This window comes from Amphibacillus sediminis NBRC 103570 (genome assembly GCF_001552275.1).
Taxonomy (GTDB): Bacteria; Bacillota; Bacilli; order Bacillales; family Amphibacillaceae; genus Amphibacillus_B; species Amphibacillus_B sediminis.
Map to the genome: position 1 here is coordinate 1 of NZ_BCQW01000014.1, position 83,439 is coordinate 83,439.

An 83,439-nucleotide genomic window follows, 5' to 3' on the forward strand; every position below is an offset into this window, starting at 1 on the left:
ATCTAACATTCCATTCATCTCAAGGTTTCTTAAACAATGATTTTTTTAGTAACTTTAATACTTATTTAAAATAGCATAATTAAATGCATTAGTTTGTAGAAAATTGTCATATTTGAACAATTCACAAAATTGGCATAAACTCTATGGGACAGGCAAAGGTATTTGGACTAAGAAGAAGGATTCCGATTAAAAAAAAATCCTCTTCTTGTCGATATGCCTGAAGCAACCTATCACTATCATGTAAAAGTTCTAATATTTAAAAATTCACATGAACGCTATAAATGTATTACAGGAGAACTAAAGAGATTAGGGTATACTATCGTTTTACAAAAAGAAACAAGTTAGGTTTGACCATAGTGATGGCAAAGGTTCTGGATTTAGTATCGTTTTTTTCTTAGTCAAGATTGGGATAACTCAGGACTTACTCCTTTAGCGATCTATTCAGAAATCTATAGGCTCAACTCAAAGAATTTATTTCTTAATATTTTCTTTACTGTCATAGCACTAGTAATTATATTTTTGTTTATAAGCATGGGTGTTCTGCCAATGCTATTAATTCCTATGCTTATTTTTCTGAAGGACCGAAAAGATAGTGCAATGAACCTTCTGAAAGCAGAGCTACTAAAAGAGCGTATTAATGAAAAATATCGCCCCGAATTAACGAGACTTTATTTTATCTATGGAGTATATGATTTATAGGATTGTCCTGATAAATGTTGTAACATGTATATATCTCCAATAGTTTAATCCAAACTAAACATATTTACCGTGGTGAACACTTTCAATATTCCTGTTTGTATATGTATTTGGGTTCTTTCTTCTTGCATAAAAAGTATAAAACACTTACCTTTTCTTTGATGCTATTCATCTAACACCCTTACCACCTCACAAGGAATCCATCCCCATTCCAAATCATCCGTTCTACAATACAACCAGTTATTTAACTCCTTTTGAGAAAATAATCTATCTTGTTTTTTAACTGTTAATTCATGGGCAGAATAATCTTCTTTCACAATAGAAATGTTTCCTTCAAGAGGTGATGTCAATATTTGTTTGGGAACCCACCCTTCTTTTTCGGTTATTAAGGATTTACAATAAATCCAGTTTGGATATTCAGTATCTTCCTTCCCATAATAAACTTTATCACCTTTTTTAAGTGTAATAGGATCAGGATAACATGAAGTATACGGCTTTATAACGATATATCGCTTCAATTAAGTATTCCCCTTTCTGCTTTTAAACATTAGCCCTTATACCAAACGCATTGCAGCAATTCAACCATACTGGTGATCTGGACCAAGTATTCAATTCTTATACCGAAAATCTGTCCTATTAGCGATAAGCCACCTTCTGGCCGACTTAAAATCAAACTAAACCCGCTTAATCCCTAGTAAGGAATGAGCGGGTTTTTCTTAGCTGAAATCAAGTAAAAAGTATTTCTTTTTACCTCTTCTAATGATGGTAAATTGATCATCGATGCGATCGTCATCTGTTAGCTGATACTGCAGCTCCTGCTGACGTTCTCCATTAATATAGATGGCACCGTTTTGAATATCTTCACGTGCTTGTCGTTTAGAAGAAGAAATGTTTGCATCAACCAACAAGTCCACTAAAGGGATGTCTTTCTTTGCTAATTTTACTGTCGGTACATCTTTAAAGCCCTGTTTAATTTCCGTGCCATTTAATTGTTTAATATCACCACTAAATAATGCAGCTGATATCCTTTTGGCTTGTTCAAGTGCTTGTTCACCGTGTACCAATTGGGTCATTTCTTCAGCTAACCGAGTGTGGGGGCCACGTTTTTGTGGTGCTGATGCCAATTGATCTTCTAAATCCTTAATTTCGTCCATTGATAAGAACGTAAAGTATTTAAGAAATTTGATCACATCACGATCGTCAGTGTTAATCCAAAACTGATAAAATTCATAAGGTGTGGTTTTTTCTGGATCAAGCCAAACAGCTCCACCAGCAGTTTTACCGAATTTAGTTCCATCCGCTTTGGTGATTAATGGAACAGTCAAGCCGAAAACTTTAACCTCTTCCTCACCAGCTCTAGTTCGACGAATAAGCTCCATTCCTGCTGTAATATTCCCCCATTGATCACTTCCACCAATTTGTAACGTACAGTTTTCCTTTTCAAAAAGATTTAAAAAGTCATATGATTGTAAAATCATATAAGTAAACTCAGTAAAGCTAATCCCGTTCTCTAAACGAGATTGAACAGAATCTTTTGCTAACATGTAGTTAACACCAAAATGCTTACCTGTGTCTCGTAAAAACTCAATTAACGACAAATCCCCTAACCACTCAGCGTTATTTCGAGCAACAGCACCATTTTCTTTCACTTCAAAGTCTAATATTTTTGCTAATTGCTTCTTTATTTGTGCACTGAAGTGCGCTACCGTTTCTGGATCGTTTAATTGACGCTCACTAGAGCGACCGCTTGGATCACCAATCATCCCTGTTCCCCCACCAATTAGAGCGATGGGGCGATGTCCTGCCCGTTGAAATCTTTTTAGCATCAAAGCTGGAACTAAATGTCCGATATGCAAACTATCTGCTGTTGGATCAAAACCACAGTAAAGAGTAACAGTGTTTTTAGCTAAATGTGCCTTTAACCCTTCTAAATCCGTTGTCTGCTGTACTAATCCTCGTGATTCTAGATCTTGAATAATATCCATCCTATCCTTCTCCTTTTAAAGAAATAACAATCATTGAAGTGCCAACTCAACACGTCCAGACTCGAACCTATGCAACCTATATCGAAGATCTCATCATAGCCAGTACCAGCTTGAATCTTCCCAAGTAAGCGGCAAACAAGGAACTCACTCTCCCTCCCTTTTGATTCGTAGGTGGTGATAAGTGTTCTCTTGCCTCTTCTTTTCTTGTACAAAAAAAGAGTAGTCGTCATCCCATAAAGGGACGAGGACTACTCGCGGTACCACCCTTGTTGCAAAAATTGCCACTCAAAGATAACGATACTTACTGTACCGTCTTCGTTTACAAGTTGCTGTATCGAAGAAAGCTCAAGAACGTAATTCGCTTTAGCACTATGCACTGACTTGCACCTACCGTCAGCTCTCTAAAACAGGGAATGCCAAGGCTACTTCAATCCATCATTGCCTGATTATTTACCGTTGTGTTACATTAATAACACAATTTGATCACAAAAGCAAGCTCATGCTGAAAATTTATCAATAAGAACTTTTTCTCTCAGATAACTATGCTATAATATAAGTTGGAATTTTAGGAGGTTATCACATGAACTTTAAAGATAGACTAAATAATAGTTGGCGTCATTTTAAGCGTTTTGTTGATAAAGGAATCATTCAAAAAGTCTCAAGAATTAGCTATGATGTAGTTTGGAATATTATCTTATTCTTTATTGTAGTTGGTATTATTGGATTTTTCTTTATCGGAGGACTTGGTGCAGGTTACTTTGCTGCATTAATCCAAGACGAGCCATTACGCACTAAAGAATCAATGGTTAGTGCTATCCATAATTATGCTGAAACATCTGAAATTTACTTTGCCAATGATGTTTTTATGGGTGAAGTTAGCTCAGATTTGCACCGTGAGGAAACAACCTTGGATCATGTATCAGAGAAGATCATTCAAGGTATTATTGCCACTGAGGATGAATATTTTGAAACACATGATGGTATCGTTCCAAAAGCGATCCTGCGTGCTATGTTTCAAGAACTAACAAGTGCGGATATGCAAACAGGTGGGAGTACCCTGACGCAACAGATTATTAAAAATCAGATTTTGACCAATGAGGTCTCGTTTGATCGTAAAGCAAAAGAAATTATTCTTGCTCTCAGATTAGAGCATTTTATGGATAAAGATGAAATTTTAGAGGCCTATCTCAATATCTCCCCTTTTGGTAGAAATTCAAATGGCCGTAATATTGCCGGTATTCAAACAGCAGCGCAAGGTATTTTTAATCTAGATGCAGACGAAGTCAACCTTGCTCAAGCGGCATTCTTAGCTGGGTTACCACAAAGCCCAATTGCCTATAGTCCATTTACGAATACAGGTGCACTTAAGGACGAGGAAGGTTTGCAGCCTGGATTGAATCGGATGCAAATCGTACTATCGAGAATGCTCCAATCTGATTATATTACTGAGGAAGAATATGAGGAAGCGTTGGCTTTTGATATTGTGGACAGCTTTGCTGGACGTAGCCAGTCCTCTTATGAACAATACCCAGCTCTGACCGAGGAAATTCGGAGACGGACGGAAGAGATTTTCATCGAGAAGCTTGCTTTGGAGGACGGGTATACATTAGAAGAATTAGCAGAAAGCGATGAACTTAGAGAGCAATATACAATTACTGCTCAACGTGAAATAGCTCAAGGTGGTTATAAAATCCATACGACGATTAACAAAGATATTTTTGATGCTTTTCAAGATGTAGCAGCAAATTTTAATAACTATGGGCGTGATAAAACGGCCCGTAATCACAAGGGCCAAGTTATTATGACAACTGATCCTGATACGGATGAAGAAGTTCCACTTGTCGCACCTGAACAGGTAGGCAGTGTCTTAATTGATAATAAAAGTGGAGCAATTATTGCCTTTGTAGCTGGGCGTGACTTTGAACGGGATAATCAAAATTATGCGACAAGAGTTCGACGTTCAGTTGGTAGTACCGCAAAACCTTTGCTTGTTTATGCACCCGCTATGGAATTAGGGATTATACAGCCAGGATCCGTAATCGCCGATGTAAACCTCGACTTTGGCAGAGGAAAAGGGTGGCCTAATAACTTTACAGCCGGACGTTACTATGGGTTGGTAACCGTAAGAACTGCCGTGGCCAATTCTTATAACGTTTCAGCCGTGTCTGTCTTTAAAGATATACTCGATAGAGTGGATCCATTTCCCGAATTTGGAGAAAAAATGGGGCTGTATAATCACCAAGACTATTCCGAGCTTTCCTATGGAATTGGTACTTATGAATCAACAGTAGAAGAAAATACAAACGCATTTGCAACGTTTGCTAATGGCGGAAAGTTTGTTGAAGGGTATATGATCGACAGAATTGAATCAGCTCAAGGCGAATTGGTTTATGAGCATGAAAGTGAAGAAGTCGATGTATTTTCAGCTCAAACTAGCTATCTTATGATTGATATGATGCGCGATGTTTTAACAAGAGGAACCGCTGGAACTGCAAGAGGTAATTTGCACAATCCTGGTGTCGATTGGTCCGGTAAAACAGGGACATCTAATAACAATGCCGATAACTGGTTTGTTGCAACAAATCCTAATGTTACCCTTGGTACATGGTTTGGTTATAATTATAATCAGCCACTTGACGATGGCTATAGTAATAGGACACAAATGTTTTGGGCCGCTTTAGTTAATGCTGCAACAGAAATAGATCCTGACTTAATGGCACCGTCATCGAGGTTTTCACAGCCAAGCAATATTGTCTCACGTTCATTTAGCCTTGTGTCTGGAAAATCGCCTTCAAGTTTGGCACAATCACTTGGTTTAGTAGGAAGTGACATATTTAATGCTGCTTATGTTCCAAGCGGAGAGGATAATAGCTTAATTAACGGTACTTATGTCATGATAAACGGTGAAGCAGTGATCGCTGGAAGCAAGACACCTGAAGAATTTACAATGGATGATGGGCTCATGTTTAACCCTGAATGGCTCAAAGAGATGGGCTATGATAAGCTTGATGACATTAGTCAACTCATACCAAGCAACAATGCTGCATGGGACTCTATTCAAATTCCCGACTTGATTGAGATATCGGATGATGGGAAAAATCCAAATTCTCCTCGTTCACTCTCGAAATCAGGAAATCAACTGAGTTGGGCACCATCTACAAGTGGTAACGTTGTTGGCTATCGTATTTATCGAGCCGCCAATCCTGATGCTGATTTCAAACTGTTTGATTCGACGATTGAGACTGAAATTAGAATAAAAGGCTCAGGGGTTTATCGAGTAGTGGCAGTGGATTACTTTGGTCGTGAGTCGGAACCAAGTCAACCTTTGGAAGACGGCGATTTTAAAGATAATGATAAAAAAGACGATGATCAACCGGCTTCTAAGCCTAAAAAAGATTCGAATGGTAATAAAAATAAGCCAAATAATCAAGACCAGAAAGATGACGATACTGATCAAACTGACTCGGATTCAGATGACGACAATAACGATCAAGATGTTGACGATAATCCAGATGAAGATGATAATGAATAATGATTAGCGAAGGGGAAACCTTCGCTAATTTTTTTATGGTCTTTGCCCCCTGGCTATGTCAGGGTTTTCAAAGACCATAAAGTGAAACTTCGTTCAGTGGGGGTTTCGATGCACAGGATATGCTCGTGCAGACGTTACGACACGACGGCGCGAACTTAGTCAGCTTCCGCTCAACGAAGTTGAACCAATCGGCCGTTATGGTTGTTGGATCTCCCACTTAGACATGGTGTGTTTCCTTATTTCTTGTAGTGAGAGTCTAATAGCCAGTTACACTACAAATAAAAATAGTAGCACAGACTAAATCTTTGATCTGTGCTACTTTATATAGGGACTACTATACTTAATTAAATGATTGAGATAACTCTAAGATAACAATTTCAACACGACGATTACGTTGCCAGTTTTCTGGTGAATCATTTGGTACAATTGGGCGAGTATCCCCATAACCGACGGCCATAAATCTATCGCTATCAAAGTCATTTGTTGCTAAAATATGACGAATGACACTACTAGCACGTGCTCCCGATAACTCCCAGTTTGATGGGAATTGAGCGGTAGAAATAGGACGATCATCTGTATGCCCTTCTACACGCACACTATTCGGAATATTACTTAACAATAAGGAGACTTTGTCTAAAAACGGTTCGCCAGCAGCTTTTATTTTAGCCTCAGCTGTATCAAATAGAATACGCTCCTGTAAAATAAGAACGATACCTTGGTCGGTACGATTGGCTGAAATAACCTCTTCTAGCTGATTCTCTTCAAGGAACTCCTCTACTTCAGCGAGTAGCTCCTCTAATGATTCCTGATTAGCATCTTCTGAATCCTGCATAAAGTTCTCTTTTACAGGTCCCTCATTCTCGTTGAAGCGATCAACGTTGCCACTTGTTTGTTCACTATCAAAAGTAGTCATAAAACCATCAAAGATCATCCGATTCCTAAATGACTCGGCAACCACTTCAAAACGGGCGACATCGATCTGTGACATGGAAAAAAGCAGAATAAAGAACACCAAAATCAAGGTAATCATATCTGAGTATGTCGTCATCCATTGTGGACTTCCTTTAGGTGGCTTTTTATTAGGACGCTTCATTGGCCACGCCCTCCATCGCACCATTTCCTTCTACGGCCCGACGATTACGCATATCATCAGATAAAAATGCACTTAATTTTTCTTTTAATATTCGTGGATTTTGTCCCGATTGAACACCAATTACACCTTCAATAACAATCTGTTTCATAAAGACTTCTTCATCCGTTTTACTCTCTAATTTACTAGCCATAGGCAAAAAGACAAGGTTAGCCATTACAGAGCCGTATAAAGTAGTTAGTAAAGCTAATGCCATTTGCGGTCCTAGAGTTGAAGGATCATTTAAATCATTAAGCATTAAAACTAGCCCAATAAGAGTCCCAATCATCCCCCAAGCCGGTGCATACTCTCCAGCTTTTTCAATGATCTGACGCCCTTTAGAGTGGCGATCCTCCATAGCGGTAATCTCTGCCGTCATAATATCTTGAATGACTTCCGGCTCGATCCCATCAATCGCGAGTAGCACACCTTTCTTAATAAAGCTGTCCTCAACATTTTCAATTTCATTCTCTAAAGCCAATAATCCTTCTCTACGTGCACGCTCAGATAGTCGCTCAAATAACTCAATCAAATCCTCTAGATTATACTGGTTTTGGTTAAATGATTCTTTGAGTACACGGCCTGTCAATTTAACTTGATTAACATTAAAGTTAATCAAAATCGCAGCCATGACACCACCTAGTACAATAACAACAGAGGAAATGTCGACAAAAGCGATAAAGCCCGTAAAGCTACCACTGTTCATTATGATACCAAAGGATATCATAATGAATCCTAGAGTTATACCGATAGGTGTTAAAATATCTGTTTTCTTCATATGCTCTCTCCCTAACTAACGTACAATCTTGGATGACTTACGAATCATGCCAAGGATTTGCATTTATTGATATTTTTTATATCGGCAGTAATTTTATTTTGTTGAGCTTCTTTCTATAATTTGGTGAGGTAAAATGACATTTGTATCAGCCACTTCTTCCTTATTCATGAATTTGGTTAATAGGCGCATGGCTACCGCACCAATATCATACATAGGTTGTACGATGGTAGATAAGGTCGGGCGTACCATTGTTGCTAATCTTGTATTATCAAAACCAAATACTTCAATATCATCTGGAACATTTAATCCTTTATCTTGGATAGCATGAATTACACCTAAGGCCATTTCGTCAGAAGCTACAAAAATAGCTGTAGGTCGTTGATCCAATTTTAATAACTGATCAGCAGCTTCGATACCAGATCCGTACGTGAAGTCTCCACGAATAATATAATCTTCATTCAAGGTTCTTCCAGTTTCCTCTAAAGCTCTTAAATATCCATGGTATTTCAATTCATTAGCCGCTGTTTCCTCAACTCCTGTCACAAAAGCTGGGTGTGCATGACCATTCTCAATTAATAGCTTGGTTGCCTCATAGCCAGCGACCTCATAATCAATATTTACCGACGGGATTGCCTGAGTTGGATCGACTGTTGCAGCTAATGCAACAGGAACTGGCGAAGTCTTAAATTGTTGAATATGTTCCTCAGTTATACGTCCTCCCATAAAAACAATACCGTCAACTTGTTTTTCAAGCATTGTATTGATTAGTTTAACTTCCTTATCAATATTTTGATCAGAGTTACTTAAGATAATATTATATTTATACATATTAGCTATATCATCAATACCTCTAGCTAATTCAGAAAAGAATATACTCGAAATATCTGGAATGATCACGCCTACTGTTGTCGTTTTTTTACTAGCTAGTCCTCGTGCAACAGCATTTGGACGATAACCTAATCGCTCAATTGTTTGCATAACCTTTTTTCGTGTAGCTGGCTTTACATTGGGGTTCCCATTCACCACCCTTGATACAGTTGCCATCGATACATTGGCTTCACGTGCAACATCATATATTGTTACATTCATAAATTCTACCTCCAATAGTCAATATAATAGTTAGTCTGCTGTTATGTACAGTATAGCATAGAGTAGGTCTTTCCATACTATTCCAAAGCACAAACCTTTAAAATATATATATTAGTATATCAAATTAATTTAAACAAGTCTGTTTCTTGAACCAGTTTTCGATCAAGAATCTTTTAAGAGTATCTGCTCAAACCAAATATAGTAGCAAATCGATCAAAGTGGCAATGTTTTAAGCAAGGTGCCTATGCCCTTAGATACATGACTCGTGCAAAAACCAGCCAACAATGAGGTGTGCTGCTTATCATGCAGCGCTGCTAATGTTTTGAACAACCTTTTATAAGGACAAATAGCCCTATTTACTCCAAACACTCGGAACTAAAACGGGCTATTTGTCAAAATGGAGTAAAACATACTCCTCATGATAAAATCTATCCAATAAGTTATTTATTAACAATCTCAGTCATAAACTGATCAAATTGTTTGAAATCCATTTGTTGCTGTGCATCAGACAAAGCCACAGCTGGGTCTGGGTGTACTTCAGCCATGATTCCATCTGCACCAATAGCTAAGGCAGCTTTAGCAGCTGGTATTAACAAATCTCGGCGTCCTGTCGAATGGGTTACATCCACAATAACTGGTAAATGCGTTTCTTGTTTTAGGATTGGCACGGCTGTAATGTCTAGTGTATTACGTGTCGACGTCTCATAAGTACGAATACCACGTTCACATAAAATAATTTGGCCATTGCCTCTTGAGTTAATATACTCGGCCGCATTAATAAAATCAGATACAGTCGCAGACATACCACGTTTCAAGACAATTGGCTTATTTATTTCTCCAGCTGCTTTAAGCAATTCAAAATTCTGCATATTGCGTGCACCAATTTGAATGACATCGAGATACTCAGCTGCCTTCTCCATATCTGCCGGACTAACAATTTCACTTACGACAGCTAGCCCATACTCATCTGCTACTCGCTTTAAAATTTCAAGCCCTTCAAACCCTAACCCTTGAAAATCATAGGGAGAGGTTCTCGGTTTAAACGCACCACCTCGAATGACTTTTAACCCTTTTGCTTTAATCTGTTCAGCTACTTGAGCGACTTGTTGGTAGCTTTCAACAGCACATGGACCAAAAATATAGTGGGGATCACCATCACCAAAGGCTGCGCCATTGATATCAATAATTGTATCCTCCGCTTTTCGCTCTCTTGATACTAGCAATGCTTTGCTATGATCTTTTTCTTGAAGCTCAAGACCAGCCTTGAAAATTTCTTTAAATAAATGAATCATTGTCGCATCTTGAAATGGCCCATTATTATGCTTTTTAATTAGCTCTAACATATCACGCTCGCGTACGGGATCATACTTTTTGTCAGCTCCGTGGTTCTCCTTAACTTGTGCTGTCTGTTTTACAAGTTCACCACGCTTATTAATCAAGTCTAGTATCTCTAAATTGACTTGATCAAGCTGTGCTCTTAATTGGTCTAACTGTTGGTTACTCATCATCATTCCCCCTAATTCATTAACTTCTTACCAACATTGTACGCAATTATAAATTATGAAGTTAACCGCGCAACCTTCCACTTATAATTGTTCTTTCTTTATTGTAGATAAAGTGAAACTTCGTTCAGTGAGGGTTTCGACGCATAGGATGTGCTCGTGCTGACGTTGCGACACGATGGCGCGAACTTAGTCAGCTTCCTCTCTCCCCCACTGAACGTTAGTTGAATCAATCGGTCCATTACGGCTGTTGAATCTCCCACTTAGACATGATGTGTTCCCTTCTTTCTTGAAGTAGGGATCTTACCAAAAGCCCTTCGATGGGGCGAGTAATCGCAGCCCCAATCAGTTAGCGGAACTCCTACACTATAATTAATAGAAAAAAATAGCTAACTTTATAGTATAATACAAGATATAATTAATAATTAGGGATTATTATAGCTAATTATTCTCCACTTGTCACTATAATGTTTAAATATTTAGTATATTCTTAAATAACCAAAAGTTTCCCAAGCTCCACCGTGTGTGGTTAAATACCTCCTTTAATCATAACACCGTTATATAGTGAAACTTCGTTCAGTAGGGGTTTCGACGCATAGGATGTACTCGTGCAGACGTTGCGACACGACGTCGACAACTTAGTCAGCTTCCTCTCCCCTACTGAACGTTAGTTGAACCAATCGGCCGTTACTAGCTGTTGGATCTCCCCTTAGACTTGACATGTTCTCTTATTTCTTGAAGGGGGAGTCTTACAAAAGCCTTTCGATGGGGCGAGTAATCGCAGCCCCAGGCAGTTACACTGTGCTAAAGAGGTATTACTATCTAACAAATTAACTTTTTTTATATGTGTAAAATTTGTTAAACTAGAAGCAGATAAAGTGAAACTTCGTTCAGTGGGGGTTTCGCCCCCACTAAACGTTAGTTGAACCAATCAGGCCGTTATGGCTGTTGGATCTCCTACTAAGACAAGACGTGTTCTCTTATTTTTTGAAGGGGAAGGCTTACAAAAGCCCTTCGATGGGGCGAGTAATCGCAGCCCCAGACAGTTACACTGCAAATAAAGAAAGGAAACCGAGTTATGAATGATATGATTTTTGCCCTTGATATTGGAACTCGATCTGTGATTGGTTTATTGCTTGAAGAAACAGATCAGGGTTACCAACTCATCGACTATGAAATAGTAGAGCATCAGGAGCGATCAATGCTTGATGGTCAAATACATGATGTCGTTCTTGTTGCACGCGTTATTGAAGAGGTAAAGCTAGCCCTTGAAAACCGGCATGATATCACACTAACTAGAGCTTGTGTGGCTGCAGCAGGGCGAGCTCTAAAGACAAAACGGACATCCATCACAAAAGATATCAGTCAGCATCCATTAATCGCAAAAGAAGACATCCTATTTCTTGAGCTCAGCGCTGTCCAGCAAGCACAATATGATCTTGCCCACGAAGAAGATCAATCGAATCTTCAAACCCAGTATTATTGTGTGGGCTATTCCGTATTGCAATATCGACTTGACCAAGACTTAATTGGTTCGCTTATCGATCAGCAAGGTAAAACAGCCGAGGTCGAAATAATCGCAACATTCCTTCCAAAGGTTGTGGTTGAATCCTTATTGTCAGCCTTGCAGCGCGCTAATCTAGAAATGGAAGCACTCACGTTGGAACCGATCGCGGCTATTAATGTACTGATTCCCGAATCCATGCGCCGATTAAACGTTGCACTAGTTGATATTGGTGCAGGGACAAGTGATATTGCTCTAACTGATGAAGGAACTATTACGGCTTACGGCATGGTAGCAAAAGCCGGAGACGAAATAACAGAAGCAATAAGTGATCACTATTTACTTGACTTTAATGAGGCTGAACGTGTTAAGCGGGATATTACCCTCGCTAATGAAACAACACTTACTGATATTCTAGGCTTTCAACAAACGGTCACTTTAGAGGAGCTTGCCAAATCCATTGCACCTGCTATCGAAAATTTAGCAGATTGTATTGCTAAAGAGATCCTGTTATTAAATAATCGTGCACCAAAAGCCGTGATGTTAGTTGGTGGTGGTAGTCTTACCCCCCAATTAACAGAGGTATTAGCTAACAAGCTTTCCTTACCAAAAAACCGTGTCGCAACGCGAGGATCGGATGCCATTCCTAATCTAAAGACTGCTGTTGAGATACCACCGGGGCCGATTTTTATTACACCGATTGGTATTGCTATTGCGGCTAAGCAAAGTCCAGTTCATTATATAAGCGTGACGGTCAATGAACGGGCAGTAAGATTGTTTGATATGAAGCAGTTAACGGTTGGAGACTGTCTACTAGCTGCCGGTATCCAAATTGAAAAGATGTATGGCCGACCAGGGATCGCTTATATGATCACCTTTAACAATCAATCTATTACTTTACCAGGCTCACATGGCCAGCCACCACAGGTCCGCTTAAATGGATCTCCTATTACAATTGATCACCCTATTAAACACGGTGATGAGCTGATTGTAAAACAAGGAGAGAACGGAAGTGAGCCAGTGGTCACTCTGTCTGATGTTATTGGTGATGTTGATCCCTACTCCGTTCAATTTAATGGCAAAACCTATTTAATTGAGCCCATTATTGAAGTTAATGGACAGTCTGCTACTAAGGATTATCAGCTAATGGATCACGACAACGTGACGTTACGTGAATCGATAAGTCTAAATGATTGGTTAAAGCAAATCAACCATGATCTTAAATTAGATGATTTAGAACCTTATCATGTTTATCTTAATCATGAGAAAAAAATCTTACCAGACTATTCTAATAGGCTGACCATTAATGGAGAAAAGGCTGACCTAAATAAACGGTTAAAGCCCAATGATCAAATTGAGTATCACGCTGGAACAAAACCAACAGTCGAACAGCTTTTGGAAACACTTGAAATAGATTACGTTAAAACGTTACACGTAACCTTCAATGGTAGTCCCGTTACACTATCAAAAAATACTTTAGACGTTTACCAACATAACCAGAGGCTAGACCCTTCAATGACACTCGCTACAGGTAGTGAAATTGAATTTAAACCATTAGATGAACAAGCATTTATTTTTCAAGATTTATTTCGATTTGTTTCGATTGATGTCACACAAATTAAAGGAAATGTAGCTATATTAAAAAATGGTCAGCCTGCTACATTTTTAGATCCTTTAGCAGAGAATGATCAAATCGAAATTAAGTATTAAGACGGTTTTTGGAAGCTAAAAATGTGGGTTTTACTTTGAAGGTGTTGTCTCGCTAATTGCCTTGATTCGCTAGCTCGTCATTCTAATAAAGTGAAACTTCGTATAGTGCAGGTTTCGACGCATAGGATGTGCTCGTGCAGACGTGGCGACACACGTCACAAACTTAGTCAGCTTCCTCTCTCCCCCACTGAACGTTAGTTGAACCAATCGGGTACTGCGATAAATATTTAAAAAGCCAAATGGTAAAGCTACACCATTTGGCTTCATTCATTATATTATTTCTCTTTTACATCTTCAGCTGCTTCTTTAACCGCCTCTGCTACATCATTGGCTGCCTCACTTGCTGCAGTGACTTTATCTTCCGCTCTATCTTTAAAAGCCTCTGCACGATTTATTACCTCATCTTTTGTTTCATCATAAGTTTGATTAATTTTTTCTTGTAACGATCTTTTCGTTTCATTAAATTTATCTTGCAATTCTTGTGTTTTCTCTGTTACATTTTTTTGAAGTTGAGCAGTTTGCTCTTTAGCATAATCTCTGAACTCACCTGTCTTTTCGTAAGCGAGATCCTTCCATTCCTCTGCCTTATATTTAAATTCCCGAGCTCCTTTGTTGATATCATCTCTTAATTCTTTACCAGACTTAGGGGCAAATAATAGAGCAAGAGAAGCGCCTACCAAACTACCGACTAATGATCCAATTAAGAAATCCTTAGCATTAATATTCCCGTTTGACTGATTATCTTGATTTGACATTAATAATTCCTCCCTAGTTGAATTCTATAATGAATGCTCATTACGACCTTTTCTTTTCTTAAACAGTTCCATAATAATCGTTCCCCATTTAATAGCCTGCGCAGTCTCTTCTTTATTATCTTCCGCAAGCCGAGAAATAGAATCGGTAACCTGCTGAATGGAGTGATTAAAACCATTAAATGTAATGCTCAGATCGGTGATGCTGTCTACAACAACATTAAGCCGCTTAGACTTATCATTAATATCTTCTGCTAATTTATTGGTATGACTTAATAACTTTGTTGCCTCTGTTGTAAGGCCTCCAAATTGTTGCTTCATACCCTCAAGTGTATTTGCAATATCCGCTACCGGCTTTAATATTTTTATAACATAAACCACCAATGCGGCGAAAGCAAGTGCAAAAATAAAGGCTGCAATATAAAGCAGGTTAATCATATCATTGATCCACTCCTTTTCTATGTAGTCCACTAACAAAAAAATAGTTTAGTGGTATTTACCCAGTTTTAAATCCCATTAAACATACGCTATTAATAAATTGACCAAAAGAAGAAAAAATATGCAAAATAACCGCATCAATCTACATTTTAACATTGAGCGGCTATTTCCTTCAAATGTATTATGTTGCAATGCTCTCATAAGCATGTTGATATTTTTGAATATCGCCTGCCCCCATGAAGACAAGTACACCTTGTTCATTTTCCTTTAACGATTCAATCGACTCGATCGATAATAATCGGCTACCAGGAATTAGGGCCTGTAAATCTTTAATTGATAATTTTCCTGCAAGCTCTCGAGCTGAACCAAAGATATCACATAAAAAGACTTGGTCAGCCAATTTTAAACTGTCAGCAAATTCATTTAAAAACATCTTGGTTCGAGTATAGGTATGAGGCTGAAAAATAGCTGTAATTTTTCGGTTCGGATATTTCTTTCTGATCGAATCAATCGTTGCCTCAATTTCCTTTGGATGGTGAGCATAATCATCGATAATTACTTGCTGCTCTATTTTCTTTTCCGAAAACCTTCTCTTCACACCAGCAAAGCTAGCTAATTCTTTAATTACTTCAACATCGATATTCTCATAATGACAAAAAGCAATGACTGCCAAAGCATTAAGCACACTATGTCGACCATACGTAGGGATTTTAAACGTATCATAGTACGTATTACGTACATAGACTTCAAATTCAGTACCTGACTCAATTTCTTTTACATTTCTAGCTTGAAAATCATTACTTGCATCAAAGCCATAGTATAGAATAGGCACTTTAGCTTGAAGACGTTGAAGATACTCATCATCTCCACAAGCAATAATTCCTTTGTTAACTTGTTCAGCCATGGCTTGAAATGCAGAGAAGACATCTTCAACACTAGTAAAGTAGTCTGGGTGATCAAAATCAATATTAGTCATAATTGCATAATCGGGATTATACGCGAGAAAGTGCCGACGGTATTCACATGCCTCAAACACAAAATAATCACTATTTTCGTGTCCAACTCCTGTTCCATCACCAATCAAATAAGAGATAGGTGCTGAGTGGTTAAGAACATGCGCAAGTAAACCGGTTGTTGAGGTTTTACCATGTGAACCAGTTATCGCAATGCTCTTATATTGTTGAAGCCAAAACCCTAGAAATTCATGATAACGATAAACCGTTAAACCTAATTCACGCGCTGCTACTATTTCCTCGTGATCATCTTTGAATGCATTTCCAGCAATGACCGTTAACCCTGGCTGTATATTAGTTTTTGCAAAAGGATAAATAGGAATATTCTTTTCTCGTAAACCTGCTTCAGTAAAAAACGTTTTTTCCACATCTGAACCTTGAACCTGTTCACCTGAATCATAAAGAATTTGCGCAAGTGCGCTCATTCCTGTTCCTTTAATACCAACAAAATGGTAAGTCGTCATATTTTGTACCTCCAAAAGAGTTCACTACTCTTTCATTATATCAATTGCACAATAAAACATTATAGCATAAAATTAAAAAATATACAGAAAATCAATTGAGCCTTGGCGTATTTTGCGCCCAGATTTTATCGAGCTTCGCTTGCTAAAGTTCTGCTGAAAATCTGTGGGATCCGCCTGAGGCTTTCTTTATTCAACTGGAGGTTGAACCCCACTTAGTGGAATATAAAGTGAAACTTCATTCAGTGGAGGGGTCGACGCATAAGATGTGCTCGTGCAGACGTTGCGACACGACACCGCGAACTTAGTCAGCTCCCTCCCCCCCTGTGAACGTGAGCTAAACCAATCAGCCAGTTACACTGCAATAAATAGGCATTGATCTCCCCATTTAAAGAAGCGCGAGACTTCTGCTGAATCAAGTTAAATTTAATTTGTTTCTGGTTGGTAAATGACCTTTTCCAACCTCGGATTTGGGCGATATTGGCGACCGAATTTCGATTCTGGTTTACCATTCAAAACAACACAGTCCCCTGTAAAGCCAATTCGAATGTCTAGTAGGCTTCGACCGACTCCATATAAATCGACTGGGACATTTCTCTTTTCAAATAACCGAATTTTTTCTTCAGTGAATCCACCACTGGCAATAATTTTAACATGCTGAAAGCCTTCATCATCAAGCGCTTGCCGCAAGGCAAAAATCAACTCAGGGTTGACACCTCTAGGGTCAAAGGAACCCATTAAATGTTGGTTACGGAGAAAGTATTTATCGACCATATTATTTGAAGTATCTAAGCGAACGCCCTTTAAGGTTTTGCCAAATTCTCGAGCAACTTTCAGGGAATCTGTAATGACGTCATTATTATAATCAACAAGCACCATAAGTTCGTCTTCTGGATATGTTTCATGATAAGCTTTAGCGGCTGCCAAAACGTCTCCTTCAAATAGCTGAATCATGGCATGGGGCATTGTCCCCATGCCTGTTTTTCCCCACCATTCATTCATGGCATGAGTCGCTTGCGCCGTTGATCCACCAATAAAAGCTGCATAGCCATCTCCAGCCTGTTGTGTGTAATGGTCATCTCGATCGCCCATAAAAATAACCGGCTTTTGCTTACCTGAAGTCCTTCCCGCTTTCACCACATTATATACATTTGTCGCCACTGATGTACGTCTAGCTAATATCCCATCAATAATACCTTCCAAATAACCAAATGATTGATAAGGCCCTTTAACTGTTAACACAGTTTCAAACGGACTTACTTTATCCCCGTCCTTTAAAGAATGGATTTCTAATTGCTCAGGATTACTTGCAAAGGTATGAATAAGTGCAATAGCTTCATCCGTACCACACAATACAGCATGCTCTTTTTGGAAAAATTGCATAATGACTTCGTTATTTGGTCGTTTCTTTTCAGCAATTTCTTTTGTTTTTAAAAAATACACGGCTGAAAACCAGCCTTCTTTTATTCGTTCATCAAACTTAAACGTTTTATTTGTTAGTCGATCAATCTTGCCATTCAATTTTTCTGTAATTTCTTTTTCCATTGATCTAACTCCTCATCAACTTATTGAAAGTTTGGTTTCATCTTATCTATCATATAAAATAATTAAACATCGCACAAGCTAATGCGATCAACGAATGAGATCAAGTTCATCTTTGCTTACTAATAATGTTCTTGGCTTACTACCATTCTGACCAGAGATTATCCCTTGTGCTTCCAAAGTATCGATTAACCGTGCAGCACGATTATAGCCTATTTTAAATTTACGTTGTAGTAGTGAGGTACTGACTGCTTCATTCTCGACAACAAAGGTTAATGCTTCATGATAGAGTTCGTCCTCTTGATCAGACTGTTCAATCAGCTCCAAAAGCTGTTCTTGCTCAAATAAATATTGCGTTGGATGGTGCTGTCTAACATAATGGGTTACACGTTCTATTTCTTCATCTGATACGTAACCGCCCTGAACACGTAAAGGTGTACGTGCCCCATTTTCAACGAATAACATATCCCCTTTTCCAAGTAAACGTTCTGCTCCATTCGTATCAAGCATTGTTCTAGAATCAACCTGTGAGGCAACACTAAAGGCGATTCGTGTCGGGATATTCGCTTTAATTAAGCCTGTGATCACATCAACCGACGGACGTTGTGTTGCTAATAGTAGATGAATACCACAAGCTCTTGCTTTCTGAGCAATTCGGCAAATCGAGTCTTCAACATCCTGAGGGGCTGCCATCATTAGATCAGCTAACTCATCAATAATGATCACTAAATAGGGCATTTTATCCGCTTGCTGATTACGTTGCATTTTAGCATTATAGCGTTCAATATCTCTTGTTCCTGTCTCAACAAATTTGCTATAACGTTCTTCCATTTCTTCTACGGCCCATTTTAAAGCATGGGTAGCTGCCTTCACATCAGTTATTACCGGTGAGACAAGATGCGGTATAGCATTATAAGGCGCTAACTCGACCATTTTTGGATCGATAAGTAATAAACGTACATCCTTAGGAGATGCTTTGTACAGTAAAGAAACAAGAATTGAATTAATGCATACACTTTTTCCAGAACCGGTAGCACCTGCAATTAATCCATGCGGCATCCGCTTAATATCTGTTACGACTGGTTTTCCTTCAATATCCAAACCTAAACCGATTGTCAATGAGGAATCAGCATGTGTAAATTGATCTGATTTAAAAATATCAAGTAAACCAACTGGCTGAGCGACTCGATTAGGTATTTCAATTCCAATCGCATTTCTACCTGGAATTGGTGCCTCAATCCTGACGTCTTTGGCTGCCATATTAAGCTTAATGTCATCACTCAAATTTTTTACCTTACTTACCTTCACCCCTGAATCAAGTTGAATTTCAAAACGCGTAACAGATGGTCCCTGCATCGCATTAACAACCCGAGCAGGAACATTAAATTGCATCAGGGTCTCCGTCAGTTGCTTAGCCTGACGCTCTACCCAAGCCTGATCTGGCTTAGTTTGCTGACCACCATCATCAAGTAGGTGGAGTGGTGGTAATGATGGCTTGGCCTTATGGATTGACTGTTGAATGGACTGTTCTGCTTGGCGCTGACGATGCTTATCACTTGGACGCATAATCACGTTATAAGGTGATTTGGTCGAAGTTTTCCTTTCAGTTACTTCGGTTGGCTTACTCCGTTCAGTTGGAGTGGTCAATTCTTGAGTTATATCCATTTCCGATTCAATAGCTTCATTGGTATTGACCTGATTATCATCTTCGACATCTTGGATCTCAGAAGTTGTTGAAACCGATGCGCTATTATGTAAAATGTTACCTTCTTCACTAGCTTCTGCAGCTATTGTCTCGGTCGGGATAGGATTAGACTCTACAACCTCATCAGAATGCTCTTGGCGTGACCTCCTTAAGTAGGCTGGCTTATCAAGATCTACTGACTCTTTTACTGTCCGAAATCCATGGATAGGAGATGGTACTTCCGTAGGACGAAATGGTTGCTTATGGTTTGCATCGCTATTTCTTTCTCCTTCACCAACTTGCCTATTCGACCGACGTGACATTTGCTCAACTTTTTTCGGAGGATCAATTGGCATTGGAAAACGGTATGACCGTTTTTTCGGATAACGGTAAGCTACTTTCGTATCGAGAGTCTGATCACTCTTGTCAAAATTCTCATGTTGAACAAGCTTTGGTTCAGACGACTGATCAACGCCAAATATCGCTTTTATCATATCTTTTAATGGTTGCCACATGATGTATCCACTCTTCCATCAGATTATTTAATTCTTATTTTAACAGGTTTTACCCTGTAAGAGGTAGTTCAAAATCTTCACCAAATGATAAACGGCATTTCTCTTTGTTGGCTCACCTCTCCGCCACTCACGTATATTTAAGGCATACGCTCCATTGTTTAAATCGGCGCTGCCTTAATCTGCTTACTTATAATTTTGCTTCTTTTGAACGGCTTAAACAAATCAAATACGCCTTTGCGTATTTGATTTCGTATTTTACCAATGAAAAATGCGTACCCCATCCTTATTAAAAATGCGTAAAAGAGCTTATCCTCCTCTACGCACTTCGCCCATCTTAAAAAATAAAGTGAAACTTCGTTCAGTGGGAGGGTTTTTTCATCCACCACTGAACGTTAGTTGAACCAATCGAGCCGTGTTACTGACTGTTGGATCTGCTACTTAACATGACGTGTTCCCTTATTTCTTGAAGGGGGGCTTACAGAAGCCCTTCGATGGGGCGAGTAATCGCAGCCCCAGTCAGTTACACTATTGTAAACGGCTGACCTGCTTCGACGTCACCTTCAAGGACATAGATCCCTTTTTCTTGTGGAGCGTTTGGTAGTCCAAGTTCTTTCTGTGAACAGATCATTCCAAAGGAATCTACTCCTCTAAGTTGTGCCGCCTTTATTTCAAGTCCGCTCGGCATGATCGCCCCTACTTTAGCCACAACAACATGCTGTCCAGCTTCAACATTAGGAGCTCCACAAACAATTTGTACTGTTTCATTACCGAGATCAACTTGACAAACACTTAATTTATCTGCATTCGCATGCTTTTCCTTTTCTTTGACATAGCCAATCACAAATTTAGGTGTTAAATCAAGCTCTAATGTTGGTGCATTATTTTTTGCAAAAATCTGATTGATTTCGTCTAATAATTGTTCTGTTAATGTATGTTTTCCATCCTCAAGAGTTAAATAGCTTGTTGCCCGAAAAATATTGTAGCCGATAACTTGCTTTTGAGATTGATCATAGATTTCAGTAATATCTCCGTATTTTCGGTGGCTAATCGCCTCACGATTCCCTTGCTTAAGTGGTATAATCAGTACATCACCTATACCCTGCTTGTTATAATACACTTTCATTCTATTCATCCTCATTTTCATTTTGATTCATTGGTTTCTTTTTCGCTAAAATAAAAACTGGTTCGAGATGCCTATCCTGATAAATGAAAGATAAAGCCGTAATGGGCACACGTCCTTCTGCGAAAAATTGCATGGCCATCTGTGCTAGAATATCATAACCCATTTCATTTCGTACATCAACCACAATTAAAACATCTTGGTGCGGCACAGCGATGGCAAGCTCCCCCTTAGCTTGATCAGCCATTTGATCAAGCCAGCTTTCATTTAACAATCTACTGGCATCATAACCATCTTGGGCTGAAACAAAATAAAATTGATTACCAGCCACTTCATCTTCCTTCAAATTAATAGGTAGTGACTTCATATTAAATAAAGCCATCTCATGTAAATGTGCTCGACTCCAGCCTGTAGTCGCTAATAATGATTCATCAATAAGTTGATACGTATCCCCTAAGTCCAATGCATAATAGATCCGCGTTTCCGCTGTATGATCTTGATAAATCAATGCCTTGCCAGAATTGGTTGCTGTGGGAAATGAGGTACTCCGTATAACTGGAAATATCTTTTGTTCATTTCCTTGCAAGCTTTGTTCTTCATTCATCATTTTTAGTGAAGTCTTAACATGATAGACAAGCTCTTCAATAGCGGCTTCTCCTCTTTGCTCATGCTTGGCAAGCACGCTTGGCAGCTTAATCGTTACACCTTTTTTAGTTTGTCGCCATTCGACACGATAACTATCCTGTTCACGGTTAAAGGAAGTTTGCCATTCTGATTGGCTAAAGTGCTTGTCTAATATTTTTTTTAATTTAAGTGTCGTTAAAGCCATATCAGTTTTTCCTCCTTAAGGACTAAATGACATGCAAGTCATTGTATCATGTTTAGTTCTAGCATGAAACAAGAAGATCCGATTATCCAAAAAGACATAATTTTATCTATGAAATATTCCAAAAAGCTGAGTGCAAAATAAAAGCACCTATACGGTACTTTTACTCTACATATACGCTGATACCGATGTCTCTAGCCTACCTTATCTAAAAAGGCTTCAATTTCTTCACGCGTTTTACGATCCTTACTTACAAACCGTGCAACCTCTTCACCATTATTAAATGCCAAAAAACTAGGTATACCGAAAATATCCTGTTTAATACAAAGATCAATAAATTGATCACGGTCTACATAAATAAATGTAAGGTCAGGATAGCTCTCTTCTAGTTCAGGCAAAAATGGTTCAATCACGCGACAATCTGGACACCAATCTGCCGAAAACATAAATACTGTCTTTCCTTCGTTAGCTAATTCTTGGAATTGTACTTCTGATTCTAATGCTTTCACTTTTATTGTCCCCCTATACTTATTAATCATAGTTAATCTTCATATCACCTATTTTAATCCATTGCTTACGTCTCATCCACTCTGAAACGACCAAACTGATCAGTGCCGGCCCAATAATATGGACAAACAAGACCATCCAAAGTACATTTAACGTAAATCCCATCGTTTGAAAAGTCATGATTTGACCGACTAGACCAGCTGTTCCCATTCCCGCCCCTGACGGGTTATTGAGCATTTTCAACCATACAGTGGAAATCGGTGCCATAACCATACCAGCAATCGTAGGTGGGATGATAATAAGCGGTTTTCTTAATATGTTTGCAATTTGAAGCATCGATGTTCCGATACCTTGTGCAATTAATCCACCTACCCCATTTTCACGATAACTACTTACGGCAAAGCCCACCATTTGTGCTGAACAGCCAACTACAGCGGCTGCGGCCGCTAAACCATCAAGTGATAACATCAACGCTATGGCTACACTGGATATAGGTGCAGTCAATGCCCACCCCATTAAAACAGCTACAACTATTCCCATAATAAAGGGTTGCTGAGTTGTTGACCAGTTGATAATCTGACCTAAGCTAGTCATCAAAGTATTTATGGGTGACCCAATAAATACAGCTATAATATATCCTACCACAATCGTTGTCAAAGGTGTTAATATTATGTCTACTTTTGTCTCTTTATAAATAAGTTTACCCATTTCAGTTGCTATAAGAGCACTGACATAAGCGCCTACTGGGCCACCTAGCTCATTCCCAAATGCACCAGCAAATAGCGCAGAAAAAAGCACCAATGGAGGTGCCTTTAAACTATAAGAAATGGCGATTCCTATAGCACCACCGACAACCTTTCCATCCATTGCAAATGTCCCCATCTCGACTAATGATGTGCTAAGCATAGATTCCCCGAAAAAACGAGCAATTTGCTCACCTAATGTTTGGATAATTAAGCCGATAATTAATGATGAAAATAGACCTAAAGCCATATAGCTTAATGCTGAAATAAAATAGTTATGAGCAGATATTTCAATATTTTTTTTATTTAAAAAATGTTTCATGATATTTCCCCCTTTAGCTTCTTCACTATCTTACACTACCTTTTTACACATGACAAGACACCTGATCCGACTTTATGATATTCTTGTTTTTGTAAATTTTAAAAAGGGAATTTCTATTGAGGGATACGAGAATTGATTTGAGTGGATAGAAAAGCGTTAGCAACCTGCACTAATCCTTTCATATAAAGTGAAACTTCGTTCAGTGGGGTTTCGACGCATAGGATGTGCTCAGACATTGCGACATGATGTCGCAAACTTAGTCGGCTTCCTCCCCCCACTGAACGTTAGTTGAACCATTCGGGCCGTTACTGGCTGTTGAATCTCCCATTGGACATGACGTGTTCCCTTATTTCTTGAAGTGGGAGCCTTACAAAAGCCCTTCGATGGGGCGAGTAATCGCAGCCCCAGCCAGTTACACTGCAATCAAACTGCCTAACTTAAACGCTAGGCAGTTTGATTTTTTGGTGTATAGAATATTGACTTATTCCACAGAATTTAGCATTGTAATCATATTGGCAACATCATCCTCGATCTGTTTTAAAGAAGTATGTGTAGTCAGACGCATACCACCAATACCGACTTGTACCTCATAATGGTCTTCCATATATTCTACCTTGACATAACCGAATCGATCATTATCTTGAAATGTTTCCAGTAATGCATAATCCCCAGCTTGCTTAGCTAATTGATAGAAAAAGTCACTGTCTTGCTCCTCAAATAGATTATAAAAAAGAATATAAGTTTGATCATGATTATTTAAAATAACATTATTGTCAAATTCTTCCTCAACTGTAAACCCTTCTGGCAAATAGATGTTAAAAGCCTTTAACTCCTTTGTCGCTTTTGGTGCTACTTGCTCAAATGTCGGTTCTAACATGGTTTCAATTGCGGTAAGTGCCTCTTCTTCTGAAACGCCACAGCCTGTTAAAATTAGGGTGAATAGAATTAGAAATAGAAAATAATGATAAGATCGTCTCATGCTAACCCTCCTACATACCAAAAATGCTCCACCTCATTATAATACGATTACCTATGATGTAGATAAGGGATCGCCAATTATTACGTAAACTTAATTTTTTGAAATCAATTCGTTACAATTAAGGATAATTTTTCATAGTGACAAGCTCTGTAAATATTGACCTTTTAAAAGCTTAACAACATGCGTAAACATCGCTTCTCGGTTAACTAAATTGTTTGTTAGAATACCGATGGTACCTTGATGATGTCTAATGTCATGTTTCTCTGTCAGTTTAGCCATAATATCCCCTAATTCTTCACCTGTTTCTAATGCCTTCACAATTGAATCTGGTAATAAAATACGAGCCCCGCCAGCATGAAAAATTCGTCCACTTGGATCAACTAAAGCGCCCCAATTACACAAATAATACTGACCATTTATCGTCATGATACCACCTTCTAAACCAATACCGATACTTCCCTGCTTCTGTTTTTGGCAAAAGCCAGCTCGATTAATTGCACCTTCAAGTGTCTCCTCGTCGGTAAAGGGTTGAGCAGATACATTTGAAGGTGCTGATATAGACTCTATTTTTGCATCCGTAAATACCCTACGAACAGCTGCAAGTTTTGCTTTATTTGTTGAACCTAAAATAATTGTTTGCAACGCTAATCCTTCTTTCTAAGTCATTTTAATAAACTAGCATATAAAGCTAACATCCCGATAAAGTGAAACTTCGTTCAGTGGGGGTTTCGTCATATAGGATGTGCTAGTGCAGACGTTTCGACACGAAGTCGATAACTTAGTCAGCTTCCTCTCTCCCACAGAACGTTAGTTGAACCAATCGGGCCGCTACTGGCTGTTGGATCTCCTACTTAGACATAACGTATCCCCTTATTCTTGAAGTGGGAGTCTTACTGCCAATTACACTGCGATAAAAAGAAGTGAGGAAAGCCCCCCACTCCTAACTCATTTTGCGTATTTGTTCAACTGTATTCATATCTGTTTGTTTAACCAAGGTCACCAACAGCTCTCGAGCCGCAGCATAGTCATCGACATGAATAATGGAAGCATGTGTATGGATATAGCGTGAAGCAATACCTATTACTGCTGAAGGGACACCCTCATGTGATAAATGGACGCGTCCAGCATCCGTTCCACCTTGCGAAATAAAGTATTGATAAGGGATTTGGTTAGACTCAGCTGTATCTAGGATAAAGTCTCTCATCCCACGGTGTGTAATCATCGAGCGGTCATAAATTCGGAGTAGAGCGCCCTTACCAATTTGACCAAATGCTTGATCATCACCTGACATATCATTAGCTGGTGAAGCATCTAATGCATAGAAAATGTCTGGCTTAATCATATTGGCCGCAACTTGGGCTCCGCGTAATCCGACTTCTTCTTGAACAGTGGCTCCAGAATAAAGCTGATTGGGGAGTTTATCATTCTGAAGTTCTTTTAATAATTCAATGGCCAACCCACAGCCATAGCGGTTATCCCAAGCCTTCGCCAAAATTTTCTTTTCATTTGCCATTGGCGTAAAAGGAGTGAGCGGAACAATTGATTGACCTGGTTTAATCCCCATAGCATTCGCATCTTCCTGATCATCTGCACCAATATCAATAAGCATATTGCTAATTTCCATTGGTTTTGCCCGCTGTTCGGCTGTTAAGTTATGAGGTGGGATCGATCCAATCACCCCAATGATCGGGCCTTGATCGGTCATGACTTGAACTCTTTGAGCTAGCATAACTTGGTTCCACCAACCACCTAGAGGTTGGAAGCGAAGCATCCCATTCTTAGTTATTTGAGTAACCATGAAGCCTACCTCATCCATATGTCCAGCAACCATAACGCGCGGACCCTGTCCATGTCTTACACCAAAAACCCCCCCTAAATTATCTTGGATCACTTCATCTGCGTATGATGTTAATTGTGTACGCATGTAATCACGTACACGATGTTCATTTCCCGGTGCACCCTGAAGCTCTGTTAACGTTTTAAAAAGCGCTTTTGTTTCTTGATTCATTATGTAAAACCTCCCAGATTGATTAACCATATATCTATTGTAGCGAATTAGTGCTTGTTATGCCAGTTAACTGAGCCACTTACATTAAGATTGGCTAAGGCGTAATAACCAAAAGATGTCATTGCATTCGCTATGCTAATTTGTTAAAAATAAGGTATACTAGCATTAATATAATAAATTGAGGTGAAATGGATGAATTGGAAAAAGTCTCTTTGTGCGCTAGGCGTGGGTGCAGCAATTGGCTATACAATAAAGACTCATTTAACGCAATTGCCGATTCGACCAGAGCAAGCCCTAAAGCTTGCTAAGCAAATGTTTAAAGAGAAGGGGGCAGTTAGTGGTTCATGGATTTACATGAAGCCTGAAAAAATTGAACTGCATGACCTTGAGTATACCATTTATCGTGGTGGAATTACCCGAACGATCAATGAGGTTAATACACAATATGAATTTTTTGTGGATGCTTATACTGGTACTATTGTCGCCACAGAAGAGACAAGCCCTGCTGTATAACATCACTTACTTAAGTAAGAGTGATCGGGATAAACCTATAGCTTAACACCTTTTAAGTATGTTTATAATCGTTAGATCTGATTCTGACATGGGATAAATTTTTGTTAAAGCTATGCTCTAAAATGAATTTGACTCGCAGAAAAAACGGGCAGATGGTCATATATGGCCACGTGCCCGTTTCCTTGTTTGTGTTTAGCTAAAAGCTACTACGATTTAGAATTGAGTGCTGTCCTTCATTTCTTGGGAAAACGTGCCCGACAGCGGAAAATGGGTTGTCCTTTGGCAGCAAATTTCTGTTCATACTCCGTCATTACATTCGTTGGATCGTTCAATTCATGTAAATCTAGATTAACCTCCTCTAGGATCATCCCAAATTGCGAAAAGCTAGTGATAGAATATTCAAATAAACCTTGATTATCTGTTTTAAAAACTATGTCACCATCATCTTTTAAAATTTGTTGATATTGTTGTAAAAAAGTATGATAGGTTAGGCGACGTTTAGCATGTTTATTTTTCGGCCAAGGATCTGAGAAATTAAGATAAATTCGCTCAACTTCATGATCGGCAAATAATTCTGATAAATCCTTTGCATCATAGTTAATAAATCTTATATTATCCGGTTGTGATTCAACAGCTTTTTGTACAGCACTAACAAGGATACTTTTGACTAATTCCATCGCAATAAAGTTAATGTTAGGAAATTGCTTGGCCATACCGATGATAAACTGCCCTTTCCCTGAACCGATTTCGAGGTGTATAGGCTGATTTTTAGAGAATTGTGCGCGCCAATTTCCTTTTTGAGCAGTAGGATTTAATTCCACATACTGGGTTTGCTCTCTTAAAAAGTCCTCAGCCCAAGGCTTGTGTCTTGCTCTCACATTAATGACTCCTTTTTAAACACTTTCTTAGTCTATTTGTTCATAGTAACGAGCACGCTTAATTGTATTTTCGAGTAATTTACTTGTTTGCTTACTCTGCTCCTTAAGCTGATGATACTCAAGAATCAATTCATATAACATATACCAATGAATTCGAATATAGAGATTTCGATTACCCTCAATCCCGTAATCCGTGAGCCAATTATCCCAATCTGATTCATCTATGTAACGGTTAAATAATAAGCCAAGATCAATTGCTGGATCACCAATTTCAGCATTATCCCAATCAATCAAGTATAATTGTCCTAAATCAGAAATGAACCAATTGTTATGATTTAGATCACAATGACAAACCACAGGCTTGATACCAATTACTTCTGACAGATGCTCTTCCATAAACTTTAATCCCTGATATAACAGTGTCGGTACTGGAACACACGGATTACACATTACCATCTGTTTAAGTTCCTGAAACAACACAAAAGGATTCATTGGTTTTTTACCTATGCGTGTTAGCATATCTAATAGTTCAGCAGAATGATGAATTCTACCTAATAATTCAGCTACTTGTGGATGCTGAATAGCTTCAGGATTAAGTTCTTTCCCATCTAACCATTCCTGTGCTGTAATGACATCACCATTTTCAAGTCGTTTCGTCCAAACAAGCTTAGGCACGATACCTTGTGCAGACAAAACAGCCAAAAAAGGCGATGAATTTCGCTTTAGGAAGAGGCGTTTATGTTCAGATTGAGCATAATAAGCTTCACCGGTTGATCCACCAGCAGATTCAATTATCCATTCTTCACCAAGCATGTGCTGCACAAGGCATACTCCTTTCCTTATATTAGAACGGCTGTTTAATCGCAATGACAAGGTACATTTCTTCGTAGACATAAAATACTAGCAAACTGTACCAAGTCATTCTATTCCCCTTTTACTATAGCCGCTTATTGAACGTAACTTCTAACGAAAAAAGTGGTCCAATACCACTTCATATTTTTTAGAAAAACTTGGCTATCACCTTGCCTTTATGGCGAAACCCAAAGCTTTGCTTATACTATAATCGATAATTATTTATATCTATAGTATAAAAAAGACTATTCTAAGAGTACCTCAAAATAGGGCTAAAGATCAAGAGATTTTTTATTCAAAAACAAAACCGTCTGTTTCCTCAGGATCTTCCCATTCAGGACGATTCACAGCGACCGTTTCGGAATAAAGTAATAGGGCTTCCGCCACCTTTAATTGCAAGTGCTTTAGTGGAGAAACTAAGCGGCGATGGTTTTGTAGCCAATTTTCATGTTGCTCCTTTCCGATATAGCGAGTGGAAAATGGCTCAAGGTGAAAGCTGATCTGATTGGTTCGCGATAAAATAACTTTAGTAATCGGCATCTCTAGCTTATTATGATTTAAAATACTTTTGACGATTTTTTCAGTACGATTTAAAGTAATAACTGGGCTTAAAAACTTTGTCCGCACATTGTTTTCTTCGGTATACCATGTTCGATCATCACCGACAATAATGCTTTGCTCAGAGGGGCGCTCTACAACCTTGATCACCTCAATTCCAACAGGTGTAAGCATAATAATATCCGCATCAACGGTGGTATTTTTTAATTTAAAGACTGGACGATACATAAATAAAAACGTGTCGGAAAAACGCTGCAGAAAATACTTTAAGGTTAAGTCGTCTTGATAATCACGATCTAAGAACGACATCTCGCTTAAGGTTGTGGATGCCCAATTGAGTTGAAATGGAAAAAGCGAATCTAAAAAGTATTGTTTTAATTGTGCTTCTGTGGTTGGAATATGATTATTCTCATTCTGATTTTGATGCTCATATGCTTCCTCTGCACTTTGCCTATTAAATAATCGTCTCCATTTATTATAAAAGCGCTCTTGCTTCGGTTGATCATCACTCGGAGCTTCCAGAGATAGCTGCTCACGTTGATCTTCCCACATCGCAAATAATTGCTTCCAGTTTTCTTGCTTAAGCCGCATATAATGACCCGGATAATGAAAAATATCACGTTCATATCGGGAGATATAATTTTCCAATTTAATTAGTTGCCCCATGTATATTCTACTCCTATCCTGTCAAAAACTTTCTAGCACCTAATCCAATAAACCATTGTTTCCTATTATTATCCTTTTAGCCTAAAACGTGCCTCCGGGTAGTATTTAGGTGTTCGGTTACTCTCAATTCGATACAGAACAACTGCCTCAATCCATTCCAGCCAATCGTTTTGACCTAACCGGCTAATTTCAGACCATAATTTCAAGTTGATCTGATCATATCGTGCCTGCTTAGCAAGCGTAATGTGTGGTACAAAACGTCTTTGGTCAACCTGAAAATTTAATTGAGTCATTATATGTTGCACTGCGCTCAATAACGCTAGTAGCTCCGCTGATCGTTCAACCTTAACCCATATCACTCTTGGTCTCTCCTGGTTACCAAAATAGCCCAGAGCACCAATCCTAACAGAGAAGGTCTTCCGTGTTTCTAGGCTAGCAAAGCGATCTATTAATAAACGCTTTTGATTATCATTAAGAGCACCAAAAAAAGCGAGGGTAATATGATAATCATCAAAACCAGTCCAGCTTTTATAGCTATTCTGGCCAATTAGTGATTGAATAGCATGTTGTTGATTAGTGAGCTTTTCTTTTAGTTGCGTACTTAATTCTAGTGCTAAAAAATAATGAGGAGACCTTTGCTTAATCATAAGAACCATCCTTCATCTAATCTTTATATCGGCGTTTTTTTGAGATATTGTAAAAATTCAAGAAGAAAACTAGCATTTTTAATAAAAAAGGTGTAGAATATCCGTAAAGAGATTCAGTACCACAATTCTAATGCTTTTTTATCATTAAGGAGTGGTTTTTTGAGTCAATCTACTGATAGGATGCTAACTCGCGTAAAGGCTGTCTATCTTTTTATTAGAGAAAATGGTCCAGTTACGACCACACAAATTGCGGAGGAGTTCGATATCACAGATCGGACTGTACAACGCGACCTAAATGTATTAGCATATAACGGCCTGGTAAAAAGCCCCAACAGGGGAAGATGGGACATTACTAAGAAAAAAGTAAAAATCTCGTAATGTCAATAACTTAGCATACCATGCTGACACTTTTTTTAGTCAGCTTATTTTTTTGTTTTTACCTCACTATAATTTTCTTAAATAGGAAATTTCTTCTTCCAATAATCTTCGGTATTCACCTTTTTTCAACTCTGGATCTAACTGCCAATCACCTATTGCTACGCGTTTTAAATAAACTACTTTTTTTCCAACACTTTCAAACATGCGTTTAACCTGATGATACTTCCCTTCCATTATCGTTAATTCGATTTCTGATACTGGTCCACTCTTTAGTATGGTCAGTTGTCCAGGCATGGTTACGTACCCATCGTCCAGCTTAACACCTTGTTTAAATGCTTCAACATCATGATCAGTAACTTCTCCGCTGATTTCGGCATAGTAAGTCTTTCCCACCAGCTTCTTTGGTGATAACAAACGATGGGCAAGCTGCCCATCGTTTGTTATCAGTAACAACCCTTCGGTGTCTTTATCTAATCGCCCTACCGGAAATGGATTTCGTAATCGATCCTCATCTTCTAGCAAGTCTAAAATAGTACGCTCACGGCTATCTCGGGTTGCACTGATAACTCCTTGTGGTTTATGCATGACCAGATAGACAAATTCCTCATAACGTACTGTTGCTTCCTGTACTTGCACACAATCCTGTTTTGGATCAATGTGAATATTTACCTGTTTGATAAGCTCTCCATTTACTTTGATCGCACCTTTTTTTATTAATAGCTTAACCTCTTTACGGCTGCCATAGCCGCAATTTGCTAATAATTTATCTAAACGCATCTCGCTCTTAACCTCTTTTCATAAATCGATCTAAAAAGCGAATTCTATTTCCAAATACGCGCTCGATTAAAGTTGAATGATAACTAAGCCATAAATATACATACATTCCAACCGGGACAGTAAGGAGTAGAATGATAATATTTTCAATCCTACCATCCTGATAAGTCCAAATAAAGCTTAATCCGTAATTTAATAAAGCAACAGCTCCAGCCATAATAGCTGTAAATATCCCCATTAACACCGAGCGCTTCAATAGCTGACGAAGTGGAAAACCAATTGCAGCCTTTATCCGCCAAAGATTAGATGCGACAGTAGTAAAGGAACCAAATAATGTTGCTAAAACAGCACCTTCTGGTCCAAATAACCGCATTAATGGAACATTTAGCGCACTTTTTAATATTAAGCCAAATGCTAAGCTAACAATCGCAAAACGCTGTTCATTGATTCCCTGCAAAATAGATGAGGTTACCGTAAAGAGTGAAAAGAATAAAGCAACTGGTGCATACCATCCTAATAATGAACCATTTAATTCTATGTAGGAATTGACACCATAAAAGGCTCCCCAAATTTCATGTGATAAAATAGACATCCCAACGACTGCCGGAAGTGTGAGTAGTACAATCATTTGCAGGGATTGATTAATCTGTTGAAATAGCAATGTTTTATTTTTATCAACAAATGACTTCGTTAAAGTTGGCAATGTTGCTAATGAAGTACCTGTCGCCAAAGTAATCGGGATCATAATTAATTTATGCCCATACAAGTTAATATTTGAAAAAGCATGGTCAATGAAAATTTGCTCGAAATTCATCCCCATTAACGTCCTTGTAAATGTAATCGCATCAATTTGTTGATATAACGGGATAGCAAGCCCAATAAAGATAAACGGCCCACCATAACTAAATAGTTCCTTAAACAACTTTGAAGTTGGAATGGGCTGACGTCGTACTGTCTGTTGCTGAACATTAGCTTGTAAGTAGCCTTTACGTTTATGCCAATACCAGATCAATATAACAACTGAAGCTAGGGCACCGATAAAGGTTGAAAAGGTAGCAAAACCAACGGCCGTTGTAATTGTGCCATTAAACACATTGATGACAAAGAAGACAGAGACAAGCAAAAAGATAATTCGAACAATTTGTTCAATAACTTGTGATAAAGCGGTTGGCCCCATCGACTGATGTCCCTGAAAGAATCCTCGCGTTATACTCATCGGTGGGATAATGATCAGAGCGAAGCTGACCATTCGGATAACTAGCGCCACGTCCTCGATCGTAATCCCTTCTGCATTTTCAGGAATATAAATCCGGGCAATAAAATTCGCACCGAAAAATAAGGTCAGAAAAGCAACCACCCCTGTAATAATCATTAATCGAAGCGCAAGCTTGTACATACGGTGACTGGTACGATAATCCCCTAACGAATTGTACTTAGCAACGAATTTTGATACCGCAAGAGGGATACCCACTGTCGATAAACTAATAAAAATACTATATGGTCCATAAGCTAAACCATAAAGCTTTCCACCTGTAGCTCCAACTAAGCTCTCAAATGGGATGGTGTAGATCATCCCTATAAATCTCGAAAAAAAAGTAGCGGCCGTTAATAGGACCGTACCTCGAATAATTGTATTTTTTGACATAGTTTCACCTTAGTTCTTTCTATTACATTTGTAAAAATACGCTACTCATCATTTTAACACAAAATTCGCTAAGAGTACGCAAAAAAACAATCTTGTAGTATACTTTTAACAAAATAGCAACAGAGAGGATGAAGTTCGTGATTTACGATGTTGCAGTCATTGGAGGCGGACCGTCAGGACTGATGGCTGCTATAGCGGCTGCGGAACAAGGAGCCAAGACGATATTAATTGAAAAAGGGAACAAGCTTGGAAAAAAGCTTGAGATTTCTGGTGGTGGTCGTTGTAATGTGACAAGTCGATTGCCTAAAGAAGAAATTATTAAACATATTCCAGGAAACGGGCGTTTTCTTTACAGTGCATTTTCTGTATTTGATAATGAAGATATTATCTCATTTTTCGAGGAGTTAGGCGTGCCCCTTAAGGAAGAAGATCATGGGCGTATGTTTCCTGTTAGTAATTCTGCTAAAGATGTTGTCCAAGCCTTGATTAATCAATTAACATCGCTTGGGGCAGAAATAAAACTGCAAAGTCCTGTTAGCGCAATAGACTTTGGGGCTGAGCAGCATACCGTTATTTTGGCTTCTGGCCTTAAGCTTTCATCTAAAAGCATCATTATCGCCGCAGGCGGCAAGGCGGTTCCACATACTGGGTCTACCGGCGATGCGTATCCGTGGGCAAAGAAAGCCGGACATACTATTACAGATTTGTACCCAACCGAAGTTCCGCTTCGATCTAATCAAGCATTTATCAAAGACCGAACACTGCAAGGACTTGCACTTCGAAATGTTACCTTATCTGTAAAAGATCAATTTGATAAAACACTGGTCAGTCATCGGATGGATATGCTATTTACCCATTTCGGGATATCAGGTCCCGCTGTTCTTCGCTGCTCCCAGTATGCCGTTAAATTGTTAAAAGGCGGACAGGATCAAGTGAAACTCTTGATTGATGCCTATCCTGACCTAAATGAAGAACAGCTCTATCAACAGCTTAAACAGCAATTTGTTAAATCAGCGACAAAGTCAATTAAGAATAGCCTAAAGGGATTAGTTCCAGAACGTTATTTAACTTTCCTTCTTGATAAAAATAAGATTGCTACAGATTTGAAAGCAGCTAATATCTCGCAAGAGGCTTTACGACGATTAATTAAAGATATCAAGGCCTTTGAAGTTTGGATATACGATAGCCTGCCCATTGAAAAAGCCTTTGTAACAGGCGGTGGTGTTTCGATAAAAGAAGTATCTCCCACCACTATGGCATCCAAACTGCTCGATCGACTTTTCTTTTGTGGTGAAGTACTAGACATTCACGGATATACTGGTGGTTATAATATTACGGCTGCATTAGTAACAGGCAGAATTGCCGGACAGAATGCTGCTTGGCATGCCTACTAACTAAGAATCGCATTTGGCGATTCTTTTTTTTTGGTTAAAAAGGAATATTACCCAAAGGCATACATCTCACCACTTTTAGAAGTGGAAGACTTCCGCTAAATAAAGTGAAACTTCGTTCAGCGGGGGTTTCGACGCATAGGATGTGCTCGTGCAGACGTTGCGACACGACGTCGAGAACTTAGTCAGCTTCCTCTCTCCTCACAAACGGTCGTTGAACCGATCGAGCCGTTACTGGCTGTTGGCTCTCCCAGTTAGACATGACCTGTTCCCTTATTTCTTGATGTGGGAGGCTACAAAAGCCCTTCGATGGGGCGAGTAATCGCAGCCCCAGCCAGTTACATTGCGATGAAATGAAAGAAATTTTCAAAAAGACTTGTCAAATTAACGAAAATGTTATATGGTTAATTACATAAGTAACTAACCAGTTAGGTGGTGAACATATTGACAGAACGTTTAAATGAGGACCAGCCGATTTTTATTCAAATAGCGGAGTTAATTGAGACCAGCATTGTTGAAGGGGATCGCTTAGCCAATGAACAAGTACCCTCAACCAATGAGTTCGCAAAGCATTATCAGATTAATCCAGCTACTGCTGCTAAGGGAATTAATTTATTGGTCGATCAAGGGATACTTTTCAAAAAAAGAGGTGTAGGAATGTTTGTAACGGAGGATGCCAAGCAAATTATTTTAGCAAAAAGACAAGAACGCTTTTACACTCACTACGTTCAGCCTTTACTACAAGAAGCTAAGCGAATTAGTTTAACGCAAGAGCAATTATTAGATTTTATTAAGGAGGGGTTTAGTCATGAAGATTAGTGCAACAGATTTAAATAAGATATATAAAAAAGAACAGGCACTTAATCATTTATCTTTAACATTAGAAGGGAACAAAATCATTGGTTTACTAGGGAAAAACGGAGCTGGAAAAACAACCTTGATGCGATTAATCGCTGGTCACTTTCAGCCGACGAGTGGCCAGTTAGAAATTAACGGTCAATCTCCCTTTAATCATTATTCGATTACACGTGATGTTTGCTTAATTCAAGAAAACTATAATTTTTATGAAAAATTTACGATTGATGATATATTGAAAATTTCTGCCGTTTTTTATCCAAATTGGAATGCTTCTGAAGCAGAGGAATTAGTTACACTATTCAAATTAAAACGCAAACGTAAAATCAGCGCTTTATCTAAAGGAATGCTATCAGCAGTTGGGATAATCGTCGGTCTTGCTAGTCATTCACCTATAACCATCTTTGACGAGCCTTACATCGGACTTGATGCATCATACCGTTCAACCTTTTATGATTTACTTTTGCAATCCTATCAAGAAGATCCACGTTTAATTATTTTATCAACCCATTTAATTGATGAAGTGAGCAAGTTGTTTGAGGAAGTGGCGATTTTGCATGATGGTAAGCTACTCTTACATGAAAAAGCGGAGGATCTAGCAGAAAATCACTGTATTGTTTCTGGTCCGGTTAAGGAAGTCGATAAGGCCATTGAAGGCAAACAGGTCCTTCACCAGTCAACTTTACTTGGTCAAAAAACAGCTATTTTGTATGATCAAGAAATTGATGGCAACTATGATAGCCTTACCTTTAGTAAAGCAAGCATTCAGGAATTATTTGTTTATTTAACAAAAGAGGAGGTTGTTAAGCATGGTGACAGAAATTAAAAACAGCTTATATTACTTTTCTAGATATACAGTCAAAACAGTCCTTACGTTCTGGGGTATTTATATCGGATTTATCACATTATTTTTTGTTCTGTCGGTAACAACAGATGGAACCATTGAATTTACTGGTGTCAATACATTGCCAGTTACCATCTTCATGGTTATATTTGGAATTATGTTTTTCAAGGATGTTTTCCCATATAACATAAAATTAGGTATTTCTCGGACGCCATTTTCAATAGCGGTTCTTATATTTTCAGTTATATTAACAACAGTAATGACTGGTATTGCTCAATTATTTCTAGTATTCGTCAATTGGATTACAGAAAAGTTTAATATTGACAACTTTGCGTTTGTCGGCTTAAACACGCAATTTGCCAATTTTACAGACCATAATACGCTAATTTACGAGTATCTCGTGAACTTAACGCTATTTTTACTTGCCTTATTAATCGCGGTGATCTTATTTAGGCTAGGATTTAAGTATGGGATGATAGTTTTAATTATTCTACCACTCAGTTTGTTTATTCGCTCGGTAGCTTCTACTTTTGTAGACTGGTTAAGTTACTTAGCTATCCTTCACAATAATTATCATCCTGGTTTCTTCTTGATTCCAATTATCGGCACTAGCTTATTGTTTTGGTTTGTTGTCCGTAATGCAAGCATTGTTGATCAAATAAGCCATAAAGGTTAAAATTTACGTCCAGATAGAGGTGGGTGAAGTTATAAAATTTATTATTTCCTGGCTAGGAAATAATTATTTTACCAAACCTCTATCAGACACCTTCGAATCTACCTCGGAGGTGTTTTTGTTTTGGACGAAATGGTTGGTCAAAATAGTTAGTATTTACTAGCTGTTACGATTAAAAAAATGAAAAAATAATGAGAATGGTATAGATAATCATAGCGAATACTGAACCCGTTCGTATCCAGGAAATTGCTAAATCCGATAGCTCAGGTGTCCGATTATACTGCCATCGCCTCCCAAAAAGGTAGGCCTCCTCTGGTTCTATGAACGTCCAAATAAGTAGAATATAGATCGGAATACCAAAGACAATAAGTAAAAACGTAGACATTTGAACCTCCAAAACTTTGTTTAATATCAAATTGAGTTAATTATATCAAATGTACTTAGGCATATTTCCGCCCAGAAATTACAAGTTCCTCACGATAAATCCCGCTCTGAAAATCTGTCGCTTTCGCTGGAGCAACCAAGGCAAAGCCCCAACTGACTGGAAGATAAATAGACATTCTTCTCACCTGCTTATAGAAGGAGACATTGTTGCTTAATGAAGTTTAAGAATCATGATCATGACTCGAACCTCGTTTTGACTTCATTCTCTCACAATATTTCCTAGGCAATACTTCTATAATATCTTTAGTTGAATTTCTGGATCACTTAACACAAAATTAAATAAAACCTGTCATTTTCTTATTTAGAGAGGTCTTCCACTAGCGGTAGATTCAGATAAATTCTTTAACAAGCAAAAAAGCCCTCACAGTGACTTTCCCTAAAAGCTAACTCTTAGGGGTACATCAGCTTGTGAGGACTTAAACCAACTAATTTGCGACGATATTGACGAGTTTCCCAGGTACAACAATCACCTTTCGGACCGTTTTACCTGCAATTTTCTCTTGAACAATTTCATTTGCAAGTGCAAGTTTCTCCAATTCTTCCTTCGTTGTTTCCTTTGATACGCTAATTTTAGCACGGTTTTTCCCGAGAATTTGGATGACAATCTCCACTTCATCTTCCACTAACTTAGACTCATCGAAACGAGGCCATGATTGATAAGCGATTGTTTCATGATGCCCTAGCTTATTCCATAGCTCTTCAGCTAAATGAGGTGCAACTGGTGAAAGTAATTTAACAAAGCCCTCTGCATATGCTAATGGTATTTGATCGGCTTTATAGGCTTCATTAATGAACACCATCATTTGAGAAATAGCTGTATTAAACTTTAATTCCTCGAAATTCTCAGTCACGCGTTTCACTGTTTCATGATAAACCTTTTCAAGTTTACTTTTATCAGCATCATCGGTAATTTTATTGGTCAGTTCTTCTGTCGTTTCATGAACATATAAGCGCCATACCCGATCTAAGAAGCGACGTGCTCCATCTAAGCCTCCCTCAGACCAAGCGATAGAAGCATCTAATGGTCCCATAAACATCTCATAAAGTCGTAACGTATCTGCTCCATGCGATGCAATTATTTCATCAGGATTAACGACATTCCCTTTTGACTTACTCATTTTTTCGTTATTTTCACCAAGAATCATCCCTTGATTAAATAGCTTCATAAACGGTTCCTTTGTTGGTACCACACCAATATCATAGAGAAACTTATGCCAGAAACGCGCGTAAAGCAAGTGCAAGACAGCATGCTCTGCACCACCAATATAGACATCGACAGGCAACCATTCCTTCAATGTATCATAATCCGCGAGCTGGTCTGGATTATCTGGATCAATAAACCGCAAGAAGTACCAGCAACTTCCTGCCCATTGAGGCATTGTATTGGTTTCACGTCGACCTTTTTTTCCAGTTGGATCAACTACATTTACCCAATCCGAAATATTAGCTAATGGTGATTCACCGGTTCCCGATGGCTTAATTTCGCTAGTCTTTGGTAACACCAATGGTAGTTCTTCTTCAGCAACCCCTGTAGTTGTACCATCTTCCCAATGAATAATTGGAATCGGTTCACCCCAATAGCGTTGTCGACTAAATAACCAGTCTCGTAGACGATACGTCACTTTTTTCTCACCTTTATCATGGGTTTCTAACCAATCAATCGCCTTCGCTATCGCATCATCTTTATTTAAGTCATCTAAGAACTCTGAATTGATATGAATTCCGTCGCCGGTAAAGGCTTCAACTGATAAGTCACCGCCCTCCAAAACAGGGATAATCTCTAAATTAAAGGCTTGAGCAAATTCATAATCACGTTGGTCATGGGCAGGTACAGCCATGATGGCACCCGATCCATAGCTCATCAATACATAGTCAGCTATCCAAATTGGGATTTTTTTACCATTTATAGGGTGGATTGCATAAGCCCCAGTAAAAACACCTGTCTTGTCTTTGGCTAAATCCGTTCGCTCTAAGTCACTTTTTGCTTTCACTTGATCTAAATAATCAGCTACGGCTTGTTGCTGCTCAACAGTTGTAATCTTATCGACAAGTGGATGTTCAGGCGCTAACACCGTATACGTTACACCAAATAGTGTATCTGGGCGTGTCGTAAAAACCGTAAAGGTATCATCATGTCCATCAATACCAAAATTGACCTCTGCCCCTTCTGAACGACCGATCCAGTTACGCTGCATATCTTTAATACTTTCGGGCCAATCAAGCTCTTCTAAATCTTCTAACAATCGATCAGCATATGCAGTAATTTTTAGCATCCACTGCTTCATTGGTTTTCTTTCGACTGGGTGACCACCACGCTCACTTTTACCATCAATGACTTCTTCATTGGCCAGTACTGTACCGAGGGCAGGGCACCAGTTGACTGCAACCTCATCCACATAAGCAAGTCCCTTTTCGTAGAGCTTAAGGAAAATCCATTGCGTCCATTTATAATAATTAGGATCAGTCGTATTAATCTCTCGATCCCAATCGTACGAAAAGCCTAGCTCTTGAATTTGTCGGCGAAACGTTGCGATATTTTGTTCGGTAAACTCTGCTGGATCATTGCCCGTATCTAATGCATATTGCTCAGCAGGTAAACCAAAAGCATCCCACCCCATTGGATGAAGCACCTCGTAGCCTTGCATCCGTTTCATTCTTGAAAGAATATCTGTAGCCGTGTAACCTTCTGGATGTCCCACATGTAAGCCAGCGCCAGATGGATATGGAAACATATCCAATGCATAAAATTTCTTTTTATCTGAATGGGTCGTTGTTTTAAATGTTTTATTTCTCAACCAGTAAGTGCGCCACTTTTCCTCAATTTTTTTATGATTAAATGACATTTTAGCTTCCTCCTTATATCGCGAAAGATCAGAACATTTGTTCCTTTTATAAAAAAAGCCCCCCATCCCAATATGGGACGAGAGGCTTTCCCGCGGTACCACCCAAGATTAATGCCAATAGTTGACATTCCCTTTCCTTCTTTAACGCAGAATACGGCGATTACTACTTACAGTTCACAATCGCAACATCAAAGGTGAGTTCGTAATGGTCAAGAGTAACTTACACCAACCGTTACCTCTCTATCACTTGAACCAACTACTACTATTCCTTATCATTGTCGTTCGACCTTATTGTAATCGTATTGTAAGGAAAGCAACTCCTTTTGTCAAGCTTGAAACGACATTTTTCTACTTCGCATCATCGACTTTTTCAACCAATGTCAGGGATAAAGTGAAACTTTGTTCAGCGGGGATGGAAAAACCCCCACTGAACGTTAGATGAACCAATCGGGTCGTTACTGGTTGTTGGGGCTCCCACTTAGACATGACATGTTCATTTATTTCTTGTAGTGGGATGCTTACAAAAGCCCTTCGCTAAGGCGAGTAATCGCAGCCCAGCCAGTCACGGCAATAAACTAAAGAATGTAAAAAGGTAAGACTTTTGGCAGGATTAGGAACGTCAAGTCGATCTGTCACATAACGCTTATCAGCCTGCCCTGACCATTATGACTATGGTCACAATCGTTACTAACACGAGAAGCTAACATCATGTATAGCTGCTTTTTTTTGACTTGCTAAACATATTTAACTATAAGTAATGACTTTATCCAACACAGCTTTTCGTGCTAATTGTGTTAACGTATGATAAAATGACCAAGGAATATAAAGTGAAACCTCGTTAATTGGGGGGCGACGCATAGGATGTGCTCATGCAGACGTTGCGACACGACGTCGCAAACTTAGTCAGCTTCCTCTCTCCCCACTGAGGTTAGTTGAACCAATCGGGCCGTTACTGGCTGTTGGGTCTCCCACTTAGACATGACGTGTTCCCTTATATCTTGTAGTGGGAGGCTTACAAAAGCCCTTCGCTAGGGCGAGTAATCGCAGCCCCAGCTTGTTACACTGCGATAAAATGGCTTATGACTTTATATGCCACATCCTATTCATGAATTTATACATATCAAAAGGAGGTTGTAATGACCATGACTAACCCATTTCCTTACTCATTTGATCATAAACGCTACCACTCATGGAATTATCATTTAAAAAAGAAGTTTGGTGAAAAGATCTTCAAGGTTGCCTTAGATGGTGGCTTTGATTGCCCGAACCGTGATGGGACGGTAGCTTTTGGTGGCTGTACTTTTTGTTCTGCTGCTGGAAGTGGAGATTTTGCTGGTGATCGTAGTGACGATTTAGTAACACAATTTAATGAAGTAAAAAACCGCATGCATCAAAAGTGGCCTCAGGCTAAGTACATCGGTTATTTTCAAGCTTATACCAATACACATGCACCTGTGGATGAATTACGAGAAAAATATGAAACGATTCTAAAACAGGATAATGTCATTGGTCTCTCAATTGGAACACGTCCTGATTGTTTACCTAATGACGTTGTTGACTATTTGGCTGAATTAAATCAACGAACCTATTTATGGGTGGAGCTTGGCCTCCAAACGATCCACCAAAAGACGTCTGATTTAATTAATCGTGCCCATGATATGGACTGTTACTTAAACGGGGTAGATAAATTACGTAAACATGGAATAAATGTTTGCTCACACATTATCAATGGCTTACCGGGCGAGGATTATCACATGATGATGGAAACTGCAAAAGCGGTAAGTGAAATGGACGTTCAAGGGATAAAAATCCATATGATGCACTTGTTAAAAGGAACACCTATGGTTAAACAATATGAAAAAGGAATGCTTACCTTTATGACTCGTGAGCAGTATATTGAACTGGTGGTTGATCAGCTTGAGATTTTGCCAAAAGAAATGATTATTCATCGTATTACTGGAGATGGCCCGCCCGAACTGTTAATTGGACCGATGTGGAGTATGAGCAAATGGGAAGTATTAAATGCTATTGACCAAGAATTTGCTAAAAGAGATAGTTATCAAGGTAAACATTTCAACAAACGACCACAGGTGCTACCATGCTAAAACGCGTCTTGCCCTATGCCCATCAGCTTATCCAGTCGGCAATAAAAGCCGGTGACACTGTTATCGATGCCACCTGTGGAAATGGTCACGATACCGTCATACTTAGTCATGCAACTGGTCCAGACGGGCTTGTTTATGCATTCGATGTTCAGGCTCAAGCTATTGAACAAACGCGTAATCGTCTAGCTGAAGAAAACATCACAAATGTACGCCTCATTCATGACGGACATCAAAATGTTGCTGCCTACTTGGATGATGACGACAAGAAACATTTAGCGGGAGCAATTTTTAATTTAGGTTATTTACCAGGTAGTGATAAAACAGTGATCACGACCCCAGCAAATACGATTGTAGCTATTGACCAAATTGCTGAATACCTTAAAACAGGAGGAATCATTGTTTGTGTTGTTTATTATGGCCATAGTGGAGGCGAACTTGAAAAGAACACCTTGATTAAACACTTACAAAACTATGATCAAAAGCATTTTCAAGTATTGCAATATGGCTTTCTTAATCAAAAAAACAACCCACCTTTTGTGTTAGCCATCGAGAAAATTAAAAATCTTAGCTAGCATGTGGTGAAAACGCTAGTCTTTTTATTGCCTAACCTTATTCATCACTTAACTAGAGCTGCCAGCGCCATTAACCGATTGCCTTAGCGAGCAATCGGTTTGTTTTTAAAGCGATAATAATAACGAATGCTATAGTGAAAAAAGCGCGTTTGCCATCCACCTATTTTCAATAAATGGCGACGGATCTTTGCCCCATTTTCAACTTGACTTACTTTTGGATCAGCTAAATAAAGGGCAATTAATCCATGACAGATCAGCTTATGGAACGATTGACTTGGTAAACATTCGGTTTGACTAATGGCTTTCGTTATGAAGAAAACCAATCGCTCAGTAAGGATTTGATTACTTGGGTAGTAGCTGCAAAAGTTCAAATCACCCTCAATAATATCTTCCTGCTGATCAATAAAATAATCCAGCAAAATATGTAACCCTTGTAAGTAAGGAAAGTAACAATCATAAATACACTGAATCTGATCATGATCAAGTTGATTCTTTAGTCCATAGCAAACGAGGCAAAAAACCCCCAAAGTTGACCCTGTTGCAGCTGCATATTCATACCAGGCTAATCCACTACTAGCCCCTTGAACATCCTGATATCTTTGCTTTAATCTTGCGACGCGTTCTGAGGGCTTTACGTGTTTATCAACTTGTAAATGGATATATTGTCTAACCAAATCAACTAAACTAGGCTTAATTTTCTGATACTGAGGAATTTGAATAATTCCCTTCTGACAGACCCTAACCAAATTTTCCAGATAACCGCCGTCTGCATAGTTAGGGCGATACTGATAATATTGGTTAGCCTCATTCGTTCCTTCTATGGCATCGAACATCGCCTGATGCAGTGATCTAAAATCATCGGGATCAAATGTCGTGCTCCGATCACACAAGTTATCTAAATAATCACTAATTGTTTGGAAAGCGACAATAAATTCAATGGCTTCCTCCCAGTTCTCTTCAGCCAAAATCGCATAAACGCTTCCTCCTTGACAATGGAAGGCTTTATTATCAATACTACTAAGTGCTTGATTGCGTAAAATAGGATTAGGAATCGCTGCTGCTTGTTCCCTCCAATATGCCAATTCAGCTTCTACAAGCGGGAAAAATTGTTTAAATACGGTTTTGATTAAACGTGTGGCTGAATGAGTAGATGTAAGCTCCATATTAACCTCCAACTTTAACTAATTATACCCCAATCTTACTATAGCTATTTGAGGTTTTGCTACATTTTCTAGCTTTTTGCCAAAATACCGAATCCGAAACAATCAGATTGAATAGTAATGGGACTTTTATTTCTCAGCACCATATGGTAACCTATTTACAAGATCAAGTGACGCTAAGGCGGTGAAGCAATGCTCTTTTTGTTTTTCATCATATCCATAACGGTCTTATCTATTCTATTGAATTATAAAACAGTGAATCAACCTAAGTTTATTACCTTTATGGTTAAATTCTATCGTATGTTATTTTGCTTACTTACCGTTTTCTTAGCTAGTGTGATTTTTTTTAGCTATCAGGATGAAATTATTGCTTTTGTCGAGCGTGATCGATCTAACCCGACATCGCCAGCTCCTTTATATACGGATAAACCATCGACTCTATTTAAGGATCTTTATAAGCATAACCCATTTTCAGTGCAAATAAATGCGCCATTAATTGCCCAGTACCCTGAGCTACCTAGAGGTTGTGAGGTGACAGCTCTTGCTATGCTCCTTCAATTTCATGATGTATCCATCGATAAAATGACCTTAGCAGAACAAGTAGTGAAAGACGATACACCTTTTCAGCGAATTGATGGTCAAATTCACTTCGGCAACCCTTATGATGGGTTTGTCGGGGATATGTATTCACTTGATCAGCCCGGCTATGGAGTTTATCATGGACCAATATATGATCTAGCAACACAATACTTAGGGGATCGGGTCGTCGATTTAACCGGTAGTAATTTTGAACAAGTCCTCTACCACCTTAGCCTTGCCCAGCCTGTCTGGGTCATAACTAATGCTACTTATGCTGAATTACCAGCAGAAGCCTTTGAAAATTGGGAGACACCAAGCGGCTCTATCGATATAACCATGCGCCAACATGCTGTTTTGGTTACAGGCTATGACCAAGGTTACATTTATTTTAACGATCCACTCACCAATCAAACGAAAAAAAGCCAAGCTGACGACTTTAGAGCAGCTTGGAAGCAAATGGGAAAGCAAGCAATTACGGTGATCACACCGTAAGCTTGCTTTTATTATGATTAATTTGACTATCTTTTCCTTCAACGAAGATTTGGTGCCAAATCATAAAAATCAAAACCGTCCAAATCTTTCTACTGTAATCCCCTTTTTCTTGGCAGTGTGCAGCAAGTAAATCTAATATATATGGCTTGTTAATGAGATGGTCTGTCTCACTCTCTTTAATAATTGATATTGCCCAATCATGCATTTCATTTTTAAGCCAATGACGGATCGGAACCGGGAAACCTAATTTACGTCGGTTTAAGACATGCTCTGGAACTATTCCTTTTGCCGCTTCACGTAATATTTGTTTAGTCGTTCCTTGAGCGATTTTAAGGTCAACTGGAATATCTTGAGCAACGTCAAATACTTCTTTGTCTAAGAACGGTACACGTAGTTCAAGCGAATGAGCCATCGTCATTCGATCTGCCTTTAATAAAATATCGCCACGTAGCCAAGTATGAATATCGATATATTGCATTTTATTAACAGGATCATAGCTTTCTATTTCTTGATAAAGTGGTGCAGTCACTTGTTGATAACTTGTCTGCTCATCATATCGCAGATAAAGCTTCTTAAGTTCTTCGGCCTCAAACATTTTGGCATTTCCAATATAACGTAAAGCTAATGGTGTCGTTCCTCGCTCTAAATAGCTTTTTCCCTTCATGCCTTCTGGAATGACTTGAGCAAGCTGATTGAGTAACTTCTTTAACTTATCTGGTATATAATTAAAGATCTTGATTGACTCTGGCTCACGATAAATATTGTAACCACCAAATAGCTCATCTGCCCCTTCACCAGATAAAACAACCTTAACTTCTTGGCTCGCTTGACGAGCTACAAAATATAAAGGAACACATGCAGGATCAGCAAGCGGGTCATCCATATGCCAAACAATCTCTGGCAAGTTGTCTATGTATTCCTGTGGCGTAATAACATAAGCATCATTATTAACGTTTAGAGCATCTGCTGTCTGCTGAGCCACATCAATTTCCGAAAAACCTTCATGCTCAAAACCGACAGAAAAGGTTTTAATATTAGGATTGAATTGCTTAGCAGCGGCCACAATAAAGGAAGAATCAATTCCCCCAGAAAGAAATGAGCCAACGGGCACATCGCTTCGCATATGAATACCAACTGATTCAATAATTGCCTCACGAACACGATTAATCCATTCGTCTTTCTCTCGATTGACATAAGAAAAACTAGCCTTCCAGTAACATTTAAAAGTTGGGGACTGATTTATTGGCTGAACAAAATAATGTCCTGGCTCGAGTTTTTTTACTCGGCTATCCAAGGTAGCTGGCTCTGGAACGTATTGAAAACTAAAGTAGTGCTGAAGTGCATGCTGATCTAATGTCATAGACTGCTCGGTTAATAGGCTTTTCCGCTCTGAAGCAAACTGTAGGCCGTGTTCTGAAGCTCGGTAATATAATGGTTTAATGCCAAATCGGTCCCGAGCACCAAAGAGTGTTTCGCTTTCTTTGTCCCATATTATAATGGCAAACATCCCTCTAAGAAATTTAAAAGCTTCTTCACGGTAGGTGATAAACATTTTCAAGACGACTTCTGTATCAGAATCTGTCTGAAAGGTATGACCCTTATTAGCTAATTGATCTCTTAATTCGATATAGTTATAGACCTCACCGTTAAACACCATCGCATAACGACCATCTTCAGATAAAAATGGTTGGTGGCCATTCTCTAAATCAATAATACTTAATCTGCGGAATCCTAATGATATATGCGCATCTTCAAAGTACCCTTGATCATCAGGACCACGGTGGGTAATCAATCTGGTCGCTTCTTTAAATGTGAGTTGATCTGATTCACTCACTTCTATTTTTTGATGTCTTAATATTCCATAAAAACCACACATAACTATAGCCCTCTTTACTATTCAATATTATTAGTCCAAACGGTTAGTCTGCATATCAAATAAAAAAGTTACATTTTTTTTGCTGGATATATCTCCCTTGCGTATAACTCAGTCTGCTTTAGCTATGAGGCAAACAACTTTGCGTTTTATCGCAGTGTAACTGGCTGGTTGGCTCATCTGACGTTCAGCGAGGAATGAAAAAAATACTGAACGAAGTTTCACTTTATCTTCCCCAAAAGCTATTTTCATTATTCTACTGACGACATGGACGAAATAAATATCAAGATGTATGTCACCAAAGGATTAAGACATTCAAATAGAGTATTAGACTTTGAGAGCGATCAGTAAAGACGCATAGCTAAAATATATTGGACCATGCGCCTATTTTCATGACTAAAAAACAGGACAAGTCTAAGCCTGTGTCGCTGCCTATAGTAAGTCTTTCTATAATTTATTATTATTTAAATCTGTGTTTACCTATTACTCAGACTCCGTAAACAAACTCAAAGAAAATCCACTCATGCTAAAAATGCTGTTAAACAAGCTTATCGCAGTGTAACCGGCACGTTCAGTGGGGGGATAGGAAGTTCGCGACGTCGGTCGCAACGTCTGCACGAGCACATCCTATGCGTCGAAACCCCCACTGAACGAAATTTCACTTTATTATTCTTTTAAACCTTAGTCTTTTAATTGGGTTAAGATCGCATCTGCTTTATCTGTCTTTTCCCATGGAAAAACGACATCGGTACGTCCAAAATGCCCGTAAGCAGCTGTCTCCTTATAGATAGGCTGACGCAGTTGGAGCATGTTAATGATCCCTGCTGGTCTCAAGTCAAAGACTTGGCGAATAACTTCTACTAATTTGTCTTCTGACACTTTTCCAGTGCCAAATGTATTAATCGAAATCGAGACTGGTTCAGCAACACCAATGGCATAAGCAAGCTGTACTTCACATGATTCTGCTAATTCAGCTGCAACGATATTCTTTGCCACATAGCGGGCAGCATAGGAAGCTGAGCGATCAACCTTAGTTGCGTCTTTACCACTAAATGCTCCACCACCATGACGGGCATAGCCACCATAGGTATCAACAATAATTTTACGGCCTGTTAGACCTGCATCACCTTGTGGACCACCAATAACAAATCGCCCTGTTGGATTGATAAAATACTTGGTTTGCTCATCTAGCAATTCTACTGGAACAACCGGGGCAATCACATGCTCCTTAAGATCCGCCTGAATTTGACTTAATTCAACTTCAGGATGGTGCTGGGTCGAAATAACAATCGTATCAACCCGGACAGGTTTATTTTGCTCATCATATTCAATCGTTACTTGGGTTTTCCCATCTGGACGAAGATAGTCAACTATTTGCTTTTTACGTACGTCTGCCAAACGTTTGGCTAAGCGGTGTGCTAATGCGATCGGTAGTGGCATTAACTCTGGTGTTTCATTATTGGCATAGCCAAACATCAAGCCTTGGTCACCTGCACCAATTGCTTCTATTTCATCATCTGACATCTTACCCTCACGAGCTTCCAATGCCTGGTTAACACCCGTTGCAATATCTGGTGATTGCTCATCAATTGCGGTAAGTACTGCACACGTTTCGAAATCAAAGCCGTATTTAGCCCTTGTATAACCAATCCCCTTAATCGTCTGGCGGACAATCTTAGGGATATCAACATAAGTAGATGTTGTAATTTCTCCTGCTACAAGTACTAAACCCGTTGTTACCGTTGTTTCACATGCGACTCGCGCAAGTGGATCCTTTGCTAAAATTGCATCAAGGATCGCATCTGAAATTTGATCACTAATTTTGTCTGGATGGCCTTCTGTTACAGATTCTGATGTGAATAATCGACGATTTGCAGCCATACTGCTAAATCTCCCTTCCTAGGCAAGATAGGTTGCCTGATTTCTAATCATATCTATTTGTGCGCGAATAGCCAACTTTATCGGAACTCATGCAGATCTGGCTATTGAACCGATTGCTTTTTTGTGTTCTCTTCTAAGTTGCTAATCAAGAATAAAATCATTCATGATCGATTGCGTTACGAATGTTATCGTATCTGAACCGATCGATCTTGTCAATATTAGATTTCATTCAATAGAACAGCGATGTTATTTTCGAAACAATTCTTTTAGGAATTTACTACAGCCATTCGCAGAAATCGTTATTCTTACCCGTTTATTGATACCTTTAGGAAGCAACCTCAAATTTCACATAATTATTCTCCAAACATGAAACAAAACACATGCTAATCAATTATTCCACCATGATTGATGGGCAGTTCGGGTCTCTAGTTTTTAATCCCTCTATTTCCAAATCAATCATGGGAGTATGAGCATTAGAGCTTATGCCTTGGATCTAAAAGGTCGGGAACGGAACAACAAAGACGTGTTTATGTTTATTCATTCATCACCATTGAGAATGACCTCTATTAGATGGTATGCTCTAACCTTCCATTACGACACATACCCAATTCGCTTTGCATAGGATAAAGAAAAAAAGCTACCAAAGGGAGTTTTGTTATGAAAAAGTCTTATTTTCTTAGTGTTTTAACCACTTTAATGTTGCTTATGACTGCCTGTGGGCAAGCTGATTCAATGATTAAAGTAAGGGTTGCAGAGGTTACACGTAGTATCTTTTACGCTCCTCAGTACGTTGCTCTTGAGCTTGGTTATTTTGAAGATGAGGGGCTTGACGTCGAATTACAAACGATTGCTGGCGGGGATAAGGTGATGATCTCACTGCTATCAAATAACTCTGATATTGGTTTAGTTGGCTCTGAAACGTCTATTTACGTAGCGGCACAAGGCTCAGATGATCTCGTTATTAATTTTGCTCAATTAACCCAAACAGATGGAACTTTTCTCGTTTCTCGGGAAGCTGTCGAGGACTTTCACTTCACGGATCTGATTGGCACAGAATTTCTTGGTCAACGCAAAGGTGGGATGCCACAAATGGTCGGTGAATTCGTGCTGAAAAGTCATGATATTGATCCTCACGAGGATTTAAACTTAATCCAGAACATCGATTTCGCCAATATTGCAAGCTCATTTCTTGCCGGTACAGGCGACTTTGTCCAGTTGTTTGAGCCGACAGCTAGTCAGTTTGTTAAAGATGGAACAGGTCATATCGTCGCTTCCTTTGGTGAAGCTTCAGGGCAGGTCCCTTACACAGTCTTTATGGCAAAAGAAAGCTATTTAGAGGAGAACGAAGCAGTTGTCCTTAAGTTTACGCGTGCACTTTATCGAGCACAGCAATTTGTCGATACCCAGGATCCTAGTGAAATAGCTAAGATCGTTCAGCCTTATTTTGCCGAAACGGATACCGAGCTTTTGACCGATTCTATTACCCGTTATCAAGCACAAGATTCATATGCAACTGATCCGTTTTTGGATAAAGCAAGCTGGGAGCATTTAAAGACGATTATGAATGAGGCAGGCGAACTTCCTGCTGATATCGCTTATGAAACATTAGTCAATACTGAGTTTGCAGAAAAAGTCATCAATGAGTAAGGAGGATGGATGGATTGAGTTACTTAAAGTTAAAAGATATTTCACATTATTATTTTAATGAAAAACATTGTACGCACGCACTCGATCATATCTCACTTAGCATTGAAGAAGGTAGCTTCACCTCATTGCTAGGACCAAGTGGTTGTGGCAAAACAACTTTACTATCCATAATTGCTCAATTGCTTCAGCCGACTGAAGGTGACCTTCTTTTAGCCGGTCAACCTTTAATTGAGCAAAAAAACTTAATCGGTTATATGCTTCAACAGGATTATTTATTTCCATGGAAAACCATTATCGATAACGTCTGTATTGGTCCGAAAATACGTGGCGAGCTTAATGAAGCAAATCTTAATAAGGCAAAAAGCCTCTTAGCCAAAGTCGGTTTAGATCATGTAGCGAGCAAATATCCCGAGCAATTATCTGGCGGTATGCGACAGAGAGCTGCCTTAGCTCGCACTTTAATGACCGATCCAACTATCTTACTGCTTGATGAACCATTTTCTGCACTTGACTTTCAAACTAAGCTAGATTTAGAGGTTTTCATGATCGAAATGCTTACTACTTATCAGAAAACATCGATATTGGTGACGCATGATATTGGTGAGGCCATTGCTATGAGTGATCATATTTATTTAATGAAAACGAACCCAGGTGCCATTCATCTTCACATAAAAGTCCCTGATCAAGTTCGCAAGCTTTCTCCAATTGAAGCTCGAAAGCACCCCCTTTATCATGAGCTGTTTGATCAGATTTGGAAGGAGATGCATACCCTTGACAACCAAACCAAATAACACACATCCAAAGTACGTCGATTATCTTAGGAAACTAAAGCAGGAGAAGCGTCTAATAAAATATTGTCAAATCGCTATTTTTATTGGTTTTTTCTTACTTTGGGAGGTAAGCAGTCAGCTAAACTGGATCGATCCATTAATTTTCAGTTCTCCTTCTCGCGTGTTGCAACTCCTCTATCGTTATTTGCTGGACGGATCCTTATGGTTTCATATGCGTATCACTATTTTCGAGACATTAGCTGGCTTTTTAATTGGTACGATAGCGGGGATTCTACTCGCTTTCATGCTCTGGTACTCTAGGCGTTTTTCGGCAATTATTGATCCCTATCTCGTCGTTTTTAATGCCCTTCCAAAGGTTGCCCTTGGTCCTATTATTATTGTGGCGCTTGGCCCGGGATACGGCTCTATAATTACCATGGGGGCCATTATCTGTGTTATTGTAAGTGCTCTTGTTGTATACAGTGGCTTCGATGAGGTCGACCCGAACTATCTTAAAGTATTAACAAGCTTTGGATCAACGAAATGGCAAAATTTCAAAGAGGTCGTCTTACCTGGATCTCTTCCCACCATCATCTCAACTTTTAAAGTTAATGTGGGTCTATCGTGGGTCGGGGTGATCGTCGGAGAATTTTTAGTGGCATCAAAAGGTTTAGGCTATCTAATTGTTTATGGCTTCCAAGTTTTTAATTTCACCCTTGTCTTGTATAGCCTTGTTGTGATTGCTTTTCTAGCCGCAATTATGTATCAAGGCGTTGCTTATTTTGAAAAGTGGCTGCTAAAGAAACTCAGTTAATGGCTAAAGAATTTAAAGAATATGGCATGAATGATAATCCAATTAGCTCTTTTAAGTGAGCTAGTTGGATTTAAACTTAGTTTGAATGTTTAACAAGCTACGCCTTAGCACGTCATCCTTCATAATAAAGCTAAAGCGTTTATCATCCTCTATCTTGCTTGGAAGCTGCTTCAATACAATAGGACCTTCTGTTTCATAATAACTCTCTTGATCAAGTACTTGAGCGATCTTAGCATAATAAATATTTTTTACTATTGTTTCACTTTTACCCTTGACCATATACTGGCCGATATTATAAAGCTGATCAATTGTTGCTCCTGTTTCTTCTTTCACCTCTCGGATTGCGGCTTGCTCAGCTGTCTCACCAGTTTCTACTTTTCCACCAGGAAACTCTAATCCTCGACTCCGATGCTTAGTCAATAGCCAGTTATCCTGATAACGGCAAATCACAAAAACATGCTTAGGTTCCTGTGAAAAGGCGTTAGGTTGAAAAGAAAGCATCACTTCATTATTGTAATAATCTTTAAATTTATCCATCACCATCGCTACCTTCAAATAATTTCTAGAGGTCTTTCTTGTTCTGCTTCAGCCGGTGGATGGTCAATTTCTACAATCTCCCAGTCATCTCGATAAGCAAATGTTATTTCAATTTTATAAGTACCATACAAATCAAGATTAGCTTCTTGTGAAATCACCACTGTTCCATCTGGATAGTCAAATTGTTCATAGGATTGATCAGGAAGATACCATGGTGGTAATTCAGTTGGAACGATATAAAGTCCATCCTCTAATTCATCATAATAAAAATCCACATAGGGTGCAACCACTTCAGGTGAGGCGATACCATCAAAAAGCTTAATCAGTTCTGCTTTACTCGTTATCTCTAAAACTCGGTAATTTTGATCGGTCTCTTGTACAAGCATTTCCATAAATGCTGTTGTTTTTTCGTCAACTTTTTCTTTCGTTAACTTGGGTCTTGACGGTTCTTCCGCTTCGGTTGCATCTATCCATCTCATTTGGTTATAATCCTTCTCCACCATAGCTCGCTGGTAGTTGGTTAGCATACTAATATTTACTGTTTGATTGTTACTATTAAAAGTAAAGAGGAGGAATCCTGTAATCACCAGTAAAAATATCGTTAACCATCGCTCCATTTAATTGTCTCCTCACCGCAATTTGTTATTAATTTAACTTTTCCTCTTTATTCCCTAAGCTAAACATGTTTTTATATTACAACTTCTTAAAGTAATGGAATTCGGTCAATCGAGCTAGCTTTAAATGGCACATTAGCGGCTATGTCCGCCGATTTTATTTGCTCTTGCCTTTGCTTGACCGGCATCGAGTAATGAAGAAGCTCTCAAAATAGCAGTTAAACCATAACGCTCTTTTAATTGATCAATGGTATTGGCTAAATTTTCTTGAGCAATCGGGTCATCGAAGAAAGAAAGTTGTCTGGTTGTTTTTTCTACTAATTTCCCTAAAGATACACCTAGACCGCGGACAGGGTACCCTTGCCAATGTTTATCGAACAATGCCTCAGCTGCTTGATAAATATCATGACCGAGCTGTGTCGGTTCCGCTAGGGCGATCTGCCGATTAAAGCCCTGTTTAATATCAAAGCGGTTGCTTTGCACATTAACCGTTACTGTACTGCCTAAATACTGCTGCTGTCTTACACGACGAGCCACCTCTTCTGTCAGCTCCCTTAATACGATCTTAATATCTTGTGGGCTTTGATAATCACGAGGTAACGTCATATGATGACCAATCGCTTTTTGTTGCATATGTGTTCCCTTAACAACTGGACTGTTGTCAATACCATTTGCTAAACGCCAAAGGACTTCACCATTAATTCCCCAATGCTTACGTAACCATTTAACAGGATGGTTAGCCAAATTGCCAATCGTATGCAGGCCCATTCGTTGGAGATGCTGGTTCATGCGTCCACCAACACCGAATAAAGCTTTTACCGGGAGTGGCCAAAGTAGCTCTTTTAGATTCGCTGCATTTAACTCGGCAATCCCAGATTGATTTTTTTTAGCAAAGTTATCACAGGCCATTTTCGCTAATGCTTTATTAGGACCAATTCCTATTCGGGCTTTTACACCGAGAGTATCGATAATATCGTCATAAATAAGCTGGGCTAGCTCATCCTTTGTTCCAAATAAGTGCAAGCTATCTGTCACATCCACAAATTGCTCATCAACAGAATAAACCTCGACCCGATCAGAGAACTGCTCTAATAGCCTAGTAATTTGATCCGATAAGATCAGATATAGCTGCATATGTGGCCTTACCACCTCAAGATTAGGACATTTCGCCCGAGCTTGCCAAATTGGTTCAGCTGTCTTGACACCGGCCTTTTTAGCAATTGGACAAGCTGCTAAGACAATTCCACTACGTTGATCAGGATCGCCAGCAACAACGACAGGCTTATCAGCTAGTTCCGGATTCCTTACTTTTTCAACTGATGCATAGAAGGCTTGCATATCGACTAAAAAAATAACCCGTTCCATATCTTCACCTCATGGTATTCGAGCTTAGAGCTAGATTTCAAAAAATTACTTTAAAGTAATCACATCGCGAAACGTCGTTTTCCAAGTCTGACATTCGGTCAGCAGGAAAAACAGTTAACAAAAAAATGTGTCAACTTTCTAAATAATCTTTTTAAAATCGATTTCTCCTATAATATTCTTTTACAGTGTATTCCATTTCAACTTTTATCATACCGCTAAATAATGACTGTTCTTATTTTATGCGAACATAAGTTCTTGTACAAGCTGTAATATTTTCCACAGAAAATCTCAACTTCAAATCCGAAACGGTGGTAAAGGCAATATTCAAATATGGATCACTATGATTGATGTTAGCATGGCTTGAACTAATTGGTAGAAGTTGGGTGGAGAACATGGAGTTATATTTTCTAATGGAATCAAATGCGCCTTGGCGTATTTGTGCCCATGTTTTCGAGGCTTTGCTCGGTAAAATTCCGCTAAAAATCTGTGGCATCCGCCAGAGGCTTTTAACTTTATTCAGCCGGTATTTGCCCCCTCACTGAATGGAAGACAAATAGGCATTCATCTCAACACTTTTAGAAGTAGAGGACTTCTGCTGAATGAAGGTTAAAACAAAACTAGTCTTGGCAGAGGGGAGTATGTGAAAACACTCCGAACAAGCAAATTCTCACTTGTGACTGGCTGAAAGACTCCCACTATAAGAAATAAGGGAAGACTTTATTTCTAAGTGGGAGATCCAACAGTCAGTTTCACTTTATTTAAATTTTCTTCAGTCTTTAACAAGACTAACTGTTGCCAAGTTAGCATCTTATCCGTAAGCGACATCAGGTTTCCAGTCTTTTTAATTTTTATGAGGAGGCTTTTTCTTGATCAATAAATAAATAGCCCTTACCTCGTACAGTTCTAATGTAGCGCGGACTTTTCCGGGTTGGTTCAATCTTCTGTCGCAAACGACTAATAAAGACATCAATAATTCGATCGTTAAGCGTATGGGAGTCATTTGACAATGCATTTAATAACTCCAGTCGATCGACAATTCGTCCCTTATGTAAAAATAAATAATAAATTAACTCAAATTCTTTTTGAGTCAATTCCATTAATTGATTATCCTTATACAGGGCATAGTTGCGTGGATCAAGCATAAGATTACCATTACGCATGAAAGAATCCGTCTCTAAAAAATCTGATTCAGCTTTTCCGTTAGACGTCAACTCGCTCCGACGTAAAATGGCTTTTATTCGGGCCACTAGTTCTTTGATCCGATAAGGCTTTAATACAAAATCATCCGCACCTAATTCGAGTCCTAACGTGCATGTTAATTCATCATTATCTGATGATAATAATATAACGGGTAGCCAGTTATTTGGACCCTGTCTGATTTTTTTACATAATTCTAAGCCATCAATAGAGGTATCTAAATCAATTAACACAACGGTTAACGTTAACGTCGCGGCAAGGTTTAATGCCTCATCATTATCCTCTGTTTCCCAGGTAACAAAGCCATAACTATGGAATGCTTCTCTCAATTCTTTTCGTTGTAATTCGGAACGAGCGACGATTAATACGGTTTGACTCATTCAAACCCCTCCAAACATTGATCAGCTAACTAAGATTTCAATTTTATTATTTTATTATAAATGTTAAAATTTAAAGAATTTTAAATTGAATGTAAAACTTATGTAAAATATATCGTTAGCCTAATTCACAACAATAAAGTGAAACTTCGTTCAGTGGGGTTACGACGTATAGGATGTACTCGTGCAGACGTTGCGACACGACGTCGCTAACTTAGTCAGCTTACTCTCTCCCCCACTGAACGTTAGTTGAACCTATCGGACCGTTACTGGCTGTTGGATCTCCCACTTAGACATAACGTGTTCACTTATTTCTTGTAGTGGAAGTCTTACTGCCAGTTACACTGCGATAAATACATAGTTAGTAAGGTTGACCTTCTTAGCTCAAATAGCAAGCATCCCAACATACCAGAGTGAACAACTCAACGTCTTGACATTTCCATTCTTTCCGATCAGGCCTTATTTAAACTTGTAAGGATTATCGCTACAAAAATAAAAAGAGCTTAAATCATCAAAGATCTAAGCTCTGTATAAAGTGAAGCTTTGTTCAGTGGTTTTTTCCCATCCCCCACTGAAGGTTAGTTGAACCTATCGGGCCGTTACTGGCTGTTGGATCTCCCATTTAGTCATGACGTGTTCCCTTATTTCTTGTAGTGGGAGGCTTACTACCAGTTACACTGCGATAAATATTAATTAAATAAAGCCTGTTTTTGTTTAATCCAAGGCTTTAGCTTAACAAACAACGGAATAAACAAAGTCGATATGATCAAGCACTTGATTAAGTTAAATGGGACGATACCAACAAGAATTGTAGACAGCATCGCTTGGCTCGACATATCTCCCCATCCCATAATAGCACTATAGATAGGTAACAAGACAAAGTAATTTAAGAAGCCCATTGAAATAACCATAATCAGAGCCCCTATCACCAAACCTGGTATGAGGCTTTTATTTCCTTTAAAACGATGATAGAAAAGTGCAACTGGTACAACAAAGGTTACACCAGCAACAAAATTACCTAATACGCCAACTGGATCAGCAGCGCCAGTAAAGATTAAATAGAGAACGTTTTTGATTAGTTGGACAATAACACCAGCCATTGGTGAGAATATTAATGCCGCAAGCAAGGTAGGAACATCACCAAAATCAACCTTTAAGTAAGGTGGTAAAAAAGGTAATGGAAAATTTAAAAATAATAGTACCATGGCAATGGTGCCGAATAATGATAAAATAATCAGTTTTAATAGTTGTGAAGATCGTGTTGTTCGCTTGTTCATACTTATTCCTCCTTCATCTTTCGTCAAATCTAACTGCCGGGCTAACAAGCTTTCCCGTCAGATCGAAACGACCTTTGTACCGATTCTAATCTTACCTTGATGAAGGGAGAGTAACCTTATCTCTTGCAAAAAGTGAAACTTCGTTCAGTGGGGGGGCGACGCATAGAATTGTTAGTGCAGACGTTGCGAACTAGTCAGCTTTCCTATCCCCCACTAACGTTAGTTAAACCAATCGGCCGTTACTGGCTGTTGGATCTCCTACTATAACGTGTTCACTTATTTCTTGTAGCGGGAGGCTTACAAAAGCTCTTCGATGTGGCGAGTAAACGCAGCCCCAGCCAGTTCCACTGCGATAAAATAAAGAAATCCTAAAGCAATGGGGCTTTAGGATTTTAAAAGACATCAAGAAATAAACGGTGAGCTACACCAGTTACTCTTATCTTCTCCCATCCAGACTTTAACTGTCGGTCCCGGATTCACACCAGGTCCACCGCTTTACAGCGGGTCACGGACTTACAACCCAAAAGGCTGATTACCGTCGGTCGGGAATTACACCCTGCCCCGAAGATTGAATCGATATTTAATTATTTATAGTATAGTATAGACTTTTATGTTTGTGAAGGATTTTGCTTGAACTTTTTTCACAAGTTCACAGAATTGCCTTATATCGACTGAATCAAGCTTTTATCCACTAATCCTGTAACGGATTTAAACACTCCTTACCCGTCATAGTCGAAATCATCTCGACAAGTAAATCAATTTCCTCATTTATATCCTTAAGACTCACTGTCTCAACTGGTGAATGCATATAACGTAATGGAAGAGAAACTAAGCCAACTGGAACACCTTGACCTGTGAGACGCATTTTATCTGCATCCGTTCCCGTCATTCTTGGTGTAAGCTCATATTGAAGCTCAAGATTCAATTTCTTAGCTGCAGATTCTAATAGTGTATTGATTTTCCGATTGATCGGTGCTCCTTTAGCCAAAACTGGTCCATGTTCTAATTTAATATCCCCATATTTGTTACGATTGACGGTTGGATAATCAGTAGCAAAGGTCACATCACAGGCAATTGCCATGGTGGGACAGATTCCCGCTGCCGCAAAATAGGCACCTCCCATATTGGTTTCCTCATTAACTGTACTTGCTGCATAGACACCTACCTGTAATTTCTTTTTAGCAAGCTTCCGAATCACTTCTGCAACAATGAATGCACCTGTCCGATTATCGAGGCCACGCCCTGATAGATAGCGTTCCATCAACAGTTCAGGGCGACGGTCATAGACAGCTAAGTCACCAATTTGAACGTACTGCTCAATTTCTGCTTTTGTTTTTGCACCACAATCAATGAATAAATCCGCAACATCGAAGTCACCTTTTATCCCTCCATGATGTTGAGCGTTCACACCGATCACACCAGGCAATTCCTTGTTATTGTAACCTAATACCTTAACACGCATCCCTACTGCTGCTTTTGGGTTAATTCCACCCATCTTATCAAAAAACAAGAAGCCATTTTCATCAATACGATTAATAACTAAAGCTATTTCATCACAATGTCCAGCCAGTAAAACTTTAAATTCAGCGTCTTTGTTTAATACAGCAATGGCATTCCCTGCGTTATCTGTTATTATATCATCCGCAAATGCTTCAACATATTGCATCCATTTCTTCTGAATTGCCATCTCCATACTGGAAGGCGAAGGTGTTTGAAGTAATTCAAGCAAAAATTCTTGATTGTCTAATCTTGTCATTCATTTCATTCCTCTCTTTCATAAAACATTATCACTATTTTTTAGGGAAATACTATAAATGCGTGTTCAAAAACTACCCAATAAAAAAATACCGTTTTAAACGACGTTTCAAAATAGGCTAATGCGTTTAACGTTTTGAACAATTATCGAAAAATCAGATAAGGATGATGATTCAATTGATCACACGCCTCAAGTCTTATTATTTCCAGTTACCTATATTACTTAAAATTTTCGCAATTGGCTTAACCATCTTTAGCATATTCGGCTGGTTAATTCATCTGCTTGAACCAACTGTTTTTCCGACCGTTTTCGATGGTATTTGGTGGGCATTAGTTACAGGAGCAACAGTTGGATATGGTGATTTTGTCCCACATACCTTGCTTGGACGACTTTTAGCATTTGGCCTTATTTTAACTGGTGGTGGAGCAATTACCTTTTATATGGCCATGGTATCAGCAAGTACAATTAAATATGAGAAAAGACGAATAGCTGGGAAAACCGATTTTAATGGCAGTCAGCATCTCGTGGTCATTGGCTGGAACGAACGTTCAAGACAACTTATAACAAGAATACACCAAGCTGAGCCAGATTTAGCTATCGTATTGATTGACCAAACATTCTCCAAGCTACCAGCAAAGTATAGTTACCTTCATTTTATTAAAGGGGATCCCACGATTGAACCGACAATCTCCGCTGCTAATGGTCAAGTGGCTACTGCTGCAATTATCACAGCAGACCCTGGTAAAGATGAACGGTTAGCTGATCAAGCCAGTATCCTGACGACTATTGCTTTGAGGGGCTGTAATCCAACACTAACCATCACAACAGAGATTCTCACAGCGGATCAAGTCATAAACGCAAAACACGCTGGTGCGACAAAGATAATTGAAACCAATAAGGTCTTAGCTGAACTTTTCCAACAAGAGCTATGATCGCTTTTTAGCTATATCTTACTTTAGTATGTTCTTTTTGATCAAAAGAAGTATTTGAAAAATGTCTGACCTTTCTTATCTTTTAGGATCTTATCAAAAAGAGGCTAATAATGGGTATAGCCATCATAAGCCTCCTTCTTAATTATAAGCGTTTTTCTAATTCTTCTTTTTCCTTTTCAAAACCTGGTTTCCCAAGTAATGCAAACATATTTTTCTTGTATGCCTCTACACCTGGCTGATCAAACGGATTAACACCAAGTAAGTAACCACTAATGGCACATGCCTTTTCAAAGAAATACACGATATAACCAAATGTGTAGGCATCTAATTTCGGCAAGTGGACAATTAAGTTCGGTACTTGACCGTCCGTATGAGCAAGCATCGTTCCTTGGTAGGCTTTTTCATTAACAAAATTAACGGTCTCACCTGCAAGATAATTTAAGCCATCAAGATCAAGATCTTCCTTCTCTAAGGTAATGTCATGCTTAGGTGCTTCAACGTGTAAAACTGTTTCAAAAATATCACGGCGACCTTCTTGAACATATTGACCTAATGAATGAAGGTCTGTTGAGAAGTTAGCGGATGAAGGATAAATTCCTTTAAAGTCTTTTCCTTCACTTTCACCAAATAATTGCTTCCACCATTCTGCAAAATATTGTAGTGCAGGCTCATAGTTAATGAGCATTTCAATCGTTTTGCCTTTGTTGTGTAAAATATTTCGAACAGCTGCATATTGGTAAGCAGGGTTTTTAGATAAGTCAGCTTCACTTAGCTCAACCTGAGCTTTTGCGGCCCCTGTCATCATTGTGTCAATATCCACACCGCTTACAGCTATTGGAAGCAACCCAACAGCAGTTAGCACTGAATAACGTCCACCAACATCATCTGGGATAACAAAGCTTTCGTAACCTTGTTCAACGGCTAATGTTTTTAAAGCACCTTTAGCTTGGTCGGTTGTAGCATAAATACGTTGTCTTGCTTCCTCTACACCATATTTATCTTCCAAGAACTTACGGAAAATACGAAAGGCAATAGCAGGCTCTGTTGTGGTACCACTTTTTGAAATAACGTTAATTGAAACATCTTTGTCTTCTAATAAGTCAAACAGATCTTTCATATAAGTGGAACTAATGCTGTTCCCAACAAAGATAACCTGTGGTGTTTGACGCTTGTCCTTAGGCAAAATATTATAAAAAGAATGATTTAACATCTCAATTGCAGCACGAGCTCCTAGATAAGAACCGCCAATACCGATTACGAGTAAAATATCTGAATCAGCCTTAATCTTTTCAGCCGATTTTTTGATCCGTGCAAACTCTTCTTTATCATATTGTTCTGGGAGATCAACCCAACCAAGGAAGTCATTCCCTGCACCCGTTTTATTATGTATCATATCATGCGCTAATTTGACAGGCTCTTTCAAATAATCCAGTTCATGCTGGCTAAAGAAGTCTAAAGCTTTGTCGTATTCAAAACGTACATGTGTCATGTGACAACCTCCAATTTTTAAAAATTATCTATCCTTTTAAAGATACCTAATACGGTCAGTTAAATCAAGTAAGAACTACAAAAAGGACCGATTAGCATATGAGTTTAAAGGCGGAAATCAGACAGATTCCTGATGAATATTTTTGCTTGAATTGCCTAAACTAAAAGCGCAAGACATAAATATGAGGAGGATGACCATGAATGCACTTGAAAGAACTGCACTTGTGTTAATTATCATTGGTGCAATAAATTGGGGTTTAATTGGTTTATTTCAATTTGATTTGGTTGCTGCTATCTTTGGCGGTGGCTTACAATCAGGTGCTTTTGCAAGATTCATCTACACCCTTGTTGGTATTAGTGGTTTAATTTGCTTAAGTATTTTATTTAAACCAAATCAAGAACTCGAAGAAGAACACTCCTATCAACCACAAAGCTAAACTCTAACTCCTATCTAATTAAGCAAAAAGGCAGCGATAACATTAGCGTTATCCTGCCTCTCTCCTTTTCACCACAAAGTCAATTAACATTAACCCAAAAATCACCTTCTCCATCTAGGGTCTATGAAGCAGCTCTATGGAAATCACCTCTACATAGTCTAAAATGAGGATAAGCCAAGGCTTATCCTCATGATTGGACAATTTCATTTTATTTTTTTTGTTCAGATTGTTTAAGCCATTCATTCAGTTTATCTTTTAACGTATTAAAGCCTTGTTCAGACTGCGCTGCCTTTGGCTGCTTTGGTTTCTTTGGCTCTGTCGTTGACTTAGGTGGTTCTTCTGTTGCACGAATCGATAAAGAATATTTGTTTGCCTCTTCATCGATTGAAAGGATTTTTACCTTAACTTCATCACCAACTGCTAGAAAATCATTGATCTCTTTCACAAATCCATGTGTAACTTCTGAAATATGAACCAATCCTTGAACTTGATCATCTAATGCTACAAATGCACCATATGGCTGCACACCTGTTACCTTTCCTGTTAAAATCTGTCCTTCTGTAAATTTCTCTGACATAATAACAACTCCTATTCTTTATTGACAAATCGAAACCCATTTCTTCTGGTCATTGATTCACCGATACATTTTATACACAATTATTAATTTTAGCATAGCCTTACTTAACTATACAAGTAAAAATAAAGTGAAACTCGTTCAGCGGGGGTTTCGACGAATAATTGCGACACGACGTCGCGACTTAGTCAGCTCTCCCCCCATTGAACGTTAGTTGAACCAATCGGGCCGTCACTGGCTGTTGAGTCTCCCACTTTATTTCTTGAAGCGGGAGGCTTACAAAAGCCCTTCGATGAGGCGAGTAATCGCAGCCCCAGCCAGTTACGCTGCGATAAATGTACCTGACAATTATCGCGATTACTACAACAATATGATATAATGCAAAATTAAACGAACACACTTTTAAAAAGGAGCCAAAGAGTATATATGCAGACATTTGAACAGTTACCTAATCGAAAGCAAACACGTTCAGTGAAGTGGGATATGACAGAGAAATTGTTTGGTTCTAAAGATGTCCAACCTATGTGGGTTGCTGATATGGATTTGGAAATAGCAAAGCCTATAAAAGAAGCTCTGATTAACCGTGTTGATCATGGTGTTTTTGGCTATACCTTTACCGATCAGCAATTGAATCTGACGATTGCTGAGTGGCTTTACCAACGACATGGATGGAAAATTAATCCTGATTGGATTGTTTATAGTCCTGGTGTTTTAACAACAATACATATGGCTGTTATCACTCAAACAGTACCTGATGATAAAATTGTCATTCAAACACCGGTTTATCCACCTTTTCATAGTATTGTTAAAAGTCATCAACGACAGCTTATAGAAAATCCGCTCATATACCAGGATGGTAAATATAAGATTGACTTTGAAGATTTAGAACAAAGCTTTGCATCAGGTGCAAAAGCGATGATCTTATGTAGTCCACATAACCCTGTAGGGCGAGTCTGGTCAAAGGATGAGCTGCTGCAAATTAGTCAATTAGCAGAAAAATATAATGTACTTATTATTTCTGATGAGATACATGCAGATCTTATCTATAAGGAATCAACCCATATCCCGATTAGTTCCCTTAATGAACAGATCAATGACCAGACGATAACGTGCTTTTCACCAACAAAAACATTTAATTTAGCTGGTTTACAGGTTTCCTATGCAATTATCCCTAACGAATCGCTCCGACTCAAGATTAACAATGCATTTAAACAATATGGCATATCCGAACCCAATACCCTTGGTTTTACTGCTCTTGAGGCGGCTTATCAGCATGGAACTAAATGGCTCGAGCAACTGATACAACTTCTTCATCAAAATAGAGAGCTAGTAGAACGGAGCTTTAGAAATCGATCTGAAATTACGCCTATTCATGCTCAAGGGACTTATTTAATTTGGTTAGATTGCACGGAAATGAAACTAGAGCATGAAGCATTGGTCTCGTTTATGGCTAAAGAAGCTAAGATTGGTTTAAACGATGGTATATCGTTTGGCGCGAATGGAAAAGGGTTTATGCGTATGAATATTGCTAGTCCAACAAGCTATGTGGAAGCAGGCGTACAGAAGATTATTGCAGCATTGGACCGGTTAGCAAATTAAAGCAAACGTATTATAAAGTGAAACTTCGTTCAGTGGGGGCGACGCATAGGATGTGCTCGTGCAGACGTTGCGACACGACGTCGCAAACTTAGTCAATCACCTCTCCCCCACTGAACGTTAGTTGAACTAGTCAAGCCGTTACTGGCTGTTGGATCTCCCACTTAGGCACGACGTGTTCCCTTATTTCTTGTTGTGGGAGGCTTACAAAAGCCCTTCGATAGGGCGAGTAATCGCAGCCCCAGACAGTTACACAGCGATAAAATCAAATGAGCTGACAATAATAAAAGCAAGTGAACTAATACATCATCCACTTGCTTTTACCCTTGCTAATTATTCACCTAAATGTTCACGAATCGTTTCAGTAATACCAGCCATTGCTTGGTCTTCATCTGCACCTTCTACAGTAATCTTAATTTGTGCCCCTTTAGGTACACCTAATGACATGACACCCATAATTGATTTCAAGTTAACTGATTTTCCGTTATAATGCATTTCGACGTGTGATTCGTACTGCCCTGCCTTGTTAACAAGCAAAGTAGCCGGACGTGCATGAATACCTGTATCATCAGTAATTGTAAATGTTTGTTCTTTCATTTTAACTCCTCCTACCTATTTTTCCGATTTTTTAACTATTCCGGTTATCTAAAATTAAGATGGATTAGCTAACTATAGTTATTATATACGAAATTTTAAATGGAATAAATAGAAATCAACACAATATATAAACGTTTCCATTATTTTTTTTACAATTGAAAAACTACCTGCCAATTAGATGAGATAGAAAAATTATATTTGTGTTCTAAAAATGATTATGATAACTTAGCATTATATTAATGTTTTTTACTGTAAGAGGAGGATGTATTAATGAGTACACATATCGGTGCTGTTAAAGGAGATATTGCAGATAAAATTCTTTTACCAGGTGATCCGCTTCGGGCAAAATATATAGCCGAAAATTTCTTAGATGATGCTGTTTGCTATAATGAAGTAAGAGGCATGTATGGCTTTACCGGTACATATAAAGGTCAACGACTTTCCGTTCAAGGGACAGGCATGGGGGTTCCTTCGATTTCAATCTATGTTAATGAACTTATTCAAGAATATGATGTCCAAAAATTGATTCGTGTTGGTACTTGTGGTGCTATTCAACAAGACGTTAAGGTTCGTGACGTGATCCTGGCTCAAAGTGCTACCACTGATTCTCAAATTAATCGTATGGTTTTTGGTGGAATAGACTATGCACCAACGGCACATTTTGAGCTATTAAAACATGCCTATGATTCTGGTAAGGAGAAAGGGCTTAACTTAAGAGTCGGTAATGTCTTTACAAGCGATAGTTTTTACCGCGATAATGGTTTAGAGCTGCTTAAAAAGCTAGCAAGTTACCAAGTACTTGCAGTTGAAATGGAGGCAACAGCACTTTATACCTTAGCAGCTAAATATAATCGCCAAGCGCTTGCTGTTTTAACCGTATCGGATCACATTCTAACAGGTGAAGAGACAAGTGCCGAAGAACGCCAAACAACATTTAATGATATGATTGAGGTAGCATTAGAAGCTGCTATTAAATAATTAGATTTGGACAAAGTGTCAATGAGCACTTCTGGTTCTATGTTGTCCAAAAAATCAAGAGCAACGATATACACATACAAAATTAAAAAGTCGTCGACATGGCATACCTGGTCATGTCGACATTTTGTTTTGACAAAGCCTAGCTTCCTTACGAGTGAGTTCTTTTGTTCACCATTTTTCTATCTTTTTCACCAAAGTCACTTTACACAAAAGTAATGTTAACCTATAATTATAAAAGTTAACATTCTAAGAGGGGGATAATGATGAAAAAATTAACCGCATTGGACTTGAGCTATGGTGCTATTTTTATAGGTTTAATGGCAATTGGGGCTAACATCACCGTATGGTTGCCATTCTTGGCTATTCCCATTGCTGGTGTGTCTGTTCCTTTATCTATGCAGACATTTTTTAGTATACTAGCAGGTCTTCTTCTTGGTAAACGATTAGCTTCATGGACCATGACCAGCTATCTAATAATCGGGCTTATTGGAGTACCGGTATATGCCAATATGCAAAGTGGTCCTGCCCCATTCTTCGGCTATACAGGTGGCTTTTTATTTTCTTTTATTGTTGTTGCTTTTGTGACTGGGGCTTTAATTGAAAACATATCTAAAATAACATTAGGACACAGTATAACGGTTGCTCTAACTGGTGTACTCATTAATTATCTGATTGGTGTCACTTATATGTATATATCAATGAACACATGGCTTGGATTAGAGGTTAGTTATGGTGCTGCTTGGCTCAGCATGTTTCCTTTTTTGATTAAAGATCTAGGTTTTGCAGTCATAGCAGGTACTGCATTATTAAAGATAAGCTCTCATTTACCAAGTTTGCATCAACGTGCTTCCTAACATGTGATCATTGGTAAATTTTAATATCTGAAAAGCTTCTTTTACACATTTACAAAACTTTAACATTAACCTTTAAATATAGCCTCTTTCAGTATTAGCTACAATAAAGTTGATGACACACCATTGAAAGGATATGACTTTACAGATGATTGTGCTATAATAACCGATATAGATTCAGTGGCTGTAGAGAGAGAGGATGATCAGAGGTTGGCTTTGTTTGAAAATTACCCACTAATTGTTGCTTTATTTGCTATTGTTTTTGCTCAGGGAGTTAAAGTTCCGATTCACTATATTGCTACAAAGGAATTCAAACCAGGTCTAGCCTTTAGTACAGGTGGAATGCCAAGTAGTCATTCAGCAGCTGTAGCAGCTGTTACAACTGGCGTTGGGATTGAACACGGTCTATCCTCTGGGATTTTTGCCGTCTCTTGTATTTTCAGTATCATCATCATGTTCGATGCTACTGGAATTAGACGCCAAGCTGGCGAACAAGCTATTGTTTTAAATATGCTGGTCAAGGATTTTCAATATTTTGTTGATGAAATGAAGGTATGGTCAAAGAAAAAAGAATTTGAGAGAAAACAAGAACTAAAGGAATTATTAGGACATCAACCCATCGAGGTTTTCTTTGGCGGACTAACAGGCATTGTGCTTGCTCTTCTAGCCTATCCCTTATTTGTATAAAATTTATTATTTAACCAAAATAACGCATGCCATCTATCAGGATGAATGCGTTATTTTTGAAATTTATCGCAGTATAACTGGCTGGGGCTGCGATTACTCGCCCCATCAAAGGGCTTTTGTAAGCCTCTCACTTTAAGAAATTAGGGAACACGTCATGTCTGAGTGGGAGATCCAACAGCCAGTAACGACCCGGATTGGTTCAACTAGACGTTCAGCGGTGAAGAGAGGAAGCTGACTAATTTCGGGAACGTCTGCACAGCACATCCTATGCGTCGAAACCCCCACTGAACGAAGTTTCACTTTATTAACACTTATATGATTAGAGCGCTTCTATTTTGCTTTGACGGTGCCATTCCATTACACTAGTTGGCGGTTCGTTTAGATCAGATCGAAATGCTTCAATTACTGTAGATTTAGCTGTAAGGGTCAGCTCTTTAACTTGGTAATCATACCCTGATTCTGATTGGCTATTACCTTGAACAGTCTGAACAAATGAAAAAAATTCGGTTGCCGTTAAATTTGTCGCCGCTGTTAACGTAGCTAAGCAGGCCCACACAAATAATCCACTTATGAGAACACGTCTTCCAATTAGTAAAAGCTTCTTAAACATAGCATTCACTCCTTCTAATTGGTCAGCCTTTCCATTCTGATCCGCTTTTAAACGTCTTTATTCAGTTTTATTAAAGAGGTAATATGATAAGAGATGGAAACCACCGATCCGATACAACATCTTGTAATTAGAAAGCTTTTTTAAAATAGCAGCATTCCTGCCAAATAGCTTTTTATGTTTGCGATTTATGCCAATTGCATCTTTAGCGCCAATTGATGCGATTGTCCCATTATTTTTAATCGATAATGTGTGAAGTTGGCGTGACCCACGCAGGCTCAGCAACACATTGTTAGCAGCTAACCGTCCTTTCTGCACCGCTAAGTCTGCGTTAGGTAAGTATGGCGTCTGATCCTGCTTCCGAATAAGCGCAACATCCCCAATCACAAAAACCTCTGGATAACCTGGGGCGGTTAAATCACAATTAACCTCCACTCTCCCCTCTTTTGCTGGTATGTCAGATAAATCAATTAAATGATTACCTTTAACCCCTGCAGTCCAAACGAATAGATCTGCAGGGATATCCTCCACTAAGCCAGATTGTTCTATCTTAATTTGATCCTGATAAACCGCTTTAATCTTCGTTCCTAATCTTAGCTCAACACCTTTTGCCTCTAATTTTTGCATCGCATATTCCCCTAGCTCTAAATCAAATTCAGGCAAAACAGTTGGCTCATGCTCAATAGCAGTTAGCTTAATTTTTTTGGGATCAATATTAAATGGCTGACAAAGCTTAGGAAGCTGGTCGGTTAGCTCACCAAGCAGTTCTACTCCTGTAAACCCTACTCCACCTATAACAAAATGTAGGGATTGAGACTTTGAAGTCTGACTATATTGTTTAAGTAAATTCGTAATTCTGTGATAAAGCTGTAATGATTTAGCTAATGTTGAAATCGAATAAGCATGGTTTTTTAGACCTGGAATATGTAAAGGATCAATTTCAGAGCCTAAAGCTACAATCAGATAATCATATGGAAAAACACCCATCTGCGTCTGGATCCTCTTTTTTTCAATATCTATATGTTCAACGATATCCTTAACAATTCGAACGCGTTCTGTATCAAGGAGAGAGTGCAACGTAAACTTAGTTTTCTTAGCTGGCAACGACCCTACTGCATTACGATGAAGCCAAGTTGTTTGATAATGATAATCATGCTTACTTATAAGAGTAATCGTTGTCTCTGCTTTGCTACTTTGTTTCTGTAACCGAAAAGCCGCTGTTAAGCCAGCATATCCCGCTCCAATAATAACTATGTTAGCTGGTTGCATGCGGTCCCTCCATTCTAGGATTTACTATGTTAGAACACCAATGTTTATACCGTCACAAATTTGCCATAATTTAATCTTAGCTTGTTTTGGTTACTTTTTCAATATATGATCTAGTCATTCATTGGCACGAAATTTTATAAAAATAAGTTAAAGTGTGTTAAAATGTAGCTTAGCTATGCTGAGAACAATGATTTTAGGAGGGATATGATGACAGAAACAAAAGTTTATGATATTACCATTATCGGTGCTGGCCCAGTCGGATTATTTACCGCATTTTACGGTGGATTAAGACAAGCTAGCGTTAAAATAATAGAGAGTTTACCTCATGTCGGAGGTCAATTAAGCGCACTCTATCCAGAAAAATATATTTACGATATTGCGGGCTTCCCTAAGGTACGTGCACAAGACTTGGTTGAAAACCTTCGCGAACAATTAAACATGTTTGACCCTACCTTATGCTTAGAAGAAGCAGTTGAACAGGTAGAGCGGTTAGATGACGGTATCTTTAAGCTTACCACGAATAATGGAGAACATTATGCTAAATCGATTATTATTACAGCTGGAAATGGTGCCTTTCAACCTCGCAAGCTAACGCTAAGTGAGGCACCTGCTTATGAAAACAGTAACCTTCATTATTTTGTTGATAACATGAAGCAATTTAAGGACAAGCGTGTTGTGTTATTCGGTGGTGGAGATTCAGCTGTAGATTGGGCATTAATGCTAGAACCTATTGCCAAAGAAGTGACACTCATTCATCGAAGAGATCAGTTCCGTGCTCATGAACACAGTGTAGAAAAGCTTCACCAATCAAGGGTCAAGCTATTAACTCCATTTGTACCAGAAGCTTTCGTCGGTGCTGATCGGATTGAACAAGTTAAAGTTAAAGAAGTAAAAGGTGAGCAAGAAATAACCATTGACGTAGACGATGTCATTGTAAACTATGGCTTCGTTTCTTCACTTGGACCAATCAAAAATTGGGGTTTGGAAATTGAGAAAAATAGTATTGTCGTTAATTCAAAAATGGAAACATCCATTGAAGGGATTTATGCAGCGGGGGATATATGTACTTACCCAGGAAAAGTTAAATTAATTGCAACAGGGTTTGGTGAAGGACCAACTGCCGTGAACAATGCTAAAGCTTTTATTGAGCCGAATGCCCGAATACAACCAAAGCATTCAACGAGTATGTTTGAATAACTGATCGTTTATCACTAAATTGAATGTAACAAAAATGGTTAGTATTCCTGTTAAAAAACGTTGATCTGGCTATAGATAGCTTTATCAACGTTTTTTCGTTGGGAAAACAATCATACAATAATGGGCATAATCCGTTTCTTTTTACTGCATCCTCTCTACGGTGTGTTTACAAATCAGCGGTTAATCGATTTCTGATTCATTTGTCAACGTACTATAGCAAACTTGTTCATTCCTTCAATTTCTTGAATGCAAAAACTTAATATCTTCAATATAATTTTTTGAAAAAATTTTCTTGTAATCTTTAAATATTAAGAAACTCGTTTCTCATTGTTAATCAGTCTTTTGACTGATATAAAAGCAATTGACCAGACCGGTCAGTCATGATATATTATGAGTGTCGACCAAGAGAGCTCTAAAAGAATTCAAGAAATGTATAATCCGATCAAAGGTACTGCGATGAAAGTCGATTTAAGAAGATAGCATCAAATCGGGTTAGCATAACATGCGAATCGATCCAAATTACTTAGGAAGGATTGCAGAGAATAAGCGCTCGTGATGGGGCTATTTTTTAAAAATACCACTGACCACTCCGGTCAACAACTAACTGAGCGATTACATGATTTTGAGCTAAATAACCATCATGATTGGATCTCAAACTTTCAGTAAAGAACAATGTAGAAATCTATACCTTTGAAAGGGGCGGTAACTTGACCGAGAAGTTTAAACAATTGGATCCGGACAAGAAAAAGCGAATTCTGGATGCAGCATTTCTGGAGTTTAGTGAACAAGGATACGATAAAACATCAACAAATACCATTGCTAAGAATGCTGGGATTGGAAAAGGAACATTGTTTTATTATTTTGAAAGTAAAGAAAAGCTGTTTCATTATGCTATTGAAGCTGCTTTCGAAATTGCTAATGACCATTTTTTATCTAAGATTGATTACCAAGAAACGGACTTTTTTGTACGACTAAGAGAATCAACTAAGCTTAAGTGGGATGTTTATCTTAAACATGCAAATGCTTTGAGTTTTATGGCACATATATTCATGAACTTTGATCAATATGATCTGCCAGAACATTTAAAAGAAAAACGAGAAGTTGCAGAAGCGTTTTGGGCTAATATTCTCAGAAAAAATATTGATTTTTCAAAGTTTAGAGAGGATATCCCAGCAGAGATTTCATTTAATTTTATTCTTTGGACAATGGAGGGATACCGTAAAGAATTAGAAGCGCGCTTTAAATTTGAAAATCTGACCCTACTAACCGATGAAATTTTGCAGCCCTATTACGACGAGTTTTATACGTATCTTGATGCTTTGAAAAAGATCTATTACAAGCCAGAATGTATCGATTCTTAAAGACAAAAAAATCAAACTGATATGTAGCAATGCTAAATGGCATGAAGTAGCTATTTTTCGATTCTAAAAAGGAATTTGGAGGGAATACCATGACAGCCGTATTAGAAGTCAACAATGTTACCAAAATGTTTGGGAAATTTCAAGCATTGAATGGAGTTAAGTTTAAGCTCAATAAGGGAGAGGTATTAGGATTTATCGGTCCTAATGGTGCTGGGAAGTCAACTACTATTCGGATTTTATTGGGTATGTTAAAGGCTGATTTCGGAAATGCAAAGATCTTTGGAAAAGATGTATGGACAGATGCGGTCGATATTCATAAACGGATTGCGTATGTTCCAGGTGACGTAAACTTGTGGCCGAATTTAACAGGTGGCGAGGTAATTGACCTGTTCTTGAGCATGCGTGGTGTCAAAGTGAATAAGCAACGTAAGGAAAATTTGATGAAGCGCTTTGAATTTGATCCGACAAAGAAATGCAGAGCATACTCAAAGGGAAACCGTCAGAAAGTGGCCTTAATTTCTGCGTTTGCAGCAGATGCCGATTTATATATTTTAGATGAACCAACCTCTGGATTGGATCCATTACAGGAACGCGTCTTTCAAGAGTGCGTACAAGAAGTGAAGGAAAAGGGCGCAAGTGTACTGCTATCTAGCCATATTTTATCTGAAGTAGAGCGTTTATGTGATCAAGTGGCGATCATACGTCAAGGAAGCATTGTTGAAGCCGGTTCATTAGAAGACTTACGTCACTTGACTCGGATTCAAATTAACTTGAGAACTCGCGAGGAAGCATCTAAATTAGTTGAACAAGATTGGGTACACGACTTAACTTATGAAAATGGCACATATATTTTTCAACTAGATGCCGATCATATGGATGATTTAATCAGATTTATCCAGCCACATGGTGTAGTGAAATTGGAAAGTGCTCCAGCTAAATTGGAGGATCTATTTATGCGTCATTACGAAACCACTGAGGGAGGGGTTTAGATGGCCATGCATGCACATGCCCAAACGGGTCGACTTTTTCGATTTCTCTTAAAAAAAGAATGGTTAAAGCTAACCATTTGGTTAATCGGCTCATTGTTCTTTGTATTCATAGGCGTCTTCGCCTTTACAGAAGTATATGGTGATGCTGCTGAACGACAAGCGATGGCCATTGCCATGTCCAATCCAGCAATGGAGGCCTTATTTGGTCGGGCGATTGGACTAGACAATTATACAGTTGGTGCGATGTATTCACACACTATGACCGTAATGGCATTATCTCTATTTGCCCTCTTGTCCATTTTACTTGTAGTACGCAATACACGCGCAGAAGAAGAAGATGGCATTTTAGAAATGCTACGTGCTCTTCCTACCGGACGACTGTCTCATACGATTTCAGCCCTGCTTTATCTTGTGCTAACGAATGTGCTAATAACTGTATTATCAACAGCCCTTATTTTCTCAATTGGGGATCCAAGCATGACCTTTGAGGGAGCACTTTTAACAGGGATGATCTATGGAACTGCTGGGCTATTTTTTGGTGCGGTTGCCTTATTAATGGCTCAACTGTCCAGCAACGGTCGTGGTGCTATGATGTTGTCATTTGGTATTTTAGGAGTATCCTATATGCTACGTATTATTGGAGACTCTGGCACAGAAGTCTTAAGCTGGATTTCACCACTAGGATTGCTTTATGGAACTGAACCCTTCGTCAATAATTATTGGTGGCCAGTATTGGTCGCATTAGGAATAACCGCACTGATTGTCATTTTAGCCCTATATTTGCAACATCGAAGAGATATTGGTGCTGGATTATTACCAGAAAAAGCTGGCAAACGTCATGCCTCTGCCTTGTTAAAAACAACAATCGGATTTGCTCTACGCTTATTGAAAACACCTCTCATTGTATGGCTAATTGCCTTGTTAATGCTTGGTGTATCCTATGGGTCTGTTATAAACGATGTAGAGGGCATGCTCGCAAATAATGAGATCATTGAGCAAATCATTATGTCGAATCCTGATTTAAATATTGTTGATCAATTCATATCAATGATTATTGGTGTGCTCAGTATTGCCGCAACTATCCCAGCTTTACAAGCCTTACTTCGTTTAAAAGGAGAAGAGAAAAAGAATCGTACAGAGAAGATCATTACAGGTAATCGTTCCAGAATAAAGATCTTAGGCGTCTTCTTAGGGATTAGCTTGGTGACAAGTATTGTTATGCAGCTAGCACAACTTGTTGCATTCGGAGGAGCAATGCTTGCGATGGATGCTGACCTTTCATTTGGTAGTCTGTTCGAATCAGGGATCGCTTATTTACCAGCAATGTGGGTAATGATTGGGGGCGCTGTCGTATTAATTGGCTGGCTACCTAAGTTTACTGGCTTGATTTGGGCATATCTCGGATTTGCCTTTACTGTCCTTTACTTTGCTGATTTGTTTGATATGCCTGAATGGTTGACGGGAATTTCACCCTATTATCATATCCCAGAAATTCCGACAGACGAGTGGAGCTGGACAGTTACCCTTTTATCAACCGGACTTGCGATTGTGCTGGCTATTGTTGGATTGATTGGCTATCAGAGAAGAGATATTAATGGTTAAATCAGGCTTCTCTAAGTAGGCGTTTAAAAGTAGATGCTCCTAGAAATAAAGGGTTAGGTGTTAGGAACCTCCTAACAGAAGATAATCGTTTCAAAACACCTCTAGTTTGTTTAAAAAACAAATTAGAGGTGTTTTTTGATAGAATTTATCGCCGTGTAACTGTCTGGGGCTGCGATTACTCGCCCCATCGAAGGGCTTTTGTATGACTCCCACTTCAAATAAGGGAACAGTTCATTTCTAAGTGGGAGTCATACAGCCAGTAACGGCCCGATTGGTTCAACTAACGTTCAGTGGGGGATGGAAAATACCCCTACTGAACATTAGTTTCACTATATTTAGATTAACAGTTTTCTGGTGTTCCCTCGCGTTCTTTCGCTTTGAAAGAAGATCCACAACCGCACGATACAATGGCATTAGGGTTATCGATCGTAAAGCCCCCACCCATCATATTTTGTTTAAAATCAATGGTCGTGCCATTAATAATTGGAATATCTTCTTTCTTTATCGTAACTGGAATTCCATTAATATCATCAGCTATATCTAATTCTGGATCCACTTGGTGATCAAAGCCTAACGCGTATGAAAGCCCGCTACAGCCCCCTCCTTTAACACCAAATCGTAATCTCGATTGATCAGCTTCATCTTTAAGCATTTCAATAATTTGAATGCGTGCTTGATCCGTTATCTGAATGACCATGTTTAGCCTCCTCAGTCTTAATAACCATAGTATACGTAAAAAAAGTCTAGAATTCAAATCTCTCGCTTAATGACTACGGAGATAAGTATTGTCCTTCCATAATCGTCACAGCTGGTCCTGTCATCCACACATGATCATCGTTCGTCCATTTAATCACTAGATCGCCTCCAGCTAAATGAACCGTGATCGATTCGTTTTTGTCAGCATAACCATTCAAAACAGCTGCAACAACGGCAGCACAAGCACCTGTACCACAAGCTTGTGTTACACCTGAGCCACGTTCCCATACGCGAAAATGCATTTCTGTTCGATTAAGCATTTCAATAAATTCAACATTAACTCCTTCGGGAAAACGAGAGTCATTAGTTATAATTGGCCCGAGCTGTAATAGTGGTGCCTGCTCAATTCGATCAACAAAAAAGACCGCATGTGGGTTTCCCATGGAGACAGCCGTTAAAGTCAAGTCCTGTCCGTCTACTGCAAAGGGTTCAGCAATTACAACAGATTGATCATCACCAGTCATTGGAATACTCGAGCGATTTAAAGCAGGCTTCCCCATATCTATCGTCACCGAGTCAACAACGCCATTATCTAAGTGAATTTCTGCTTTGACAGAACCAGCTCTTGTTTCAATCTCAAACTGTTCTCCATTGGTAAGCTGATGCTCATAAGCATATTTAGCCACACATCTTAATCCATTACCACAAGTCTTTCCTTCAGAACCATCCTTATTAAACATCCGCATGCCGATCTCTGCTTTTTGACTTGATGTAATTAAAATGAGACCGTCAGAGCCTATCCCTGTATTAATATCACTAACAGCCTGAGCCAATTCAGGTAATCTGTCTTCATCTAGCTTTACCTCTAACGTATTTATATAAATATAACTGTTTCCTAAACCATGCATTTTGATAAAAGGTATTTTTTGTTTCATTACACGACCCCCACTAGTAACGGTAATCTAAAAGTTTTTCACTATTTTAAACTCCCACTGAACATGCTTCTTAGTTTAGCATGGCAGTAAAATTCTATCAAATATCACGATTGCTGCTTAAGCTTTGTAATGGCTTGAACAAGGAGCTTTTTATCGCAGGGTAACTGGCTGGGGCTGCGATTACTCGCCCCATCGAAGGGCTTTTGTAAGACTTCTACTTCAAGAAGTAAGGGAACACGTCATCTCTAAGTAGGAGATCCAACAGCCAGTAACGGCCCAATTGGTTCAACTAACGAGAGAGGAAGCTGACTCGTATCGTAACGTCTACACGAGCACATCCTATCCGTCGATTCCCCCACTGAACGAAGTTTCACTTTATTGTAAACAAATACCCCATCTAGTCTAAATCTTTAGCGGATCATGATTCTACTCTAGTGTACAACGGCTATTGGTGTATGCGCGAATTAAATACTTCTTTAAGTGATAAAAAAGTGTTATACTATTACAAGGAAGACAGAAAGGAGTAGATGGATGATGCAAGAACAACAAGTACAAGAAGTTTTAAATAAATTACGTCCATTCTTACTACGTGATGGTGGCGATGTTGAATTAATCGAAGTAGAAGATGGCATTGTTCGTCTTCGCTTGATGGGTGCATGTGGCAATTGCCCAAGCTCAACAATAACGCTTAAGGCAGGAATTGAACGTGCTCTTGTCGCTGAAGTTCCTGGTGTACGTGAAATCGAGCAAGTTTTTTAATAACAACCAAAATCAGAACGCTCAACATTTAAGATCGTGGTCTTAAATGTTGAGCGTTTTTTGTTTTAAGCATCGGATTGGCTTGATCTAAGATAATCTTAACAAATACTGAAAAGAAGCTTTCGTTTAAACTTTCATATTCTGAAGTTGTACCTGTACCCCACTGTGATCAGGCTCAAGTATGCACCAATCGAAATCATTATATTGTCTCTGCCACTCCGATAGATGGTCCGAAATCACATGCCGAGAAGCAAGTGCGATCATTGTTGGACCTGCACCACTAAGATACGTCCCATAAACATGATCTGTAAGAATGCCTTCTAATTGTTGATAGTGAGGAATCAGTGCTTTTCGATATGGTTGATGAAATTTATCTTTTTTCATCATCTGACCTAGTAATGCCCAATCACCTTGACAAATAGCTGCAATACTTACATTCGCAATACTACTTGCTTGCACGCCATCCTCAAAGGTAAAGCTTTTGGGTAAGACAGCTCGTGCTTCCTTTGTTTTCAGTTCAAAGGGAGGAATCATGGCAAGAAATACGAGATCACTTTTAAGCTCTACTCTGATCATATCTAAAGCATTGTCATAATGACCAATGACACACCCACCAAGAGTAGCTGGAGCAACATTATCAGGGTGTCCCTCAATTTCTGTTGCCCATAATACTTTTTCTTGACTGGTTAAATTCAAGCTAAGCAATTGATTAGCTAACTCTATTCCGGCAACAATTGCCGTCGCACTACTTCCTAATCCCCTTGCCAATGGAATATCACTTGTTAATTCGACACGACAGGCAGGAAGCTTTTGATCACTATATCGATTAGCTGTTTGCTTCGCTATCTGATATATTAAATTGTCTTGATCAGTCGGAATCAGATCTAAATATTGAGAATGGCTAATAAATGACCATTCGTTTGCTGGCTGTACGTCTATTGTCAAATATAAATTAAGTGCTACCCCAACAGAATCAAAGCCTGCTCCTAGATTAGCTGTCGTGGCAGGTACTTTTATCTGTAGACTCATGAGGGAACACGACCAAGTATTTCTTGCATAACCAATGCTTGATCATTCTCTAACACAACTGGCTTAACATCACTATATTCAATAGCCGTTTGTGGATCCTTCAAACCATTTCCAGTTAGGACACACACTACAGTAGCTCCTTTGTCTACTTGCCCCTGATCTAATGCTTTTAATAAACCAGCAACTGAAGCATTAGAAGCTGGTTCAGCAAAGATCCCTTCATTGGCTGCCATCCACTGATAGGCTTCAATCATTTGGTCATCAGTTATTTCATCGATCGTTCCTTTGGATTCATCACGAGCTTTAACTGCATGCTCCCAGCTAGCTGGATTACCAATTCTAATTGCTGTCCCAACAGTCTCAGGGTTTTCAAAGACCCGATCATGTACAATTGCAGCAGCACCACTTGCCTCATAGCCCATCATTTTAGGCAGACCAGTTGCTTTCTCTTGATTATACTCTTTAAATCCCTTCCAATAGGCCGTAATATTTCCTGCATTTCCAACGGGAATAAATAAATAGTCAGGGGCAGCTCCAAGTCCATCACAGATTTCGAAGGCGGCTGTTTTTTGTCCCTCGATACGATAGGGATTAACTGAATTGACTAATGTGATCGTATCTTGCTCCCCTAATTTACGTACAATCCGTAGCGCATCATCAAAATTCCCTTTGATTGAGTAAATCTCTGCTCCATACATGACTGCTTGTGCAAGCTTCCCTTGAGCAATTTTCCCTTCCGGAATAACAATGATTGATCGTAACCCAGCACGGGCAGCGAAAGCAGCTGCTGAAGCAGAGGTATTACCCGTTGAGGCACAAATAACTGTTTTGGACCCGTCCTCAATCGCTTTGGCAATGGCCATCACCATTCCGCGATCCTTAAATGAGCCTGTTGGATTTGCTCCCTCAATCTTTGCATAGGCATTAATTCCGTACTTTTTTGATAATTTCTCTAACTTAATTAATGGCGTATTACCTTCGTGTAAGCTAATCATTGGTGTTTGTTCATTTATAGGTAAGTATGCTTTATACTCTTGTAGTAGTCCTTGCCAAGCCATTTATTATTCCTCTCCTTCTACCCGATAATGACTAATTAATCGTTCTACAACCGCTAGCTCTCCTAATGCTTGCAAACTTTTCAGTAGCTGTTCTTGACTAATTTTATGTGTAATCATTACAATTTCAGCTCGACCATCCTTATCTCCTGGAAGCTGAAGAATCTTAGCAAAGCTAACTTGATTAGTCGTAAACACATTTGTTATTTCTTGAAAAGCACCTGCTTGATCCTCGACATCTAACCGGATAAAATGCCGTGAATACTTTTCAGAGTCTGTTTTTAATTGTCGCTCATATTGTGGATCAATATAAGTATTTCCACTAATACCAAGTCTGATGTTTCGAACAACTTCCATTAAATCTGATACAACCGCTGTTGCTGTCGGTAAACTCCCAGCTCCTGGTCCATAAAACATCGTTTCACCAACAGCCTCACCGTGAACGTAAACGGCATTATATTCGTTTTTAACTAATGCTAAAGGATGATCTTGAGGCAGTAGAGTCGGCTCAACAGCTACCTCTGTTTTATGGTCATCCATTGAGGCAATTCCAATTAATTTAATGGTATAACCTAGACTTTTAGCAAAATTAATATCATCAGATGTAATGTGACGTATTCCTTTTACATCAACATCATCTAAATTTAACTCCATTTTGAATGCTAAATTAGCTAGAAGCAACATTTTCCGAGCAGCATCTAGTCCATCTACATCAGAGCTAGGATCAGCTTCCGCAAAGCCAAGCTCTTGCGCTTCTTGCAAGACTTCTTTATAAGGAAGACCTTCATCGGTCATTTTAGTCATAATATAGTTGGTGGTTCCATTAACAATTCCCATAACCTTCTGAATGTGATCAGAAGCTAAGCCATCTACAAGAGTCCGAACAATCGGAATTCCACCGGCAATACTCGCATCATATAAGATATCGCAATGGTTCTCTTTTGCTAACCGTAATAGCTTCTGACCATAAACGGCCATTAAGTCTTTATTTGCGGTGACTATATGTTTTTTTTGATTTAGTGCCTGTTCTAATAATTGATTTGTTTGTTCAATTCCCCCCATTACTTCAACAATGACATCAATATCCTGATTGTTGACCAGTTCATCGGGGTTATCGGTTAACCATTTTCGATCAATAATCACATCACGTGGTTTTGCCAAATCATTAACTAAAATTTTCACAATTTCAATTTCACAACCAAGCTTATGTCGAATTCTCTCTTGATGATCTTGTAATACTCTAACGACTCCGGTGCCCACAGTTCCTAACCCACATAAGCCTATTTTAATTGTATTCATCAGAACGCCTCCCCCTGTATACGATTAGTGTACATCTGTTTATTTATAGTGGACATTATACCTTTCCTACGATATAGTTTCAAGGTTTAATTTATTTAAATTTCAGAAAAATATAATTTCTTCTTTATTTAAGCTTAGAATGATGATCTCTTCCTTTATATGCATTTTGCAATAGAAGCTGTCATAATAGATGCACATAGACTCGTTTTTACTATGCCAAAACTTTGATCTTTCATTCCCGATCTTACACGCACTCGCTTAATCAAATGCACCTTGGCATCTTTGCGCCCAAATTTTATCGGGCTTGGCTTGATAAATTCCCGCTGAAAATCTGTCGCATCCGCCGAGGGCTTTAACTTTATTCTGCCAAGTTTTTTTTGCCCAACTGAACGGTATAGATATTTGCATTCAGCTCACCACAATAGCAGGGGGAGACTTCTGCTGAATCAAGTTAAATTCTACTTAGTATCGTTGTTGATTGTTTGGTTTTCTATAGGTTAATTAGCTATATTGTGATCAAGGTAATACCATTATTTATTAGTCGAGAAACACTTTTTTCATCTTTATGAAATATCTCATAAATTTACGTTTTATAACCTAGTTTTTCGGGTATAATCAGTGTTATATTTATAGACAGAAAGAGTGGAGATAACATGTCTGAACAAAAGCCAAAAACAGATTTAGAAAAGAAAGCACGTGAGCTACTTAAAGAGCGTGGTGTTACGTTAGAGGATATTGGGGAGCTTGTTTATTACCTTCAATCACCTTACCATGATCATCTTTCAATGGATGTTTGCATTGAAAATGTCGATAAGGTATTGAGTAAGCGTGAGGTCCAGAACGCAGTTTTGACAGGGATTCAACTTGATGTTCTTGCAGAACAGAATCAATTGATGTCACCTTTACAAGAAACCATCGCTACTGATGAGGGTTTATATGGCGTTGACGAGATTATTGCATTGTCAATTGTTAATGTCTATGGTTCAATTGGGTTTACGAACTATGGATTTATAGACAAACAAAAACCTGGTATTTTGAAGCAGTTAAACGATAAATCAACTGGAGAATGCCATACTTTTCTTGATGATATCGTTGGGGCTGTAGCCGCAGCTGCTTCGAGTCGGTTGGCACATAGTGAAGCAAAAGATGAAGAATTAGATTAGAATAGAGGCGAGGCTATGCCTCAATCATTGCATTTTTACTCACCCTTATACCAAACATGTTCTCATAAGTGGACCCACTAATAACCAAAGGTGGGTCCTATTTTAGAAGCAATTCTATATGAAAAAGCTATGAGTATTTAGCCATCAATACGTTTCACAATAAAATAAGCACAACCGAAATTACAATATTCGTATAGATAGTCATCTATCGTGCTTGCTTTCGTATCAAAAGTAGCCTTCGTGTTCTGGTCATCATAAAATCCCTTTAAACGAAGTTGCTCATATCCCCAGTCCCCTACAATAAAGTCATATTTTGCTAAAATATCTGTAAACCTTTCGGTAAATGCCTCTTCAACAAAACCATTTCGATAGTCCTCAATCACTTGATAAGTTAGACCTTCTACTTGAATCATGATTTATACTCCTTTGTTGAATCCGTTATCTAAGAATGAATAGCTTTATTTTATCATAACGACCTAACGATCGACTAGTCGCCACTAAAATTTCGACTCATCTTTTTTAAAAAATCGTGCATATTAAAGCTGATAGGACAATGAGGAGGATTTAATCGTGAAGAAATATTTGTTTATATTCATACTTGTTTGCCTTCTAGGTCCTCCTATTGCTTCTCAGGCAGATGAAGAGGATCTCGATTTAGAAAGGCTGACTTTATATAAAAAGACTCAAGCTTTAACTCACGTACCATGGTACTATTTAGCAGCGATTGACCAATACGAGCGTCAAATCCATCAATTCGATCAAAATCAGACAATAGCCATTACCTTTCCTCCACATCAGTGGTTTGGTCCTGGTAATGTGACAGGTAGTACGGACATCACTCAAATAGCCATACACAACGGAATCGGTCGAGATGGTGATGGTGACAATAAAGCTGACCCTACCAATGAAACAGACCAACTGTATACGATGGCTCATTACTTACTACAATACGGTTTAACGGAACAAGCCATTCATCATGCCTTGTGGGATTATTATCAAAGACCATTAGCTGTAAAAACCATTAGTCAAAATGCCAAAATATATAAACAATATAATACAGTTAAACTCAATGAACGAGCCTTTCCTATCCCTAAGCATTTCAATTACAGCTACCGTAGTACATGGGGGGATGCCCGTGGCTTTGGTGGTCGTCGCATCCATGAAGGGACAGATATTTTTGCCGATTATGGCACACCCGTTCGAGCAACGACATACGGCACCATCGAAATTAAAGGCTGGAATAAGTATGGGGGATGGCGGATTGGAATGCGAGATTTAAACAATGTCTATCATTATTTTGCTCATCTGAGTGGCTTTGAAGAAGGTATAGAAGTGGGGGATATTGTTGAACCAGGACAAGTACTTGGCTATGTTGGTTCCTCGGGCTACGGCCCACCTGGAACCTCAGGTAAATTCCCGCCACACCTCCATTATGGGCTTTATAAAGACAATGGAGAGAATGAATGGGCTTTTGATCCCTATCCATCATTAAGACGATGGGAAGCCCAATAAGATAAAACAGACGA

At 38.8% G+C, this 83,439-nt stretch carries 74 protein-coding genes, 1 riboswitch and 2 other annotated features; of the genes, 28 read left to right on the plus strand and 46 right to left on the minus strand.

Annotated features, from left to right (window positions below; translation table 11 throughout):
- Window positions 1-546: 546 nt before the first annotated feature.
- Window positions 547-699, plus strand: a complete 153-nt coding sequence (locus ASE01S_RS15815; RefSeq protein WP_157065189.1) for a hypothetical protein — start codon at window positions 547-549, stop codon at window positions 697-699.
- A 161-nt stretch (window positions 700-860) separates the two neighbouring features.
- Here the strand turns inward: ASE01S_RS15815 and ASE01S_RS09575 are convergent, their stop codons facing one another.
- Window positions 861-1,214 (minus strand): SH3 domain-containing protein, encoded by a 354-nt coding sequence (locus ASE01S_RS09575; protein ID WP_067841490.1) that lies wholly within the window; start codon window positions 1,212-1,214, stop codon window positions 861-863.
- Window positions 1,215-1,412: 198 nt separating this feature from the next.
- Complete coding sequence (gene tyrS / locus ASE01S_RS09580) at window positions 1,413-2,681, minus strand: tyrosine--tRNA ligase (protein ID WP_067841492.1); 1,269 nt, start codon at window positions 2,679-2,681, stop codon at window positions 1,413-1,415.
- Window positions 2,682-2,915: 234 nt separating this feature from the next.
- Window positions 2,916-3,129: a binding site (T-box leader), on the minus strand.
- 132 nt (window positions 3,130-3,261) lie between these two features.
- Here tyrS and ASE01S_RS09585 point away from each other — a divergent pair.
- Entirely contained in the window at window positions 3,262-6,213 is a 2,952-nt protein-coding gene (locus ASE01S_RS09585) for a transglycosylase domain-containing protein (RefSeq protein WP_067841494.1), read from the plus strand.
- 340 nt (window positions 6,214-6,553) lie between these two features.
- Here ASE01S_RS09585 and motS read toward each other — a convergent pair whose 3' ends face one another.
- The 4 genes from motS to ASE01S_RS09605 all read right to left on the minus strand — a co-directional run bounded on the left by motS (window position 6,554) and on the right by ASE01S_RS09605 (window position 10,714).
- On the minus strand, window positions 6,554-7,306 hold the full coding sequence (gene motS / locus ASE01S_RS09590) for a flagellar motor protein MotS (RefSeq protein ID WP_067841497.1): 753 nt from the start codon (window positions 7,304-7,306) through the stop codon (window positions 6,554-6,556).
- Window positions 7,293-8,120: a flagellar motor protein MotP gene (gene motP / locus ASE01S_RS09595; RefSeq protein ID WP_067841499.1), complete on the minus strand. Its 828-nt coding sequence runs from the start codon at window positions 8,118-8,120 to the stop codon at window positions 7,293-7,295. The genes motS and motP overlap by 14 nt, the downstream gene beginning before the upstream one ends.
- A 93-nt stretch (window positions 8,121-8,213) precedes the next feature.
- A complete protein-coding gene (ccpA, locus tag ASE01S_RS09600) occupies window positions 8,214-9,209 on the minus strand; it encodes a catabolite control protein A (RefSeq protein WP_067841501.1) in 996 nt (331 codons plus the stop codon).
- A gap of 440 nt (window positions 9,210-9,649) precedes the next feature.
- Window positions 9,650-10,714, minus strand: a complete 1,065-nt coding sequence (locus tag ASE01S_RS09605) for a bifunctional 3-deoxy-7-phosphoheptulonate synthase/chorismate mutase (protein WP_067841503.1) — start codon at window positions 10,712-10,714, stop codon at window positions 9,650-9,652.
- A 1,075-nt stretch (window positions 10,715-11,789) separates the two neighbouring features.
- On the opposite strand from ASE01S_RS09605, the gene pilM reads away from it, so the two are divergent.
- On the plus strand, window positions 11,790-13,925 hold the full coding sequence (pilM, locus tag ASE01S_RS09610; RefSeq protein WP_067841505.1) for a cell division protein FtsA: 2,136 nt from the start codon (window positions 11,790-11,792) through the stop codon (window positions 13,923-13,925).
- Between the two features lie 275 nt (window positions 13,926-14,200).
- Here the strand turns inward: pilM and ASE01S_RS09615 are convergent, their stop codons facing one another.
- From ASE01S_RS09615 to ASE01S_RS09670, 12 genes are all read right to left on the minus strand, one after another.
- Complete coding sequence (locus ASE01S_RS09615) at window positions 14,201-14,680, minus strand: YtxH domain-containing protein (RefSeq protein ID WP_067841507.1); 480 nt, start codon at window positions 14,678-14,680, stop codon at window positions 14,201-14,203.
- A 24-nt stretch (window positions 14,681-14,704) separates the two neighbouring features.
- Window positions 14,705-15,115 (minus strand): DUF948 domain-containing protein, encoded by a 411-nt coding sequence (locus tag ASE01S_RS09620; RefSeq protein ID WP_067841509.1) that lies wholly within the window; start codon window positions 15,113-15,115, stop codon window positions 14,705-14,707.
- 181 nt (window positions 15,116-15,296) lie between these two features.
- Window positions 15,297-16,592: a UDP-N-acetylmuramate--L-alanine ligase gene (murC, locus tag ASE01S_RS09625; protein ID WP_067841511.1), complete on the minus strand. Its 1,296-nt coding sequence runs from the start codon at window positions 16,590-16,592 to the stop codon at window positions 15,297-15,299.
- Window positions 16,593-17,015: 423 nt separating this feature from the next.
- Complete coding sequence (locus ASE01S_RS09630) at window positions 17,016-18,134, minus strand: nicotinate phosphoribosyltransferase (RefSeq protein WP_067841513.1); 1,119 nt, start codon at window positions 18,132-18,134, stop codon at window positions 17,016-17,018.
- An 87-nt stretch (window positions 18,135-18,221) separates the two neighbouring features.
- A complete protein-coding gene (locus ASE01S_RS09635; protein WP_067841515.1) occupies window positions 18,222-20,330 on the minus strand; it encodes a DNA translocase FtsK in 2,109 nt (702 codons plus the stop codon).
- A gap of 520 nt (window positions 20,331-20,850) precedes the next feature.
- Window positions 20,851-21,453, minus strand: coding sequence for a YtpR family tRNA-binding protein (ytpR, locus tag ASE01S_RS09640; protein WP_067841517.1), 603 nt, complete (start codon window positions 21,451-21,453; stop codon window positions 20,851-20,853).
- Window position 21,454: 1 nt separating this feature from the next.
- The gene (locus ASE01S_RS09645) at window positions 21,455-22,279 is read right to left on the minus strand and encodes a DUF1444 domain-containing protein (RefSeq protein ID WP_067841519.1); all 825 of its coding nucleotides are present in this window, start codon (window positions 22,277-22,279) and stop codon (window positions 21,455-21,457) included.
- Between the two features lie 191 nt (window positions 22,280-22,470).
- Window positions 22,471-22,785: a thioredoxin family protein gene (locus tag ASE01S_RS09650; RefSeq protein WP_067841521.1), complete on the minus strand. Its 315-nt coding sequence runs from the start codon at window positions 22,783-22,785 to the stop codon at window positions 22,471-22,473.
- Between the two features lie 22 nt (window positions 22,786-22,807).
- Window positions 22,808-23,848: a PTS sugar transporter subunit IIC gene (locus tag ASE01S_RS09655; protein ID WP_067841523.1), complete on the minus strand. Its 1,041-nt coding sequence runs from the start codon at window positions 23,846-23,848 to the stop codon at window positions 22,808-22,810.
- A 481-nt stretch (window positions 23,849-24,329) separates the two neighbouring features.
- Window positions 24,330-24,827, minus strand: a complete 498-nt coding sequence (locus ASE01S_RS09660; RefSeq protein WP_067841524.1) for a hypothetical protein — start codon at window positions 24,825-24,827, stop codon at window positions 24,330-24,332.
- 132 nt (window positions 24,828-24,959) lie between these two features.
- Window positions 24,960-25,469 carry a DUF84 family protein gene (locus ASE01S_RS09665; protein WP_067841525.1) on the minus strand — a complete coding sequence of 170 codons (510 nt, stop codon included), beginning with the start codon at window positions 25,467-25,469 and terminating at the stop codon, window positions 24,960-24,962.
- 298 nt (window positions 25,470-25,767) lie between these two features.
- On the minus strand, window positions 25,768-26,835 hold the full coding sequence (locus ASE01S_RS09670; protein ID WP_067841526.1) for a M42 family metallopeptidase: 1,068 nt from the start codon (window positions 26,833-26,835) through the stop codon (window positions 25,768-25,770).
- Between the two features lie 192 nt (window positions 26,836-27,027).
- On the opposite strand from ASE01S_RS09670, the gene ASE01S_RS09675 reads away from it, so the two are divergent.
- Window positions 27,028-27,348, plus strand: a complete 321-nt coding sequence (locus ASE01S_RS09675; protein WP_067841527.1) for a PepSY domain-containing protein — start codon at window positions 27,028-27,030, stop codon at window positions 27,346-27,348.
- A gap of 233 nt (window positions 27,349-27,581) precedes the next feature.
- On the opposite strand, the gene trmB is transcribed toward ASE01S_RS09675, so the two are convergent.
- The 4 genes from trmB to thpR all read right to left on the minus strand — a co-directional run bounded on the left by trmB (window position 27,582) and on the right by thpR (window position 30,949).
- The gene (trmB, locus tag ASE01S_RS09680; protein WP_067841529.1) at window positions 27,582-28,226 is read right to left on the minus strand and encodes a tRNA (guanosine(46)-N7)-methyltransferase TrmB; all 645 of its coding nucleotides are present in this window, start codon (window positions 28,224-28,226) and stop codon (window positions 27,582-27,584) included.
- A gap of 27 nt (window positions 28,227-28,253) precedes the next feature.
- On the minus strand, window positions 28,254-29,039 hold the full coding sequence (locus ASE01S_RS09685) for a phosphotransferase family protein (RefSeq protein ID WP_067841629.1): 786 nt from the start codon (window positions 29,037-29,039) through the stop codon (window positions 28,254-28,256).
- A gap of 330 nt (window positions 29,040-29,369) precedes the next feature.
- Window positions 29,370-30,302 (minus strand): NERD domain-containing protein, encoded by a 933-nt coding sequence (locus tag ASE01S_RS09690; protein ID WP_067841531.1) that lies wholly within the window; start codon window positions 30,300-30,302, stop codon window positions 29,370-29,372.
- 68 nt (window positions 30,303-30,370) lie between these two features.
- Window positions 30,371-30,949 carry an RNA 2',3'-cyclic phosphodiesterase gene (gene thpR, locus ASE01S_RS09695; protein WP_067841533.1) on the minus strand — a complete coding sequence of 193 codons (579 nt, stop codon included), beginning with the start codon at window positions 30,947-30,949 and terminating at the stop codon, window positions 30,371-30,373.
- Window positions 30,950-31,108: 159 nt separating this feature from the next.
- Between thpR and ASE01S_RS09700 the strand changes: the two genes are divergently transcribed.
- Complete coding sequence (locus ASE01S_RS09700) at window positions 31,109-31,327, plus strand: HTH domain-containing protein (RefSeq protein ID WP_067841535.1); 219 nt, start codon at window positions 31,109-31,111, stop codon at window positions 31,325-31,327.
- A 66-nt stretch (window positions 31,328-31,393) separates the two neighbouring features.
- Here ASE01S_RS09700 and ASE01S_RS09705 read toward each other — a convergent pair whose 3' ends face one another.
- Entirely contained in the window at window positions 31,394-32,104 is a 711-nt protein-coding gene (locus ASE01S_RS09705) for a pseudouridine synthase (protein WP_067841537.1), read from the minus strand.
- 7 nt (window positions 32,105-32,111) lie between these two features.
- Window positions 32,112-33,746, minus strand: a complete 1,635-nt coding sequence (locus tag ASE01S_RS09710; RefSeq protein WP_067841539.1) for a putative polysaccharide biosynthesis protein — start codon at window positions 33,744-33,746, stop codon at window positions 32,112-32,114.
- 137 nt (window positions 33,747-33,883) lie between these two features.
- Here ASE01S_RS09710 and ASE01S_RS09715 point away from each other — a divergent pair, with 137 nt between their 5' ends.
- The 4 genes from ASE01S_RS09715 to ASE01S_RS09730 all read left to right on the plus strand — a co-directional run bounded on the left by ASE01S_RS09715 (window position 33,884) and on the right by ASE01S_RS09730 (window position 37,512).
- Window positions 33,884-35,140, plus strand: coding sequence for a BaiN/RdsA family NAD(P)/FAD-dependent oxidoreductase (locus ASE01S_RS09715; protein WP_067841541.1), 1,257 nt, complete (start codon window positions 33,884-33,886; stop codon window positions 35,138-35,140).
- Between the two features lie 432 nt (window positions 35,141-35,572).
- Window positions 35,573-35,956, plus strand: a complete 384-nt coding sequence (locus tag ASE01S_RS09720) for a GntR family transcriptional regulator (protein ID WP_306303215.1) — start codon at window positions 35,573-35,575, stop codon at window positions 35,954-35,956.
- Window positions 35,946-36,818, plus strand: coding sequence for an ABC transporter ATP-binding protein (locus ASE01S_RS09725; RefSeq protein WP_067841545.1), 873 nt, complete (start codon window positions 35,946-35,948; stop codon window positions 36,816-36,818). Before ASE01S_RS09720 ends, ASE01S_RS09725 begins: the two co-directional genes overlap by 11 nt.
- Complete coding sequence (locus ASE01S_RS09730) at window positions 36,802-37,512, plus strand: hypothetical protein (RefSeq protein WP_067841546.1); 711 nt, start codon at window positions 36,802-36,804, stop codon at window positions 37,510-37,512. The genes ASE01S_RS09725 and ASE01S_RS09730 overlap by 17 nt, the downstream gene beginning before the upstream one ends.
- Window positions 37,513-37,681: 169 nt before the next feature.
- Here the strand turns inward: ASE01S_RS09730 and ASE01S_RS09735 are convergent, their stop codons facing one another.
- On the minus strand, window positions 37,682-37,894 hold the full coding sequence (locus ASE01S_RS09735) for a DUF6199 family natural product biosynthesis protein (protein WP_067841548.1): 213 nt from the start codon (window positions 37,892-37,894) through the stop codon (window positions 37,682-37,684).
- A 484-nt stretch (window positions 37,895-38,378) separates the two neighbouring features.
- Window positions 38,379-40,796 (minus strand): leucine--tRNA ligase, encoded by a 2,418-nt coding sequence (leuS, locus tag ASE01S_RS09740; RefSeq protein WP_067841550.1) that lies wholly within the window; start codon window positions 40,794-40,796, stop codon window positions 38,379-38,381.
- 70 nt (window positions 40,797-40,866) lie between these two features.
- Window positions 40,867-41,081 (minus strand) — a binding site (T-box leader).
- 857 nt (window positions 41,082-41,938) lie between these two features.
- Here leuS and mnmL point away from each other — a divergent pair.
- Together mnmL and mnmM are read left to right on the plus strand one after the other, a co-directional pair.
- Window positions 41,939-42,901, plus strand: a complete 963-nt coding sequence (mnmL, locus tag ASE01S_RS09745) for a tRNA modification radical SAM protein MnmL/YtqA (RefSeq protein ID WP_067841631.1) — start codon at window positions 41,939-41,941, stop codon at window positions 42,899-42,901.
- Window positions 42,895-43,473: a tRNA 5-(aminomethyl)-2-thiouridylate-methyltransferase MnmM gene (gene mnmM, locus ASE01S_RS09750; protein ID WP_067841552.1), complete on the plus strand. Its 579-nt coding sequence runs from the start codon at window positions 42,895-42,897 to the stop codon at window positions 43,471-43,473. The genes mnmL and mnmM overlap by 7 nt, the downstream gene beginning before the upstream one ends.
- An 83-nt stretch (window positions 43,474-43,556) precedes the next feature.
- On the opposite strand, the gene ASE01S_RS09755 is transcribed toward mnmM, so the two are convergent.
- Window positions 43,557-44,636: a tetraprenyl-beta-curcumene synthase family protein gene (locus ASE01S_RS09755; RefSeq protein ID WP_067841554.1), complete on the minus strand. Its 1,080-nt coding sequence runs from the start codon at window positions 44,634-44,636 to the stop codon at window positions 43,557-43,559.
- A gap of 189 nt (window positions 44,637-44,825) precedes the next feature.
- On the opposite strand from ASE01S_RS09755, the gene ASE01S_RS09760 reads away from it, so the two are divergent.
- Entirely contained in the window at window positions 44,826-45,704 is an 879-nt protein-coding gene (locus tag ASE01S_RS09760; RefSeq protein ID WP_083512090.1) for a C39 family peptidase, read from the plus strand.
- Here ASE01S_RS09760 and asnB read toward each other — a convergent pair.
- Both asnB and metK read right to left on the minus strand, forming a co-directional pair.
- The gene (gene asnB / locus ASE01S_RS09765) at window positions 45,694-47,580 is read right to left on the minus strand and encodes an asparagine synthase (glutamine-hydrolyzing) (RefSeq protein WP_067841557.1); all 1,887 of its coding nucleotides are present in this window, start codon (window positions 47,578-47,580) and stop codon (window positions 45,694-45,696) included. The genes ASE01S_RS09760 and asnB overlap by 11 nt on opposite strands.
- A gap of 678 nt (window positions 47,581-48,258) precedes the next feature.
- Window positions 48,259-49,458, minus strand: coding sequence for a methionine adenosyltransferase (gene metK / locus ASE01S_RS09770; RefSeq protein ID WP_067841559.1), 1,200 nt, complete (start codon window positions 49,456-49,458; stop codon window positions 48,259-48,261).
- Between the two features lie 657 nt (window positions 49,459-50,115).
- Between metK and ASE01S_RS09775 the strand changes: the two genes are divergently transcribed.
- Genes ASE01S_RS09775 through ASE01S_RS09785 form a run of 3 tightly spaced genes read left to right on the plus strand, consistent with a single transcriptional unit; the run spans window position 50,116 to window position 52,689 of the window.
- Entirely contained in the window at window positions 50,116-51,105 is a 990-nt protein-coding gene (locus ASE01S_RS09775) for an ABC transporter substrate-binding protein (RefSeq protein WP_067841561.1), read from the plus strand.
- Window positions 51,106-51,119: 14 nt separating this feature from the next.
- Window positions 51,120-51,896, plus strand: a complete 777-nt coding sequence (locus ASE01S_RS09780; protein ID WP_067841563.1) for an ABC transporter ATP-binding protein — start codon at window positions 51,120-51,122, stop codon at window positions 51,894-51,896.
- Window positions 51,877-52,689 (plus strand): ABC transporter permease, encoded by an 813-nt coding sequence (locus tag ASE01S_RS09785; RefSeq protein WP_067841566.1) that lies wholly within the window; start codon window positions 51,877-51,879, stop codon window positions 52,687-52,689. The genes ASE01S_RS09780 and ASE01S_RS09785 overlap by 20 nt, the downstream gene beginning before the upstream one ends.
- A 60-nt stretch (window positions 52,690-52,749) precedes the next feature.
- Here the strand turns inward: ASE01S_RS09785 and ytkD are convergent, their stop codons facing one another.
- From ytkD to ASE01S_RS09815, 6 genes are all read right to left on the minus strand, one after another.
- On the minus strand, window positions 52,750-53,226 hold the full coding sequence (ytkD, locus tag ASE01S_RS09790) for an RNA deprotection pyrophosphohydrolase (protein ID WP_067841568.1): 477 nt from the start codon (window positions 53,224-53,226) through the stop codon (window positions 52,750-52,752).
- A 14-nt stretch (window positions 53,227-53,240) separates the two neighbouring features.
- Entirely contained in the window at window positions 53,241-53,843 is a 603-nt protein-coding gene (locus ASE01S_RS09795) for a hypothetical protein (protein WP_067841570.1), read from the minus strand.
- A gap of 132 nt (window positions 53,844-53,975) precedes the next feature.
- A complete protein-coding gene (locus ASE01S_RS09800; protein WP_067841572.1) occupies window positions 53,976-55,205 on the minus strand; it encodes a DNA polymerase IV in 1,230 nt (409 codons plus the stop codon).
- An 848-nt stretch (window positions 55,206-56,053) separates the two neighbouring features.
- Complete coding sequence (locus tag ASE01S_RS09805; protein ID WP_067841574.1) at window positions 56,054-56,782, minus strand: response regulator transcription factor; 729 nt, start codon at window positions 56,780-56,782, stop codon at window positions 56,054-56,056.
- Between the two features lie 686 nt (window positions 56,783-57,468).
- The gene (locus tag ASE01S_RS09810) at window positions 57,469-58,056 is read right to left on the minus strand and encodes an ECF transporter S component (RefSeq protein ID WP_067841576.1); all 588 of its coding nucleotides are present in this window, start codon (window positions 58,054-58,056) and stop codon (window positions 57,469-57,471) included.
- A gap of 434 nt (window positions 58,057-58,490) precedes the next feature.
- Window positions 58,491-58,629: riboswitch (FMN riboswitch) on the minus strand.
- A 118-nt stretch (window positions 58,630-58,747) separates the two neighbouring features.
- Window positions 58,748-59,812 (minus strand): M20/M25/M40 family metallo-hydrolase, encoded by a 1,065-nt coding sequence (locus tag ASE01S_RS09815; protein WP_067841578.1) that lies wholly within the window; start codon window positions 59,810-59,812, stop codon window positions 58,748-58,750.
- Between the two features lie 167 nt (window positions 59,813-59,979).
- On the opposite strand from ASE01S_RS09815, the gene ASE01S_RS09820 reads away from it, so the two are divergent.
- Window positions 59,980-60,744: a potassium channel family protein gene (locus ASE01S_RS09820; RefSeq protein WP_245630355.1), complete on the plus strand. Its 765-nt coding sequence runs from the start codon at window positions 59,980-59,982 to the stop codon at window positions 60,742-60,744.
- Window positions 60,745-60,886: 142 nt separating this feature from the next.
- Here ASE01S_RS09820 and ASE01S_RS09825 read toward each other — a convergent pair whose 3' ends face one another.
- Window positions 60,887-62,233, minus strand: coding sequence for a glucose-6-phosphate isomerase (locus ASE01S_RS09825; RefSeq protein WP_067841581.1), 1,347 nt, complete (start codon window positions 62,231-62,233; stop codon window positions 60,887-60,889).
- 196 nt (window positions 62,234-62,429) lie between these two features.
- Between ASE01S_RS09825 and ASE01S_RS09830 the strand changes: the two genes are divergently transcribed.
- Complete coding sequence (locus ASE01S_RS09830) at window positions 62,430-62,669, plus strand: DUF378 domain-containing protein (protein ID WP_067841583.1); 240 nt, start codon at window positions 62,430-62,432, stop codon at window positions 62,667-62,669.
- Between the two features lie 208 nt (window positions 62,670-62,877).
- Here the strand turns inward: ASE01S_RS09830 and yugI are convergent, their stop codons facing one another.
- The gene (gene yugI, locus ASE01S_RS09835) at window positions 62,878-63,246 is read right to left on the minus strand and encodes a S1 domain-containing post-transcriptional regulator GSP13 (protein WP_067841584.1); all 369 of its coding nucleotides are present in this window, start codon (window positions 63,244-63,246) and stop codon (window positions 62,878-62,880) included.
- Window positions 63,247-63,669: 423 nt separating this feature from the next.
- Here yugI and ASE01S_RS09840 point away from each other — a divergent pair, with 423 nt between their 5' ends.
- Window positions 63,670-64,842, plus strand: coding sequence for a MalY/PatB family protein (locus ASE01S_RS09840; protein ID WP_067841587.1), 1,173 nt, complete (start codon window positions 63,670-63,672; stop codon window positions 64,840-64,842).
- A 330-nt stretch (window positions 64,843-65,172) separates the two neighbouring features.
- Here the strand turns inward: ASE01S_RS09840 and ASE01S_RS09845 are convergent, their stop codons facing one another.
- Window positions 65,173-65,436, minus strand: coding sequence for a phosphocarrier protein HPr (locus tag ASE01S_RS09845; protein WP_067841589.1), 264 nt, complete (start codon window positions 65,434-65,436; stop codon window positions 65,173-65,175).
- Window positions 65,437-65,706: 270 nt separating this feature from the next.
- On the opposite strand from ASE01S_RS09845, the gene deoD reads away from it, so the two are divergent.
- The 3 genes from deoD (at window position 65,707) to ASE01S_RS09860 (ending at window position 67,952) form a co-directional block, all read left to right on the plus strand.
- Window positions 65,707-66,414, plus strand: a complete 708-nt coding sequence (deoD, locus tag ASE01S_RS09850) for a purine-nucleoside phosphorylase (RefSeq protein ID WP_067841591.1) — start codon at window positions 65,707-65,709, stop codon at window positions 66,412-66,414.
- 263 nt (window positions 66,415-66,677) lie between these two features.
- On the plus strand, window positions 66,678-67,268 hold the full coding sequence (locus tag ASE01S_RS09855) for a biotin transporter BioY (RefSeq protein WP_067841593.1): 591 nt from the start codon (window positions 66,678-66,680) through the stop codon (window positions 67,266-67,268).
- Between the two features lie 207 nt (window positions 67,269-67,475).
- A complete protein-coding gene (locus ASE01S_RS09860) occupies window positions 67,476-67,952 on the plus strand; it encodes a divergent PAP2 family protein (protein WP_067841595.1) in 477 nt (158 codons plus the stop codon).
- Between the two features lie 319 nt (window positions 67,953-68,271).
- Here ASE01S_RS09860 and ASE01S_RS09865 read toward each other — a convergent pair whose 3' ends face one another.
- Window positions 68,272-68,562 carry a hypothetical protein gene (locus ASE01S_RS09865; RefSeq protein ID WP_067841597.1) on the minus strand — a complete coding sequence of 97 codons (291 nt, stop codon included), beginning with the start codon at window positions 68,560-68,562 and terminating at the stop codon, window positions 68,272-68,274.
- A gap of 57 nt (window positions 68,563-68,619) precedes the next feature.
- Entirely contained in the window at window positions 68,620-69,828 is a 1,209-nt protein-coding gene (locus tag ASE01S_RS09870) for an NAD(P)/FAD-dependent oxidoreductase (protein WP_067841600.1), read from the minus strand.
- A gap of 204 nt (window positions 69,829-70,032) precedes the next feature.
- On the opposite strand from ASE01S_RS09870, the gene ASE01S_RS09875 reads away from it, so the two are divergent.
- The 4 genes from ASE01S_RS09875 to ASE01S_RS09890 all read left to right on the plus strand — a co-directional run bounded on the left by ASE01S_RS09875 (window position 70,033) and on the right by ASE01S_RS09890 (window position 74,977).
- The gene (locus ASE01S_RS09875; RefSeq protein ID WP_067841602.1) at window positions 70,033-71,025 is read left to right on the plus strand and encodes an NAD(P)/FAD-dependent oxidoreductase; all 993 of its coding nucleotides are present in this window, start codon (window positions 70,033-70,035) and stop codon (window positions 71,023-71,025) included.
- Between the two features lie 707 nt (window positions 71,026-71,732).
- Window positions 71,733-72,386 carry a TetR/AcrR family transcriptional regulator gene (locus ASE01S_RS09880; RefSeq protein WP_067841604.1) on the plus strand — a complete coding sequence of 218 codons (654 nt, stop codon included), beginning with the start codon at window positions 71,733-71,735 and terminating at the stop codon, window positions 72,384-72,386.
- 89 nt (window positions 72,387-72,475) lie between these two features.
- Complete coding sequence (locus ASE01S_RS09885) at window positions 72,476-73,375, plus strand: ABC transporter ATP-binding protein (protein ID WP_067841606.1); 900 nt, start codon at window positions 72,476-72,478, stop codon at window positions 73,373-73,375.
- Window positions 73,376-74,977: an ABC transporter permease gene (locus ASE01S_RS09890; RefSeq protein WP_067841608.1), complete on the plus strand. Its 1,602-nt coding sequence runs from the start codon at window positions 73,376-73,378 to the stop codon at window positions 74,975-74,977.
- Between the two features lie 340 nt (window positions 74,978-75,317).
- Here the strand turns inward: ASE01S_RS09890 and ASE01S_RS09895 are convergent, their stop codons facing one another.
- Window positions 75,318-75,674, minus strand: a complete 357-nt coding sequence (locus tag ASE01S_RS09895; protein WP_067841610.1) for a HesB/IscA family protein — start codon at window positions 75,672-75,674, stop codon at window positions 75,318-75,320.
- 73 nt (window positions 75,675-75,747) lie between these two features.
- Window positions 75,748-76,608, minus strand: coding sequence for a diaminopimelate epimerase (gene dapF / locus ASE01S_RS09900; protein WP_067841612.1), 861 nt, complete (start codon window positions 76,606-76,608; stop codon window positions 75,748-75,750).
- Between the two features lie 534 nt (window positions 76,609-77,142).
- On the opposite strand from dapF, the gene ASE01S_RS09905 reads away from it, so the two are divergent.
- Window positions 77,143-77,367: a NifU family protein gene (locus ASE01S_RS09905; RefSeq protein WP_067841635.1), complete on the plus strand. Its 225-nt coding sequence runs from the start codon at window positions 77,143-77,145 to the stop codon at window positions 77,365-77,367.
- A 126-nt stretch (window positions 77,368-77,493) separates the two neighbouring features.
- Here ASE01S_RS09905 and thrB read toward each other — a convergent pair whose 3' ends face one another.
- From thrB to ASE01S_RS09920, 3 genes are read right to left on the minus strand one after another with little or no spacing between them, the layout of a single operon-like run.
- The gene (thrB, locus tag ASE01S_RS09910; RefSeq protein ID WP_067841615.1) at window positions 77,494-78,396 is read right to left on the minus strand and encodes a homoserine kinase; all 903 of its coding nucleotides are present in this window, start codon (window positions 78,394-78,396) and stop codon (window positions 77,494-77,496) included.
- Window positions 78,393-79,454 carry a threonine synthase gene (thrC, locus tag ASE01S_RS09915; RefSeq protein ID WP_067841618.1) on the minus strand — a complete coding sequence of 354 codons (1,062 nt, stop codon included), beginning with the start codon at window positions 79,452-79,454 and terminating at the stop codon, window positions 78,393-78,395. Before thrC ends, thrB begins: the two co-directional genes overlap by 4 nt.
- Before the next feature lie 3 nt (window positions 79,455-79,457).
- Window positions 79,458-80,750 (minus strand): homoserine dehydrogenase, encoded by a 1,293-nt coding sequence (locus ASE01S_RS09920; protein ID WP_067841620.1) that lies wholly within the window; start codon window positions 80,748-80,750, stop codon window positions 79,458-79,460.
- Between the two features lie 653 nt (window positions 80,751-81,403).
- Between ASE01S_RS09920 and ASE01S_RS09925 the strand changes: the two genes are divergently transcribed.
- The gene (locus ASE01S_RS09925) at window positions 81,404-81,913 is read left to right on the plus strand and encodes a phosphatidylglycerophosphatase A family protein (protein WP_067841622.1); all 510 of its coding nucleotides are present in this window, start codon (window positions 81,404-81,406) and stop codon (window positions 81,911-81,913) included.
- A 137-nt stretch (window positions 81,914-82,050) separates the two neighbouring features.
- Here the strand turns inward: ASE01S_RS09925 and ASE01S_RS09930 are convergent, their stop codons facing one another.
- Window positions 82,051-82,326, minus strand: coding sequence for a YutD family protein (locus ASE01S_RS09930; RefSeq protein ID WP_067841624.1), 276 nt, complete (start codon window positions 82,324-82,326; stop codon window positions 82,051-82,053).
- A 154-nt stretch (window positions 82,327-82,480) separates the two neighbouring features.
- On the opposite strand from ASE01S_RS09930, the gene ASE01S_RS09935 reads away from it, so the two are divergent.
- Complete coding sequence (locus ASE01S_RS09935; RefSeq protein WP_067841626.1) at window positions 82,481-83,425, plus strand: M23 family metallopeptidase; 945 nt, start codon at window positions 82,481-82,483, stop codon at window positions 83,423-83,425.
- Window positions 83,426-83,439: the final 14 nt, after the last annotated feature.

Bases quoted from the DNA above. Each gene is read 5' to 3' on its own strand.
- ASE01S_RS09670 (WP_067841526.1), bottom strand. From the start codon at position 26,835: ATGAATCAAGAAACAAAAGCGCTTTTTAAAACGTTAACAGAGCTTCAG.
- ASE01S_RS09830 (WP_067841583.1), top strand. From the start codon at position 62,430: ATGAATGCACTTGAAAGAACTGCACTTGTGTTAATTATCATTGGTGCA.
- ASE01S_RS09690 (WP_067841531.1), bottom strand. From the start codon at position 30,302: ATGGGGCAACTAATTAAATTGGAAAATTATATCTCCCGATATGAACGT.
- ytkD (WP_067841568.1), bottom strand. From the start codon at position 53,226: ATGGATAAATTTAAAGATTATTACAATAATGAAGTGATGCTTTCTTTT.
- ASE01S_RS09895 (WP_067841610.1), bottom strand. From the start codon at position 75,674: ATGGTCATTCAGATAACGGATCAAGCACGCATTCAAATTATTGAAATG.
- ASE01S_RS09920 (WP_067841620.1), bottom strand. From the start codon at position 80,750: ATGAATACAATTAAAATAGGCTTATGTGGGTTAGGAACTGTGGGCACC.
- motP (WP_067841499.1), bottom strand. From the start codon at position 8,120: ATGAAGAAAACAGATATTTTAACACCTATCGGTATAACTCTAGGATTC.
- ASE01S_RS09730 (WP_067841546.1), top strand. From the start codon at position 36,802: ATGGTGACAGAAATTAAAAACAGCTTATATTACTTTTCTAGATATACA.
- ASE01S_RS09655 (WP_067841523.1), bottom strand. From the start codon at position 23,848: ATGAAACATTTTTTAAATAAAAAAAATATTGAAATATCTGCTCATAAC.
- ASE01S_RS09885 (WP_067841606.1), top strand. From the start codon at position 72,476: ATGACAGCCGTATTAGAAGTCAACAATGTTACCAAAATGTTTGGGAAA.
- ASE01S_RS09815 (WP_067841578.1), bottom strand. From the start codon at position 59,812: ATGACAAGATTAGACAATCAAGAATTTTTGCTTGAATTACTTCAAACA.
- thrB (WP_067841615.1), bottom strand. From the start codon at position 78,396: ATGAGTCTACAGATAAAAGTACCTGCCACGACAGCTAATCTAGGAGCA.
- dapF (WP_067841612.1), bottom strand. From the start codon at position 76,608: ATGAAACAAAAAATACCTTTTATCAAAATGCATGGTTTAGGAAACAGT.
- motS (WP_067841497.1), bottom strand. From the start codon at position 7,306: ATGAAGCGTCCTAATAAAAAGCCACCTAAAGGAAGTCCACAATGGATG.
- ASE01S_RS09585 (WP_067841494.1), top strand. From the start codon at position 3,262: ATGAACTTTAAAGATAGACTAAATAATAGTTGGCGTCATTTTAAGCGT.
- metK (WP_067841559.1), bottom strand. From the start codon at position 49,458: ATGGCTGCAAATCGTCGATTATTCACATCAGAATCTGTAACAGAAGGC.
- ASE01S_RS09845 (WP_067841589.1), bottom strand. From the start codon at position 65,436: ATGAAAGAACAAACATTTACAATTACTGATGATACAGGTATTCATGCA.
- ASE01S_RS09635 (WP_067841515.1), bottom strand. From the start codon at position 20,330: ATGTGGCAACCATTAAAAGATATGATAAAAGCGATATTTGGCGTTGAT.
- ASE01S_RS09660 (WP_067841524.1), bottom strand. From the start codon at position 24,827: ATGAGACGATCTTATCATTATTTTCTATTTCTAATTCTATTCACCCTA.
- ASE01S_RS09795 (WP_067841570.1), bottom strand. From the start codon at position 53,843: ATGGAGCGATGGTTAACGATATTTTTACTGGTGATTACAGGATTCCTC.
- ASE01S_RS09685 (WP_067841629.1), bottom strand. From the start codon at position 29,039: ATGCTTGGTGAAGAATGGATAATTGAATCTGCTGGTGGATCAACCGGT.
- ASE01S_RS09840 (WP_067841587.1), top strand. From the start codon at position 63,670: ATGCAGACATTTGAACAGTTACCTAATCGAAAGCAAACACGTTCAGTG.
- ASE01S_RS09755 (WP_067841554.1), bottom strand. From the start codon at position 44,636: ATGGAGCTTACATCTACTCATTCAGCCACACGTTTAATCAAAACCGTA.
- thrC (WP_067841618.1), bottom strand. From the start codon at position 79,454: ATGGCTTGGCAAGGACTACTACAAGAGTATAAAGCATACTTACCTATA.
- ASE01S_RS09810 (WP_067841576.1), bottom strand. From the start codon at position 58,056: ATGAACAAGCGAACAACACGATCTTCACAACTATTAAAACTGATTATT.
- ASE01S_RS09875 (WP_067841602.1), top strand. From the start codon at position 70,033: ATGATGACAGAAACAAAAGTTTATGATATTACCATTATCGGTGCTGGC.
- leuS (WP_067841550.1), bottom strand. From the start codon at position 40,796: ATGTCATTTAATCATAAAAAAATTGAGGAAAAGTGGCGCACTTACTGG.
- ytpR (WP_067841517.1), bottom strand. From the start codon at position 21,453: ATGAAAGTGTATTATAACAAGCAGGGTATAGGTGATGTACTGATTATA.
- ASE01S_RS09870 (WP_067841600.1), bottom strand. From the start codon at position 69,828: ATGCAACCAGCTAACATAGTTATTATTGGAGCGGGATATGCTGGCTTA.
- ASE01S_RS09930 (WP_067841624.1), bottom strand. From the start codon at position 82,326: ATGATTCAAGTAGAAGGTCTAACTTATCAAGTGATTGAGGACTATCGA.
- ASE01S_RS09725 (WP_067841545.1), top strand. From the start codon at position 35,946: ATGAAGATTAGTGCAACAGATTTAAATAAGATATATAAAAAAGAACAG.
- ASE01S_RS09735 (WP_067841548.1), bottom strand. From the start codon at position 37,894: ATGTCTACGTTTTTACTTATTGTCTTTGGTATTCCGATCTATATTCTA.
- ASE01S_RS09855 (WP_067841593.1), top strand. From the start codon at position 66,678: ATGAAAAAATTAACCGCATTGGACTTGAGCTATGGTGCTATTTTTATA.
- ASE01S_RS09605 (WP_067841503.1), bottom strand. From the start codon at position 10,714: ATGAGTAACCAACAGTTAGACCAATTAAGAGCACAGCTTGATCAAGTC.
- ASE01S_RS09675 (WP_067841527.1), top strand. From the start codon at position 27,028: ATGAATTGGAAAAAGTCTCTTTGTGCGCTAGGCGTGGGTGCAGCAATT.
- ASE01S_RS09620 (WP_067841509.1), bottom strand. From the start codon at position 15,115: ATGATTAACCTGCTTTATATTGCAGCCTTTATTTTTGCACTTGCTTTC.
- thpR (WP_067841533.1), bottom strand. From the start codon at position 30,949: ATGATTAAGCAAAGGTCTCCTCATTATTTTTTAGCACTAGAATTAAGT.
- ASE01S_RS09645 (WP_067841519.1), bottom strand. From the start codon at position 22,279: ATGGCTTTAACGACACTTAAATTAAAAAAAATATTAGACAAGCACTTT.
- ASE01S_RS09825 (WP_067841581.1), bottom strand. From the start codon at position 62,233: ATGACACATGTACGTTTTGAATACGACAAAGCTTTAGACTTCTTTAGC.
- ASE01S_RS09820 (WP_245630355.1), top strand. From the start codon at position 59,980: ATGATTCAATTGATCACACGCCTCAAGTCTTATTATTTCCAGTTACCT.
- mnmL (WP_067841631.1), top strand. From the start codon at position 41,939: ATGACTAACCCATTTCCTTACTCATTTGATCATAAACGCTACCACTCA.
- ASE01S_RS09760 (WP_083512090.1), top strand. From the start codon at position 44,826: ATGCTCTTTTTGTTTTTCATCATATCCATAACGGTCTTATCTATTCTA.
- mnmM (WP_067841552.1), top strand. From the start codon at position 42,895: ATGCTAAAACGCGTCTTGCCCTATGCCCATCAGCTTATCCAGTCGGCA.
- asnB (WP_067841557.1), bottom strand. From the start codon at position 47,580: ATGTGTGGTTTTTATGGAATATTAAGACATCAAAAAATAGAAGTGAGT.
- ASE01S_RS15815 (WP_157065189.1), top strand. From the start codon at position 547: ATGCTATTAATTCCTATGCTTATTTTTCTGAAGGACCGAAAAGATAGT.
- ASE01S_RS09865 (WP_067841597.1), bottom strand. From the start codon at position 68,562: ATGTTTAAGAAGCTTTTACTAATTGGAAGACGTGTTCTCATAAGTGGA.
- ASE01S_RS09615 (WP_067841507.1), bottom strand. From the start codon at position 14,680: ATGTCAAATCAAGATAATCAGTCAAACGGGAATATTAATGCTAAGGAT.
- ccpA (WP_067841501.1), bottom strand. From the start codon at position 9,209: ATGAATGTAACAATATATGATGTTGCACGTGAAGCCAATGTATCGATG.
- ASE01S_RS09800 (WP_067841572.1), bottom strand. From the start codon at position 55,205: ATGGAACGGGTTATTTTTTTAGTCGATATGCAAGCCTTCTATGCATCA.
- ASE01S_RS09705 (WP_067841537.1), bottom strand. From the start codon at position 32,104: ATGCGTTTAGATAAATTATTAGCAAATTGCGGCTATGGCAGCCGTAAA.
- ASE01S_RS09890 (WP_067841608.1), top strand. From the start codon at position 73,376: ATGGCCATGCATGCACATGCCCAAACGGGTCGACTTTTTCGATTTCTC.
- pilM (WP_067841505.1), top strand. From the start codon at position 11,790: ATGAATGATATGATTTTTGCCCTTGATATTGGAACTCGATCTGTGATT.
- tyrS (WP_067841492.1), bottom strand. From the start codon at position 2,681: ATGGATATTATTCAAGATCTAGAATCACGAGGATTAGTACAGCAGACA.
- murC (WP_067841511.1), bottom strand. From the start codon at position 16,592: ATGACGACTTACCATTTTGTTGGTATTAAAGGAACAGGAATGAGCGCA.
- ASE01S_RS09630 (WP_067841513.1), bottom strand. From the start codon at position 18,134: ATGGAAAAAGAAATTACAGAAAAATTGAATGGCAAGATTGATCGACTA.
- ASE01S_RS09905 (WP_067841635.1), top strand. From the start codon at position 77,143: ATGCAAGAACAACAAGTACAAGAAGTTTTAAATAAATTACGTCCATTC.
- deoD (WP_067841591.1), top strand. From the start codon at position 65,707: ATGAGTACACATATCGGTGCTGTTAAAGGAGATATTGCAGATAAAATT.
- ASE01S_RS09805 (WP_067841574.1), bottom strand. From the start codon at position 56,782: ATGAGTCAAACCGTATTAATCGTCGCTCGTTCCGAATTACAACGAAAA.
- ASE01S_RS09925 (WP_067841622.1), top strand. From the start codon at position 81,404: ATGTCTGAACAAAAGCCAAAAACAGATTTAGAAAAGAAAGCACGTGAG.
- ASE01S_RS09775 (WP_067841561.1), top strand. From the start codon at position 50,116: ATGAAAAAGTCTTATTTTCTTAGTGTTTTAACCACTTTAATGTTGCTT.
- ASE01S_RS09710 (WP_067841539.1), bottom strand. From the start codon at position 33,746: ATGTCAAAAAATACAATTATTCGAGGTACGGTCCTATTAACGGCCGCT.
- yugI (WP_067841584.1), bottom strand. From the start codon at position 63,246: ATGTCAGAGAAATTTACAGAAGGACAGATTTTAACAGGAAAGGTAACA.